We start from the raw sequence: 99,479 nt of genomic DNA, 5'->3' as shown, positions 1-99,479 counted from the left end.
CCCATGTGAGAGTAGGGAACTGCCAGGCATCAAATAAAGCAGAAAGCTCAGTCGAAAGACTGAGCTTTTTGTTTTTGCGTTTAAAAAGAACCCCGTCCCGAAAGGTGCGGGTTTTTTGCTGTGTGGTGTATGCTTCCCCCGGTGGCGCTGCGCTTACCGGGGCTACGGATCCGACATGGGGCTACGCCCCTGTGGCGCGGACAAGCTATGCAGCACTGACTCAGGGTGAAGTTCTGCTACTGCTTCGCTAACCAGCCGACAATAAATGTCGCAATCTGCGGAATATTATTTAAATCCAACAGCGGAAGTGAGGTCGCGATCGATACATCGCTGGCCACGGCGATGGTATGATCATCCATCGTTAACTCTTCCACACGATGGCCGCTGTTTTGCCGAAAAAGCAGGATCTTAGGCACTGCTTCATGCTTGAAACCCTCGACCAAAACAAGGTCCAGTCTGCTGGCATCCATTCGACTGACCAGCCATGTGAGATCTAATTCCGGCTTCTCGGGTGTTTCGGTCATCAGCGCCCACCGCTGTTCGCTGGCGACAATGGTTTGCGCAGCGCCCGCCTTGCGCAATTCATAGCTATCTTTGCCCGGCTTATCCACGTCCATATCATGATGGGTATGCTTGATCAGACCAGGGCGTAATCCTTGAGCGCACAGCTCAGGAATGAGACGCTTTAATAATGTCGTTTTCCCTGTACCGCTCCAGGCGGCAATCGCTAATAGCGGGATCATGATGGCTCCTGCATACGTTGCAAATCCTCGAGCGTATTCACATTCATAAAAGCCGATTTTACCTCGCTGAAGCTAACCGGATGGCCGCCCATCTGGCGCATGAACACCATTACCCGGCGTTCGCCGCTGGCAAGATAGGCCTCCAGATGCGGAATAATTTGACGATGCGCCAGCGCAACGGCGGGATGATCCCGTTCGCCGTCATGGGCCCAAACCACCGGCGCAGCGCTTTTTTGCTGGATAAAGCGCTCAACTAAAAATGACGGAATGAAGGGCGTGTCGCAGGGGCAAAAAACAAACCATGGACTCGCGACCTGCTGCATCACGGCAAGCATACCGGCTAAAGGACCCGGGTACCCCGCCTGCGTATCACGAAACACCGGATATCCACTGGCTTGCCACTGCGTAAGGTGACGGTTGGCGCTAATCACTAACTCATCTACCTGCGGAGCTAATGCCTCCGCGACGTGTCGCCAGAGAGGACGTCCATTGAGCAACTGTAATCCTTTATCAATGCCGCCCATTCGCGTGGCCCTGCCGCCCGCCAGCACGACGCCGGTTATCGCCTCGCTTTGCATATGAATATCGCCTCTTTCATTGTGGGATTGACCCTGTTAACTTGTCCCTATCAAGAGTAAGGAGCATGACCATGAAATGTAAACGTCTGAATGAAGTAATTGAACTCCTCCAGCCCGCCTGGCAGAAAGAGCCTGAACTATACCTGATGCAATTTTTGCAGAAGCTGGCGAAAGAGGCCGGCTATGATGGCGAACTGAGCGATCTTTCCGACGATATTCTGATCTATCACCTGAAGATGCGTGACTCTTCAAAAGATGCTGTCATCCCGGGTATTCAGAAGGATTATGAAGAGGACTTTAAAACCGCGCTGTTGCGCGCCCGCGGCGTAATAAAAGAGTAAAAGGTTGTAAGCGCTGCCGCGTAAAGCGCAATGAGATGATATCCTGAACTATTCGTACGATTATCGGATGTCAGGATGCACGATAAGGCTTTTACTTTTCAGACGCTTCGCCCGGATACCATTATCGATGGATTATTCGATCTGGGTATGCGGGTGGACTCCGGTCTTACCCCGCTGAACAGCTATGAGAACCGCGTTTATCAGTTCCAGGACGAAGAGCGTCATCGCTATGTGGTGAAGTTCTATCGTCCTGAGCGCTGGTCGGCAGCGCAGATCCTTGAAGAACACCAGTTTGCGCTTCAGCTTGTAGAAGATGAAGTGCCCGTTGCTGCGCCGCTGTTATTTAACGACAGTACGCTTCATCAGCATCAGGGATTTTATTTTGCCGTTTTCCCAAGCCTTGGCGGCCGACAGTTCGAGGCGGATAACCTTGATCAGATGGAGTGGGTTGGCCGTTATCTTGGGCGCCTGCACCAGACCGGGCGCAAACAGCGCTTTTCTGCGCGTCCGGAGATTGGCGTGCAGGAGTATCTGCTGGAACCGCGCCAGGTATTTGAACAGTCGACGCTTATCCCCTCAGGCCTGAAGGCCGATTTCCTGAAGGCGACCGATAAACTCATCGCTGCCGTCATGACCCAATGGCACGGCGGCGGGACTACTTTGCGCCTGCATGGCGACTGCCATGCAGGCAATATCCTCTGGCGCGATGGGCCGCTGTTTGTTGACTTAGACGATGCGCGAACCGGCCCGGCGATTCAGGATCTGTGGATGCTGCTCAACGGCGATCAGGCTGAACAGCGTATGCAGCTGGAGACCATCGTCGAGGCCTATGAGGAATTCAGCCCCTTTAACAGCGATGAAATCGCGCTTATTGAACCTTTACGCGCCATGCGACTGGTTTATTATCTGGCGTGGTTGCTCAGACGCTGGGACGATCCGGCTTTCCCGGTTAATTTCCCCTGGTTAACCGGGGAGGATTACTGGCGAGGGCAGACGTCTACTTTTCTTGAGCAGGTGAAGGTTCTACAGGAACCCCCGCTTCAGTTAACGCCAATGTATTAATGTGATATATCCAGGAGAGAGTAAATCATGAAAAAAGTTTGGCTGGCGCTGGCTGGTATGATTCTGGCTTTTAGTGCATCCGCTGCCCAGATCACCGACGGCAAGCAGTACATCACCCTTGATAAGCCGGTTGCTGGCGAGCCACAGGTGCTTGAGTTCTTTTCATTCTACTGCCCGCACTGCTATCAGTTTGAAGAAGTGCTGCATGTCTCTGACAGCGTGCGCCAGAAACTGCCAGAAGGCACCAAAATGACCAAATACCACGTCGAGTTCCTTGGGCCGCTGGGCAAGGAGCTGACGCAGGCATGGGCTGTTGCCATCGCGCTGGGCGTTGAAGATAAAATTACGGCGCCGATGTTCGAAGCGGTGCAGAAAAACCAGACCGTGCAGAGCCTGGCTGACATTCGTAAAGTGTTCGTCGACGCTGGCGTGAAAGGGGAAGACTACGATGCCGCATGGAACAGCTTCGTGGTGAAATCTCTGGTCGCTCAGCAGGAGAAAGCGGCAGCCGATCTGCAGCTGCAGGGGGTACCGGCTATGTACGTCAATGGTAAGTACCAGCTGAACCCGCAGGGGATGGACACCAGCAATATGGATGTCTTCGTCGCTCAGTATGCGGATACCGTGAAGCAGCTGGTTGAGAAGAAATAAAAAAAACGCCGGTCACTGACCGGCGTTACTCTATCTGCTTTACCGTGGCGTCCTTTCTTTGTCCCGCATGATGTCAGTTAACTGACGGTCTTTCTCTTCCCACAGCCCATTCAGCCAGCGCTGGAAGCCACGCTTAAAGTTCTTATCGTTGACGTAATCGCCGTGTAGCTCCTCGCCAATCGGTACCAGATTGATACGAACCACAATGCGCGTCAGTCGGCCGCTTAACATGTCGTAAAACGGCCTTGCATTATTTTCCGGGTAGCACAGCGTAACGTTCAGCAGTTTATCGAACTGCGAACCGAGAACATTGAGCGCCATGGCAATACCTGCCGCTTTCGGTGGTAAAAGATTGTGGTAAGGGGAGCGCGTCTCGCGCTTTTTTGCGTCGGTAAAACGCGAGCCTTCCACGAAATTGACGATAGTCGTCGGATGTGAGCGGAATTTCTCACATGAACGGCGGGTGGTTTCGACATCTTTACCACGGCGTTCCGGGTGACGAATAAGATAGCTACGCGAATAGCGGCGCATAAAAGGCATATCCAGTGCCCAGCAGGCGAGACCGATGAACGGTACCCACGCCAGCTGTTGTTTAAGAAAGTACTTATTCATCGGAATATGCTTGCGGAACAGTACGCACAGCACCACGATATCTGCCCAGCTGTGGTGGTTGCTGATCAGCAGATACCAGTTCTTTTTGTTCAGGCCTTCCAGACCCTGGACGTCCCATTTTAGCCAGGGATTGAGATGCAACAGCAGCGCCAGCCCTTCGCACCAGCAGTACATCATAAAATTGCAAAAAACGGATATAGAGCGCCATACCGCTGGAATGGGGACCAGCAGTTTAATCAGCCCGGCGACGATGATCGGTACAGAGCAGATAACGGTGACTAAGATGGTTAAGGCGATACTCAGCGGAAGTGTTATCGCAGCGAGTAATCTCGACATAGTTAGTTTATTCAGAAAGTTAGGCTGACAAAGAGCGCCTTTAAGCTGCGCAAGGGGCTGATTTTACCAGAAAACGCGGCAAATGACGGGTCTTACCAGAACAGAAAAAAACAAGGATCTTCTATCCACATGGAAGATTAGGTCATCAAATTAATGCCAGGATCGTTGATCTGTTTTTAAGTGATTGATAAATAGTGATTAATACTATTTATTCATTTATTTCCCGGGGCGGATAAGCTGACGTTGTAAAACTATGCACAAAGTTATCCACAAGCTAAGTTGTCGCGCGATCGCGACGATCGTTGAATCTTTTCCGCGAAATGCGGGAAAAATTCAGGATTTCATGCCCGTCTGTGGCATCCTTTATCCATAATCTGATAAACAGGCACGGAAATTATGGTTCAGATCCCAGAAAACCCTCTCATCCTCGTTGACGGCTCCTCCTATCTTTATCGGGCGTATCATGCGTTTCCGCCGCTGACTAACAGCGCAGGGGAGCCCACCGGGGCTATGTACGGCGTACTGAATATGCTGCGCAGTTTGATTCTGCAGTATCAACCGACTCATGCCGTCGTGGTCTTTGATGCGAAAGGGAAAACCTTCCGTGATGAATTGTTCGAACATTACAAATCTCATCGCCCGCCGATGCCGGACGATCTGCGCGCGCAGATTGAGCCGTTGCATAAGATGGTGAAAGCGATGGGGCTGCCGCTGATGGCGGTCCCGGGCGTCGAAGCTGACGATGTGATTGGCACCCTGGCGCGGGAAGCGGAAAGGGCCGGACGTCCGGTGCTGATCAGTACCGGCGATAAAGACATGGCCCAGCTGGTGACGCCGGGGATCACCCTGATCAATACCATGACCAACACTATCCTCGGGCCGGATGAGGTGGTTACCAAATACGGCGTCCCGCCGGAGCTGATTATTGATTTCCTGGCGCTGATGGGCGACTCCTCGGATAACATTCCTGGCGTGCCGGGCGTGGGCGAAAAGACCGCCCAGGCGCTGCTGCAAGGCCTTGGCGGCCTCGATACGCTGTATGCGGAACCGGAGAAAATCGCTGAACTGAGCTTCCGCGGCGCGAAAACGATGGCGGCGAAGCTGGAGCAGAACAAGGAGGTGGCTTATCTCTCTTATCAGCTGGCGACCATCAAAACCGACGTCGAGCTGGAGCTCACTTGTGAAGAGCTTGAGGTGCAGCCGCCGGCTGCAGACGATCTGCTGGCGCTGTTCAGACAGTATGAGTTTAAGCGCTGGAGCACCGACGTTGAAGCCGGGAAATGGCTGCAGGCGAAGGGGGGCAAACCGGCTGCGAAACCTGCAGTGCCTGCAGCAGCGGCAGAAGCCGAAGAAGAGGTTGAAGCCGCTACTGCACTTTCAGCAGAGCACTATGTCACTATCCTTGATGAGGCCACGCTGCTCACCTGGATCGATAAGCTGAAGCAGGCGCCGCTCTTTGCCTTTGATACGGAAACCGACAGCCTGGATAACATCTCCGCCAACATGGTCGGCCTTTCATTCGCTGTTGAGCCGGGCGTGGCCGCCTATGTCCCGGTAGCGCATGATTACCTTGATGCGCCGGACCAGATCCCGCGCGAGCGCGTGCTGGCGCTGCTTAAACCGCTGCTGGAGGATGAGAAGCTGCTCAAGGTTGGGCAAAATCTCAAATACGATCGCGGCATTTTGGCTAATTACGACATTGAGCTGCGCGGGATTGCGTTCGATACCATGCTGGAATCTTACATTCTCGACAGCGTGGCGGGCCGCCACGATATGGACAGTCTTTCCGACCGCTGGCTGAAGCATAAAACGATTACCTTCGAAGAGATCGCTGGCAAGGGTAAGAATCAGCTCACCTTTAACCAGATTGCGCTGGAAGAGGCTGGTCGCTACGCGGCGGAAGACGCCGATGTCACGCTTCAGTTGCATCTGAAAATGTGGCCGAAGCTGCAGCAGCATGAAGGTCCGCTGAATATCTTCCAACACATTGAAATGCCGCTGGTGCCGGTGCTGTCTCGCGTTGAGCGCAATGGCGTTAAAATCGACCCCGCCGTGCTGCATGCGCACTCGCAGGAAATTGCCCAGCGCCTGGTTGAGCTGGAGCAGCGGGCGCATGAGATCGCCGGGGAAGCGTTTAATCTCTCCTCCACCAAACAGCTGCAAACGATCCTGTTTGAAAAACAGGGTATCAAACCGCTGAAGAAGACGCCGGGCGGCGCGCCGTCAACCTCTGAAGAGGTACTGGAAGAGCTGGCGCTCGATTACCCGTTGCCGAAAGTGATTCTGGAGTACCGTGGGCTGGCGAAGCTGAAGTCGACCTATACCGATAAGCTGCCGCTGATGATTAACCCCAAAACGGGCCGCGTGCATACCTCCTATCATCAGGCGGTTACCGCCACTGGCCGTTTGTCGTCTACCGATCCAAACCTGCAAAACATTCCGGTGCGTAACGAAGAAGGGCGCCGTATTCGCCAGGCGTTTATCGCGCCGGAAGATTACGTCATTGTCTCGGCGGACTACTCGCAAATCGAGCTGCGCATTATGGCGCACCTGTCGCGGGATAAAGGCCTGCTGACCGCCTTCGCGGAAGGGAAGGATATTCACCGGGCGACGGCGGCTGAAGTGTTTGGCTTACCGCTGGACAGCGTCAGCAGCGAACAGCGGCGCAGTGCGAAAGCTATCAACTTCGGTCTGATCTATGGCATGAGCGCCTTTGGCCTGGCCCGCCAGCTGAACATCCCGCGTAAAGAAGCGCAGAAGTACATGGATCTTTATTTCGAGCGTTATCCGGGCGTGCTGGAGTATATGGAGCGCACCCGCGCACAGGCGAAGGAGCAAGGTTATGTTGAAACGCTGGATGGCCGTCGACTCTATTTGCCGGATATCAAGTCCAGCAATGGCGCTCGTCGCGCCGGTGCGGAACGTGCGGCGATTAACGCCCCGATGCAGGGGACGGCTGCGGATATCATCAAGCGGGCGATGATTGCCGTTGATGAATGGCTGCGCAGCGAGAAGCCTCGCGTGCGGATGATCATGCAGGTTCACGATGAACTGGTCTTTGAAGTGCATAAAGATGAGCTTGATGCCGTATCGAAAAAGATCCACGAACTGATGGAGAACAGCACTACGCTGGCGGTACCGTTGCTGGTGGAAGTGGGCAGCGGAGAAAACTGGGATCAAGCGCACTAAGTATACAAAGCGCAACGCGATTTTCTGTAAGTAAGCAACATAACTTATAGAGTTTTGTGAGGATCATTTGAATTTGCTATGTAAATAGTGAAAAAAAACTACAAAAAATGCTTTATCCGTGAGCGAAAGAAGAGTAGAGTTATTCGCGTAGGGTACAGAGGTAAGATGTTCTATCTTTCAGACCTTTTACTTCACGTAATCGGATTTGGCTGAATATTTTAGCCGCCCCGGTCATTTATGACCGGGGCGTTTTTTATTGCGCGAAAGAAAAGTGGCAAAGGGACAGGACACGCTTGTGCTTGATTCTGGAGAGGAACCCGGATAAGGCGCGGTACGCTCTTATCCGGCTGTTCGTGACGATTACTCGTCTGCGGCGCGCTCTTCTTCCTGCGGCGGGATTTCGTTAAACCAGCTATCCAGCTTCTGTCGCAGCTTATCCACGCCAGATTTTTTCAGCGAGGAGAAGGGTTCAACCTGGACATCGCCATTGAAGGCCAGTACCGCTTCACGCACCATATTCACTTGCGCTTTACGCGCGCCGCTGGCGAGCTTATCGGCTTTGGTCAGCAGCACCAGCACCTGAATATCGCTTTCTACCGCCCATTGGATCATCTGCTGATCGAGATCTTTAAGCGGGTGGCGAATGTCCATCAGAACCACCAGGCCCTTCAGGCACAGACGTTTTTCCAGATATTCTCCCAGCGCGCGCTGCCACTTGATCTTCATCTCTTCCGGGACTTGCGCATAACCATAGCCGGGCAGGTCGACCAGGCGTTTGCCTTCGGCAACTTCGAACAGGTTAATCAGCTGTGTACGTCCGGGCGTTTTGGAGGTCCGCGCCAGGCTTTTCTGGTTGGTCAGCGTATTCAGTGCGCTGGATTTTCCCGCATTGGAGCGGCCGGCGAATGCCACTTCAATACCAGTATCGGCAGGAAGATGGCGGATATCTGGCGCGCTGGTGACAAAGTGCGTCAGTTGATAATTCCAGTTGGTCAAGACGGTCGTCTCCGTTAAAACAGGCTATGGCAGGGATTATACCTGAACAGCAGAAAAAGGCTGTTTTTACCGCACGCCGGTTCTGTAAGTAAAAACCCTGCACTTTGTGAGACATTGGCTATTCTTCGTATAGGACATGCCTGAGAAAAATAAGGCCAATAAATCATAACCATATGAAACTAAATAAATTATAAAAATAGAGAAATCTGAAAGTAGATTTTTAACGGCCAGACTGGTTGTCGATTTTTGTCAACACGGTAAAGTAATACACAACGGCGAGGATGCTGAAAAGGATGAGGACTCAGGACGAGGGGTCAGGAAGCGCCAGGAGGCGAAGACCACAGGATTGTCAGGATGACACCCGTTTTGGAAACGTTTCAAAGGGAAAAGGAAGAAACAGGGACCGTTGGACGCTAAGGGAAAGACAGGGTAAGTCGTTAGCGAACAGGGAAAGAAGAGCCCGTTAAGGGTGGTCAGTGAGGAAAAAGGCGACAGAGTAATCTGTCGCCTTTTTTCTTTGCTTGCTTTCTGCTAGATTCCGCCTCAATTCTATACTGAATAATACTGTCTGAAGATTACACACCATGAAAAAACCGACATCCGCCACCCGTGGCAAATCCGGCCGCAAGTCGCGTGAAGAGTTAAATCAGGAAGCTCGCGATCGCAAACGGCAGAAGAAACATCGTGGCCACGCGGCAGGAAGTCGCGCGAACGGCGGCGATGCGGCTTCAGCGGGTAAAAAACAGCGCCAGGCGCAAGATCCGCGCGTGGGCAGCAAAAAACCAATCCCGCTGGGCGCGAGCGAAAGCAGCGCTCCAGCTCCCAAGCAGCATAAACCAAAGAGCGAGAAACCTATGCTTTCACCGCAGGCTGAGCTGGAGTTGCTGGAGAATGATGAGCGCCTGGACGCGCTGCTGGAACGTCTGGAAGAGGGCGGTACCCTGAATGCTGAAGAGCAGAGCTGGGTGGATGCCAAACTGGATCGTATTGATGAGCTGATGCAGCAGCTCGGCCTCTCTTACGATGACGAAGATGAAGAAGAGGAAGAGCGTCAGGAAGATATGATGCGTCTGCTGAAGGGTGGAAACTAACATTTGCATCCCATCGGATCCCCGGTACTGCTTATAACCCTTCTGGTTATATGTTATCTGCTGTGGTTATTCGTTAAACTACGACGGTTGTCGCGGCGTCAGAAATGGCTGCGCAACCGGCTCATGACCCGCGGTGCGGTGGGGCCGGGACGGCGTACCCGTCGGCGGCACCATCGGAAGGAGTGAGCATGTCTGAGCAGATAATCGACTGGGATCTGGCCCTGATCCAGAAATATAACTATTCCGGGCCGCGCTATACCTCGTATCCCACCGCGCTGGAGTTTTCACCACAATTCGGCGCGGCGGAATTCGATGCCGCTGTGGCCCGTTACCCACTGCGTCCCCTGTCGCTGTATGTGCATATCCCGTTTTGCCATAAGCTGTGTTATTTCTGCGGCTGCAATAAGATCGTCACCCGCCAGCAGCATAAGGCCGATCAGTATCTCGATCTCCTTGAACAGGAGATCATCCACCGCGCGCCGCTGTTTGCCAACCGTCAGGTTAAGCAACTGCACTGGGGAGGCGGCACGCCGACCTATCTCAATAAGGCGCAAATCAGTCGCCTGATGGATCTGTTGCGTACCCATTTTCATTTCAGCGCCGAAGCCGAGATCTCTATCGAGGTCGATCCGCGTGAAATCGAGCTGGATGTCCTCGATCATTTACGCGCTGAGGGTTTCAACCGCCTGAGTATGGGCGTGCAGGATTTCAATAAAGAGGTTCAGCGTCTGGTTAACCGCGAGCAGGACGAAGCGTTCATCTTTGACTTGCTTCGCCATGCGCGGGAGATTGGATTTACTTCGACCAATATCGACCTCATCTACGGCCTGCCGAAGCAAACGCCGGAGAGCTTTGCCTTCACCCTGCAAAAGGTCGCCGAGCTCAACCCTGACCGCCTGAGCGTGTTTAACTACGCGCATCTGCCCACGCTCTTTGCCGCACAGCGCAAAATTAAAGATGCCGATCTGCCCTCCGCTGAACAGAAGCTGGAGATCCTCCAGGAGACCATCGGCTCGCTGACGGCGGCGGGCTATCAGTTTATCGGCATGGACCACTTCGCGCGTCCTGATGATGAATTAGCGGTCGCGCAACGTCACGGCGTACTGCATCGCAATTTCCAGGGCTACACCACTCAGGGCGATACCGATTTGCTGGGGATGGGCGTGTCTGCGATCAGCATGATTGGCGACAGCTACGCTCAGAACCAAAAAGAGCTGAAGCAGTACTACCAGCAGGTGGCAGAGCAAGGGAACGCCCTGTGGCGCGGGATCGCGTTAACCCGTGACGACTGTTTGCGTCGCGACGTGATTAAGGCGTTGATCTGTAACTTCCGTCTGGATATTGATGCCGTCGAAGCGCAGTGGGCCGTGGATTTTCAGACTTATTTTGCCGAGGACCTGAAACTGCTGGCGCCGCTGGCGCATGACGGGCTGGTGGTGGTGGAGAGTAAGGCTATCCAGGTAACGGCGAAAGGCCGCCTGCTGATCCGCAACATCTGCATGTGCTTTGATGCCTATCTCCGGCAAAAGGCTCGGATGCAGCAGTTCTCACGGGTGATTTAATGTTTTCCCCCTCTCCCGCAGGAGAGGGGGAACAATTAGCTGAACAGCCCGACCAGCGCAGCGCACAGCACGGCAGCGACTGCCGTTTGCGGCGTGTGACTCGCAGCGGCGCCGCTCGATATCATACTCACCAGTGATTCAAACATGATGCTCTCCCCTAATGCCGGGCACGATCATACTCAACTCATCGGAACAGTAAAGTACAAAATAGCAGCACTTTGCGCTGATCGGCTATTTTTCATCACGCCGTTAAACCCTACTCCATACCCAACTCTTTTAGCTTACGCGTCAGGGTATTACGACCCCATCCCAGCAGGCGCGCAGCCTCCTGTTTATGTCCTTGAGTATGACGCAGGGCGGTTGTCAGCAGCGTGCGTTCCATTTCGGGTTGCGCTTCTGAGAGCAGGTTTTGATGACCGGAGCGCAGTGCCCGATCGGCCCACTGACCCAGCAGCGTCGCCCAGCTGTCTGGCTGCATCTGCGTCGGGCTATCAGGAATGGTGGTCTCAAACAGTTCGCTCGGCAGATCCTGCGTCAGCACCTCCTGGCCGGCGGCCATGACGGTGAGCCAGCGACAGGTGTTTTCCAGCTGGCGAACGTTGCCCGGCCACGCCAGGCGGGTCAGCGCTGTCTCCGTTTCCGGATGCAGCTGTTTGGCTTCAACACCTAGCTCGCGGGCGGCAATCTGCAGAAAATGGCGGGCCAGACGAGGAATATCTTCCCGACGCTCGCGCAGCGGCGGCAAATGCACCCGGATCACGTTCAGGCGGTGGAATAAATCTTCACGGAATTTCCCCTCCTGCACCCGCTGCTCCAGATTCTGGTGGGTGGCGGCGATGATCCGCACATCGACCTTCACCGGCGCGTAACCGCCCACGCGATAAAACTGGCCATCCGCCAGAACGCGCAGCAGGCGAGTCTGGACATCCAGCGGCATATCGCCAATTTCATCCAGGAACAGCGTACCGCCGTCAGCCTGTTCAAAGCGACCCTGACGGACGGTATTGGCGCCGGTAAAGGCCCCTTTTTCATGCCCAAACAGTTCCGATTCGATCAGGTCCTTGGGGATCGCCGCCATATTCAGCGCGATAAATGGCGCTTTTGAGCGCGGGCTATGACGATGCAGGGCATGAGCGACAAGCTCTTTACCGGTACCGGATTCGCCATTGATCAGCACGCTGATGGATGAGCGCGACAGACGGCCAATAATGCGAAAGACATCCTGCATGGCCGGCGCCTCGCCAATGATATCGGCGGTGGGGCTGCTTATCGGCGCATTTCGCGGCTGCTGCTGCTCCTGATAGTGGCTAATCGCCCGGTCGACGAGGGCGACGGCTTCATCGATATCAAAAGGTTTGGGCAGATAATCAAACGCGCCTTGTTGATAAGCGCTGACCGCGGCGTCCAGATCGGAATGCGCGGTCATTATGATGACCGGAAGCATTGGATGACGCTGCTTAATCTGTTTGAGCAGCGCCAGGCCATCCATTCCCGGCATACGGATATCTGACAGCAGTACATCCGGGGTTTTGGTGGTGAGGGCATCTAGCACCTCATTGCCGCTTTCGAACGTTGTGCAGCTCAAGCCGGCTCCGGTGAGCGCGCGTTCAAGCACCCAGCGGATGGAGCTATCGTCATCAACGATCCAGGCTATCCCTCGTTGCATAAACACCTCTACTTCCGAATAGGCAGGTATACCGAAAATTCGGTATGACCCGGCCAGCTGGTGAATTCAATTTTGCCGGAGTGCTGATCGATAAGGCTGCGGGCGATAGATAAGCCCAGGCCGGTACCGCCTTCGCGGCCGCTGACCATCGGATAAAACAACGTATCCTGGAGCTGGGGCGGAATACCCGGGCCATTATCTTCGACGTCAATACGGGCGGCGAGGCGATAACGCACCCCGTGCAGCGTCAGCTGGAAAGCGGTCCGGGTACGGAGAACAATTTCGCCCCCTTCCGGCCCCAGCGCCTGCAGCGCATTACGGACGATGTTCAGCAACACCTGTTCAATTTGATCCGGGTCGTGGGGGAGTTCCGGTAGGCTGGGGTCGTAATCACGGATCAACTTCACGTTGTCCGGCAACTCCATCGAGACCAGTTTCACTACCCGTTCGGCGACCTTGTGGATGCTTTCGGTAACGTGCATGCCCGGATGCTGTGGCCCAAGCAGACGATCGACCAGATTTCTCAGCCGGTCGGCCTGCTCGATGATCACTTTGGTATATTCCGTTAGCGCCGGGTCGGGCAGGGCTTTGCTGAGCAGCTGTGCCGCGCCGCGCAGGCCGCCTAACGGGTTTTTAATCTCGTGCGCCAGGCCGCGGACCAGATCTCGGGCGGCGACCTGCTGCGCGTGCTGCAGCTGCTCCTGGCTCAGGCGGCGCTGGTTATCCATCGGCGCCATTTCCAGCAGAATAAAGCCTTCCGGCAGCCGCTGGGCGGTCAGCGACAGGATATGCGAGCGGCCATCGATAACCAGCGTCACTTCGTTATCGGTAAAACCCTGGCCCGCCTGCAGACTCTCCTGCATCAGCCCGATATTCAATGAGAAATAGCTCAACAGCTCAGGTAACGGGGTGCCAAACAGTTTGCGCGAACTCTGCGCCAGCAGCTGCTGGGCCGCAGGATTGGCAAAGTGCACCGCCAGGTCGTCATCGACCAGTAAGATACTGTTGATAAGAGAGTTAAGGATCTGCCCAGCATCGGGCAGTGTGCCTGTTGCCATTCGACAGTCTCCTGAAAAAGAGTGCACCAATTTAGTGCAGTATAGCTTTTTATCGGTAAAAAGCTCGCGAGATCAGCGTGTTGGTGGAGAAAAAAGCCCATCCTGAGATGGGCTGAAAGTTTCCACGGCAACAAAATATCCCGGGCATCTCGCGCCACAACACGACATACCCTGGATTTACAGCAAAATTAGACGCTGTAGTACAGTTCGAACTCAACCGGATGCGGAGTCATGCGTACGCGGTCGTTCTCTTCCAGACGCAGGGCGATGTAAGCATCGATAGCGTCATTAGTGAATACGCCGCCAGCTGTCAGGAACTCGCGGTCAGCATCCAGGGCCTGCAGGGCTTCTTCCAGAGAACCGGCAACCTGCGGGATCTCTTTCGCTTCTTCCGGCGGCAGGTCGTACAGGTTTTTGTCCATTGCTTCGCCCGGATGGATTTTGTTCTTGATACCATCAAGGCCAGCCATCAGCAGCGCCGCAAAGCACAGGTACGGGTTGGCAGCCGGGTCCGGGAAGCGCACTTCGATACGACGCGCTTTCGGAGAGGTCACCACCGGAATACGGATGGAGGCAGAGCGGTTACGGGCAGAGTAAGCCAGCATAACCGGCGCTTCGTAACCCGGGACCAGACGCTTGTAGGAGTTGGTGGTCGGGTTCGCCAGGGCGTTGATGGCTTTAGCGTGTTTGATTACGCCGCCGATGTAGAACAGCGCCTGCTCAGACAGACCTGCGTATTTGTCGCCGGAGAACAGGTTGGTGCCGTTCTTCGCCAGAGACATATGGCAGTGCATACCGGAACCGTTGTCGCCGAACATCGGTTTCGGCATAAAGGTCGCGGTTTTACCGAAGCGGTGAGCGACGTTGTGAACAACGTATTTGTAAATCTGAATTTCGTCCGCTTTTTTGGTCATGGTGTTGAAGCGGGTTGCCACTTCGTTCTGACCTGCGGTAGCCACTTCGTGGTGGTGAGCTTCAACAACCAGGCCCATCTCTTCCATGATCATACACATGGTGGAACGGATATCCTGAGAAGAGTCTACTGGCGGAACCGGGAAGTAACCCCCTTTCACGCCCGGACGGTGACCTTTGTTACCGCCTTCGTATTTGGTGGAGGAGTTCCACGCACCTTCGATGTCATCGATCGCGACATGGGAGCCGGAGATAGAGGCGCCGAAACGGATGTCGTCGAACAGGAAGAATTCTGGTTCTGGCCCAAACAGGACGGTGTCAGCGATGCCGGTGGCGCGCAGGTACTCTTCAGCGCGTTTCGCGATGGAGCGCGGGTCACGGTCATAGCCCTGCAGGGTGCCTGGCTCGAGGATATCGCAGCGGATGATCAGGGTCGGTTCTTCGTAGAACGGGTCAATGACCGCGGTGGAAGCGTCCGGCATCAGGACCATGTCAGATTCGTTGATACCTTTCCAGCCACCAATCGAGGAGCCATCAAACATTTTGCCTTCTTCGAAGAATTCGGCATTTACCTGATGAGACGGAATCGTGACGTGCTGTTCTTTACCTTTGGTATCGGTGAAGCGCAGATCGACAAACTTCACTTCGTGCTCGTTCAGCATCGTCAAAACGTGTTCAGCGGACATACTTAAACTCTCCCGGATTGGTCATTGTCGTCGTGGTAACGAAAACTTCATACTGCTTAAAAGTGGCGTTGTTGCCTTAAAAAATATAAAGCGAAATCTGTGCCAACTTTTAAATGCCCTATAAAACGCTGTATCATGCGCACCATAGTGCAAAAGGACTGCACCATGATGGAGATAATGCACCAAAATAGTGCCTCAGTGTGAACATTGAGCACCATTTTGGTGCAATTTTTGTTACGGTGCCCTTTTATCGCTCCGTGAAAGCGGTCACAAAGAAACTCTGCAATACTTGTTTGCGGAGGATGTTTGTGATCCTGTTCAGTCCTTCGCTTAATACGTGTACAATAACGCGCTATTTCTAATGCCTGAGGCAAAGTTGTGATCGAAAATCTGCGTAATATCGCCATCATCGCGCACGTTGACCATGGTAAAACTACCCTGGTTGACAAGCTGCTACAGCAATCCGGTACGTTCGACGCACGTACTGAAGCACAAGAACGTGTGATGGACTCCAACGATTTGGAGAAAGAGCGTGGGATTACCATCCTCGCGAAAAACACCGCAATCAAATGGAATGATTACCGTATCAACATCGTTGATACCCCAGGGCACGCCGACTTCGGAGGTGAAGTTGAGCGTGTTATGTCCATGGTTGACTCTGTGCTGCTGGTGGTAGATGCCTTTGATGGCCCGATGCCGCAAACGCGCTTCGTGACCAAAAAAGCTTTTGCCCACGGTCTGAAGCCGATCGTGGTCATCAACAAAGTTGACCGCCCGGGCGCGCGTCCGGACTGGGTTGTCGATCAGGTGTTCGACCTGTTCGTTAACCTCGACGCGACCGACGAACAGCTGGACTTCCCGATCGTTTACGCGTCCGCGCTGAACGGTATCGCGGGTCTGGACCACGAAGACATGGCTGAAGACATGACCCCGCTGTACCAGGCGATTGTCGATCGCGTGCCGGCGCCGGACGTTGACCTTGACGGTCCGCTGCAGATGCAGATCTCCCAGCTGGACTACAACAACTACGTTGGCGTCATCGGCATCGGCCGCATCAAACGCGGTAAAGTGAAGCCGAACCAGCAGGTCACTATCATCGATAGCGAAGGCAAAACCCGTAACGGTAAAGTCGGTAAAGTACTGACCCACCTGGGTCTTGAGCGTATCGAGAGCGACGTAGCTGAAGCTGGCGACATCATCGCGATCACCGGTCTGGGCGAGCTGAACATCTCCGACACCATCTGCGACCCGCAGAATGTCGAAGCGCTGCCGGCTCTGTCCGTCGATGAACCGACCGTTTCCATGTTCTTCAACGTCAACACCTCTCCGTTCTGCGGTAAAGAAGGTAAGTTCGTTACCTCTCGCCAGATTCTGGACCGCCTGAACAAAGAGCTGGTACACAACGTGGCGCTGCGCGTTGAAGAAACCGAAGACGCTGATGCGTTCCGCGTTTCCGGCCGTGGTGAACTGCACCTGTCCGTTCTGATTGAAAACATGCGTCGTGAAGGTTTCGAGATGGCGGTTTCCCGTCCGAAAGTTATCTTCCGTGAAATCGACGGCCGTAAACAAGAGCCGTTCGAGAACGTGACGCTGGACGTCGAAGAGCAGCACCAGGGTTCTGTTATGCAGGCGCTGGGCGAGCGTAAAGGCGACCTGAAAAACATGAATCCGGACGGAAAAGGCCGCGTACGTCTCGACTACGTGATCCCAAGCCGCGGTCTGATCGGCTTCCGTTCAGAGTTCATGACCATGACCTCCGGTACCGGTCTGCTGTACTCCACCTTCAGCCACTACGACGACGTTCGTCCGGGCGAAGTGGGCCAGCGTAACAACGGCGTGCTGATCTCCAACGGTCAGGGTAAAGCGGTAGCGTTCGCCCTGTTCGGTCTGCAGGATCGCGGTAAGCTGTTCCTCGGTCACGGTGCGGAAGTTTACGAAGGCCAGATCATCGGTATTCACAGCCGTTCTAACGACCTGACGGTAAACTGCCTGACCGGTAAGAAACTGACCAACATGCGTGCGTCCGGTACTGACGAAGCCACGGTTCTGGTTCCGCCGGTTAAGATGACCCTGGAGCAGGCTCTGGAGTTCATCGATGACGACGAACTGGTAGAAGTCACTCCGACCTCTATCCGTATCCGTAAACGTCACCTGACCGAGAACGACCGTAAACGCGCGATGCGCGGTGCAAAAGAAGAGTAATTTATTCTTCTTGTTGTTCGTAAAACCCCGCCTCTCCGGCGGGGTTTCTTTTTTTGATTCCTGCATCACACGCCAATAGTCAAATCCTGCCTTTCCCGCTAAAGTTAATTTTCCACGGCGCGGAAGGAGACGAAAATGCTCTATATCTTTGATTTAGGTAATGTGATTGTCGACATTGACTTCAACCGGGTATTAGGGGCCTGGAGCGATTTAACCCGCATCCCGCTGGCGACGCTGAAGCAGCATTTCACCATGGGAGAGGCTTTCCATCAGCATGAGCGCGGCGAGCTCAGCGATGAAGATTTTGCCGCCGCCATGTGCCATGAAATGAATATGTCCCTCAGCTATGAGCAGTTTGCTCACGGCTGGCAGGCGGTGTTTGTCGCGCTGCGTCCGGAAGTGATTGCGATCATGCAAAAACTGCGTGCCCAGGGCCATCGCGTGGTGGTGCTCTCCAATACCAATCGTCTTCACACCACGTTCTGGCCGGATGAATACCCGGAAGTGCGCGCTGCCGCCGATCGCATCTATCTGTCTCAGGAGATGGGAATGCGTAAGCCTGAAGCGCAAATTTATCAGCGAGTACTGGAAGAAGAGGGTTTTTCCGCCGCAGATACGGTCTTTTTTGATGATAACGTCGATAATATAGCAGGGGCTAACCGGTTGGGGATCACCAGTATTCTGGTGACCGGGAAGAAGACCATCCCTGACTATTTCGCGAAACAGCTATGCTAAGAACCGTTCATCAAAAATTACTCCACCATACCCGGCCGCTGCTGGCGTGGCTTAAGCTGCTGTGGCGGCGTATTGATGAAGACCATATGACCACCCTGGCGGGGAACCTCGCCTATGTGTCATTACTGTCCCTGGTGCCGCTGATTGCCGTCGTGTTCGCGCTGTTTGCGGCCTTCCCCATGTTCTCCGAAGTCAGCGTGCAGATCCGCCATTTTATCTTCGCCAATTTTATTCCGGCGACCGGGGATGTGATCCAGGGATATATCGAGCAGTTCGTCGCCAATTCCAGCCGCATGACCGCCGTAGGCGCCTTTGGCCTGATCGTGACCTCGCTGCTGCTGATGTACTCGATCGACAGCGCGCTAAACACCATCTGGCGCAGCACGCGCAGCCGGCCCAAAGTTTACTCCTTTGCCGTCTACTGGATGATCCTGACCCTTGGTCCGCTGCTGGCGGGCGCCAGCCTGGCGATCAGTTCCTATCTGCTGTCGCTGCGCTGGGCAAGCGACCTGGACGGCGTAATTGATAATCTGCTCCGCCTTTTCCCGCTGATCCTCTCCTGGGCAGCATTCTGGCTGCTCTACAGTATTGTACCCACCACCCAGGTGCGGAACCGCGACGCGGTGATCGGGGCGCTGGTGGCGGCGCTGCTGTTCGAGGCAGGTAAAAAAGCGTTTGCCCTCTATATCACCACCTTTCCGTCCTATCAGCTCATTTATGGCGTGATTTCGGTGGTGCCGATTTTGTTCGTCTGGGTGTACTGGACCTGGTGTATCGTCTTGCTTGGCGCTGAAATTACTGTCACTCTCGGTGAATACCGCAAACTTAAAACAGAAGAAACAGAACAACCATGATTGCATTAATTCAACGCGTATCCCGTGCAAGCGTTACCGTGGCGGACGAAGTGACGGGCGAAATTGGCCCGGGGCTTCTGGTGCTGCTGGGGGTCGAAAAAGACGATGATGAACAAAAAGCGAATCGCCTCTGCGAGCGCGTGCTGGGCTACCGCATCTTCAGCGATGCGGAGGGGAAAATGAACCTGAATGTTCAGCAGGCGGGCGGCAGCGTGCTGGTGGTTTCGCAATTTACGCTGGCGGCCGATACCGAGCGGGGGATGCGGCCGAGCTTCTCGAAAGGTGCTGCTCCGGACCGCGCTGAGGCGCTGTATGAGTATTTTGTCGCCCGCTGTCGCCAGCAGGAAATGAACACCCAGACCGGAAGATTCGCTGCGGATATGCAGGTTTCTTTGGTCAATGATGGTCCCGTGACCTTTTGGTTGCAGGTATGACCCAGCTTCCGGGCAGGCTGCGGGTAACAAAAGAGAGTACGACTATGTATCACCTTCGTGTACCGCAAACAGCAGAAGAGTTAGAGAGCTACTATCAGTTCCGTTGGGAAATGCTGCGTAAGCCGCTGCATCAGCCTAAGGGTTCGGAACGTGACGCCTGGGATGCGATGGCGCATCATCAGATGGTGGTGGATGAAGAGGGCAACCTGGTGGCCGTCGGCCGGCTATATATCAATGCGGAGAATGAAGCTTCCATTCGCTTTATGGCCGTTCATCCCTCGGTGCAGGATAAAGGGCTGGGTACGCTGATGGCGATGACCCTCGAGTCCGTCGCGCGTCAGGAAGGGGTTAAGCGGGTCACCTGTAGCGCTCGCGAAGATGCGGTAGAGTTTTTCGCCAAGCTCGGCTTTGTCAATCAGGGGGAGATTACTACCCCGACCACCACGCCGATCCGTCATTTCCTGATGATTAAACCGGTCGCGTCGCTGGACGATATTCTCCACCGCGGCGACTGGTGCGCGCAGCTACAGCAGGCGTGGTATCAGCATATCCCGCTGAGTGAAAAGATGGGCGTGCGCATTCAGCAGTACACCGGGCAGAAATTTATTACTACCATGCCGGAAGCGGGGAATCAGAATCCGCACCACACGCTGTTTGCCGGCAGCTTGTTCTCTCTCGCCACCTTAACCGGATGGGGGCTTATCTGGCTGATGCTGCGCGAGCGGCACCTGGGGGGCACCATCATTCTGGCGGATGCGCACATCCGCTACAGTCAGCCCATTAGCGGCCGCCCCAGCGCCATTGCCGACCTCGGTTCGCTGAGCGGCGATCTTGACCGTCTGGCGCGTGGGCGTAAAGCCCGCGTGCAAATGCAGGTGGAGCTTTTTGGCGACGATAAACAGGGCGCCGTATTCGAGGGGATCTACATCGTGCTGCCGGCGAAGCCCTTTGGCTCTTACGAAGAGGGCGGCAACGAGGAAGAGTAGCCCCGGGCGGTTATCGTCCTGGCGATGCTACGCGCCAGGCGATATCCCGCATGGCCTCTCGCGCGGCGCGGCTGATCCCCCCCAGCTGAAAGAAGCCGTGGATCACCCCCAGATAGCGCTGACAGGAACTCTCCACCCCTTGCGCCATCAGCCTTCGATGCAGCGCTTCGCCCTCGTCGCGTAAAGGATCGAACTCCGCCGTCAGAATATGCACCGGCGGCAGACCGTGAAAATCGTCGCGCCAGAGCGGACTGGCATCCGGATGGTTCGCCGGCGTCGAGGCGAGGTACATTTCATAGCCGCTCAGCAGCGTGTCCCGGGTAATCACATAGTCAGCGCCGTTGCTGACGTAGCTCGCCATGCTGGCGGTGGGGTCAAGCATGGGATAAATCAGAATCAGTTGCGCGGGTTGCCACGCCGTATTCGCTTTCAGGCGCAGGGCCGTTACCAGAGCGAGGTGCCCGCCGGCGCTGTCGCCAGCCAGGGTGATGCGTGATGCGTCAACGCCAAGCTGCTCCGCGTGTCGGTGGATAATCATGACACCTTGTTCTGCGTCATCGTGCGCTGCCGGAAAGGTATGCTCCGGCGCCAGGCGGTACTGCACGGCGATCACCCGGCAGCCGCTGAACCAGGCTAGCTGACGGAGCTGATTGTCGTGGGTGGCAAAGCCGCCGCTGACAAAACAGCCGCCGTGGTAGTAGATAAGTGTCGGCAACAAGCCGCTGGCGGTGGGCGGTGAAACGATGCGGAAGTTCATCCCCTCCAGCGTGATATCCTCCACCCGCACTCTGGTTTCCATCTCCCCGGCGAGCACCGCGCTGGCGATATAGCCGGCTCTCCGATCATCAATATATTGATCGCGTGATGACGGACGCTCTGCCGCAATAAACGCCTCAACCAGCGAAGCAATCCCTTTTTCCAGCGCCATGTGAAGTTCCTTATACTGTTTTAATATCCAGTGTTATAGCCTGGATTATGGCGAAAAGACAGACTTGATGAGATCGCCTTTACGTTCTGGAAAGCGGCTCGCAAAAATGCGTGTACGCCGGCCGAGGTGCTGGATACTGCGGTTTGGCACTTGTAATGTGTGACTGGTAGCTGTACGAGCCTGATTCGATTACTGTAAGCCAATGGCGTAGCAAGATGAGCTTTATAGAAGCGCATTGAAAGACCGGGTCGCAAGTGCTTCCCGGTTTGATGAGAACTTACTCCCCTTCGCCGGGGAACATGAACGGGTTTATTGAGCTTCTGGCGAAGCCTTCCTGCTCCATGCGGGCGTCGAGCACCAGGGATGCCAAATCGTCGGCGACGGCTTCGACTTTCGGATCCTTCTCCTGATACATAATCTTCAGGTAGGTTCCGCAGTCGCCACAGCTTTCAGCTTTCACCGCAGCCTGCTCGTTGTCCAGTGACCAGTAGTGCAGATCGCGGCTCTGTTCGCAATTGCTACATTTGACGCGTACCACGTGCCACTCGGTTTCGCACAGATTGCAGTGCAGATAGCGCAGCCCCTGGGTGGTACCGATCTGCACGATGCTGGAGACCGGCATCGAGCCGCACACCGGGCAGAACTGGCGCTGTTCGCCGTATTCGGCGCGCGCTTTCCCTGGGATCAGACTGGCCATCTGCGCCCAGTAGAGCGACAGCGCGGCCCAGATGAACGGCGCTTTATCGCTGCTGACCGAGGCGAAGTCGGAAGCAAACAGCGCGCTGGCCATCTGCTCCAGCTCCTGCTCAGAGGCTTTTTCCAGATTCTCAATCACCGCCAGCGCCGGGCCGCTCATCTCCGGCTTCAGCTCGGCAATCAGCGAGTGCAGCAGCTTATGCCAGTGTTTGTCGCGCGGCAGGACGTGGATATCCAGCGGCGGCTTGCCCTGTTCGCTGGCCGCTTTAATGCGGGCGGTGAGATCCATCTGCAGCGGATGGTCGTACAGCACCACTTCCTGGGCATGGGCGATCAGCGCGGCAAAGCGCAGATAATCGCCCAGCGGGTTGTTGGCGGCCAGCTCGCGCAGGCGTTCAGCGCGGCGGTTATACAAATTTTTCAGTCTGGGGAACAGTAGCGGCGGAATGGCTTCCGCCGTGCGTTTCTCGCTCGAACCCAGCTCGTCTTGCGGGATTATGCGAATACTCATTCAGATGACTTTTCCTGTTTCTGGCGGACCTCTCGGTACCAGCGCGGGTGATGTTTCTTCGCCCACGTACTGGTGACCCAGCCTTCCACCATCGCGGTAATGGTGCCTTTCACCCAGAGGGCGGCGTAGATATGCACCATGATAACCACAATTAACGCCACTGCGGCAAATGAATGCAGCATCAGCGCAAATCGGATCACCGGGATTGAGAAAGCCGGCGCAAAATACGGACGCCAGATGATCACACCGCTCACCAGCAGCAGTACCAGGAAGATAATCGCCGCCCAGAATACGCATTTCTGGCCGAAGTTATAGCGCCCGGTATCGCCTACCTCCTCGTTGACGACGATCTTACGAATATTCTTCGCCCAAAAGATATCATCCCGATTGATTAGGTTGTGGTGCCAGTAACGGAAAAACATGATGATGAACGACGCGAACATCACCACCCCGACGAATGGGTGGAGAATTCGCGCCAGCTGCGGCGTGCCGAGGATATGCATCAGCCAGTTAAAGGACGGGAAGAAAAAGCCTAACCCGCTTACCGCCGCCAGGATGAAGCAGAAGGCGGTGACCCAGTGGTTGATGCGTTCCGGCGCCGTGTAGCGCACGATGGTGTCACGTCGTTTCATTTGCGCACCTCGTCTTTCTCTTCATGCAGGTTGTCCTCTTCCTCTTCCGCGCGGTTCGGACCGACGCCGACGTAGTGGAAGATACTGGCTGCGAAGGTCGCGGCGAAGCCGACGGCCGCCAGCGGTTTCCAGATGCCTTTCCAGAACTTGACGGTCTGGCTGATCTCCGGGTTTTCCGGCAGGCCGTGGTACAGATTCGGCTTGTCGGCATGGTGCAGCACGTACATGACGTGGGTGCCGCCGACGCCGGCCGGATCGTACAGGCCCGCATTGTCGTAACCGCGGGTTTTCAGCTCAGCCACGCGCTCGCCGGCCAGCGTTTTCATATCCTCTTTGGAGCCAAAGTGGATGGCGCCGGTTGGGCAGGTTTTCACGCAGGCCGGTTCCTGGCCGACGGTGACGCGGTCTACGCACAGGGTACATTTGTAGACGCGGTTGTCTTCCGGGTTCAGACGCGGCACATCGAAAGGACAGCCGGCGATACAGTAACCGCAGCCGATGCACTGCTCGGACTGGAAATCGACGATGCCGTTGGCGTACTGAATGATCGCGCCTTCTGACGGGCAGGCCTTCAGGCAGCCCGGATCGGCGCAGTGCATGCAGCCATCTTTGCGGATGAGCCATTCCAGCTTGTCGTTTTGCTCCACTTCCGAGAAGCGCATTACCGTCCATGACTTGGCGGTCAGGTCCGCCGGGTTGTCATACACCCCGACGTTGTGACCGACTTCATCACGAATATCGTTCCATTCGGAGCAGGCCACCTGACAGGCTTTGCAGCCGATACAGGTGGTGACGTCGATAAGCTTCGCCACCTCCTGCTGGTGGTCCCGCGCCTGAGGCGCGGGGGTGAAACCGTTAGTCGCGGAACGACGAATAATATCTTGCGATTGATAAGCCATAAGTCGTCTCCGTTACACCTTTTCCACGTTCACGAGGAAAGCTTTGAACTCCGGCGTCTGCGTGTTCGCATCACCGACGAACGGCGTCAGGGTATTGGCAATAAAGCCTTTTTTCGCCACGCCCTCATAGCCCCAGTGAATAGGAATGCCGATGGTATCGATATCCTTACCGTCTACTTTCAGCGTGCGAATACGTTTGGTCACCACCGCCTTGGCCTTGATGTAGCCGCGGTTGGAGGAGACCTTGACGGTATCGCCATGGCTGATACCAAGCTTATTCGCCAGTTTTTCACCGATCTCCACAAACTGCTCCGGCTGCGCGATGGCGTTAAGCAGCGCGTGCTTGGTCCAGTAGTGGAAGTGTTCGGTCAGGCGGTAAGTGGTGCCGACGTACGGGAATTTCTCCGCTTTGCCCATCTGCTCGAGATCGCCTTTGAAGACGCGAGCGGCCGGGTTAGAGACCACGTTCGGGTGCAGCGGGTTAGTCCCGAGCGGCGTTTCAAACGGCTCGTAGTGTTCCGGGAACGGTCCTTCCGCCATCTTATCGATAGCGAACAGACGGCCCATCCCTTCCGGCTGCATGATAAACGGACCGACGTCGCTGCCAGGCGCGGCGGCGCTGTAGTCCGGAATATCCACGCCGCCCCATTTCGCGCCGTCCCACTTCAGCAACTGACGTTTAGGATCCCACGGTTTACCCTGTGGGTCCGCGGAGGCGCGGTTATACAGGATGCGGCGGTTGAGCGGCCATGCCCAGGCCCAGCCCAGCGTATTGCCCAGACCGGACGGATCGGCGTTATCGCGGCGCGCCATCTGGTTGCCTTCCGGCGTCCAGCTTCCGGCGAAGATCCAGCAGCCGCTGGAGGTCGTGCCGTCGTCGCGTAGCTGTGCGAAGGAGCTCAGCTGCTGCCCTTTCTTGACGATCACCGCGCCGGTCGCCGGGTCGGTAATATCCGCCAGCGCTTTACCGTTGCTTTCCATCGCCACTTCTTCCGACGCCGGCTCATGCGGTGTGGAGTAATTCCACGTCATGTTGAGCACTGGCTCTGGCGCCGGGCCACCCTCTTCGGCATACATCTTACGCAGGCGAGTGAAGATACCGGCGAGGATTTCGCCATCGGTGACAGCGATCCCCGGGGCGTCCGCACCTTTCCAGTGCCACTGCAGCCAGCGGCCGGAGTTGACGATAGACCCGTTCTCTTCGGCGAAGCAGGTGGACGGCAGACGGAACACTTCGGTCTGGATTGTCGACGGGTCAACATCGTTCGACTCACCGTGGTTTTGCCAGAAGGTGGACGTTTCGGTATTGAGCGGGTCGATGGTCACGAGGAACTTCAGCTTCGACAGGGAAGCGACGACCTTGTTTTTGTTCGGGAACGAGGCGACCGGGTTAAAGCCCTGGCAAATATAGCCATTCACTTTGCCCTGATTCATCATCTCGAAGTACTGCAGAACGTCGTAGCTCTTATCCCATTTCGGCAGCCAGTCAAAGCCCCAGCTGTTTTCTGCTGTCGCTTTATCGCCGAAGAAGGCTTTCATCATGGAGACGAAGAACTTCGGATAGTTGCCCCAGTAGTTGACCTGGTCTTTCAGCAGCGGCTTCGGCGTGTTAGCCGTCAGGTAGGTCTGCAGGTCGGCCTGTTTTTCGTTAGGCAGCGACATGTAGCCCGGCAGGCTGGTAGAGAGCAGGCCGAGGTCGGTCAGACCCTGGATATTGGAGTGGCCGCGCAGGGCGTTGACGCCGCCGCCTGCCATCCCCATGTTGCCGAGCAGCAGCTGGATCATCGCCATGGTGCGGATGTTCTGCGCGCCGATGGAGTGCTGGGTCCAGCCGAGAGCGTACAGGAACGACGCGGTTTTATCCGGCGCGCTGGTTTCGGCAATGTATTCACAGACTTTGAGGAAGTCGGCCTTCGGCGTACCGCAGATGTTTTCGACCACATCCGGGGTATAACGGGAAACGTGCTGCTTCAGCAGGTTCCAGACGCAGCGCGGATGTTGCAGCGTGGTATCGCGTTTGGCGAAGCCGTTTTCGTCCAGCTCATAGTTCCAGCTGGTTTTGTCGTACTGGCGTTTTTCGGCGTTATAGCCGCTGAACAGCCCGTCGTCGAAGCTGTAGTCCTCACGCACGATCAGGCTGGCGTTGGTGTAGGCTTCGGTGTATTCGCGGTTGAATTTTTCGTTATTCAGCAGGTACAGGATCACGCCCGACAGGAAGGTAATGTCGGTACCGGAACGAATCGGGGTATAGAAATCAGCCACTGACGCTGTACGCGTGAAGCGCGGATCGATAACGATGAGTTTGGCACCGTTATGGATTTTGGCTTCCATCGCCCAGCGGAATCCCACCGGATGCGCTTCAGCGGCGTTACCGCCCATCACCACGATCAGGTTGGCGTTCTTAATATCCACCCAGTGGTTGGTCATCGCACCGCGACCAAATGTTGGAGCAAGACTTGCTACCGTTGGTCCGTGTCAGACACGCGCCTGGTTATCCACCGCCAGCATCCCGAGGGCGCGGGTAAATTTTTGCGTTAAATAGCCGGTTTCGTTACTGGAAGCGGAGGCGCACAGCATCCCGGTGGTCAACCAGCGGTTGACGGTGGTGCCGGCGTCGTTTTGCGCGATAAAGTTGGCGTCGCGGTCCTCTTTCATCAGCTTCGCGATGCGATCGAACGCTTCGTCCCAGCTGATTTGCTGCCATTTATCGGAGCCTGGCGCGCGATATTGCGGGAATTTCAGGCGGCTTTCAGAATGGATAAAGTCCACCAGACCGGCCCCTTTCGGACAGAGCGCACCACGGTTAACCGGATGATCCGGATCGCCTTCGATATGGAAAATGGATGCTTTGGCGTTTTTTGCGCCGTCGCCGAGGCTATACATCAACAGCCCACAGCCGACAGAACAGTATGTGCAGGTGTTACGGGTTTCGCGTGTGCGCAGCAATTTGTACTGCCGTGTCTCCGCGAGCGCAGTTGCCGGGGCAAAGCCCAGCGCTGCTGCCGTGGTTCCCGCCATACCGCCAGCGCAGATCTTAAAGAACTGCCTTCTGCTGACCTGCATGGTTCGCTCCTTGTTTCGACATTGTCACATGTAGTTATTTGCTTTGCGGTGAAGGCCGCAAAGGTTCAGAATTAGGGCATATTTCCCTCATTCCTGAAGGGATAAAAACAGAATACCACATTGTGTGTATGCCTGTTCCAATACGGTTAAAGCAAAGTGAACAAGAAGCCTCTCGAACAAATCGAAAATGTGACGAACATCACAGGATATCGCCGGGTCTCCCTCTGGAAGCGCGAGGATCTGCAACACCCTCAGCCAGATGAGTTAGCGGAAGAGGTCCCCGTCGCGCTGGTCTACAACGGTATCTCCCACGTAGTGATGATGGCCACGCCGAAAGACCTCGAGCAATTCGCCGTCGGCTTCTCCTTATCCGAAGGGATTATTGAGCATCGGCGGGAGATTTTCGGCATGGACGTGGTGTCGATGTGCAACGGCCTTGAGGTGCAGATTGAACTCTCCAGCCGGCGTTTTATGGGGCTCAAAGCCCGGCGACGCGCGCTGGCCGGGCGCACCGGCTGCGGGGTATGCGGCGTCGAGCAGCTCAATGATATTGGTAAGCCGGTCCAGCCGCTGCCGTTCACCCAGACGTTCGATCTCGCCAACCTCGACCAGGCTCTGGCGCATCTTAACGACTTTCAACCGATCGGCCGACTCACCGGCTGCACCCACGCGGCCGCCTGGGTCCGGTCGACGGGCGAACTGGCGGGCGGTTTTGAAGACGTCGGCCGGCATGTGGCGCTGGATAAACTGCTCGGCCGGCGGGCGGAAATCGGCGAGGGCTGGCTGCCTGGCGCCGCGCTGGTATCCAGCCGCGCCAGCTATGAAATGGTGCAGAAAGCCGCGATGTGCGGCGTCGAGATCCTGTTCGCGGTATCAGCAGCTACTACCTTAGCGGTGGAAGTCGCCGAGCGCTGCAACCTGACGCTGGTGGGCTTTTGCAAGCCGGGCAGGGCGACGATCTACACCCACCCGCAGCGTTTGAATGCGGGTTAAAAGTTGATCAGTAAATTTGAACAATGACAGCAAATCCTTCCGCTTTTTGTTTGGTGATGTGCGGGCTACTATTTAACACATCAAGGCACAACGCCTTATCTAAACAACTAAATGAAAGGGTTTATCTCATGAAAAGCATCAAAACTTTTGTCGCAGTAATCGCTATGGCCGCCTCTTTTGCTTCCTTCGCTGCTGAAACCGTCACCGCTACCGCGACAACGATGGACGGCGCGGAAGCGAAAATCGCCGCACAGGCCCAGGCAGCAGGCGCTTCGTCTTACAAAATTACCGAAGCGTTTACCGGCAACCGCGTGCATATGACTGCGGAACTGAACAAATAAGCGTAACGTTACTGTCGAAAGAGCGCCTCAGGGCGCTTTTTTTGTTTCCGCTTTGGCAAAAAACAGCCACTATTTCCCACCGCCGCGAAAAAAATGTGGCAGTACTCACGTTTCCGTTCTTTTCTTAAATCCCCATTATTACCGCAAATGAAACATCTTCAATGCTGAATATCTCGATGTTTTAACGCTATGAAATATAAAGATATTAAAACCAGAAAGCGATGAAGATCACTCTCTTTTAATGAGATGTTTATCACAAAAATAAGCGTGATATCACTCCTGTCAACTATTCACGGACCTAATTTAATACGCATTATGTGATCTCCATTGCAAATAGAAGTCTTGCAGTCAGGGAAAAATGTCGTCAGGCAAATGAGCGAGGAAGCGTCATGAAAATTGGCATCGTTATTAGCGGCGGGGATGTTTCGGGAATGAATAATTTTATATTCCAGATTGCCAGGCAGGCTGATGCCGAGATCACCCTGTTTAATGGCGGTATTCCTGGCCTGCTGGAGAAAAATCATCAGGATATCGCGTGGCGCGATCTGGTTGATTTCTCTATTACCGCTGTGCCGATCATTACCTCCGGACGCACCAGTCGCAAACTGCAGCGCAGCGAATATGAAATGATTGCTAAAAAACTTAAATCGTTGCGTATTGATGTGCTTATTATGGCCGGGGGGGATGGCAGCCTGCAGTTTCTCAATACCCTAAGTGAATTTGATATTAATTGCTTTGGCGTGGGAATGACTATCGATAATGATGTGTATGGCAGTGATTATACGATTGGTTTTTCCACGGCCTGCGAGCAGATTATTAAAGAAGTCTCCCGTTTAAGAAATACCGGAAGAGCGCTGCCGGGGCGGGTTTTTATGGTTGAGATATTAGGAGGTTATTGTGGAGAACTAACGTTACAGTCCGCCATTAAATGCAATGCGGATATTGCCCTGATCCCGGAGGCGCAGATGCCGCTGGCCATGCTTGCGGAACGGATTACCCGGAAGCTGAGCATGCAGAACAGCGTCGTTATCCTCTGCTCAGAAGGCTACACCAAAGAGTACTCTCCCGGCTTTCAGGGAGCGATTGATACCATGATCAAACAGCTGGAACCGCAAATTGGCGTCCGTATCCGTAAAACGATTGTCGGCTATGGCTTACGCAGCGGTGAACCGACCTGTGAAGAGATTTATCAGGGCACCATTATGGCCAGTGAGGTGGTTCGCTGTATTCAGTCAGGTATGAAAAATAAAGCCATAATAATTAATTCCAGTAATAAACCTATTCCGATTGATTTAGTCAGTATGAAAAAACGTCTGGTCGATACTGAAGGACATCATTATAAACTTGCCAAGCAACTCAATATTATTTGAGGAGACCCTCCATGCTGAAAATTTTATGCGTATGTGGCTGCGGCCTCGGTTCAAGCTTTGCCATTGAAATGACGGCGAAGGCAGTTTTAAAAAAGCTGGAAATTCCCGCTCATATTGAACACACCACCGTATCCGAAGCCGGAGCCTTTAAATCGGATATGATTTTGACGCAAAAAACCTTTGCCGACATCTTAACCGCCGATGCCACTGAAGAGGAAATTAAACGCGTCGTGGTGCTCAATAAACTTACGGATAAAGAGGAAATTGAAACCAAAATCGTCGCATTCTTAAAAGAACGTCATCTGAAGGTGGCTGATTATGAATAGCTTCGTTGCGTTTATCGTTAAGGATTTACTTGGTCAGGCATCTATTCTTATTGCTTTTATTGCCATGCTTGGCCTGATCCTGCAAAAGAAATCCCCGGGTAAAACCGCGGAAGGGACGTTTAAAACGCTGCTCGGCTTCTTAATTATGATGGCCGGGATCAACATCATTGTCGCCACGCTAACCTTCCTCAACGATATCTTCACCCAGGGGTTTGGCATGAAGGGCTACATTACCGATGTGGCCGCCATCGCCGGGTTAGCGAATCGGGAATTAGGTTCGGAAGTGGCGCTGACGCTGCTGGTGATCTTTGCCGTCAATATAATTATCGCCCGTCTGACGCCGCTAAAATATATTTTCCTGACCGGTCAGGCGCTGCTGTGGATGGCGACGATCGGCGCCGTGATTGGCTATAAATCCGGGCTCACCGGCGTACCGCTGATTTTAACCGGGGGCATCTTCGGCGGCGTGATGGCGGTGTTAATGCCGGCCCTGGCGCAGCCGGTGGTCAGGCGCATAACCGGGTCTGACGACGTAGCCCTGGGGCACTTCTGTACCATCGGTTATCTGGTGCAGGCCGCCGTCGCGAAGGTCGTCGGCAAAGGTTCCCGCTCCACGGAAGATCTCGAGCTGCCTGATAACTTTAAGTTTCTGCAGGATACCTATCTGGCCATGGCGGTGGTGATGGTGCCGATGTATCTCATCCCGGCTATCGCGGCGGGCCCGCAGTACATCGCGCAGTTCTCCGGCGGGATTAACTACCTGATGTATGCCTTTATGCAGTCCATTCAGTTTGTCGCCGGGGTTTTTGTCCTCTATAGCGGCGTGCGTTTATTGCTCAATGAGCTGGTGCCGGCCTTTCGCGGTATCGCGATGCGTATTGTTCCGGATGCGAAGCCGGCTCTCGATTGCCCGGTACTGTTTCCTTATGCGCCGAATGCGGTGATTGTCGGATTTCTGGCGACGACCGTCGGCTCGATTATCGGCATGCTGGTCTTCCCAATGTTCGGTCTGGCGATGATCCTCCCCGGGCTGTTAACCAACTTTTTCGCCGGCGGCACGGCAGGGGTATTTGGCAACGCGCTGGGCGGACGCCGCGGGGCGATGATCGGCGGGGTTATTCACGGTCTGTTTATCACGTTTCTGCCGGCCATTCTGGTGCCCATGCTGGAGAGTTACGGCTTTACGGGCGTCACCTTCAGCGACTCTGACGTCATCAGCTCGGGTCTGGTATTAGGCCACGCCTTCCAGAATAACTGGCTCTTTGTCGCCTTATTTATTGTGTTTGTCGCCGCACTGGCATGGTTTGTCAACGGGAAATCCGCTAAGCCGAAAGGGGAAAATGTTCATGAGTCTGTATAATTTCAATGAGATTTTAAAAATCGCCCAAGAGAGAAATTTTAAAGCGATTGGCTCGTTTAACTTGCACTGTATTGAGATGCTACCGGCATTTTTCAAAGCCGCGCAAAACAGCCACAGCCCGTTAATGATCCAAATTTCAACCGGGACCGCGGAGTACCTCGGCTATCGTTTGCTGGTCGACGCCGTGCGTTCATTAGCGGACAGTGAAAATATTCCAACCTGTCTGCATCTTGACCACTGCTCAGATATTAAGGCCATCGAGACGGCAATGAACGCGGGCTTTTCGTCGGTGATGTACGACGGCTCACATTTAAGCCTTGAGGAAAATATCGGTAATACGCGAATAGTGGTGGAAATGGCCCGCCCGCGCAATATTACGGTAGAAGGCGAACTGGGGGCGATCGGCGGGTCAGAGGATGGAAAAGCGGTGGCGGCGGAAGATATCTGTTTTACCACCGTCGAAGACGCAAAACGCTTTGTGGAGGAGACCCAGGTCGATATGCTGGCCGTCTCGGTGGGCACTGTGCATGGCCTCTACACCGGTAAAGCGCAGATACAGCACCAGCGGCTGAAACAGATTAGCGCGGCGACCGGCGTGCCGCTGGTGCTGCATGGCGGTACCGGCGTCAGCGACGAGGATATGCGGCTGGCCGTCACCGAAGGGATTAATAAAGTGAACGTCGGGACGGAAATGAACGTGCAGTGGGTTGACCGCTGTAAAACGACGTTTGAGAAAGGGAAAGTGAATGACAGCGTACGGAAATTCTTAATTCCCGCCAACCAGGCTGTCACTGATGTCTTAATGGAAAAAATGGCGTTATTTAAATAACGTTTTCTCCGTCACTCTCAATTTCGTTGCCCTGTCTTCCGCCAGGGAGGGAACTTGCTATGTTTGAATCATTGAAAACGTTGTGGAAAAAAGAGCAAACCCCGCTGCAGGATTATGATCAACAGTCCCGTCAGTTGGCGGAGGAGATTGTCAGGCTGGAAGGCGAACTACAGCGCCAGCCTGGCAATAGCGAGGTGCAAAAAACATTGATGCTGACTTACAACCGGGCGCTATCCATATATGCCAAAAGCACCACCCACCGGCAGGATATCGATACGCTGTTTCTGCAGATTGATAATTTACGCAATATTATTCGCCGCAATATTTAGGAATACAGAATGACCATAAAAGAACTGCTTATTGAGGCCGATGCCATTCAGGTTGGCGTTGTGGAGTCCGACTGGCAGCGGGTAATAAAGCTGGCTGCCCGCCCGCTGGAGGCAAAAGGCTTTATTTCGACCGAATATAGCCAAGCGGTGATCGACAATACCCTGAACCATGGCGCCTATTACGTTTTCGATGAAGGTATTGCTATCCCCCATGCCCGACCCGAGTGCGGCGTCAGACGCAACTGCTTTAGCCTGGTGCTGTTGGAAAAGCCGATTCCCTTTGCAGACAGTGAAAAGGCCGACATTGTCATTATGTTTGGCGCCCGGGATAGCAATGCGCATATCGAGGAGGGGATCCGCTCCATCGTCGCGCTGCTGGATAACAATGACACGATGGCCAAACTGCGGATGGCCCGCAGCCGGGAGGAGGTTGTCGCATTACTATGAACAGACATCTGACCCCAGTCTGCAAAACGGCTATTTTAATCAACGGCATTCCGGCTTCGGGGAAGAGTACCATCACCCGTTTGCTGGCGGAGACCTTCAGCCTGCCGGTATTGACGATCGACGGCATCAAAGAGCCGTTTATGGCGCGTCTGGCCCCGGTCGACCGGCCAATGAATCGCCAACTGGGCTGTGCGGCGTATGAGGTGATCTGGTCGATTGTCGGCGCATCGCCTGCCAGCATGGTCTGGTTGATCGACGCCTGGTTCGGCTTCCAGCCCCGGGAGACCTTGCAAAAATTGCTGCAGCAGGCGGGCGTGGAGCAGGTGATTGAGATCTGGAACCATATCACCCCCGAGCTGGCGGTCGCGCGCTATGCCTCGCGGCTGGCGACGCGGTCGCCGGGCCACCCCGGCGAAGAGTATCTGCCGGAGCTGGCCCAGCTGGCCGGGCGTGCGCAGCCCATGTCTTTAGGGCCCCTTCTGACGATAGACCAGCGGCGCCCGCTGGAGATAACGCCGGTTATTCACTGGCTTGAAGGCACAATTAGCGGACAACGCACCGGCCTGGCGAATTTCGCATACCCGTCCTAGGGCATACCCGCCAGCCGCAGCAGCGCCGTCACCACCGCCGCGGCGATAATTACGCCGATCAGCGGCACCTTGCGCCAGGCGAGGAACACCGCGATGGCAACGCCCAGAACGCGCGCCATGCCGGCGAAATGCGCGCCGTCATAGAAAGTGGTGGCCAGGGCGACGGAAAAAAGCAGCACCGTCGCCGCATCGGAAAGCAGCGCCTGCGAGCGCTCGGAAAAGGCCAGCCGATTACCAAGCTTCGCGCCGCCAAGACGCATCAGATAGGTTCCCAGCGACAGGATGGCGATACCGGCGATAAACAGCGTCATATTGCCCATTATTTTTTCCTCGACAGTAAACCAAACAGCGAGAGCAGCACCGGCAGCCCGGTAGGCGCAAACGGCACGGCGGCAAGCGCCAGCGCGGCGCCGCTGGCGGCGCGGATCAGCGTGGTACGGTTTTTAAAGGCCGGGATCACCAGCGCCAGCAGGATTGCCGGGAAGACCGCATCGAGCCCGATGGTCTCCGGCGCCGGCAGCAGTTTGCCGACGGCCGCGCCGGTGAGCGTACCCAAAGGCCAGATCAGCGCCACGCCGGCGCCGCACAGCCAGTAGGCCGCTTTGCGCTGCGCGGGGGTGGGCTGCGACAAGCCAAAGACCACGCTCTCGTCGTTCATAATGTGGCACCCGATAAAGCTTAAGGCGCGCTGACCCACCAGTTCGCGCACGGTCACCCCGAAAGGGATATGACGCGCGTTGACTAACAGGCCAGCGGCGGCGGCGGCCAGTGGGCTACCGCCGCTGGCGACAATGCCGATAAACATAAATTCAGAGGCGCCCGCCAGCACGGACACCGAAAGCACGAGCGGCACCCATAAGGGGAAGCCGTAAGCCACCGCCAGCGACCCATAGGACATGCCCACCACCCCGACGGCGAGGCAAACTAAAGCAATCGCTTTTATCGTGTCTCCGCTGAGACTGGAGAGAGTTTGTTTCATATCACTTAGCCATATCGAACGAATTTCCATTATAATGAACACATAATAATCGTTTTTCAAGGCGAACGAATCGTTCGATATAAAAAACAAAGGGGCGGGTATGACACAGCCAATCAGCGTTATCGCCAAAAGTCTGGTGCGGGAGCGGGCGCGGACCGGGCTTTCGCTGGCGGAAGTCGCGCGTCGGGCGGGTATCGCCAAATCCACGCTATCGCAACTGGAGTCCGGCAACGGTAATCCTAGTCTGGAAACGCTGTGGTCGCTCTGCGTGGCGCTGGATATTCCATTTGCCCGGCTGCTTGAGCCGCAGGTGAACAAAACGCAGGTGATCCGCCGCGGCGAGGGGACAAAAGTGGTGGCGGAGCAGGCGAACTATCAGGCTATTTTGCTGGCCGCCTGCCCGCCCGGCGCGCGTAGGGACATCTATTTGCTGCTCACCCAGCCCGGCGCCGACCGCATTTCGCATCCGCATCCGCCAGGGTCAGTGGAACATATTATCGTCACTCAGGGGCGGGCGCGGGTAGGATTGACGTCGGCGCCGGAAGAGCTCGGCGAGGGCGACTATATCTGCTACCCGGCGGATCAGGAGCATGTGTTTCAGGCCCTGGAGCCGGATACGCAGGCGCTGCTGATCGCTGAGCAAAACTGACATCGCACCGGCGGGCGTCGCGCTCTCGCTGGACGCCATAGCCGTATTGCGGGACACTAGCCGCATTCTTCCGCGAAGACAGGCATACCTATGTCGCTGAAAGCCATTGCTAAAGAACTTGGGATCTCGGTTACGACCGTCAGCCGCGCGTTAAACGGCTATGATGATGTGTCGCAGGAGACCCGTGCTCGCGTCGAGGCTGAAGCGCAGCGTCGCGGATATCGGCCAAACACGTTCGCGCGTCGCCTGAAAATGGGCAAAATCGACGCCGTTGGCCTCGTGTTCCCGGTACGTCCCGCGCCGCTGAATAACAACGTCTTTCTCGAAATGGTGGGAGAAATCAGCCACGAACTGGCGCGCTATGAGATTGATTTACTGCTGATCGCCGATGATGAACAGGCCGATAAGCACGGGTATATGCGCATGGTGCAGAGCCGTCGCGTCGATGCGCTGATCGTCGCGCATACCCTGGACGACGACCCGCGCCTGATTCAGCTGCTCTCTTCCGGCTTTCCTTTCCTCGCGCTGGGCCGTAGCCGCCTGCCGCAGCCCTACGCCTGGTTTGATTTCGATAACCAGGCGGGTACCTACCGCGCCACCCGCCATCTGATTAGCCAGGGGCATCGGCGCATCGCGCTGCTGAGTGAAAATAATAATCAGGCGTTTATTACCCAACGGCGCAACGGTTACCTGGAAGCCCTGCGCGAAGCGGGCCTGGCGGAAACCTGGCTGCGCAGCGTGCCGCCCACCCGCCGCGGCGGGTTTCAGGCAACGATGGAGCTGCTGCGCTTGCCTGAACCGCCAACGGCGATTGTCACCGACTGCAACACCCATGGCGACGGCGCGGCGATGGCCCTGGCTCAGCTCGGGCGTCTTACCGGCGCCGATCGCGTCTCACTGGTGGTCTACGACGGTTTGCCGCAGGACAGCATCATCGACACCCCGGTAGGCGCAGTGGTTCAGTCCACCCGACAGGGGGTGGGCCGCCAGATAGCCACGATGGTCCGCCGCTTAATCGCCGGCGAGGATCTGGCCTCGCTCCAGGTGCTCTGGCAGCCCGAATTCATCCCCGGCGAAACCGCCTGATACCGCTCTCCACAGATTAATTTCCTGAACTCGATCACGGATCCGAAACGTTTTGGTTGGTGTCCGAAACGTTTCGGATCAACAGTAAGGCATTCCTTGAAGTGGAGATGTCTAATGTCTGATTCGATTATACGCCTGCAAAGCGCAGCGGCTGACGTGGTGATCAAAACCCACCCTTTCGCCGAAATTATCTACTGGGGGCCGCATTTAAGCCACTTTTCGCCGCAGGATGCCGACAGCCTGACGCGGCCGGTCGCCAATGGCCGCCTCGACGTCGATTCCCCGGTCACCTTAATGGCGGAGCTGGGCCATGGTCTGTTTGGCGCTCCGGGCATTGAAGGCCATCGCCAGGGGCTGGATGCCTCGCCGATTTTCGCCACCAGCGAAGTGCGGCACGAGGGCCAGACGCTGACCCTGGTCAGCGAAGACCCGCAGGCCGGCCTGCGGTTGTGCAGTGAAATCCAGCTTGATAGCAGCGGCGTGCTGAGCGTGCGCCATGGCGTGACCAATCTGCGCGCCAGCCCATGGCAGGTGGAGCGCCTGGCGGTCACGCTGCCGATCGCCGAACGCGCTCGCGAGGTAATGGCTTTCCACGGCCGCTGGATCCGCGAGTTTCAGCCTCATCGCCTGACCCTGGAGCACGACAGCTTTGTGCTGGAGAACCGCCGCGGGCGTACCTCTCACGAACATTTCCCGGCCCTGATCACCGGCAGCCACGCCTTTAGCGAGATGCAGGGTGAAGTCTGGGGCGTGCATCTGGGCTGGAGCGGCAACCATCGCCTGCGGGCGGAGGTGAAAACCGATGGCCGCCGCTATCTGCAGGCCGAGGCGCTCTATCTGCCTGGCGAAATGGCGCTGGCGGAAGGGGAAACCTTATGGACGCCGTACCTGTATGCCAGCTACTCGGCGAACGGGCTGAACGGTATGAGCCAGCAGTTCCATCGTTATCTGCGCGAACGGATTATTCGCTTCCCGGGCAACAAGCCGCGCCCGGTGCATCTCAACACCTGGGAGGGGATCTATTTCGACCACGATCCGGACTACATCATGCGCATGGCGGATGAAGCAGCGGCGCTGGGCGTGGAGCGTTTTATCATTGACGACGGCTGGTTTAAAGGACGCAACGACGACTGGGCGGCGCTCGGCGACTGGTATCTCGATGAGGACAAATATCCCCACGGCCTGACGCCGGTTATCGACCACGTGAAGTCGCTGGGGATGGAGTTCGGCATCTGGGTGGAGCCTGAGATGATTAACCCGGATTCTGATCTGTTTCGGGCACACCCTGATTGGGTGCTGGCGCTGCCGGGCTATACGCCGCTTCCCGGGCGTCATCAGTTTGTCCTGAACCTGAATATTCCGGAAGCCTTTGATTATCTGCTGGAGCGGATGAGCTGGCTGCTGGGCGAGCACGCGGTGGACTACGTGAAGTGGGATATGAACCGCGAGCTGGTGCAGCCGGGGCATAACGGTAAAGCTGCCGCCGATGCGCAAACCCGCCAGTTCTATCGCCTGCTCGATACGCTGGTGGCCCGCTTCCCGCATATTGAATTTGAATCCTGCTCCTCCGGCGGCGGTCGTATCGATTATGAAGTCCTCAAGCGCAGCCATCGCTTCTGGGCTTCTGACAACAATGACGCCCTTGAACGCAATACCATCCAGCGCGGCATGAGCTACTTCTTCCCGCCGGAGGTGATGGGCGCGCACATCGGTAATCGCCACTGTCATGCCACCTTCCGCCAGCACAGTATCGCCTTCCGCGGCCTGACGGCGCTGTTCGGTCATATGGGGCTTGAGCTGGATCCGGTGAGCGCCGATGAAGAAGAACGCGCCGGGTACCGGAAATACGCAGCCCTGCATAAGCAGTGGCGCGACGTGATCCATCACGGCGTGCAGTGGCGGATGGATATGCCGGACGCCACCACCCTTGCCCATGGCGTCGTCAGCCCGGATAAAGCGCAGGCGATTTTCCTCGTCAGCCAGCTGGCGATGCCGGACTACACCCTGATGGCGCCGCTGCGCCTGGCGGGGCTGGAGGCGAGCGCCCGCTATCAGGTGACGCTCCTCGATCATCCGAACATACAGATCACCGGCGAGGGCGGCCACACCATGCGGAAGCTGCCGGCATGGATGACGACGCCGCAGACCGTAAGCGGTGAGTGGCTACAGCAGGCGGGGTTGGCGCTGCCCATCCTCGACCCGGAAAGCGCCATTCTGATTGGCCTGCAACGCGTGTGATGGTACCGGGCCGCGCCGCGGCCCTTCTTGAGGAAAATATAATGAACCCGACCGTCTGTACCCACAAAAACAACCCCAACTTCTGGATTTTCGGGCTGTTCTTCTTTCTCTACTTCTTCATCATGGCCACCTGCTTTCCGTTTCTGCCGATCTGGCTGTCGGACGTCATCGGCCTGAATAAAACCGAAACCGGCCTCGTTTTCTCCAGCCTGTCGCTGTTCGCCATCTGTTTCCAGCCGATCCTCGGGGTGATCTCTGACAAGCTGGGGCTGAAAAAACACCTGATGTGGATCGTGACCGTTCTGCTGGTGCTGATTGCTCCCTTCTTCCTCTATGTTTTCGCTCCGCTGCTGAAAACCAATATCTGGCTCGGGGCGCTGAGCGGCGGCGCTTACATTGGCTTTGTGTTCTCCGCCGGCGCCGGCGCGATGGAGGCCTATATCGAACGGGTAAGCCGCAACAGCGGGTTTGAATACGGCAAGGCGCGCACCTTTGGTTGCCTGGGCTGGGCGCTGTGCGCCACCACGGCGGGGATGCTGTTCAGCGTTAACCCAGAGTGGGTGTTCTGGATGGGCTCGGCCGCCGCGCTGCTGCTGGTGGTGCTGGTGGCTATCGCTAAACCGCAGGCCAGTCAGTCCGCGCAGGTAATGGACTCGCTCGGCGCCAATCGCCCGGCGATCGATTTAAAAACGGGGGTGCGCATGTTCCGCCAGCGGAAGATGTGGATGTTTATTCTGTACGTCATCGGCGTGGCCTGCGTGTATGACGTTTTCGATCAGCAGTTCGCCACCTTCTTCAAATCGTTCTTCGCGACCCCGGAAGCAGGCACCCGTGCCTTTGGTTTCGCCACCACCGCGGGAGAAATTTGTAACGCCATCATTATGTTCAGCTCGCCGTGGATTATTAACCGCATCGGGGCGAAGAATACCTTGCTGATTGCCGGGATGGTGATGGCGGCAAGAATGATTGGCTCTTCCTTCGCCACCACCGCCGCGGAAGTGGTGGCGCTGAAAATGCTCCATGCGCTGGAGGTGCCGTTCCTGCTGGTGGGCGCCTTTAAATATATTACCGGCGTGTTTGACGTCCGGCTGTCGGCGACCATTTACCTGGTGGGCTTCCAGTTCGCCAAGCAGGTGGCGGCGATCTTCCTCTCCGCCTTCGCCGGGAATATGTATGATCGGATTGGTTTCCAGGAGACCTATATGATCCTCGGCGGTATTGCCCTCACCGTCACTTTAATATCGGCGTTTACGTTAGCGGGTAAGACGAAAACTGAGCCGCTGCGCGATAATGCGATGACGGTTTAATCATTGGAAGGTAAGATCACATGGATGTGACTGAAAGATAAGAATATTTTTATGGTGAAAATGAAAGAGCGCATAAGCAGCGGTAGGCATTAAAATATAAGGAATGAACAATAACCGCCAGAATTGTACCCGGCTTTACCCTATATAAGGGCTATAACTTATTCTTCTTTTTGTAAAAAAGAGATAATCCTTTCGGTCAATAAAAGTTAACTCCCTCATACTCGTGATGAGCTGTAATGATATCATCACACCTCTGTATTTCCTGTCTGGAAAGCTTGATATCTTTTTATTATTTTATTTTTCTCAATTAACGTATCTTAATAAAGATGACCAGTAAAATAAAAATGCGAGGCCAGAGTATGGATCTATGTAACGCAGCAACATGTGAACTGGATTACATTCCTGGCAGAGTTCACAATTTATAGTGAACACCATTGTTAGAGGGTATGATCAATCACCATGGCATCGATTAAAGACGTAGCGAAAAGAGCTGGGGTCTCGACGGCGACCGTATCACGAGTCCTGAATAATCACCCCAGCGTAGTCGCGGAAACGCGTAAGGCGGTGCGGGAGGCGATGGATTATCTTTGCTATGTTCCCAGCAAAAGTTCGTTTCAGCTTAGCGGGAAATGTTCAGGGCTGATTGGTGTGGTTTTGCCTAATCTGGTGAATCCTCACTTCTGTGAACTGCTGGCGACGGTGGAAGAAGAGGCCCGGTATATCGGCAAATCGGTGATCGTTAAAACGCATCAGAATCAGCCGCAGCAGGATAAACATATTATTCAGACCTTAGTGGGGATGGGTATTGACAGTTTGCTATGGGTGCCGACAGAAGCAGAAGCCGAACTTTCAGAATGGTTAAGCATTACCCGGATCCCGGTCGCCGTCGTCACCCAGGTATCCCGGTTCTTTAATTCCGTATCGATTAATCAGGACCGGGGCGCAGAAAGTATTGCGGAACATTTTATTCATACAGGCCATCTTTCATTTGGCTTTGTGGCCCAGGAAGGGGTGGATAGCCGTAAGGTTTCGTCGTACAGCAAAAAAATAGCGAGTCACGGTTTAAAGCTTGCTAAAGATAATTCGTTCTGGATAGCCAAAGGCGAGGGTGAAAAGATATCAGGCCATATTAGTATTCTTGATGATGTTATCGAGAAACTCAGCGAGCCGACGCGAACCTGTACATGCCTCTTAGTGTATAATGATATTGCGGCAAACTATATTATCGATGGACTAAAAGAAAAAGGCATCTCCGCTCCTGAAGATATTGCGATTGCCAGCTTTGATAATACCCTATTGGCGCAAACAAAAAAAATCACCAGCGTTGCACAGCCGGTAAATGAAATTGCTCACCTCGCGTTTCAGATGGTGAAACATCAACAGCAGCCGGACAGTATTGAAATGCACGAAATTGTCACTCGGTTAATTATTCGTGAGAGCAGCGTAAAAATTAATATTACTTCCCTGTAAGGGATTTATGTTTAGAAATGGCGCGAAATTTGGCGCCATGGGCTCCTTTTAACAAAAAAATAGGTGTATTTATGTCTGCTACCGCAATGGAAAAGCCAAGCGCTTATGAAAAGCTGGGGCTGAGGGAGAAGATCGGCTACGGCATGGGTGACGCCGGTTCAGGAATGATATGGAGCGTACTGGCGCTCTATCTGACGTGGTTCTATACCGATGTCTATGGCCTCAATGCCGGAGTGGTGGGCACATTATTCCTGGTGATTCGCATCTTCGACGCGTTTAGCGATCCGCTGATGGGGGCAATCTGCGACCGCACCGTGTCGCGCTGGGGAAAATTCCGTCCATGGCTATTATGGATGGCATTTCCGTTTGGTCTGGGGGCGGTACTGATGTTCACGACCCCAGAGCTCAGCATGAACGGCAAGATTATTTATGCCTGGGTTACCTATCTGGTTATGTCGCTGATTTATACCGCGATTAATATTCCCTATTGCTCGGTCGGCGGCGTCATTACCCTCAATCAGAAAGAGCGTATGGGCTGTTTGTCATGGCGCTTTTTCCTGAATGGCCTGGCAACATTAATTATCTCCTCCTCTATTCTGCCGTTAACGGACTGGCTGGGTAATGGCGACCGCGCCTCCGGTTTCCAGCTGACCATGGTCATTATGGGTGGTGCGGCAACGCTGATGTTCCTGTTCTGCTTTTCCAGCATTAAAGAGCGGGTGGTATCGGTTAAGCAAAACGAGTCGTTGAAAAAAGACCTGCGGGACATTATCAAAAACGATCAGTGGCTCTTAATGATCTCTATTACTTTCCTGAACGTTTTTCCGGCATTTATCCGCGGTGGCGTCACTATTTATTATGCGACTTATGTCATGAAGGCGTCTGTCGGATTTATTACCTTCTTTATGGCGCTGGGCGTGGCCTGTAATATGCTGGGCAGCGTGCTTGCCAAACCGCTTACCGATCGCTTTGATAAGCTGGCGCTATTCCGCATTATTAACATTATTCTCGGTATTCTGTCATTTGCGCTGTGGTTTATCGATCCGCAATCGCTGACCCCGCTGATGGCGCTATTTATCGTCATTAACATTCTGCATTTAATTCAGTCTGGCCCCATCCTGTGGGCGATGATGTCCGACGTCGATGACTACGGTGACTGGAAATTTGGTAAACGCCTGACCGGCATCTCCTTTGCGGGAAACCTGTTTATGCTCAAAATGGGGCTGGCGGTCGCTGGCGCAATCGTCGCCTGGATTCTGGCGTTTACCGGCTATGTCGCGAATGAGCCGCAGCAGAATTCTCAGACTATTCAAGGGATTATTATGATGTTCTCACTGTTGCCGATGGTGAGTTATTTCATCAGCGCGTATCTGGTGCGCTACTTCAAGCTGAATAACGCGTTCCTTGAGAAAATCAAAACGGATCTTGCTAAACGTGAGCTGGAAAAAGGTCGCGATTAATCGCCAGCGGGTCAGGCTATCCGTACTATTTATCATTAAATATCAGTATTAATCAAATCAGAATTTTTTTAATTGATTTTCTGTTCATAGCAGAGGAGGTTCTTCATGACGCATGATAATTATTATGACGTGACGCAGTGGCATATTGGTAATCCTAACAAGGATATCGGCGAAGTTATCAACAGTATTATCCTCGATATTAAAAAACGGCAAACTGCAACCGATATTAATAATGGCGGAAAACCCGGTGCCATCATCTATATCCCACCAGGCGACTATCATCTGAAGACGCAGGTTTTGATCGATATCAGTTATTTAAAAATAATGGGTGCCGGACACGGTTTTGTCTCCTCAAGTATTCGCTTCAATACGCCAGCTGATGACTGGGCGAATTTGCATGATATTTGGCCGGGTGGCAGCCGTATTCTGGTCGATATTTGTGCGCACCCCCGTGATGAAGAACACGCTGGTGCTGCATTTTACGTGAAACGCAGCGGAGCGCCGCGAATTAGTTCTGTAGCGTTTGAAAACTTCTGTATTGATGGCCTGCACTTTATTGATGATGGGCTGGGAAAAAACGATCCGGAAAATAGCTATACAAACGGCAAAACTGGGATTTATATCGCCAGCGCTCAGGATGCTTTTCGGATTACAGGCATGGGATTTATCTACCTTGAGCATGGTCTCACGACATATAATAGTGATGCTATGGCGATCCATAATAACTTTATCGCCGAATGCGGTAACTGCATCGAGCTTCGTGGCGCCGGCCAGGCTTCTAAAATAACCGATAACCTGATTGGCGCAGGCTATAAAGGCTATTCGATTTATGCCCAAAACTTCGGTGGGTTATTAATTTCCGGCAACAATATCTTTCCGCGTGGCGCCAGCAGCGTTCATTTATCTGGCGTTGTTCGTTCCACTGTGACCGGTAATCGGTTGCACTCATTTTATCCAGGAATGTTGGTTCTGGAGAATAACTGTGCGGAGAATCTCATCGCGGCAAATCATTTTTTCCGCGATCGCGAACCCTGGCCGCCGATGCAGGCCTATGACAATGGCCTGGATGATGCCTATGGTCTGCTGCATATCAATGGTAGTCATAATTCGGTGATTGCCAATCATATTTCCGAAACGATTGATATCCAGTACCTTCGGCCGCAGGGAACAAAGCCGGTCATCATCCGACTGGTTTCCGGTAAAGGGAACTACCTTGCGAATAATCATATTGTTGCGACCACGGAAGCGTCAGCACAGCAGGCGCAATCCTCTGAAGAGGACGCTTGCTTTGCGGCTCAGGTCAGCGCTTTGCTGATGACGGATAGATTAAAAGCCCTTGATGCGGTCGCGGTGCTGGTAGAAAAAGCGTCGTCTCTAAACACGATACTTGATTGCGGCAATAGTCAACAGGTGATGATGGACAGAGCGACGAATGCCTTCAGGGCTACGCCAGCTCCCGGCAATATAGAGATGGAATAAACCGGCAGGAGACGCGACAGCGCACGGTTAGTCGTCCTTCCCTGCGTCGCAAACAGTTGCCCCGCTCAGCACAGCGGGGCAACCGTGGTTTCACGCCAGATAAAACACTTCTTTGAGCTCCGCGCTCAGCGGGCTGTTGTCCGGGTTGCTGGGCATCACCTCGCGCATGTATTTCCACCAGCGCTGGCACACTTCCGTGCTGGCGACCGCTTCCCAGCGGGCTTCCGACTCAATCTCCACCGTGGCGAACAGCAGGTGGCGTTCTTTATCGAGATAGATGGCGTAGTGGTGCGCGCCGTGGGCTTTCAGCGTAGCCTCCAGCTCCGGCCAGATGGGGTTATGACGGCGCTGGTACTCCTCGTGCGCGTCGGGGTTCACCTGCATGACAAAGGCTTTACGGATCATAATGCCTCCAGATAGAGCTCGCGGACCTCATCGCGGCTGGCGGGGCGCGGGTTACATGGCGCGCACGGGTCGGCCAGCGCTTTGTCCAGCCAGCCTTCGATATCGGCTTTGCTGACGCCAAGCTGGCTGAAGCCCTGGGGGATCCCCACGCGTTTGCTCAGCGCGCGAATGGCGTTGATGGCCTCCATGCTGGCGGCTTCATCGCTCATGCCGCGGGTATCGACACCCATCGCCTGCGCCACGCGGGCGAAGCGCGCCACGGCGTTCGGGCGGTTAAAGTTTTCGATGATCGGCAGCAGGATGGCGTTGCACACCCCGTGCGGCAGGTTGTGGGTGGCGCCAGGCTGATGGGCCAGGGCGTGTACCAGCCCGAGGCCGGCGCTGTTGAACGCCATGCCCGCCAGATACTGGCCAAACGCCATCTGCTCGCGGGCCTGCAGATCGTGTCCATCGTCTACCGCTTTCGGCAGCCACAGGTTGATCAGGCGGATGGCCTCGAGGGCGTTGGCGTCGGTCAGGGGATGGGCGCCAACGGAGACAAAGGCCTCAATGGCGTGGGTCAGGGCGTCCATGCCGGTGGCGGCGGTAACGGCTGGCGGGATGTCGAGCATCACGCTGGCGTCGTCGACGGCGATATCCGGGATCAGGTTCGGGTCGATAATCACCTCTTTTACCTGACGCTCGCTATCGATAATCACTGCGTTGCTGGTCATCTCCGCCGCCGTGCCGGCAGTGGTGTTGATGGCCACCAGCGGCACGCCAGCGTTTTTCACTTTGCCGACGCCGGAATAGGCTATGGAGGGGCCAGGGTTGGCGGTGAGGATTTTTATCGCCTTGGCGGTATCAATTGGGCTGCCGCCGCCGAAGGCGATCAGGTAATCGCAGCGGGCCGCCTGGTACGCCGCATAGCCTTGCTGCACCAGCGCTTCGGTAGGGTTGGGGAACACGTCGTCAAACAGCTGATATGCCATCTGCTGTTCATCCAGCGCGGAAAACAGACTGTCCAGCAGGCCCAGCTTCACCAGCTGCCCGTCGGTGACGATCAGCGCCTTGCCCCACTGTTTGCCCGCTACCAGCTTGACCATATCGCCGATAGCGCTTGCGCCGTGGAGGCTGATTTTAGGTAGTGCCAACATAAAACTCATGATAATTCTCCTTAATGTTGATTTGGGTAATCCGTTTCCCTTCACCCACTCCCGGGTCGCGGCTGGCGCCTTACCCGGGCTACAGGTTCACTGGCGTCTGCAGGCCGCCAGGACAGGTGCGTAGCACCGCCTCCGGGATTTAGGGCGAGGGGGGAAATTAACATCGTCTTCGCTGCAGCATCCGCCGGGTCATAATCGGCAGGGAGATAACCACGATCAGCATCGCGCCGATAATCACCGACATCACGATGCCGGGGACGTTGAGCAGGCTCAGGCCGAAGGTCACCAGCCCCATCAGAAAGGCGGCGATGATCACCCCGGGCATGCTGCCGGAGCCGCCGAGAATATTGACGCCGCCGAGCACCGCCATGGTGACAACCGCCAGCTCCCAGCCCATCGCCAGGGTAGGGCGGGTACTGCCGAGCCGTGAGGTCAGCAGGACCGCCGCCAGTCCGGCCATCAGCCCGACCAGCGCGAACAGCGCCAGGTTATGGCGCTTCACGTTTATCCCGGAGTACCAGGCGCCGGTCGGATTATTGCCGATGGCGTAGGTCCGGCGACCAAAGTTGGTTTTATGCAGCAGGAAGGTGAAGGCGGCCGCGAGGAGGATAAACAGCGCAAACTCAAAAGAGAGCGCGCCCCACACGTACCCCTGGCCGAACCAGGCAAAGCTCTCCGGGTAGTGGTTGAGCGCCTGATCGCCCAGCAGGATATAGGTGATGCCGCGATACAGGCTCATGGTGCCGATGGTGATCACGATCGACGACAGGTTAAAACGCGTCACCAGGATACCGTTGAACAGGCCGCACAGCAGACCCACGCCCAACCCGACCAATACCAGCAGCGGCGTATCCATCCCCACCGCCGCGCAGAAGCCCATCACCGTTGAGCTGAGCGCCATCGTCGAGGCTACCGAAAGATCGATTTCCCGGGCGATAATCAGCATCGCCATCGGCAGGACGACGATCGCCTTCTCGGTAAAGGTGAAGGTGGCGTCCGACAGGTTCCAGATATTAAGGAAATAAGGGGAAGCCAGGGCGTTGCCGATAAATACCGCCAGGGTGACCGCCAGTAAAAACCCTTCCCAGCACAGCAGGCGGCGCAGCGGCGACGGCGCGGCCGGGGCGTTTTTCATCTCTTCAGATACCATCATCTTGCTCATGATTTCACCCCCTGTTTCTGCCGGGCTAGCGCCGCGTTACGCAGGATTAACCGCCCGTGACCGCGATTGCCGCGCTCGTTAAGCAGCACCGCCATGACGATCACCGCCCCGGAAATCGCCATTTGCCAGAACGGCGAGATGCCGATCACCGGCAGGGCATTATTGATGACGCCGAGGAACAGCGCGCCGCACAGGCAGCCCAGCACCCGTCCGCTTCCGCCCATGGTGCTGATACCGCCGATCACGCAGGCGGCGACCACCTGCAGTTCAAAGCCGTTCGCTACGTCGACATAGGCGACGGCGAAGCGCGAGATCCACAGATAGCCGCAGAAGCCGGCCAGCGCGCCGGAGAGACAGAAGCTGACGAACTGCATTTTCCCGGCGTTAATACCGGTGTAGTACGCCGCCGTCGCGTTGCCGCCTGCGGTGTATAAGGCCCGGCCGGTGCGGCTGTAGCGCAGGAAATAACCCACCAGCAGCAGCGCGGCGATGGCGCACCAGCTCAGCAGCGGCAATCCCAGGAGGGCGCTGCGCGGCAGACTGAGGAAATCAGCGCTCATCTGATGTGAGTTAACCCAGCCGCCGTCGGTCAGCAGAAAGATAATGCCGCGATAAATGCTCATGGTGCCCAGGGTCACCACGATGGCGGGAATGCCGAGGCGCCAGACCAGCAGGCCGTTAATCACCCCCATCAGCAGGCCCAGCAGGGTTGCCAGCGCCAGCAGCGCCACCACCGGAATACCCGGATAGTGGGCGTTAAGCAGGGCGACGATCATCCCGGTCAGCGCCAGGTTGGCGGCCATCGACAGATCGATGCCTTTGGTGAGCAGCACCATCATCTGCCCGAGGGCGAGGATGATAAGGATGGCGGTATCGTTAAACATCTCCACCAGATTGCCCGGTGAAACAAACGATGGCGCCCGGCTGCCAATGGCGCCGATCATCAAAATGATGACCACCGCCAGCAGCGCTTCGCGATGCTTCAGCCATGCGTGTCCCATCATGCTGCCTCCTGGCCAATGCCGCTGGCGGCGCTAACGATGGTTTCCGCCGTCGCTTCCCCGGCCCGGTACTCGGCGACCATCAGCCCTTCGTGCATCACGATAATCCGGTCGGCCATGCCCATCACTTCCGGCAACTCTGACGAGACCATAATCACCGCCAGCCCCTGGCTGACCAGCTCGGACATAAACTGATGCACGGCGGCTTTAGAGCCGATATCGATGCCTTTGGTCGGCTCGTCGAGGATAATCACCTCGGGATGGGTCGCCAGCCATTTGCCGATCACCACTTTCTGCTGGTTGCCGCCGGAGAGGGTCTCCACCGGCTGCCCCCAGCTGAAGGCTTTAACCTGCAGGCGCGAGGCGTACTCGTCCGCCAACCGCCATTCCCGGGCGTCGTTCAGGACGCCGTTAGGGTTGAGCTTACTGAGCTGCGGCAGACTGATGTTTTGGGCGATGGGCAGGGCGATGATCGCCCCCTGTTTCTGCCGCTCTTCCGGTACGCAGACGATGCCCGCGCGGATGGCGTCGGCGGGCTGGCGAAAGCGCATGGGGCTGCCGTTCAGCCGGATCTCGCCGGAGGAGGGATGCGTTACGCCGGAGAGCGCCTGCATCAGCTCGGTGCGTCCGGCGCCCACCAGGCCGTAAAAGCCGAGAATTTCTCCCTTGCGCAGGCTGAAGCTGATGTGGGCAAACTCGGTAGGATGACAAAGATCGTTTACCTCCAGCACAGTTTCTCCGGGCGAGCAGTCGACTTTCGGGTAGGTTTGGTCGATCGCCCGGCCCACCATCATCGACACCATCCGCTCTTCGGTGATATCGCTCATCGCCCCGGAGCTCACGTACCCGCCATCGCGCAGGATAGTGTAATAGTCGGCCAGCTCGAAAATTTCATCGAACTTATGCGAGATAAACAGGATCGCTTTGCCGTCCTGCTTCAGACGCTCAACGATCTGATAAAACTCCAGAATTTCATGTTGCGAGAGCGCGGCGGTCGGCTCATCCAGGATCACCACCTGGGCGTCGAAAGCCAGCGCCCGGGCAATCGCCACCATGTGCCGTTGGGCGATGCTGAGCGTTTTTAGCGTGGCGCGCGGGTCGATCAGAACTTCAAGCCGGGCGAGGATCTCGCCAGCCCGGCGATGCATCGCGGGCCAGTCGAGCGTTTTGAACAGCCCCTTATACAGATACTGACCGACGAAAATGTTTTCGCTGACCGAGAGTTCGTCAAACAGCACGGTTTCCTGGTGAATGGCGGTGATCCCCACCTTGTGCGCCGATTCCGGCGTCGGCAGATGAATGGGGATCGCTTTATAGAGGATCTCCCCCTCTTCGGGCTGATAAATACCGGTCATCACTTTGACCAGCGTGGATTTCCCCGCGCCGTTTTCGCCGATGAGGGCGGTCACTTTGCCGGGCCAGAGATCAAGCTGTACGTTCTCAAGGGCACGCACACCGGGAAAAATCTTGGTGATCCCCTTCAGCGACAGCAGTGGCGTTGATGCTGACATGATAGTTCTCCGTAAAATCGCCCCTCACCCTAACTCTCTCCCCAAAAGGGAGAGGGAACGGTCCGGCGCCCGCTGGCCGCATCGCGCAGAGGGCCGGGGTGAGGGAACAAGGGTTAGAAAATCTTCGAGAACTTATCGATGTTGCTCGCATCGTAGACAAACGGCTCGGCCATCGCGCCGTTCCCCTCGGCATCCAGCTTCACTTTGCCCAGCTTGCCCATACTGGCTTCGGTTTTGGTCGCGGTGCCTTTGACTAAATCGTCGGCCAGATAGGTGGCGGCGTAGCCCAGGTCAATCGGGTTCCAGATGGCGAAACTTTTGCTGGCGCCAGACTTGATCGCGCCGGCCATTTCCGACGGCAGCCCCAGCCCGGTGACATACACTTTGCCGATTTCGCCCTGGTCCTTCACCGCCTGCGCGGCGGCAACGATCCCCACCGACGAAGGCGAAACAATGACTTTCAGGTCCGGATATGATTTCAGCAGGCCCACCGCTTCGCGGTAGCTTTTATCCGACAGATCGTCACCGTAGGCGACCGTGACAAGGTGTACGGACGGATACTGCGGCAGCACCTTTTTCATCTCCTCAATCCAGATATTCTGGTTAGTGGAGGTCGGAGTGGCGCTTAACACTGCCACATCCCCCTTCTCCACGTTCAGCGCCTTCAGCGCATCGGCGGCGAGCTTGACGTTGGTCTCGCCAATTAAGGCGTTATTGGAGGGATTAAGATGGATTTGGCGGCCTGCCGGCGCCACGCCGGAGTCCCACGAGACCACCTTGATGCCGCGCTGCATCGCTTTTTTCAGCACCGGCACCACCGCGTCCGGATCGTTAGCGGAAATGGCGATCGCATCCACCCCCTGGGCGATCAACCCGTTCAGCACGTCGATCTGCGCTTCGGCGGTAGTGGTGGTCGGGCCGGTGTAGATCACTTTGACATCACCTAACTCTTTGGCTGCCTGTTGGGCGCCAACGTTGGCGGCTTCGAAGAAGCCATTTCCCAGCGATTTCGCCACGAGGGCGATTTTGACTTCTGCTAAGGCGGAACCGGACAACGCCAGGGCGGCAACGGTGAGGATCAAGCTTGTCTTTGTTTTCATTGCTTTTACTCCACATGAGTCAGTTTTGTAGGGTTTGCAGGTGAGGCTTCGCCCCGTCTCGGTGAGCGGGGCGCGATGTTGTTATGGATAAAGATCTAACGCGGACTGCAGCGGCTGCACGTTGAAGCGTTTGCCAAGGGCGATAAGCTCTTCGCGAGTGATGGTCTGCTTCATACCGCCCATGGACAAGACTTTCACCAGCACTTCGGCGGACTTCTCGGCGGTGTCGATCAGGCCGAAGGTCTCATCCAGGGTTGGGCCGCTGCCGAAGACGCCGTGGAACGGCCACAGCACCAGCGAGTGTTTTTGCATGGTTTCCGCAGTGGCCTGGCCGATTTCATCGGTGCCTGGCACCATCCATGGCAGAATGCCGACGCCGTCCGGGAAGACCACCAGACATTCGGTGCTGCCTTCCCACAGCTTGCGGGTGAACAGATCGCTGTGGTTCTCCAGGACGTAGGTCAGGGCGATCAGGTTGGTGGCATGACAGTGCATGATCACCCGGTCCTTGCCGTCGGTCAGTTTGATGCGCTCGCTGTGCGACAGGAAGTGTGCCGGCAGCTCGGAGGTCGGCACCGCATCCTCCGTCAGGCCCCACAGGATATGGTATCCCGCGCCGTCGCTGTCGACTTTCACCACGCCAAGGTTAGCGGCCGGGTCGAGCTGGACATTACGGAAGAATTTGCCGGAGCCGGTGACGATAAACGGCTGGTTAGCCAGGGTTGGCATCGGCTGGCTGAGGGCGATATAGCGCGGTTTAGCGTGGAAATCCGCCACGTAAGGTTCGATATCCGCCTCATCCAGACGCAGCGTCAGGTTGCCGCCGTTGCGCTCGTCCCAGCCCTTCAGCCAGGCGTCGGAGGTGGCTTTGATCATGCCCTGGACGAACCAGGCGTCGATAATGTTCTGCATAGTCTTGTCTTTCCTGTTGATTCGGTGAGGGGTTGACCCCCTCACCCTAAATATGTGCGTGCCCCCGGATTGCGCCGTAAACGGCTTATCCGGGCTACCGGTTCGTAGCCCGGGTAAGGCGTCAGCCGCGACCCGGGGAAGCCCGTGCATTACCCGCGCTGGCTCAGAACCGCATTCTCATAAGCCCGCACGTTGTCCAGCCACTGGCTGCCCGCCGGCGTGTCGTGACGCTGGCAGTACATCTCCCAGATGGCCTGCCACGGCAGGGATTTTTGCTCTTCGAGCAGCGCCAGGCGGGCGGTGTAATCGCCGTCGTTCTCCAGCTGGCGCAGCTGATCGGTCGGTTCCAGCAGGGCGCGCAGCAGCGCTTTTTTCATATTGCGGGTACCAATCACCCAGGCCGCGATGCGGTTGATGGAGGCATCGAAGAAGTCGAGGCCGATGTGCACGCGGTCAAACAGGTTATGGCGAATGATTTCGCTGGCGATGGCCTGGGTCTCATCATCCAGCAGCACCACGTGGTCGCTGTCCCAGCGCACCGGGCGGCTGACGTGCAGTAGCAGACGCGGGATGTAGAGCATGGCGGCGGAGATCTTGTCGGAGATGACCTCCGTCGGGTGGAAGTGGCCGGCATCCAGGCACAGCGCCGTCTGGCGGCTGGTGGCGTAGCCCATATAGAACTCGTTGGAGCCGACGGTGTAGCTTTCGGCGCCGATACCGAACAGCTTGCTCTCCACAGCGTCAATGTGATGCGCCGGGTCGAATTTTTCGCTGATGACTTCATCCAGCGCGTTCAGCAGCCGCTGGCGCGGCGCGAAGCGGTCAACGGTAATATCCTTCATGCCGTCCGGCACCCAGATATTCATCACCGACGGGGTGCCCAGCTGTTCGCCAAAATAAGCGGATACGCGGCGGCTGGCTTTGCAATGGTCGATCCAGAACTGGCGGATCTCATCGTTGGCATGCGACAGGGTAAAGCCGTCGGCGCTCAGCGGATGCGAGAAGCAGGAGGGGTTGAAATCCAGCCCCAGTTTGTTGGCTTTCGCCCACTCAACCCAGTTTTTAAAGTGCTCCGGCTTAATCTCATTGCGCGCCACCGGCGCGTCGGATTCCAGATAAATAGCGTGCAGGTTGAGACGCTTTGGCCCCGGGATCAGGCTCAGCGCCTGCTCAAGGTCGGCGCGTAGCTCCTGAGCATTGCGCGCTTTGCCCGGGTAGTTGCCGGTGGCCTGGATGCCGCCGGTCAGGCTTCCCGCCGGATTTTCGAACCCGGCGACGTCGTCACCCTGCCAGCAGTGCATGGATACGGGCAGACGGTCCAGCTGGCGCAGGGCCTCCTCGACATCCACGCCGACGGCGGCGTAGCGCTGCTTAGCAATTTCCCAGGCTTGTTCAAGTTGAGTGGTCATGCGCAAAGCTCCTTGGTCTGTTGTGGCTGAAACTGCGCCACGAAACGGGCAATTTCACTATCAGGATTGGGGGTAAAGGTGGTGAGGGACGCGTTGCCGCGCACCACCTGACGAAACTCATCGACGCTGGCCAGCTCGTCGAGGGTCATTAGCTGGATGCCGATATTGCCGAGGGTGGAGGCCTCTGTCGGGCCGGCCACGACGACGATCCCGCAGGCGTCGGCGCATAGCTGGTTAAGCAGTTCGTTCTGGCAGCCGCCGCCGACGATATGCAGCTGGCTGAAGGGCTGGCGGCGCAGCGCCGCCAGCTCGTTAAGCACCCGGGCGTAGAGCAGCGCCAGGCTGTCGAAAATGCAGCGCGCCAGTTCGGCGTCGCTGTCAGGCACCGGCTGACCGGATCCGCGGCAGGCGGCCTGGATCTCGGCGCTCATACTGGCCGGGTTGATAAAGCGGTCGTCATTGCAGTCAATGATGAAGCGGCATGCCGGCAGCGCGGCGGTGCGGGCGATTAGCCCCTGCAGGTCGCTGACGTTTTGCTCTTTTAGCACCCGCTGCAGCAGCCACAGCCCCATAATATTTTTCAGCACCCGATAGCGGCCTTCGGCCCCGCCTTCGTTGGTGATATTGGCCTGCAGCGCCGCGTCGCAGGTGTACGGGGTCAGGCTTTCAAACCCCATCAGCGACCAGGTCCCGGAGGAGAGATAGGCGGCGTGGCGGTCGGCCAGCGGGGAGGCGATCACCGCGCTGGCGGTGTCGTGGCTGGCGACGGCGACCACCGGGATGTTATTACCCTGCGGACAAATCCAGTGGCCGATAACGTTGCCGGGATGCGTCGGCGCACCGAACCATTCGCGCGGCGCGCCGGTCCAGTTCAGCAGCGTCTCATCCCAGCTATCGCTGTGGATGTTGACCAGCTGGGTGGTGGTGGCGTTGGTATATTCCCAGTTCAGATTGCCGGTCAGGCGGAAGCTGAAATAGTCGGGGATCAGCACGGCATGGGCGGCCTGACTGACCAGCTCCGGCTGCTGCTCCACCAGGGCGCGCAGCTGATAAAGGGTGTTAAACGGCAGAAACTGAATGCCGCTGCGGCGATAGATCTCCGCCCGGCCCAGCTGTTCTTCAGCGTGACGTAGCAGGCCCTGGGTGCGATCGTCACGATAGGAGACCGGCAGCCCGACGCGCTGACCTTGCTTATCCAGCAGGACATAATCCACGCCCCAGGTATCGATGCCGATGCTGTCGATCAGGATGCCCTGCTCACACACTTTCTCCAGCCCGCGGCGGATCTCGCCTTCGAGGCTATCGAGATCCCAGCAGTCGAAGCCATCCACCTTCTGCAGGCTGTTGGTGAAGCGATGAATTTCACGCAGCGTCAGGGCGCGCGGCCCGGACTGATAGCTGGCGAGCATGACCCGCCCGCTGGAGGCGCCTAAATCGACGGCGACACAATGACGAATACTCATGGAACGACCCTTCTTAAAATCATTGTCCGCAGTCTAAAAAAGGGCGCTGACTAACACCTTCTCGCTACGGACAGCCGAAACTGGCCGCTGGCAAGAAAGCAAAGGTGACCGTGAGGAAAATCACAAATTGCGGTTTTGGGCGATGGTGAGGAGGATGTGATGGGGTCCGCAGTTCCGCATCTTTCCGGCTGATTCTTGAAAAAGCGGCAGGATTTACGAATTTCGCGGTCAAAAATTGAAGGCCGGATAGCCAACCCTTCATTACTATCAGCCGGTGACTGATAATTTTTCTCATTACGAGGGTGGCATCATGACCATATTGCACAGTACGGATTTCTTTAAGGCCGGGATCTCGACGGTGGCTATTGAACCCCGCCTCCCTCAGTCGGCCTTTCCGGAGCATCACCATGATTTCCATGAAATTGTCATCGTGGAGCAGGGCACGGGCATTCACGTCTTCAATGGCCAGCCCTATACCATCGGTGGCGGCTCGGTCTGCTTTATCCGCGATCACGACCGGCATCTTTACGAGCACACGGACAATCTGTGTCTGACCAACGTGCTCTATCGCGCGCCGGATGCGTTTCGTTTTCTCGCCGGGGTCAGCCAGCTGCTGCCCCAGGAGCAGGAGGGCAACTACCCATCGCACTGGCGGGTGAACCAGACGGTCCTGCAGCAGGTGCGGCATATCGTGGCGCAGATGGAGGCCATGGGGAGCGAAACGGATACCCATGCCGTCGCCAGCCGTGAGATCCTGTTTATGCAGCTGCTGGTGCTGCTGCGGAAAAGCAGCCTTGCGGAAGAGGCCACCAACAACGATGCGCGGCTGAATCAGCTGCTGGCCTGGCTGGAAGACCATTTTGCGAAGGAGATCTGCTGGGAGGAGGTGGCGGCGCAGTTTTCGCTGTCGCTGCGTACTCTACACCGCCAGCTGAAGCAGCAGACCGGCCTGACGCCGCAGCGCTATCTCAATCGGGTGCGCCTGATGAAAGCCCGCCACCTGCTGCGCCACAGCGATGAAAGCGTGACTGATATCGCCTATCGCTGCGGATTCGGCGACAGTAACCACTTTTCGACGCTTTTTCGCCGCGAGTTTTCCTGGTCGCCGCGCGATATCCGCCAGGGGCGCGACGCTATTCTTCAGTAACGCGAGAGGAGTCAACGTATTGCGGACCAAAAACGCGAATAATGCGCCGTTATCCGCGTTGGGAGTGTGAGCCGTGGCCGGTCTGATTCTACGTAAAGAGGAGTTTTTCCCTTCCGCCACGCAGGCGGTGGCGGTGGCCGACCGCTACCCGCAAAACGTCTTCGCTGAACACACCCATGAGTTCTGCGAGCTGGTGCTGGTGTGGCGGGGCAACGGGCTGCACGTTCTCAACGACCGTCCCTGGCGCATTACCCGCGGCGATCTGTTCTATATTCGCGCCGAAGATAAACACTCCTATGCTTCCGTTAACGATCTGGTTCTGCAGAACATCATCTATTGCCCGGAGCGGCTGCAGCTCAATTTCGACTGGGCGGGGGCGATCCCTGGCCTCTTCGGCACGCCGTGGAAGCCCCACTGGCGCATGGGCAGCACCGGTATGGCGCAGGCGCGCCAGGTAATTAGCCAGCTTGAGCACGAGTGTTCCCGGCACGATGCGCAGGGGAATGCGATGGCCGAGCTGCTGTTTGCTCAGCTGGCGCTGACCCTCCAGCGCCATCGCTACGCAACGGATAATCTGGCGGCAACGCAGCGCGAAGCGCTGTTGGACAAACTGCTGGCCGCGCTGGCGGCCAGCCTGAGCCGACCCTTTGTCCTGGAGCGTTTCTGCGAGCAGGAGGGCGGCAGCGAGCGGGCGCTACGGCAGCAATTTCGCCAGCAAACCGGCATGACCATCAATCACTATTTACGTCAGCTACGGATCTGCCATGCGCAGTATCTGTTGCAGCATACCGAGCGCTTAATCGGCGATATCGCCATGCAGTGCGGCTTTGAGGACAGTAACTACTTTTCGGTGGTGTTCAGCCGGGAAATCGGCATGTCGCCGGGGCAGTGGCGGCAGCGCAGTCGCGCCGCCGCCTGAAGAGCGTCTTTGTCAGGCAGATGATCCGGTGCTTAACTGGCCATTCCCAGACCGACGATGTTGGCGGCGATGATGATCACCACGCAGCCGAGGCTCAGGACGCTCACCGGACGACGACCGGCGTTGTTCCACTCTTTCAGCACCAGACCCACCAGACCGCCGCACAGTACGTAGAAACTCATGTGCAGCATCCAGCTCATATAGTCATACTGCGCCGGAATGCTGGCGTGGCCCCAGGCATAGAAGAAGAACTGGAGATACCACATCAGGCCGCCGAGGGCGGAAAGCAGTAGGTTGCTGATGATGAGCGGTTTGGCCAGTGAGAAATCGGCTTTGACTGACAGAGTCTTCACTTTCGCCAGACGAATAAAGCAGAAGCCAAGGTTGACCAGCGCCCCGCCGCCCATAATCACCACGTAGCTTGGCAGCGCCGCATATAACGGGTCGACGCCGAGCGCCGCGGCGGCATCATGCATCGGTTTGGCGGCGTTCATCGCGAACGACATCCCTGCCGAGAAGATACCGCACATCACCGCCAGCAGAAGCCCTTTCTTCAGATTGAACTCTTCGGCTTTGATGCCCATTTTGCGCTCTTTCAGCTGGCCCGCGCGGGTGACGATGCCAACGCCAACCACCGCCACCAGCACGCCGAGCAGCGTCATTTGACCGCCCTGGGTGTGCATCAGCACCGAAAACTGACCGTTAATAATCGGCGTCATCAGCGTACCGACAATCAGCGTGATGCCAATGGCGATGCCAATCCCCATCGACATGCCGAGATAGCGCATGGTCAGGCCATAGTTGATATTACCGATGCCCCACATGGCGCCGAACAGAAAGACCGGCAGCAGCGTGGAGGCGTTAAAGGAGCGGTAGTAGGCCCAGAAATCGGGTAACAGGGTGGCGCTGATGGCCCAGGGCAGGATCAGCCAGGAGACGATCCCCCCGACCGACCACATGGTTTCCCACGACCAGTGTTTTACTTTCTTGAACGGGGCATAGAAACAGGCGGCACTGGCGGCCCCTATCAAATGCCAAAAAATACCCATCGTAATCGCGTGGTTCATTGATTTTATCCTCATCTTTTTTTATCGGAGACGGCGGCTTCCGATGCGATGAGTGTAAAAATTAGCCGCTTTGGCCGCCTTCAGGACGTTGCCACAGGATGGCGAACTCTGGCAACCATGGGCTTAATTAGTTGTTCTACATCACAAAACGACGGGTATTTCTTCTGGTTATATCCATATGAAAAATACGGCATTGATAAGCATTTTCAATACCATTTAATTAACTATAATGGACAAACTGCTTACGCGGCGTTAACACTTGAGCCGCTCGACAATAATGGAGATGATTATGAGCTATACCCTGCCATCCCTGCCGTACGCTTACGATGCTCTGGAACCGCACTTCGACAAGCAGACGATGGAGATCCATCACACCAAACACCACCAGACCTACGTGAACAATGCCAACGCCGCGCTGGAAAGCCTGCCGGAGTTCGCTAACTTGTCCGCTGAAGAGCTGATCACCAAGCTGGATCAGCTGCCGGCTGACAAAAAAACCGTACTGCGTAACAACGCCGGCGGCCACGCGAACCACAGCCTGTTCTGGAAAGGCCTGAAAACCGGTACCACCCTGCAGGGCGACCTGAAAGCGGCTATCGAGCGCGATTTCGGCTCTGTGGACAACTTCAAAGCGGAATTCGAAAAAGCCGCTGCGACCCGTTTCGGTTCCGGCTGGGCGTGGCTGGTCCTGAAAGGTGACAAACTGGCCGTTGTCTCCACCGCAAACCAGGATTCCCCGCTGATGGGCGAAGCCATTTCCGGCGCTTCCGGCTTCCCAATCCTGGGTCTGGACGTGTGGGAACACGCTTACTACCTGAAATTCCAGAACCGTCGCCCGGACTACATCAAAGCCTTCTGGGATGTGGTGAACTGGGACGAAGCTGCAGCGCGTTTTGCCGCCAAAAAATAAGGTTGCAATGTGCTAAGAGAGAAGCGAGTCTGATGGCTCGCTTTTTTTATATCGGTAGCAAGGAGAGCAGACATGCATTATCCGGTGAATGTCTTTGTCGGCAAAATCAGGGACTACACGGGCAGTCGTCCCAGCGCGATCGGCAAAATCCAGGTTGACGGCGAGTTGCAGCTCGGCGATCTCGGTCTCGAAGGGGATGAGCAGGCGGAGAAGAAAATACACGGCGGGCCGGACCGCGCGCTGTGTCACTATCCGCGCGAACACTATGCCGACTGGATCCGTGAATTCCCCCAGCAGGCCGATCGGTTCTGCGCCCCGGCGTTCGGCGAAAACCTCTCCAGCACCGGCCTCACCGAACAAAACGTCTACATTGGCGACATCTTTCGCTGGGGCGAGGCGCTGATCCAGGTCACCCAGCCGCGCTCTCCGTGCTTCAAGCTCAACTTTCATTTTGCGATCGGTGATATGGCGCAGCTGATGCAAAACAGCGGGAAGACCGGCTGGTTGTACCGGGTGATCGCCGGGGGGAAAGTCTCCAGCGATGCGCCGCTCGAACTGGTCTCTCGCCTGAGCGATGTCAGCGTCCATGAGGCCGGGGCGATTGCCTGGCAGATGCCGTTTGATGACGATCAGTACCACCGCTTATTGTCGGCCGCGGGCCTGTCGGTAAGCTGGAGTCGAACCATGCAGAAGCGCCGTTTAAGCGGCAAGATCGAGGATAATTCACGGCGATTGTGGGGGAAATAATTCCCCCATATTGGCGCTTTCCGCAGCGTCTCCCGGGTAGCGGCGCAAGCGCCTTACCCGGGCGACCTGACCGTTCCTGGCGGTAACCCGGCGCAGCGCAGGCCGGGTCAGCGTCAGGTCCGCTTATACAGCGGCAGCCAGAGGGTTAAGCGCAGACCGCCCAGCGGGCTGTCGTCGGCCTTCACCCAGCCACGGTGCTGCTGAATAGCGGTTTCGACAATCGCCAGCCCCAGGCCGGTGCCGCCGGACTCGCGGTCGCGCGCCTCGTCGGTCCGGTAGAATGGCCGGAAAATCTGCTCGCGATCCTCCGGGCTGACTCCCGGGCCGTCGTCATCGACGTTAACCGTAATCCCGTCTTTATCCACTGAGAAGCTGACGGAAATCTTGGTGTGCGAGTAGCGCAGGGCGTTGCGGACGATATTCTCCAGCGCGCTTTCCAGCGCATTGGGGTTACCGTACAGCGGCCACGGACCCGGCGGATACTCAACGGTGAACGATTTACCCATCTGCTCGGCTTCAAACGCCGCGTTGTCCAGCACTTCGCCCCACAGCTGATTGGCTTTGACCGTCTCGCTCACCAGGGCGTTTTTCGCCTGATTGCGCGACATCACCAGCAGGTCGTTGATCATGCTGTCCAGTCGGTGCGCTTCAGTTTCGATACGCTCCAGCTCTTTGCTCTCACCGCTGCGGCGGCGCAGCAGGGCGGTGCCCAGCTGCAGGCGCGTGAGCGGCGTGCGCAGCTCGTGCGAGATATCGGACAGCAGCCGTTGCTGGCTGGTCATCATCCGCTCCAGGGCCGTCACCATCTGGTTAAAGCTGGCGCCGGCGGCTAAAAACTCCTGCGGTCCGGCTTCCAGCTCCGGATGCTGCCGCAGGTTGCCCTGGGCGACCTCGTCAGCGGCATTTTTCAGCTTACGCGCCGGTTTCGCCAGGCTCCACGCCAGCCACAGCAGCAGCGGGGCGCTAACCAGCATTGTGACGATCAGCAGCAGCAGCGGCCGGTCAAACAGCAGGTTGATAAAGTCGGATTGTGAGGTGCTGGCGGGACGGATCAGATACAGCTGATAGTTATCCTCCCCATCCCTGACGGAGAACGGGCCCACCATTTCCAGGCGGCCATAGCGTTTTTTCTGCGGATGATCGGCGTTATCGGCCTGGCCGATAAAGTTGCGAATGATCTGCATCTCGTTGCGTTCTGCGCCGATCACGCGGCCTTCGCTGGTCACCAGCAGCAGGCGCTGACCCGGAGGCGCCCATTTATCGATGGCGCGAAACAGACGACGCCACCACATCAGGTCGTTTGGCGGATCGTTGGCCAGCTCGGCCTCGACGTGCTGCTCGATCATGATGCCTTGACGCTGCTCGCTTTCCAGCAGCTCGGTCATCTGCCGGGAGTCCAGTTTGGGCAGCATCAGCACCAGCATCAACACCAGCGCCAGCGTGAGCCAGAAGATGGCGAAGATGCGTGCAGTCAAACTTCCAATCATGAAGCGGAAACCATCAGATACCCGCGGCCACGCAGCGTTTTAAACCACGGATGGCCATCTTTGCGCTCCGGCAGCTTACGCCGCAGGTTGGAAATATGCATATCGATGGCGCGGTCGAACGGCGTCAGGCGCTTGCCTAACACTTCCTGGCTTAAATGTTCGCGTGACACCACCTGGCCGAGATGCTGCGCTAACAGATAGAGCAGGGTGAACTCGGTGCCGGTGAGCTCCAGCGTCTGGCCATCGAAATTGGCTTCCTGACGGCCTGGATTGAGGCTTAAGGCATCCACTTCCAGGGTCGGCGAGCCGGCTTCGGTCGTCTGCTGCTGTTCGCTCCAGTGGGAACGGCGCAGAATCGCGCGTATACGCGCCACCAGTTCGCGATCGTTGAACGGCTTAGGCAAATAGTCATCTGCGCCCAGCTCGAGGCCGAGAACGCGATCCAGCTCGCTCCCGCGCGCTGTTAGCATGATAACCGGAGTCTGGTGTGTCTGACGCAGCTCTTTAAGCGTATCGATACCGTTTTTCTTCGGCATCATTACGTCGAGCAGCAATAAATCAATGCTGTCGTCCAGAAGGGCCAGCGCCTGTTCCCCATCATGGGCCACCAGCACGTTAAAACCTTCCATATCGAGCAGCTCTTTTAACAGGGAGGTGAGCTCCCGGTCATCATCAACTAACAGGATTTTATTCATTGTTTAAATACCTCCGAGGCAGAAATTACGTCATCAAGGCCCGCTAATCCATGACTTTACGTTGTTTTACACCCCCTGACGCATGTTTGCAGCCTGAATCGTAGACTGTCTCTCGTTGAATCGCGACACAAACGTTTTGGGAGTATGTGATGCGCAATGTTATCGCTGCCGTCATGGCCTCAACGCTGGCGCTAAGTGCATATAGCCAGGCCGCTGAAGTCGTTACCAGCGTTAACTGGCTCCCCGGAGACGAAGGGGGACAGCGCGGTAGCCAGAGCCATATGTTTGACGGCATAAGTTTAACCGAGCAGCAACGTCAGCAGTTACGGGATCTTATGCAACGGGCACGCCACGACAGGCTCCCCGTTAATGTTAGCGAAATGGAGACAATGCATCGCCTTGTCACCGCAGAAAATTTTGATGAAAACGCTGTGCGCGCTCAGGCAGAAAAGATGGCGCAGGAACAGGTTGCTCGCCAGGTCGAGATGGCTAAGGTCCGCAACCAGATGTTCCACCTGCTTACGCCAGAGCAGCAAGCGGTTTTAAATGCTAAGCACCAGCAACGTATGGATCAGTTGCGTGAGGTTGCAAGGACGCAGAAAGGCTCAGCGATGATGCTTTCGAGTAGTAGCAACACCCTGCAACCCCAGTAACAAACCCTGTTTTCCTTGCCATAGACACCATCCCTGTCTTCCCCCACATGATGTGGGGGTTTTTTTTGCCCTTTTTTCGGCAAATCAACTTCTTCGCCTGTCCCTTGAGCGTCACCAGTTCAGGTTATACTAAGCGCAGTGCAGGAGAAGGAGCCTATATGAATCAATCTTATGGCCGGTTGGTCAGCCGCGCCGCTATCGCTGCGACGGCGATGGCCTCCGCGTTACTTTTGATCAAAATTTTTGCGTGGTGGTATACCGGTTCAGTCAGTATTCTGGCCGCGCTGGTGGATTCGCTGGTGGATATTGCCGCCTCGCTGACCAACCTGCTGGTGGTGCGCTATTCGCTGCAGCCTGCTGATGAAGAACATACCTTTGGCCACGGCAAAGCAGAGTCGCTGGCGGCGCTGGCGCAAAGCATGTTTATCTCCGGCTCGGCGCTGTTTCTGTTTCTAACCGGTATTCAGCACCTGGTGCGTCCGGAGCCGCTACAGGCCGCCGGCGTCGGGGTTGTCGTCACGTTGATTGCCCTGTTCAGCACGCTGGCGCTGGTGACCTTCCAGCGCTGGGTGGTGCGAAAAACCCAAAGCCAGGCGGTGCGGGCGGATATGCTTCATTATCAGTCTGATGTTATGATGAACGGCGCCATTCTGGTGGCGCTGGGCCTCTCCTGGTACGGCTGGCATCGCGCCGATGCGTTGTTTGCCTTAGGAATTGGCATCTATATTTTATATAGCGCGCTGCGGATGGGCTATGAGGCGGTTCAGTCGTTACTCGACCGCGCTTTGCCTGACGAGGAGCGTCAGGACATTATCACCATCGTGACCGCATGGCCCGGCATCCGCGGGGCGCACGATCTACGAACGCGGCAGTCAGGGCCGACCCGCTTTATTCAGATTCATTTGGAAATGGAAGATAACCTCCCGCTGGTGCAAGCCCACGTGATTGCAGACCAGGTGGAGCAGGCGATTCTGCGCCGTTTCCCGGGTTCCGATGTCATTATCCATCAGGATCCCAGTTCTGTGGTGCCGGCGGCGCAGCAGGGCTTTTTTGAGCGTTAGGTTATAGTCTGTAAACTCGATGTAAAAATGTGGGTCAGCTCGGCATTTTTTGTATAAATTACCGCCGTTTGGTCTGACCTGAATCAATTCAGCTTGAGGCGTTTGATATACTATTGTCATTAGCGTCGTGCACTCCTGGTGAGGGAGCGCTTCAGGCAACAGAATTATTTTTTGCTTCCTAAGTTCAGAGGTAGTCATGATTAAGAAAATCGGTGTGTTGACAAGTGGCGGTGATGCGCCGGGCATGAACGCAGCAATTCGTGGCGTTGTGCGCGCGGCATTAACGGAAGGTCTGGAAGTTTTTGGAATCTATGACGGTTACCTCGGCTTGTACGAAGACCGTATGGTTCAGCTCGACCGTTACAGCGTTTCCGACATGATCAACCGCGGCGGCACCTTCCTGGGCTCCGCTCGCTTCCCGGAATTCCGCGAAGAACACATCCGCGCAGTGGCTATCGAAAACATGAAGAAGCGTGGCCTGGACGCGCTGGTGGTTATCGGTGGTGACGGGTCCTATATGGGGGCGATGCGCCTGACCGAGATGGGCTTCCCGTGCATCGGCCTGCCGGGCACTATCGACAACGATATCAAAGGCACTGACTACACCATCGGCTTCTTCACCGCTCTGAGCACCGTGGTGGAAGCGATTGACCGTCTGCGCGACACCTCCTCTTCGCACCAGCGTATCTCCGTGGTGGAAGTGATGGGCCGTTACTGTGGCGACCTGACTCTGGCGGCGGCGATTGCCGGCGGCTGTGAGTTCATCATGGTGCCGGAAGTGGAATATACCCGTGACGATCTGGTAGCGGAAATCAAAGCCGGCATCGCGAAAGGGAAGAAACACGCTATCGTGGCGATCACCGAGCACATGTGCGACGTTGACGAGCTGGCAAGCTACATCGAGAAAGAGACCGGCCGTGAAACCCGCGCTACCGTCCTCGGCCACATTCAGCGCGGCGGTTCCCCGGTTCCTTACGACCGTATCCTGGCTTCCCGCATGGGCGCCTATGCGATTGAGCTGCTGCTGCAGGGCCATGGCGGCCGTTGCGTCGGCATCCAGAACGAGAAGCTGGTGCACCACGACATCATCGATGCCATCGAGAACATGAAGCGTCCGTTCAAGAACGACTGGCTGGATTGCGCGAAGAAACTGTACTAAGTTACGCGCCGGATAAACAAAAGGCCTTCTCATGGAGAAGGCCTTTTTTATGGCGCAAGATTTATTCGATATCCAGCGGGTCTTCCGACAGAATCATCCCGGTGTTATCGGCATACAGATGGTCGCCGCTGAAGAAGGTTACGCCGCCGAAATTGACGCGCACGTCGCTTTCGCCGATGCCTTCGCCAGCCGCGCCGACCGGAATGGCCGCCAGCGCCTGGATGCCGATATCCAGTTCCTCAAGGTCGTCAACCTGGCGCACCGCGCCATAGACCACCAACCCTTCCCATTCATTCTGTACGGCCAGACGCGCCAGGTCAGCGTCAATTAACGCGCGTCGTACTGAGCCGCCGCCGTCGATCAGGAGAATATGACCACGGCCATTCTGCTCGAGCAGATCGTAGAGCAACCCGTTATCCTCGAAACATTTTACCGTAATGATCTGTCCACCAAACGACGACCGTCCTCCAAAGTTAGAGAACAGCGGTTCCACGACGTTGACATCTTCCTGGTAGATGTCACAAAGCTCGGAAGTATCGTATTTCATAGGCTTAACGTTCAGTTGCTGCGAGAGTTTTTAGTATATCCCGCGAATCGCATTGTTGGCAAAATCATCAATTGTTAATTGATATTTGTCAGTTAAGCCGCCAGCTTACTGGCAATAATCCCGATAACAAACAGCAGGTTGGTCAGTAAAGCCCCTTTGACCGTCTTTTCGAGCATCGGCCGCATCGCCAGCGGATCGGATTCGCGCAGGACGTAACGCGCCTGTTTGACCAGCAGCGGCGTGGCGAGAATAAACAGCCAGCCCCACGCAGAATGCAGCGCCAGCAGGTTAAACAGCGCCAGACACAGCAGGGCGCCGAGCAGCAGGCAGGCATGATAGCGGCGGGCATTGACCGGCCCCAGGCGCACGGCGAGGGTGTTCTTCCCGTTCTGCCGGTCGCTGTCGATATCACGCAGGTTATTGATGTTCAGTACGGCGGTCGCCAGCAGACCGCAGGCCGTTGCCGGCAGAAAAATGGCCGCTTCCACATTGTGGGCTTGCAGATACCAGCTGCCGAGGACGCTCAGCCAGCCGAAGAAAACGAGTACCGAAATATCACCGAGGCCAATATAACCATACGGGCGGGTGCCCACTGTGTAGGTGATGGCGGCCACAATCGACAGGCCACCCAGCGCGAGGAAACCGATGAAATCGCCGACGCTCTGCCAGGCGACGCACAGTAGCGCCAGACCAAACAGACAGATCAGCGCGACGGTGACAATCAAGGCGCGCTTCATCTGCTGGGGGGTAATCACCCCTTTCTGCATCCCGCGCAGCGGCCCGATGCGGTCCGGTTTATCGCTCCCCTTGACCGCGTCGCCGTAGTCATTGGCGAGGTTGGAAAGAATTTGCAGCAAGCCGGCGGTGATCAGCGCCAGCAGGGCGACCCAGGGATCAAAATGCCCCTGCTCCCAAGCAAGGACGGTGCCAACAATAATCGCGGCAAACGCCAGCGGTAACGTTTTAGGACGCAGGCTTTCCAGCCACGCCTGAGAACGGCTGATATCAGTCATAGTTATTTTAGCCAATAAAAATGGGGGCGATAGCCCCCATCAACAGTGATGAAAATGCATTGCACCGGATTATAGGATAAAACGGCTCAGATCTTCATCTGCCACCAGAACATCAAGGTGCTTACTCACATATTCGGCATCGATAGTGACGGTCTGGCCGTTCATCTCGCTGGCATCATAGGAGATATCTTCCACCAGGCGCTCCAGCACGGTGTGCAGACGGCGCGCGCCGATGTTCTCGGTGGTTTCGTTTACCTGCCATGCGGCCTGAGCGATACGCTTGATACCGTCTTCGGTGAATTCGATATTCACCCCTTCGGTCGCCATCAGCGCCTTGTACTGCACGGTGATGGAGGCGTTCGGTTCGGTCAGGATGCGCTCGAAGTCATGGGTGGTCAGCGCCTTCAGCTCAACGCGGATCGGCAGACGCCCCTGCAGTTCCGGGATCAGATCGGACGGGCTGGCCACCTGGAACGCGCCGGAGGCGATAAACAGGATGTGGTCGGTCTTGACCATCCCGTGCTTGGTGGAGACGGTGCAGCCTTCCACCAGCGGCAGCAGGTCGCGCTGTACGCCTTCACGGGAGACGTCCGGGCCGGAGGTGTTGCCGCCGCGCTTACAGATTTTGTCGATTTCGTCGATAAAGACGATACCGTGCTGCTCAACAGCGTCGATGGCTTCCTGCTTCAGCTCTTCCGGATTGACCAGTTTGGCCGCTTCTTCTTCAATCAGCAGCTTCATCGCGTCTTTGATTTTCAGCTTACGCGGTTTCTGCTTCTGGCCGCCGAGGTTCTGGAACATGGACTGCAGCTGGCTGGTCATCTCTTCCATGCCCGGAGGGGACATGATTTCAACGCCCATCGGCGCCGCAGCGAGATCGATTTCAATCTCTTTATCGTCCAGCTGGCCTTCACGCAGTTTCTTACGGAACGCCTGGCGCGCCGCAGACGGTTCCTGCGACGGCTCAGTCTGGCCCCAGTTGTTCTTCGCCGGTGGGATCAGCACGTCAAGCACGCGCTCTTCCGCCAGCTCTTCCGCGCGGTAACGGTTCTTATCGATGGACTGCATACGAACCATTTTGATCGCCGCATCGGTCAGATCGCGGATGATAGAGTCCACTTCTTTACCGACATAGCCCACTTCGGTGAACTTCGTCGCTTCAACTTTAATAAACGGCGCGTTGGCCAGTTTCGCCAGACGACGAGCGATTTCGGTTTTACCGACGCCGGTTGGGCCGATCATCAGAATGTTTTTCGGCGTGACTTCATGACGCAGCTCTTCGTTAAGCTGCATCCGGCGCCAGCGGTTACGCAGGGCGATAGCAACAGAACGCTTGGCGGCGTCCTGGCCGATAATGTGTTTGTCCAGTTCGCTGACAATTTCGCGTGGGGTCATTTCAGACATGGGAGATCCTTACGCTTTAGAAGGTAATTCTTCGATGGTGTGGAAATGGTTGGTATAGATGCAGATATCACCTGCAATATCCAACGCTTTCTCGGCGATATCGCGCGCGCCCATATCGGTGTTTTCCAGCAGCGCGCGGGCCGCGGCCTGGGCGTAAGGACCGCCGGAGCCGATAGCAATCAAATCGTTTTCCGGCTGTACCACGTCACCGTTACCGGTGATGATAAGCGACGCGTTTTCGTCCGCGACGGCCAGCAGCGCTTCCAGCTTGCGCAACATCCGATCGGTTCGCCAGTCTTTAGCCAGCTCAACGGCGGCCTTCACCAGATGGCCCTGGTGCATTTCCAGTTTGCGTTCAAACAGTTCGAACAGCGTGAAGGCATCGGCGGTGCCGCCAGCGAAACCGGCAATCACTTTGTCGTTGTACAGACGACGCACTTTTTTCACGTTGCCCTTCATTACGGTGTTGCCCAGCGTGGCCTGGCCATCACCGGCAATAACAACATGGCCGTTACGGCGAACACTTACAATTGTAGTCACGAGCAGACCCCTTGGTTGCAAAAGCGGAACAGGGGCCCCGCGCTGTCCGCGGGGCCGAATGCAATTATAGATGGGGGGGATTTTGAGGGTTTCAACCCCTGGCGGCGAGACGAATGCAGTTCGCGTGTCCAGCCATCTTCAGGCGGGTGATCATCTCGTTGGCGCTTTCTTTGCCTTTCAGCGGGCCAATGACCACGCGGTTCCAGCCGTTGTTGGTGGTGATGTGCGAAGCAAACCCTTCGAAAGCCAGCTGAGCGCGGACGGTTTCGGCCTGCTCGGCGCCTTTAAAGGAGCCGCATTGGATCATCCAGCTACGATCGTCTTTTTTCTCGGCGGTCGTTTTCGGCGCTTCCTCCACTCGAGTCACCGGCGCGGCGGCCTGCGCGCGCGGCTGCGTAGTCGTAGTGTGCGCCGGCGTCTGCAGCAGATCCTGGTACGGCTGCTGGTTTGACGCGGTCTGCTTCGGCTGTTGCTGCTGGACCGGCTTCGGCTGCTGAACGCGCGGCGGCTGCTGCACGGTCTGCTGCTGAGTTTGCGCCCACTGTTGCTGTTGCGCCTGCTGCTGTTGCTGCGCTAAACGCTGACGCTGCAGCGTCTGCTGGCGCTGGGCCGGCGTTTGTTCGTTCCACGGCACTTCGGTCAGCTGAGTCGGCTGTTGACGCATATCGGCCTGCATCTGGGCCAGCAGCTGACGCTGTTCGTCGGTCAGTTGCTCCGGTTTCATCACTTCGCCGCCGGCGGTCGGTTCGGTCGGCGCGCGAACGCCCGGCTGGCGGCTTTCCAGCTCTTTAATATAGCGCCAGCGCTCTTCCGGTTTTGGCGGCAAGCCGTTGCCGGCGGCCTGGCGATTTTGCATCGCTTCCGCTTCTTCTTTCTTATGGTGCGTAATGAAATAGAGTCCACCGATAAAGGCCACCAGCACAGCCGCCGCGATCGCCACCATAGCCGGTGAAATTGCCGGGAGGCTGCTTTGCTTATTCCTTGAGCTTCGGGTAGTGCTCTTTTTGCGCCGCGAAGAAGCCGGTTGGCTGCGGCGTACATAATCTCGTTGTGCCACTATCGTTTCGCTGTCTTATATTCGTTCGTCAGCCCGCCATGTTACTTAAGCGGCGGGCCTTTGACCAGAAGAGCAGGCCCGAAAGCCTGATGGTTATCGTCTGATTTTTTGCGTACTGCCGCGAACAATCAGTTCGCAATCGAGCAGGCGAGAGCCGCTGTTCACGTTATGACCCTGCATTTGCTCAAGTAATAGCAGCATTCCTTCACGGCCGATATCAAAACGCGGCTGTGACACGGTGGTCAATGGCGGATCGCAAAATTCAGACAACGCGATGTTATCGAAGCCGACAATCGACAGGTCGTCCGGCACTTTCAGACCGCGGCGTTTCGCCAGCGATAAGGCGCCCAGCGCCATCACATCGCTATGGCAAAAGACCGCGGTGGGCGGTACCGGCTGCGACAGCAGCTGCTCCAGCGCATTGGCGCCAGCTTCGAAGGTAAAGTTGCCGCGAGCGATATAGTGCGGGTCAACGGTGATACCGCTGCGGCGCAGCGCCTGCACGTAACCCTGCAGGCGATAATGGCACAGCGGCATATCTTCCGGGCCGGCGATGCAGCCGATACGCTGGTGTCCCAGCTCGTGAAGATAGTTTACCGCGTTAAAAGCCGCCGTCAGGTTATCGATGTGGACGGTGGGCAGCTCCAGCTCCGGCGCGAACTCGTTCGACATGACCATCGGCGGCAAATTGCGCTGCTCTTCCACGCTGGCGTCAAACGGCAGGCGCGAGCTGAGCAGCACCATGCCGTCAATCTGCTTGGTGATGATAAGGTCGATAAAGGTTTTTTCTTTCTGATTCTGGTGGGCGCAATCGCCGATTAACACCAGATATCCGTGCTCGGCGGCAGTGACTTCAATACCGCGGATCACTTCGCTAAAAAAGGGATCGCAGATATCCGGGACGATCACGAGGATCGTCCGCGATTCGTTGCGCTTCATATTGCGTCCGAGCGACTGCGGTAAATAGCCGACTTCCAGCGCCGCCTGCTCGACCCGGTTACGGGTGGCTTGCGACACCTTATCAGGGTTCATCAACGCTCGGGACACGGTTGCCGTGGAAACGTTTGCCTTTAAGGCGACGTCTTTCATGGTGGCGGCAACCACTTGTTTTTTGGGCTTCACCTGGTTTCTCCTCGCTGAATGGCGCTGGCATTTCCCTTGCGCGCTAACTGCTGCATCATTTTTATCAGATAGTCGCGGCAGTGAGTTACAGAATTTTCATGAAAAACGTGATGCTTGTTAAATTTTTCGATCCGGCTCGCAAGAGAAGGCTTACCCTTCAATAGGATCGACATCCAGCACCCACTTCACTTTTTTCGCCTCCGGCAGCGTATTGATCAGCGCCAGCGTACCGCTGACGATATGCTGCAGGCGTACCCGCGAAGGATGCTGCAGCAATATCTGCCACCGCCAGCGGCCGCCGCGCTTCGGCGCCAGCGCCGGAACCGGACCGAGCACCCATAGCTTGTCGTCGGCCAGCGGACTGGCCTGCAGCAGATTGCGCAGCTGTTGTAAAAACAGCGGCGCCTGCTGGTTGTTATGGTCTTCCGCACGAATCAGCACATGGCTGGTCCACGGCGGTAGCTGCATTGTCTGCCGCTCTGCCAGCGCCTGTTCGGCGAAGGCGTCGTAGCCTTTATACAGCAGGGTCTGCAGCAGAGGGTGTTCAGGATGGTGGGTTTGCAGGATCACTTCGCCCTGTTTTCCTGCCCGTCCCGCTCGCCCGGAGACCTGGGTATAGAGCTGAGCGAAACGCTCGGCGGAGCGGAAATCCGCGGAAAACAGCGCCCCGTCGACGTCCAGCAGGGAGACGAGGGTGACGTCCGGGAAGTGGTGGCCTTTGGCCAGCATCTGGGTGCCAATTAAAATACGCGCCCCGCCGCGATGGACGGCGGCGAGATGCTCCTCCAGCGCCCCTTTGCGGCTGGTGGTATCGCGGTCGATACGCGAGATAGGCACGTCAGGGAACAGCGGCGCCAGGGCCTGCTCCAGCTGTTCGGTGCCGATACCCACCGGCACCAGGTGCGTGGAGCCGCAGGAGGGACATTGGCGCGGGATAGGGCGCTGACTGTCGCAATGGTGGCAGCGCAGATGGTGCTGCGCCTGGTGCAACGTGTAGTAGCTGTCGCAGCGCGGACATTCCGCTATCCAACCGCAGTCGTGGCACAGCAGCGCTGGCGCAAAGCCGCGGCGGTTAAGAAACAGGATCACCTGGTTATCCGCCTGCAGATGCTGGCGCATACGGTTAATCAGCGCGGGAGACAGACCCGCCTGCAGCGGTTGCCCTTTGAGATCGAGCACGTGCTGCTGGGCAGGGCGCGCATTGCCCGCGCGTTTGCTTAAGGTTAACTGGCGGTATTTGCCCTGGCGGACGTTATGCAGGGTCTCCAGCGCCGGCGTCGCCGAGCCGAGAATAATCGGGATCTGTTCGCTGTGGGCGCGCCATACCGCCAGGTCGCGGGCATGGTAGCGCCAGCCCTCCTGCTGCTTGTAGGAGCTGTCATGCTCTTCGTCGATAACGATGACGCCGAGGTCTTTAAACGGGGTAAACAGCGAGGAGCGGGTGCCGATCACAATGGCCGCTTCGCCGTTTTTCGCCTTCAGCCAGGCCGAAAGACGTTCGCTGTCATTGAGTCCGGAGTGCAGCACTTCCACCGGCGCGTTAAAGCGCTGGCGGAAACGGGCGATGGTCTGCGGCGTCAGACCGATCTCCGGCACCATCACCAGCGCCTGGCGCCCCTGCGCCAGCACATTCTCCAGCACGCTCAAATAGACTTCCGTTTTCCCTGAGCCGGTAATACCCGCCAGCAGCCAGGCGGAGAAGCGATCGGCGGCGCTGTGGATCGCCCCGACGGCGGTGGCTTGCTCGGTATTAAGACGCAGGCGTTCGCCGGCAACCGAATACGCGCTGCGCCAGTCGGTGAGGGCGGGCGCTTCGCAGGCCAGCTCCGCCAGCCCTTTGCCGCGCAGCGCCTGCAGCGCCGCTTCATTAAATTCCAGTTCGCCAACCTGATGACGCCAGATTTTTCCCTGGCGCAGCGCCGCCAGCGCCTGCTGCTGCTTCGGCGAGCGTTTCAGACCGTTAAGGTCGACGGCCTGCCCCTGCTCGGTGGCGAACCAGTACCACAGCGGCGTCGCGCTGGCGGGTTTGCCCTGGCGCAGCAGAATGGGCAGCGCATGGAACAGCACATCGCCAATCGGATGATGGTAATACTCAGCCGCCCACATCAGCAGCCGCCAGATGGTACCGGAGAAGACCGGTTCGTCGTCCAGCGCTTCCGCGACCGGTTTTAGCTCGTCCAGCTGCAGCTCGCTGCGTTCGCTGACCGCCGCGACAATACCGATCCGCTCCTGTTTGCCGAACGGCACCCGCACCCGACAGCCCGCTTTGACCGCCATGCCTTCAGGCAGCAGATAGTCAAAAGTGCGCGGTAGCGGAACGGGTAGGGCAACGTGGGCGACGGGCATGTCATCTTCCTGACTTGAAATCTGGCGGGATAGTATACACATTACGATAAGGCGGCGCGGATCAGTTTGCATATGCTGGTCAAATTCTGTATGATTCGCCGCCTTTGATGCGCTTTATATCGCATTGAAGATTGACCATTACCGCGTGCTTCACGCTGTCAACAGCGTAGAGGGCGACGGGAAATTACTAATATCGCGTGGTGTCTGGCGTTAGGGCTGGAAGAGCGACGCGGCCTTAACTGAGGTTCTCCCATGAAAAAAGGTATTCACCCAAATTACGACGAAATTACTGCTACCTGTTCTTGCGGTAATGTCATGAAAATCCGCTCCACCGTAGGTCACGACCTGAACCTCGACGTGTGCGGCAAATGCCACCCGTTCTTCACCGGCAAACAGCGTGATGTTGCTACCGGTGGCCGTGTTGACCGCTTCAACAAGCGCTTCAGCATCCCGGGCAGCAAGTAAGTTGCCAGAAGAAGCCGCCTCAGGGCGGCTTTTTTGTGTCTCTCGCCTGCCTGGGCGGGAAAGAAAAAGGGCGGAAGCGTGCTTCCGCCCTTTTTATCGTCTCAGTATTCCCACGTATCCGGGTCGATACCCAGTTCACGCATAATCGCTTTCGCCGCTTCCGGGATCTCATCGCTGCGCTCTTTACGCAGGTCTTCATCGTTAGGCAACGGTTGTCCGGTAAAGGCATGCAGGAACGCTTCGCACAGCAGTTCGCTGTTGGTCGCGTGACGCAGGTTATTCACCTGACGACGCGTGCGTTCATCGGTGAGGATTTTTAACACCTTCAGAGGAATGGAAACCGTAATTTTCTTTACTTGCTCACTCTTCTTACCGTGCTCAGCGTATGGGCTGATATATTCGCCGCTCCATTCAGCCATGAGATACCTTAATCCTCTGTTTATTAGTGAAGGGCCAGAATATTCCGCCCGGGCTATAATCGCGCGTAGTTTACCGTATGCGCGGGCTTTCTGACATGAGATAAGCCGCCGCCGACGTGCGCTAATGCATATAATTTTAACGGCTATTTGCACTTTGCTCAATCTATACGCAAAGAAGTTTAGATGTCCAGATGTATTGACGTCTATTGTGACAATGTTTACTCTGGAGCCTGACTTTTCACCGATTCAGCCCAGGAACTTCCCAACATGACGCGTAAACAGGCCACCATCGCAGTGCGTAGCGGTTTAAATGACGACGAGCAGTACGGTTGCGTTGTCCCGCCGATCCACCTCTCCAGTACCTATAACTTCACCGACTTTAATGAACCTCGCGCTCACGACTATTCCCGCCGCGGCAACCCGACGCGTGATGTGGTGCAGCGCGCTTTAGCGGAGCTGGAGGGCGGCGCTGGCGCGGTGCTGACCAATACCGGTATGTCGGCGATCCTGCTGGTGACGACGGTGTTCCTTAAGCCTGGCGATCTGCTGGTGGCGCCGCACGACTGCTACGGCGGCAGCTACCGTCTGTTCGATAGCCTGGCGAAGCGCGGCTGCTATCGCGTTCAGTTCGTCGATCAAAACGATGAGCAGGCGCTGCGGGCGGCGCTGGCGGAAAAACCGAAGCTGGTGCTGGTCGAAAGCCCAAGTAATCCATTGCTGCGGGTGGTGGATATTGCGAAAATCTGTGGTCTGGCGCGCGAAGCCGGGGCGATCAGCGTGGTCGATAACACCTTCCTGAGTCCGGCGCTGCAAAACCCGCTGGCGCTGGGCGCCGATCTGGTGTTGCACTCCTGTACTAAATACCTTAATGGCCACTCTGATGTGGTGGCCGGGGTGGTGATTGCCAACGATCCGGCGACTGTCACCGAACTGGCATGGTGGGCGAATAACATTGGCGTCACCGGCAGCGCCTTCGACAGCTATCTGCTGTTGCGCGGGCTGCGGACGCTTTCTCCACGCATGGAAGTGGCGCAACGTAATGCCCTGGCGATCGTCGAGTATCTGAAAACCCAGCCGCTGGTGAAAAAGCTGTATCATCCGTCGCTGCCGGAAAACCAGGGGCATGAAATTGCGGCGCGTCAGCAAAAAGGTTTTGGCGCAATGTTAAGCTTCGAGCTGGACGGTGACGAGCAGACGCTGCGCCGCTTCCTGAGCGGGCTGTCGCTGTTTACACTGGCGGAATCGCTGGGGGGCGTTGAAAGCCTGATTTCCCATGCGGCAACGATGACGCATGCCGGCATGGCGCCTGAAGCGCGTGCCGCCGCCGGAATTTCAGAAACGCTCCTGCGTATTTCGACCGGTATCGAAGATGGTGAAGATTTAATTGCCGACCTGGAAAATGGCTTCCGGGCAGCAAACGAGGAATAAAGATGAGTGTGATTGCGCAGGCAGGGGCGAAGGGTCGTCAGCTGCACAAATTTGGTGGGAGTAGTTTAGCGGATGCGAAATGTTACCTGCGCGTCGCGGGGATCATGAAGGAGTATTCGCAGGCGGGGGACATGATGGTCGTCTCCGCCGCTGGCAGCACCACCAACCAGCTGATCAGCTGGCTTAAGCTTAGCCAGAGCGATCGCCTTGCTGCGCATCAGGTTCAGCAGTCGCTTCGCCGCTATCACACCGAGCTGATTAGCGGTCTGGTGGAGCCTGCGGCGGCGGATACGTTGATCGCCGCCTTTATCCACGACCTTGAGCGTCTGGCTGGTCTGCTGGACGGCGGGGTTTCCGAAGCGGTCTATGCGGAAGTGGTCGGCCATGGGGAAGTGTGGTCCGCGCGCCTGATGGCGGCGGTTCTCAACCAGCTGGGAATGGAAGCCGCCTGGCTGGACGCGCGCGCGTTCCTGCGCGCGGAACGCGCCGCGCAGCCGCAGGTGGATGAAGGATTATCCTATCCACTGCTGCAGCAGCTGATGGCGCAGCATCCTAACAAGCGTCTGGTGGTGACCGGCTTTATCTCCCGCAACCAGGCCGGTGAAACCGTCCTGCTGGGCCGTAACGGGTCTGACTACTCTGCCACCCAGATCGGCGCGCTGGCGGGCGCTTCCCGCGTCACTATCTGGAGCGACGTCGCCGGGGTGTACAGCGCGGATCCGCGCAAGGTGAAAGACGCCTGTCTGCTGCCGCTGCTGCGTCTGGACGAAGCCAGCGAGCTGGCGCGTCTGGCCGCGCCGGTGCTCCATGCCCGCACGCTACAGCCGGTTTCCGCCAGCGATATCGATCTGCAGTTACGCTGCAGCTATACGCCGGAACAGGGTTCCACGCGCATTGAGCGCGTGCTGGCCTCCGGTACTGGCGCCCGGATTGTCACCAGCCATGACGATGTCTGCCTGGTGGAGTTCCAGGTGCCGGCCGGTCACGATTTCAAACTGGCGCATAAAGAGCTGGACGCCCTGCTCAAACGCGCCCAGCTGCGCCCGTTAGCCGTTGGCGTCCATGCCGACCGCAAACTGCTGCAGTTCTGCTATACCTCCGAGGTGGCCGACAGCGCGCTGAAGCTGCTCGATGAGGCAGGTCTGCCGGGCGAGCTGCGTCTGCGTCAGAAGCTGGCGCTGGTGGCGATGGTGGGCGCGGGCGTCACCCGCAACCCACTGCACTGCCACCGTTTCTGGCAGCAGCTGAAAGGGCAGCCGGTAGAGTTCACCTGGCAGTCGGAAGAGGGGATCAGCCTGGTGGCCGTCCTGCGCGCCGGGCCGACGGAAAGCCTGATCCAGGGGCTGCACCAGTCCTTGTTTCGTGCCGAAAAGCGTATCGGCCTGATGCTGTTCGGCAAAGGGAACATCGGTTCCCGCTGGCTGGAGCTGTTCGCCCGTGAACAAACCACGCTCTCGGCGCGCACCGGCTTTGAGTTTGTTCTCGCCGGCGTGGTCGACAGTAAACGCAGTCTGCTGAACTACGACGGGCTGGACGCCAGCCGGGCGCTGGCTTTCTTCAACGATGAAGCGGTGGAGCAGGACGAAGAGTCGCTGTTCCTGTGGATGCGCGCGCACCCGTATGATGATTTAGTGGTGCTGGACGTCACCGCCAGCGAGCAGCTGGCAGACCAGTATCTTGATTTCGCCAGCCATGGCTTCCACGTGATCAGCGCCAACAAGCTGGCGGGGGCCAGCAGCAGCGATAAGTATCGCCAGATCCACGACGCGTTTGAGAAGACAGGGCGCCACTGGCTGTATAACGCCACCGTGGGCGCCGGCTTGCCGGTGAACCATACGGTGCGCGACCTGATCGACAGCGGCGATACCATCCTCGGCCTGAGCGGTATCTTCTCGGGAACGCTCTCCTGGCTGTTCCTGCAGTTTGATGGCACCGTGCCGTTCACCGACCTGGTGGATCAGGCGTGGCAGCAGGGTCTGACCGAGCCGGATCCGCGCGTCGATCTGTCCGGTAAAGATGTGATGCGCAAGCTGGTGATCCTCGCGCGGGAAGCGGGTTACGACATCGAGCCGGATCAGGTGCGCGTGGAATCACTGGTCCCGGCGCACTGTGAAGAGGGTTCGGTCGATCACTTCTTTGAGAATGGCGAAGAGCTGAACGAGCAGATGCTGCAGCGCCTGGAGGCGGCCCGCGAGATGGGGCTGGTGCTCCGCTACGTGGCGCGTTTTGATGCCAACGGCAAAGCACGCGTCGGCGTGGAGGCGGTACGCGAAGAGCACCCGCTGGCGGCGCTGCTGCCGTGCGATAACGTGTTCGCTATCGAAAGCCGCTGGTATCGCGATAATCCGCTGGTGATCCGCGGGCCCGGCGCCGGGCGCGATGTGACCGCCGGGGCGATCCAGTCGGATATTAACCGTCTGGCGCAGCTGCTGTAGTCCCGGGAAAAAGACCAGGCGCGGCCTGGTCTTTTTTGTTAGTGCGCCGCAAAAACTGCTTTAGCGGCAAACAGGCCGTTTAGCGCCGCCGGGAATCCGGCGTAGACCGCCATCTGCATGATCACTTCCGTAATTTCCTCTTGCGTCAGACCGACATTTAATCCCGCGGCAATATGCACTTTCAGCTGCGGCTCGGCGTTACCCAGCGCGGTGAGCGCGGCGATGGTGGCGATTTCCCGGCTACGCAAATCAAGCCCTGGCCGGGCGTAAATATCGCCGAAGGGGAACTCAATCAGATAGCGGGCGAAGTCGGGGGCGATATCCCGCAGGCTGTTGACGACGGCCTCCCCGCCGCTACCGTCCACGCGCTGAAGCATTTCCTGACCGGTGGTATAACGTTCGCTGGACATCGTTTTTTCCTCTCTGTGATGATGCGTTGAGAGGAAGGGTAGGGAAGTTTACCGGACTTGAGTAATACCCTTTTCGTGATACCTTTTCAGTATGACAACTTCGCGATTACATTCTCTCGATATCCGCCTGCTGCGTGCCTTTGCCGTGGTAGCTGAGGAAAATAACATCAGCCGGGCGGCGCAGCGGTTATTTATCTCGCAGCCGCCGCTGAGTCGCCATATGCGCTATCTGGAAGCGCAGCTGGGGGTGACGCTGTTTCAGCGCCATAGCAAAGGCCTGATCCTTACCGACGCGGGCAGAGAGGTGCTGGCGATCATTCGGCCCATGCTGGCGCTCCAGGAACGCACGCTGGCGGCATTGAGTGAGCTCTCCGTTCACTCGCCGCCGTCTCTGCGTCTGGGCGTAACCACCGCCTTCGAACAAGGCATTTTCGCTGCTGTTGAATCTGCGCTGAGCGAACATACCCGCGGGTTGCATATCACCCGCCACGCCTCACCGGCGCTGGCGCAGCAGGTGCGCAAAGGCAAACTCGATGCGGCGCTGGTCGCGCTGCCGCTCAATACTGAAGGGCTGCACCTGCATCCATTGCCGTATCAGGAGCCGCTCATCGCGGCAGTGCCAGCCTCCTGGCCGGAAGCCGTCATACCAGCGTTAACGCTAAGCGCGCTCAATCATCGGCCGCTGTTCTGGTTTAAACGCGAGCGTAACCCCGATTTCTTTGACTACACGCGGCGCATTTTCGACCGGGCTGGCTATACCCCCGCTTATGTGGAAGAGCCTGCCGAACATGATGTGCTGCTGGCGCGAATCGCGCGTGGGGAAGGCATGATCCTCCTGCCGGCGTCCTTTTCCGCGATCCAGCGTCAGGGGGTAGTGTTCTGTCCTGTCGCTGAAGGCGACAGCATGCCGTTAAGCCTTGGGGTGATCTATGCGCCTCACCAGGCAGGAGCCGTGCAGCAATGGCTCTCACTGCTGGATGATCACCTGACGACTTGCTCGTCCCATGCTGAATATCGTTCTACCCCATGTTGACCGCAGAGCGGGCTCTTTCGGCTGGCAAAGCGCCGGTAGATGAAGTTTTTTCATGTTGGCAGCCTTTTCCTCACTCTTTACGCAGATTTTTCTATTGACGCCCGGGCGCTTTTCCGTCATTTTTACATCTGGACGTCTAAACGTATAGAAGTTCGCAACACAACAGCCATTACATGCGATTGATGAGGTAAGGTATGAGCTTTTTTCACGCCAATCAGCGGGAAGCCCTGAATCAGAGCCTGGCGGAAGTCCAGGGCCAGATTAATGTGTCCTTTGAATTCTTTCCGCCGCGCACCAGTGAAATGGAGCAAACCCTGTGGAAATCCATCGATCGCCTGAGCAGTCTGAAACCGAAGTTTGTCTCGGTGACCTATGGCGCGAACTCCGGCGAGCGCGATCGCACCCACAGCATCATCAAAGGTATTAAAGAGCGAACCGGTCTGGAAGCGGCGCCGCACCTGACCTGTATCGATGCTACTCGCGATGAGCTGCGCACTATCGCCCAGGATTACTGGAACAACGGCATCCGCCATATCGTCGCTCTGCGCGGCGACCTGCCGCCGGGCAGCGGTAAACCGGAGATGTACGCCGCCGATCTGGTCACTCTGCTGAAAGAGGTGGGAGATTTTGATATCTCCGTCGCCGCGTATCCGGAAGTGCATCCGGAAGCGAAAAGCGCGCAGGCGGATTTGCTCAACCTGAAACGCAAAGTCGAGGCAGGCGCCAACCGCGCGATCACCCAGTTCTTCTTCGATGTGGAAAGCTACCTGCGTTTTCGCGATCGCTGCGTCTCGGCGGGCATCGACGTGGAAATTATTCCGGGTATCCTGCCGGTTTCCAACTTTAAACAGGCGAAAAAGTTTGCGGATATGACCAACGTTCGTATCCCGGTGTGGATGTCGAAAATGTTCGAAGGGCTGGATAATGACGCCGAAACCCGTCAGCTGGTGGGGGCGAATATCGCCATGGACATGGTGAAGATCTTAAGTCGGGAAGGGGTAAAAGATTTCCACTTCTACACCCTTAACCGCGCCGAAATGAGCTACGCCATCTGTCATACGCTGGGCGTGCGTCCGGCCTGAGTGTTTGCCGTTTCCGCCGTCAGTGGGCGACGCGTCCGGCTGATAAACATAAAAAAACACCCGGCTGACGCCGGGTGTTTTGTTTTGCTCTGGATTATTCCCATTCCTGCAGGAAGCGCTGGCCATATTGGTCGGCGACCAGCAGCGCGGCGTAGACCTGGTCGGCGTCGACGCCGCCCGGCATATTGTGGATGGTTTCTCCTTCAGCGCAGGCGGCTTCCGCCACCAGGCGCATTTTGGTCGGGATGTCGCCTTTGATATCCAACTGCGCCAGCGTGATCGGCAGCCCAACGCTGTGACACAGCGCGGCGACAGTCTCGATCTCTTCCACCGGCGCGTTTTCCAGCACCAACTGCGTCAGGGTGCCGAACGCCACTTTTTCACCGTGATAATAGTGGTGAGCGTCAGGGATGGCCGTCATGCCGTTATGAATCGCGTGGGCTGCCGCCAGGCCACCGCTTTCAAAACCGACGCCGCTCAGATAGGTGTTGGCTTCCACCACCCGCTCCAGCGCCGGAGTGACCACGTGCTGTTCGGCGGCCAGCATCGCTTTTTCACCCTCTTCGAGTAAGGTGTTGTAGCACAGCTCGGCCAGCGCCAGCGCCGCCTGGGTGCATTTTCCGCCCGCCATGGTGGTGGCGCCGCTGCGTGAGCAGGCGCGGGCTTCGAACCAGGTGGCCAGCGCATCGCCAATCCCGGCGGCCAGCAGGCGAGCCGGCGCGCCAGCAACGATCTGCGTATCGACAATGACCATGTTAGGGTTGTGCGGCAGCATCAGATAGCTGTCGAACTCGCCTTCGTCGGTGTAAATCACCGACAGTGCGCTGCACGGCGCATCGGTGGAGGCGATGGTGGGGGCGATCGCCACCGGCACCTTCATAAAATGGGCCAGCGCTTTCGCGGTATCCAGGGTTTTACCACCGCCGATCCCCAGCACGGCGGTGCATTTCGCACTGCCGGCGATATCGCGCAGGCGATTGATTTCATTATGCGAACATTCACCGCCAAACGGCGCGATTTCCGCCGCCAGGCCGGCGTCAGCCAGGCTTTTGCGTAGCATCTCTTCCGCGAATCCCAGCACGAATTTATCGCCAACGACCAGCCAGCGTTCGGCCAGCGGTTTCAGGTAGTCGCCAAGGCGCTTGATGGCGCCTGCGCCCTGGATGTATTTGCCTGGTGATTGAATAATGCGATCCATTTCGATTCCTCCTCGATGACCGTGATGCCGCCCGCAGGCGGCGCGCGGGTCCGGTTACAGGTTCAGCGTGCCAAAGGCGTTATTCCAGTCCTGTTCAAACTTCTCTATGGCTGACTCTACCGCAGGGGTGCCGAGCATTTGTTGCGCTACATCTAGTGGAAGGGTGATTGCTTCGCAGCCAGCCAGCAGGCAATCCAGTGCCTGACGGGGCGTTTTGAAGCTTGCCGCCAGCACTTTGCTTTCGGGCGCATGCATTTCCAGCAGGGATTGCAGTTCCTGCACCATGCGGATGCCGTCTCCGCCCTGAGCGTCGACGCGGTTAACGTAAGGCGCGACGTACTTTGCGCCGGCCAGTGCGGCCAGCAGACCCTGTGAAGCGCTGTAGACGGCGGTGCCAAGGGTCGGGATGCCTTCTTTCTTCAGCATCTTGATAGCGGCGAGGCCTTCGGCGGTGACCGGGATTTTGACCACGATGCCCGGCACGGCGTTGCTCAGGCGTTTGGCTTCTGCCACCATGCCCTGCGCATCGCGGCTCATGGTCTGCGCGAACAGAATCCCTTCCGGGCCAACGGCTTTTTGCAGGCGCGGCAGTACATCCCACACCGGGGTTTTACCGGCGGCGATAATGCTCGGGTTGGTGGTCACCCCGGCCAGCGGGTAGATGCGGGCCAGGCGTTCCACTTCGGCGACGTTGGCGGTATCCAGATAGAGTTCCATAGCGTTTTCCTCAATGCTTAATTCGGTGCTGTCGTTGAGGTAAGCATACGGCTTTCGTTCGAAGGATCGCCAGATGACAAATTTGCCAAAAACTGGATAAATGTACGCATCGTGATTAAGGATGATTTAGATCACATTTATCGATGCTGGCTGGGATGGCAGGAAACTATAGCGCGCACAAAAGTCAGGTTTAACACACAAAAATCTAGTTCTTTGCCGCCGACGATTTTTCCGTCAGCTGGCTATGGTACTGGCGGCGGTATTCAGACGGCGAGCGTTCCGTGGTTTTGCGGAACAGGCGGCAGAAGTAGTTGCTGTCGGCGAAGCCGCAGGCGTGGGCGATGTCTTTCACTTTCATATCGTGGCCCTTCAGCAGCATACGGGCCTGTTCGAGACGAATGTGGTTTAGATATTCATTGAAGCCCATTGGCCCACATTTCTGGAACAGATGGGAAAGATAGTTGGGAGAGAGATAGAACGCCTGGGCGACCGATTCCCGGCTCAGCGACTCCGCGTAATGGACCTCGATGTACTGACGGATTGCCTCGAACAACGCCTGGCTGCGCGAGGAGGTTTGCGCCTGGCTGCCGAGAAGATCATGGCAGTGGCTGAGCAGGCTGATGACGATGCTGCGGGCGGTTTGCTGCTCCTGCGGCTGCATCCGGATCTCGTTGAGGGCCTGCAGCAGGAAGGAACCGACGCGCGGCCCGCGACGCAGCGCCTGTAGCTTTTCAACAACGGCGATCGTCTTGCCATTCCAACGCTGCAGCGAGCACTCCAGCTGCTGCTTAGCGAACAGGATGCTTAACAGCAGGCAGGGCGCCTGCCACTGTGGGCAGTTCCAGCTATCGCCAGGAATATAGAGCACGTCATGGGCCTCCAGGAGCGGGGCGTTATCGCCGAGCGCCTGGTCGCGCAGCTGCCCATCGAGGAGGATATTCAGACGGGGAAAATCAACCTGCACCACCGGTTCAGCAGGCGAGCGCGTCTCGCCGGCGAAATAAACCCGTCCGAGGCTGGTCTGCTTTTTTAGCAATGCATCAATAAGTTGATTGATATCGTTGTCCATCATTGTTCCGCCCCGCGCATCACCCTTTTCATCATACCGGACATTATTCCAGCGGTAAAAGCGCCAGCCTGTCGCTATTGCTTCTCAGTTACGATATGTTATATCGTAACAATTTGTCACCATTGATAACAAACTCAGGAGAGAGTAATGACCAGAAAGATCCCCCTGCTGGCCTTGGTACTCGGCATGGCGCTAGCCAGCGCCCAGGCGTTCGCCCACGGCAACCATAGCCATGGGCCGGCGCTAACCGAAGTGGAGCGTCAGGCCAGCGAAGGCATTTTTGCGGATAAAGATGTGCAGGACCGCGCGCTGAGCGACTGGGAGGGCGTCTGGCAGTCAGTGAACCCGTATCTGCTCAACGGCGATCTCGATCCGGTGCTGGAGCAGAAGGCGAAAAAGCCCGGCGGCAAGAGCGTGGAGGAGTATCGCGCCTATTATAAGAAGGGCTACGCCACCGATGTGGAACAGATTGGCATTGAAGATGACGTGATTGAGTTCCACATTGGCGAGACCGTCAACAGCTGCAAATACCGCTATTCTGGCTACAAAATCCTGCATTACGCCTCCGGTAAGAAGGGCGTACGTTATCTGTTCGAGTGCCAGCAGGGCGATGCCAGCGCGCCAAAATATGTCCAGTTCAGCGACCACATCATTGGCCCGCGTAAATCGCAGCATTTCCATATTTTCATGGGCAATGAATCACAGGAAGCGTTGCTGAAAGAGATGGATAACTGGCCGACCTATTATCCGTATGCGCTGCATAAAGAGCAGATCGTTGATGAGATGCTGCACCACTAGAACGGGTGAAAAATCCCCCGGCCGGGCGGCCGGGGGAAAGACAGCGATTAGCCGGTGTTACGCATACCGGCGGCGACGCCGGCGATGGTGACCATCAGCGCTTGTTCAACGCGCGGATCCGGGTCTTTGCCCTCTTCTTCAGCCTGGCGCGAACGGTGCAGCAGTTCCGCCTGCAGGACGTTCAGCGGGTCGGTATAGATATTACGCAGCTGGATAGACTCGGCGATCCACGGCAGGTCAGCCATCAGATGAGAGTCGTTGGCGATGGCCAGCACGACGTTGATATCGGCAGCCAGCAGCTTGCGCAGCTCGGTACCCAACGCCCACAGCTCTGGTTTCACCAGGCGCTGATCGTAGTACTCCGCCAGCCACAGGTCGGCCTTCGAGTAAACCATCTCCAGCATGCCGAGACGGGTGGAGAAGAACGGCCAGTCGCGACACATCGCTTCCAGTTCACTCTGTTTTCCGCCTTCAACCACTTTCTGCAGCGCAGCGCCAGCGCCCAGCCAGGCTGGAAGCATCAGGCGGTTCTGGGTCCAGGCGAAGATCCACGGAATGGCGCGTAGCGACTCGACGCCGCCGGTCGGACGACGTTTTGCCGGACGCGAACCCAGCGGCAGTTTGCCCAGCTCCTGCTCCGGAGTGGCGGAGCGGAAATAAGGCACGAAATCTTTGTTTTCACGCACGTAGCCGCGATACATCTTGCACGACACGTCGGACAGCTCGGCCATGATGTCGCGCCACTGCGGTTTTGGTTCCGGCGGCGGCAGCAGGTTGGCTTCGAGGATCGCGCTGGTATAGAGCGACAGGCTGCTGATGGTGACTTCCGGCAGGCCGTACTTAAAGCGGATCATCTCACCCTGCTCGGTAACGCGCAGGCCGCCCTTCAGGCTTCCCGGCGGCTGTGAGAGGAGCGCGGCGTGGGCCGGCGCGCCGCCGCGGCCAATGGAGCCGCCGCGACCGTGGAACAGCGTCAGTTCGATCCCGGCTTTCTCACAGGTTTTGATCAACGCGTCCTGCGCCTGGTACTGCGCCCAGGAGGCGGCCATCACGCCTGCGTCTTTCGCGGAATCAGAGTAGCCGATCATGACCATCTGTTTGCCCTGGATAAAGCCGCGGTACCAGTCGATATTCAGCAGCTGGGTCATGACGTCGTTGGCGTTGTTCAGGTCATCCAGCGTTTCGAACAGCGGGGCCACCGGCAGGGCAAAGCCAATCCCGGCCTCCTTCAGCAGCAGATGAACCGCCAGCACGTCGGACGGCGTTTTGGCCATCGAGATCACGTAGGCGGCGATCGATCCGCGCGGCGCCTCGGCGATCACTCTACAGGTGTCGAGAACTTCGCGGGTCTCTTCGCTTGGCTCCCACTGGCGCGGCAGCAGCGGACGTTTGGAATTCAGTTCGCGGATCAGGAAAGCCTGTTTGTCGGCTTCTGACCAGCTTTCGTAATCGCCGATCCCGAGGTAACGGGTCATTTCGCCCAGCGCTTCGGTGTGGCGGGTGCTTTCCTGACGGATATCAATACGCACCAGCGGTACGCCGAAAGACTTCACGCGGCGCAGGGTGTCGAGCAGCTCGCCGTTGGCGATAATGCCCATGCCGCAGGCCTGCAGCGATTTATAACAGGCGTATAGCGGCTCCCACAGCTGCTCGTTCTGAGTGATCAGTCCCGCCGGTTTCGGCAGCTTCTGACCTTTCAGACGCGCTTCCAGCCAGGCCTGGGTTTCCATCAGCTGAGTACGCAGTTTTTTCATCAGGTAACGGTACGGTTCCTGAGCGCCCTCGGCGCCGGCCAGGGCGCGCAATTCGTCAGTACACTCCACCATCGACAGCTCGGAGATCAGCACCTGCACATCTTTGAGGAACAGATCGGTCGCTTTCCAGCGGCTGAGCAGCAGCACGTGGCGGGTGATATCGGCAGTCACGTTCGGGTTGCCGTCGCGGTCGCCGCCCATCCACGAAGTGAAACGCACCGGGACAAAGTCCACCGGCAGCTGATAGCCGAGGTTGGCTTCCAGCTGTTCGTTCAGCTCGCGCAGGTAGTTAGGCACCCCTTCCCACAGGCTGTTTTCCACCACCGCGAAGCCCCATTTGGCTTCATCGACCGGGGAAGGGCGGTGCTTACGAATTTCATCGGTATGCCAGGACTGGGCGATCAGCTGGCGCAGGCGGCGCATCAGCTGGTGGTGCTCGTAGTCCGCGATATCTTTGTTATCCAGCTGCTTGAGGCAGTTGTTCACTTCCACCATTTTATGGATCAGCGTCCGGCGGGTGATCTCGGTCGGGTGGGCGGTTAACACCAGCTCCAGGGACAGAGATTCCACCGCTTTTTTGATGGTGTCTTCGTTGAGATTGGGTTGGTCTTTGAGCTTTCTCAGGGTGCGCGCAATGACTTCCGGATTGCTGGCCGCTTCGCCATTCGGCGAAATGCTGTGGTACTGCTCAGCGGTGTTGGCCAGATTCAGGAACTGGCTGAAGGCACGGGCCACCGGCAGCAGTTCGTCGTTAGACAAATTCTGCAGCGTGGTCAGCAGCTCCTGGCGGTTAGCTTCGTTGCCGGCGCGTGAAGATTTGGACAACTTACGGATAGTTTCGACACGATCAAGAATATTTTCTCCCAATGCATCCTTGATGGTATCGCCCAGCACCTTGCCGAGCATACTGACATTACTACGCAATGCGGAATATTGTTCGTTCATGTTACCCCAGACACCCCATCTCATTTTATTTTGTTATATCCGCTGCGCTGGAACGTGAGCAACGGATAAGCAACCCGTCTTTTATAAAGCCACGTAAATACCCCCACGTCAATTACTGCGAAATCGCTTCAGCAAACGAGTAAATACCCGTAATTTGCGAAATTTAACTCAGGGGGCGCTGGATAAGCATCGCTTATGGAAATGTGACGATCGTCACCGTTCCGCCCCGGGAGAGCGGGGCGGAAAAAGAGGGCGATTTTAGTGCCAGCAGAAGTGGTGAACCACCTGGCTAATCAGCTCCCGCGTCGGCTTGATAAAGCGCGTCTCCAGAAACTCGTCAGGCTGATGGGCCTGATTGATCGAGCCCGGGCCGAGAACCAGCGTTGGGCACAGCGTCTGGATAAACGGCGCTTCGGTACAGTAGTTCACCACGTCGGTCTGGGCGCCAAGCAGTTTCTCAACCACCTGCACCAGCTTATGGTCCGGCGGGCACTCGTAGCCGGGGATCGGCGGATGCAGCTCCGAGACCGTCAGGCGGCCCGGCCAGCGTTCGCTGACCGGGGCCAGCGCCTCGTCCAGCAGACCATTGAGGTCGTTGAGGGTCATCCCCGGCAACGGGCGGATGTCCATATGCAGTTCACAGCAGGCGCAGATACGGTTTGAGGCATCGCCGCCATGGATGGCGCCGAGGTTGAGGGTCGGGTAAGGGACCGTGAACGCCTCGAAGTGGTAGCGCTCTTTTAGCAAATCGCGCAGCTGCATAATCCGACCGATGGCGTCGTGCATCAGCTCGATCGCGTTGACCCCGCGCGCCGGATCGCTGGAGTGGCCGGACTGGCCCTGAATACGGATCGCGTTGGACATATGTCCTTTATGGGCGCGGATCGGCTGCAGGGAGGTGGGCTCGCCGATGATGGCGCAGTCGGGGCGCAGCCGGGTGGTTTCGGCAAAATAGCGCGCGCCGGCCATGCTGGTCTCTTCGTCGGCGGTGGCCAGAATATACAGCGGTTTTTTCAGCGTGGTGACGTCGACATCGCGCAGGGCGTCGAGAATAAAGGCGAAGAAGCCTTTCATATCGGCCGTGCCGAGGCCGTAGAGCTTGTTATCGTGTTCGGTAAGGGTGAACGGATCGCGCGTCCAGCGGCCGTCATCGAACGGCACGGTATCGGTATGCCCGGCGAGAAGCAGGCCGCCGGCGCCGTGTCCGGTGCTGGCCAGCAGGTTGAATTTATGGCGCGTATCCGGCACCGGCTGTACCTCGACATTAAAGCCGAGATCGCGGAACCAGCCGGCCAGCAAATTGATTAAAGACTCATTGCTCTGATCGAGAGCCTCTTCGGTCGCGCTGATGGACGGTGTGGCGATCAACGCGCGGTAAATCTCGATAAAGGGCGGTAAATTGTTTTTCATTGTTGACACACCTTGGGTCGTGATAGTATCAATATTCATGCATTTATTGTGAATAAAAATACAATATCGTTGAGCGTAAGAAAACCCATCGAATGTAAGGAGATGCGCTTCCAATGTTAAATACGCTGATTGTGGGTGCCAGTGGTTATGCCGGCGCAGAGCTGGTGACCTATATCAATCGTCATCCGCATATGAACATAACCGCTTTGACGGTCTCCGCGCAAAGCAATGATGCGGGAAAATTAATTTCCGACCTGCATCCGCAGCTCAAAGGCATTGTCGATATGCCGCTGCAGCCGATGTCCGATATCAGCGAATTCAGCGCTGGCGTGGACGTGGTGTTTCTCGCCACCGCGCACGAAGTGAGTCACGATCTGGCGCCGCAGTTCCTTGCCGCCGGCTGCGTGGTGTTCGATCTCTCCGGTGCCTTCCGCGTTAACGATGGGGCGTTCTACGAAAAATATTATGGTTTCACTCATCAGCATCCCGACCTGCTCAAACAGGCGGTGTATGGGCTGGCGGAGTGGAGCGCGGATGCGCTTAAAGAAGCGCAGTTAATCGCGGTGCCTGGCTGCTACCCGACGGCGGCGCAGCTGTCGCTGAAGCCGCTGATTGATGCCAGTCTGCTGGATCTCAACCAGTGGCCAGTGATCAACGCCACCAGCGGGGTGAGCGGCGCGGGACGCAAAGCCGCGATCGGCAACAGCTTCTGTGAAGTCAGCCTGCAGCCATACGGCATCTTTAACCATCGTCATCAGCCGGAGATTGCCAGCCACCTCGGAGCGAAGGTGATTTTTACCCCGCATCTGGGTAATTTTAAGCGCGGCATTCTGGAAACCATTACCTGCCGCCTGAAGCCGGGCGTTGGCCATGCGCAGATCGCGGCGGTTTACCAGCAGGCTTACGCCGATAAACCGCTGGTACGTTTATATGATAAAGGCGTGCCCGCATTGAAAAGCGTCGAAGGTCTGCCATTCTGTGATATCGGTTTTGCCGTGCAGGACGACCATCTCATCGTCGTCGCGGCAGAAGATAACCTGCTGAAAGGCGCCGCAGCGCAGGCGGTGCAGTGCGCGAATATTCGTTTCGGCTTCGCTGAGACGCAGTCTCTTATTTAAGGTGTGATGATGAACCCATTAATTATCAAACTCGGCGGCGTATTACTCGATAGCGAAGAAGCGCTGGAGCGTCTGTTTACCGCGCTGGTCAATTACCGTGAAGCGCACCAGCGTCCGCTGATTATCGTCCATGGCGGCGGCTGCGTGGTGGATGAGCTGATGAAGCAGCTCAACCTGCCGGTGCAGAAGAAAAATGGTCTGCGGGTGACGCCGGCTGAGCAAATCGACATCATCACCGGCGCGCTGGCGGGAACCGCCAACAAGACGCTGCTGGCGTGGGCGAAAAAGCACGGTCTGGCCTCTGTCGGCCTGTTCCTCGGCGATGGCGATAGCGTGAAGGTGACACAGCTGGATGCTGAGCTGGGCCATGTCGGGCTGGCGCAGCCGGGCTCTCCGACGCTGATCAACACCCTGCTGGCGGGCGGTTACCTGCCGGTGGTGAGCTCTATCGGCGTGACCGACGAGGGCCAGCTGATGAACGTCAATGCTGACCAGGCGGCGACGGCGCTGGCGGCTACCTTGGGGGCGGATCTGATCCTGCTGTCTGACGTCAGCGGTATCCTCGACGGTAAAGGGCAGCGTATTGCCGAGATGACCGCCGAGAAAGCGGAGCAGCTGATCGAGCAGGGGATTATCACTGACGGCATGATTGTCAAAGTGAATGCGGCCCTCGACGCGGCGCGTGCTCTGGGCCGTCCGGTGGATATCGCCTCCTGGCGTCACGCCGAGCAGCTGCCGGCGTTGTTTAACGGCACGCCTATCGGCACACGTATTCTGGCTTAAGATTTCATGCCCGGCGGCGCGTTGTCTGCCGGGCTTACAAGACCGTAGGCCGGGGAGGCACAACGCCACCGGCGGAACTAACGAATAAAGGAAGCATGTTATGGCACTTTGGGGCGGGCGTTTTACACAGGCAGCAGATCAACGGTTCAAACAGTTCAACGACTCGTTGCGCTTCGACTATCGTCTGGCGGAGCAGGATATCGTTGGCTCTGTCGCCTGGTCGAAAGCGCTGGTAACGGTCGGCGTACTGAGTGCCGATGAACAACAGCAGCTGGAAGAAGCGCTGAACGTGCTACTGGAAGAAGTGCGCGCCAATCCGCAGCAAATCCTCGCCAGCGATGCTGAAGATATTCACAGCTGGGTGGAAGGCAAACTGATCGACAAAGTGGGTCAGTTGGGCAAGAAACTGCATACCGGCCGCAGCCGTAACGACCAGGTCGCTACCGATCTTAAACTGTGGTGCAAAGATACCGTTGTCGAACTGCTGTCGGCGAACCGCCAGCTGCAGAGCGCGCTGGTGGAGACGGCCCAGCAGAACCAGGACGCGGTGATGCCGGGGTACACCCACCTGCAGCGCGCCCAACCGGTGACGTTCGCGCACTGGTGTCTGGCCTATGTCGAAATGCTGGCGCGCGATGAAAGCCGCCTGCAGGACGCGCTGAAGCGCCTCGACGTTAGCCCGCTGGGCTGCGGCGCGCTGGCGGGGACGGCGTATGAAATCGACCGCGAGCAGCTGGCCGGCTGGCTGGGCTTTGCCTCCGCCACCCGCAACAGCCTCGACAGCGTGTCCGACCGCGACCATGTTCTGGAGCTGCTTTCCGATGCCTCTATCGGCATGGTCCATCTGTCGCGCTTTGCGGAAGATCTGATTTTCTTTAACTCCGGCGAAGCGAATTTCGTCGAGCTTTCCGACCGCGTAACCTCAGGCTCCTCGCTGATGCCGCAGAAGAAAAACCCGGACGCCCTGGAGCTTATCCGTGGCAAATGCGGCCGCGTGCAGGGCGCGCTGACCGGCATGATGATGACCCTGAAAGGGCTGCCGCTGGCCTACAACAAAGATATGCAGGAAGATAAAGAGGGACTTTTCGACGCTCTGGATACCTGGCTCGACTGCCTGCATATGGCGACCCTGGTGCTGGATGGCATCCAGGTGAAACGTCCGCGCTGTGCGGAAGCGGCGCAGCAGGGCTATGCCAACGCCACTGAGCTGGCGGATTATCTGGTGGCGAAAGGCGTACCGTTCCGCGAGGCGCACCATATTGTCGGTGAAGCGGTGGTGGAAGCCATTGCGCAAGGGAAACCGCTGGAAGCGCTGGCCCTGGCCGACCTGCAGAAATTCAGCCCGGTGATTGCGGACGATGTTTATCCGATCCTGTCGCTGCAGTCCTGCCTTGATAAACGCGCGGCAAAAGGCGGCGTCTCGCCGCAGCAGGTGGCGCAGGCTATCGACGAGGCGAAGGCCCGTCTGAGTTAATCCACAGATATCTGTCTTCCCTGACCCGGCCGAGCCCAGCGACGCCGGGTTTTTTATGCAAAAAAAAAGCGGACGCAAGGTCCGCAAAAGTTCACGTTGGCTTTAGTTGTTCGGGTAGAGAAACAGTGTGACGGGTCAGTGGTTTTCACAGGTTCACCGTCTTTATGGGCGTATTATTGAACAGAAAACTTGATAGGGATAATCGTTCGTTGCTATGCTATCTATCGCCATGGACTATCGTGGCGATGGAGGATGAATAATGAATATTCGCGATCTTGAATACCTGGTAGCGCTCGCCGAACACCGCCACTTCCGGCGGGCGGCTGACTCATGCCATGTGAGCCAACCGACGCTCAGCGGACAGATCCGCAAGCTGGAGGATGAGCTTGGCGTCATGCTGCTGGAGCGCACCAGCCGTAAGGTTCTGTTTACCCAGGCGGGGCTGTTGCTGGTGGATCAGGCGCGTACCGTGTTACGCGAAGTAAAAGTGCTCAAGGAGATGGCAAGCCAACAAGGGGAAACCATGTCCGGGCCGCTGCATATCGGCTTGATCCCGACAATTGGCCCGTACCTGCTACCGCACATCATTCCGATGCTGCATCAGACCTTCCCGAAGCTGGAAATGTATCTGCACGAAGCGCAGACCCATCAGCTGCTGGCTCAGCTCGACAGCGGTAAGCTCGACTGCGCCATCCTGGCGCTGGTCAAAGAGAGCGAGGCCTTTATCGAGGTGCCGCTGTTCGATGAGCCGATGATGCTGGCTATCTATGAAGATCATCCGTGGGCAAACCGCGACCGGGTGCCGATGTCGGATCTGGCCGGTGAAAAGCTGCTGATGCTGGAGGATGGCCACTGCCTGCGCGATCAGGCGATGGGCTTCTGCTTTGAAGCGGGGGCGGATGAGGATACCCACTTCCGCGCGACCAGCCTGGAAACGCTGCGCAATATGGTGGCGGCAGGCAGCGGTATTACCCTGCTGCCTGCGCTGGCAGTGCCGCAGGAAAGAAAACGCGATGGCGTGGTCTACCTGCCGTGCATTAAGCCAGAGCCAAGACGCACCATCGGTCTGGTTTACCGTCCGGGCTCACCGCTGCGCAGCCGCTATGAACATCTGGCTGAGGCCATCCGCGGCACGATGGATGGCCATTTCGACAAGGCGTTAAAACAGGCGGTTTAAGCCGTTCAGCGCGGCAACCCGGTACGCTTCTGCCATGGTCGGGTAGTTAAAGGTGGTGTTGACGAAGTATTCAATGGTGTTACCACCACCTTTCTGCTCCATGATCGCCTGGCCGATGTGAATGATTTCGGCTGCGCGTTCGCCAAAGCAGTGAATGCCGAGGATCTCCTTGGTTTCCCGGTGGAACAGGATCTTCAGGGTTCCCACGCTCATGCCAACGATTTGCGCCCGCGCCAGGTGTTTAAACTGAGCGCGACCCACCTCATACGGCACTTTCATCGCCGTCAGCTGCTGCTCGGTTTTCCCGACGGAGCTGATTTCCGGAATGGTGTAGATCCCGGTCGGGATATCTTCAATCAGATGCGCTGAGGCTTCGCCTTTCACCAGCGCCTGGGCGGCAATGCGTCCTTGATCGTACGCCGCGGAGGCGAGGCTCGGATAGCCGATGACATCCCCAACCGCATAGATGTGCGGAAGGGCGGTCTGGTACATGCTGTTGACCTTCAGCTGGCCGCGACTGTCGGTCTGCAGACCGATGTTTTCCAGCGCCAGAGTGTCGGTATTGCCGGTGCGGCCGTTGGCGTAGAGCAGGCAGTCCGCTTTGAGCTTTTTCCCGGATTTCAGATGCATGATGACGCCGTCATCAACGCCTTCAATCTTTTCGTACTCCTCGTTGTGGCGAATGACCACGCCGCTGTTCCAGAAGTGATAGGAGAGCGAATCTGACATCTCCTGATCGAGGAAGGCCAGCAGACGATCGCGGGTGTTGATCAGATCGACCTTCACCTCCATGCCGCGGAAGATCGACGCATATTCACAACCGATTACCCCGGCGCCGTAAATGATCACATGGCGCGGCTCATGCTGCAGGCTGAGAATCGAATCGCTGTCATAGATGCGCGGGTGGTGGAAATCGACATCCGCCGGATGATAGGGGCGAGATCCGCAGGCGATAACGAATTTCTCCGCGGTCACCGTCTCGACCGTGCCATCATGGCACTCCAGCGCCAGAGTATGCTCATCAACGAAGTGGGCATTGCCCTGCAGAATTTCACAGTGGTTGCGCTCATAGAATCCCTGGCGCATATGAGTCTGCTGGTTGATGACGCTGTCGGCATGGTTAAGGATGTCGGCGAAAGAAGAGCGAAGAAGGCGGGAGTGGTCGCTGTAGAGGGGGTTTTGGTTAAACTCGATAATACGGCTGACGGCATGGCGGAGGGCTTTCGACGGGATGGTGCCCCAGTGGGTGCAACCGCCGCCGACATTATGGTAGCGCTCGATGACGGCAACGCGTGCTCCCTGTTTCACCAGTCCCATGGCGGCGCCTTCGCCGCCAGGACCGGAACCAATCACTATTGCATCATAATCCCAAGAGTGTGACATGGCATTACTCACCTGTTTTATACATAAAATAAACACGATGATAACATTCGCTGCGCTTTAACCCAATTATCGTTGTGCTTTTTTGCGGCATAAAAGCAGAAACGGCTCGTAAACAATCATTCACAATCCAGGGCAAACCGATTAGTTTTAATCTCTGGTATAGTGCCAGCAGGGCTATTGGAAGGATTCATACATCGTGATGGGCGTAAGAGCACAACAAAAAGAAAAAACCCGCCGTTCGCTGGTGGAAGCGGCATTCAGCCAACTTAGCGCTGAGCGGAGTTTCGCCAGCCTGAGCTTGCGTGAAGTGGCGCGGGAAGCAGGGATCGCGCCGACGTCCTTTTATCGTCATTTTCGCGATGTCGATGAGTTAGGCCTGACGATGGTCGATGAGAGCGGACTGATGCTGCGCCAGCTGATGCGCCAGGCGCGCCAGCGGATTGCCAAAGGCGGCAGCGTGATCCGCACCTCGGTCTCGACCTTTATGGAGTTTATCGGTAATAACCCGAACGCTTTCCGCCTGCTGCTGCGCGAACGCTCGGGAACGTCTGCGGCGTTTCGCGCCGCCGTCGCACGCGAAATCCAGCATTTTATTGCGGAACTCGCCGACTATTTAGAACTCGAAAACCATATGCCGCGCGCCTTTACCGAAGCGCAGGCTGAAGCTATGGTCACCATCGTTTTTAGCGCTGGCGCGGAAGCGCTGGATGTCGGCCCTGAACAGCGCCGACAGCTGGAAGAACGGTTGGTACTGCAGCTCAGAATGATCTCTAAAGGCGCGTATTACTGGTATCGCCGTGAACAAGAAAAAATGTCACATCATTCCGAATAACGTGAAGGACGAGCAATGAAACACTCAGTTCAAGATAAAGGTACGCTGCTGCTGGCGCTGATTGCCGGGTTATCTATTAATGGCGCCTTTGCGGCGCTGTTCAGTTCGATAGTTCCGTTTTCCGTCTTCCCCATCTTATCCCTGCTGCTGACGGTCTACTGTCTGCATCAGCGCTATCAGAATCGCAGTATGCCCGTCGGGCTACCGGGCCTGGCCGCCGCCTTTTTTATTTTTATTCTCGGGGTGCTGTTGTACAGCACCGTCGTGCGTGCGGAGTACCCGGATATCGGCTCTAACTTCTTCCCGGCCGTTCTGTCCGTCGCGATGGTCTTCTGGATCGGCTACAAGATGCGTAACCGCAAAAATACCGCCGCCGAATAATCCGCCAGTGATAAAAAACCGGCAATATGACGTTGCCGGTTTTTTTTGGCCTATTTCCGGGTCAGCAGAACGCCGCACTCCATGTGATGGGTATACGGGAACTGGTCGAACAGCGCCAGCCGGGTAACGTTGTGCGTCTGGCTTAGCGTTTCCAGATTACGACACAGCGTTTCCGGGTTGCACGAAATGTACAGTATGCGCGGATAGGCCTGCACCATTTTCTCCGTTTCACTGTCCAGCCCGCTACGCGGCGGATCGACGAAAATAGTCTCGCACTGATAGCTTTGCAGATCGATACCCTGCAGCCGGTTGAACTCACGCACGCCGTTCATCGCCTGAGTAAACTCTTCAGCCGCCATGCGGATAATCTGCACGTTGTCGATATGGTTGGCGGCGATGTTGTACTGCGCCGCCGCCACCGACGGTTTGGCGATTTCGGTGGCCAGTACGCGATCGAAATTACGCGCCAGCGCCAGCGAGAAGTTACCGTTGCCGCAGTACAATTCCAGCAGGTCGCCGGTCGCCCCTTTGGTGACATCCAGCGCCCACTCCAGCATCTGAATGTTCATGGCCGCGTTCGGTTGGGTAAAGCTGTTTTCCACCTGACGGTAGATCATCTCCCGACCGCCAACCGGCAGGCGTTCATCTATATAATCCTGATCGAGCTCGATTTTAGTTTTGGTCGCCCGACCAATCAGATGCACATTGAGTCCCTGGGCTCGCAGGGCATCACGCAGCGCCTCCGCTTGCTCACGCCAGGCATCATCGAGCTTTTTATGATACAGCAGCGAGACGACCGCCTGGTTGCTGAGGGTGGTCAGATAGTCAATCTGAAACAGCTTATGGCGCAGCACGGGATTGTTGCGCACGCCCTCCAGCATGGCGGTCATCAGCTGATTGATGAGCGCGCTGGCGGCCGGGAAGCTGTCAACGCGAATCCGCGACCGGGTCTGCTGATCGAAAATAATATGGTACAGGTCGTCGCCATCGTGCCACAGACGGAACTCGGCGCGCATACGGTAGTGGCTGACCGGCGAACGAAACACTTCCGGAACCGGCGCGGCAAAAGGCGCCATCATGGTTTGCAAACGGACGACTTTTTCTGCCAGCTGCGCTTCGTATTGTTCGGTAGGAAGGTGTTCGGGGGTCATGATGTATCCTGAATAAAATAAGTACGCGGGGATTGTAGGGAAAGCGCCGGGGATGTCCAGCCTCGAATGCCGCGGGAAATATAATTAGCAGTCTGGACATCTATATGTTTCTGATTGTAGCATTCGCCTACCGGTCCTGTGAGTTAAAAGGGAACCCAGTGGAAATCTGGGGCTGACGCGCAGCGGTAAGGAAGGTGAGAAATGAGCGCACTCGGTGCAGACACTGCGGTTAGCCGTGGGAAGTCATTATTTCTTGAAACAACCTCCAAGCCCGAAGACCTGCCGGAATACGTCGCACTGGGTTTTATCGTCGCGAGCAACTGATAAAACCTGCGGCATCCTTTTTCTGTTTCGGATGCTTTTACAATGATTAAAAAAGCTTCGCTGATGACGGCCTTATCCGTCACGGCATTTTCCGGCTGGGCGCAGGACAGCAATTCAGACACGTTGGTGGTGACAGCAAACCGTTTTCAACAGCCGGTCAATACCGTGCTGGCGCCGACCGATATAGTGACGCGCGATGACATCGACCGCTGGCAGTCCAAAGATTTAAACGATGTCATGCGTCGTCTTCCCGGGGTCGATATTGCCCGCAACGGCGGCATGGGGCAGAGCGCTTCGCTGTATGTTCGGGGAACGGAGGCTCGCCACGTGCTGGTGCTGATCGACGGTGTGCCGATGGCGCGTCCGGGGATCTCCAATGGCGTGGATATCAGTCAGATCCCTATCTCTCTTGTACAGCGGGTGGAATACATCCGCGGCCCGCGCTCCGCGGTGTACGGCTCCGGGGCGATCGGCGGGGTGGTGAACATCATCACCATGACCGATGCTGAGCGTTCGCAGATCAACGCCGGCGCGGGAACGAATGGCTATCAGTCCTACGATGGCGCCTTTAACAAGCGGTTTGGCGATACGCTGGTTACCGCTGCCGGCGCCTATCAGACCACCAAAGGGTTTAACGTCCAGCCGAACTCCTCTTATAGCGGCGACAGCGATCGCGACGGCTACCGCAATAAAATGCTATGGGGCGGGGTACAGCATCAGTTCGATGACAACTTCTCGGGGTTCTTCCGCGGCTATGGTTATTCCGCCAATGCTGACTATGACCAGGGTAACTGGGGCTACGCAGGTGGAAACGATGAAGATCAGTCCTATACCCAATCCTGGGACACCGGTCTGCACTACCATTCCGGAATTTACTCCTCCCAGCTGATTGCGAACTATCAGCGTATTAAAGATTACAACTACAGCAGCGACGCTGGCCGCTATGCCGCGGGCACCACCCTGGATGATATGGAACAACGCTATATCCAATGGGGAAATAATGTTGTGGTGGGCCATGGCGCAGTGAGCGGTGGCGTAGACTGGAAACAGGAGAAGCTGAAATCCAGCGGAACGACCAGTACCGACGTGTATAAGCGCGATACCACCGGTCTTTATCTGACGGGCCAGCAGCAGATTGACAGCGTGACGCTGGAAGCTTCCGGCCGTGAGGATCATGACGAGCAGTTTGGCTGGCACGGTACCTGGCAGACGGCGGCAGGCTGGGAATTTATCGAGGGTTATCGGACAACGCTCTCGTACGGTACAGGATTCCTCGCCCCCTCCCTCGGACAGCAGTACGGCGCAGAACGTTTTGGCATCGCCTCTAACCCGAACCTGAAGCCAGAGGAGTCGAAGCAGTGGGAAGCGGGCCTCGAAGGATTGACGGGGCCGGTCGACTGGCGTCTCTCCGCGTATCGCTATGAGATTCAAAACCTCATCGATTACGACAACAACGCCTATTACAACGTCAAGTCTGCGACAATCAAGGGGCTGGAGTGGACGGGGAATGTCACCACAGGGCCGGTGGAGCACCATCTGACGCTGCAGTATGTTGACCCTCGCGATGATGAAACTAACAAGATCCTCTATCGCCGGGCGAAGCAGCAGGTGAAATACGAGCTGAACGGCCAGGTCTACGATCTGGGGTGGGATGTGACGTATCACTACATCGGCAAGCGCTACGATTATGATTACGACAACTCGCGTACCGTCAATATGGGTGGGTTGAGCCTCTGGGATGTCGGTTTATCGTATCCCGTCACCTCACACCTGACAGTTCGTGGTAAAATAGCCAACCTGTTCGATAAAGATTACGAGACAGTTTATGGCTACCAATCTGCAGGACGGGAATACACCTTGTCTGGCAGCTACACCTTCTGATCCACGTCCCACCGTGCTGGTGTTTGATTCCGGCGTCGGTGGGTTGTCGGTTTATAATGAGATTCGGCAGCTGCTGCCGAATCTGCATTACATCTATGCTTTCGATAACGTTGCCTTCCCCTATGGCGAGAAGAGCGAGGCGTTTATCGTTGAGCGCGTTGTGGAAATCGTCACCGCTGTCCAGCAGCGTTATCCCCTGGCGCTGGCGGTGATCGCCTGCAATACCGCCAGTACCGTCTCCCTGCCTGCTCTGCGTGAAAAGTTCGCCTTCCCCGTTGTCGGCGTGGTGCCGGCGATCAAGCCCGCCGCCCGCTTAACAGCGAACGGCATTGTCGGCCTGCTGGCGACGCGCGGCACCGTAAAGCGTCCTTATACCCGTGAGCTGATAGACCGCTTTGCCAATGAATGTCGGATTGAAATGCTGGGGTCGGCGGAGCTGGTGGAGCTGGCGGAAGCGAAGCTGCACGGCGAGCCTGTGCCGTTAGAAGAACTGCGCCGTATCCTGCGCCCGTGGCTGCGGATGCAGGAGCCGCCGGATACGGTGGTGCTGGGCTGCACCCACTTTCCTCTTTTACAGGAGGAGCTGCAGCGCGTTCTGCCCGAGGGCACGCGGCTGATCGATTCCGGCGCGGCGATTGCCCGTCGCACCGCCTGGCTGTTAGAGCATGAAGCGCCGGATGCGAAGTCCAGCGACGAGAATAAAGCATTCTGCATGGCGTTGACGGCAGAAACGGAACAACTTTTACCCGTTTTGCATCGCTATGGCTTCTCGACGCTGGAAAAATTACCGCTTTAACGGCGTTTTGCACAAAAAAGAGACGGTTGAATAATTTTTTGAAAACAGGGCTTGTCAACGTCTCAGAACTCCCTATAATGCGCCTCCACTGACACGGAACAATGGCAAGCAAGCCGCCGGGTCAGCAGGGTTTCGGCGATGAAGTTCAGCGCTGAAAACCGACAGAGAAAAGCAAAATAAGGGCTTGACTCTGAATGAGGAAAACGTATTATACGGGACCTCGCAACGGTGAGCTGAAAGCCGCGTTGCAACTGCTCTTTAACAATTTATCAGACAATCTGTGTGGGCACTCAAAGTGACATGGATTCTTAACGTCCTCGGACGAAAAATGAATACCAAGTCTCAAGAGTGAACACGT

General features: G+C 56.9%; 92 protein-coding genes and 1 riboswitch. Of the genes, 49 read left to right on the top strand and 43 right to left on the bottom strand.

The features are described 5' to 3' along the window. Positions 1 to 236: 236 nt before the first annotated feature. Together mobB and mobA are read right to left on the bottom strand one after the other, a co-directional pair. The gene (gene mobB, locus AC6CWS_RS20850; RefSeq protein ID WP_023291488.1) at positions 237 to 743 is read right to left on the bottom strand and encodes a molybdopterin-guanine dinucleotide biosynthesis protein MobB; all 507 of its coding nucleotides are present in this window, start codon (positions 741 to 743) and stop codon (positions 237 to 239) included. Beyond that, positions 740 to 1,321: a molybdenum cofactor guanylyltransferase MobA gene (gene mobA, locus AC6CWS_RS20845; protein WP_023291489.1), complete on the bottom strand. Its 582-nt coding sequence runs from the start codon at positions 1,319 to 1,321 to the stop codon at positions 740 to 742. Before mobA ends, mobB begins: the two co-directional genes overlap by 4 nt. A gap of 71 nt (positions 1,322 to 1,392) precedes the next feature. Here mobA and AC6CWS_RS20840 point away from each other — a divergent pair, with 71 nt between their 5' ends. The 3 genes from AC6CWS_RS20840 to dsbA all read left to right on the top strand — a co-directional run bounded on the left by AC6CWS_RS20840 (position 1,393) and on the right by dsbA (position 3,375). Further along, complete coding sequence (locus AC6CWS_RS20840) at positions 1,393 to 1,662, top strand: YihD family protein (protein ID WP_065883495.1); 270 nt, start codon at positions 1,393 to 1,395, stop codon at positions 1,660 to 1,662. A 75-nt stretch (positions 1,663 to 1,737) separates the two neighbouring features. Continuing rightward, the gene (locus AC6CWS_RS20835) at positions 1,738 to 2,724 is read left to right on the top strand and encodes a serine/threonine protein kinase (RefSeq protein ID WP_065883493.1); all 987 of its coding nucleotides are present in this window, start codon (positions 1,738 to 1,740) and stop codon (positions 2,722 to 2,724) included. A 27-nt stretch (positions 2,725 to 2,751) separates the two neighbouring features. Further along, entirely contained in the window at positions 2,752 to 3,375 is a 624-nt protein-coding gene (gene dsbA, locus AC6CWS_RS20830) for a thiol:disulfide interchange protein DsbA (RefSeq protein ID WP_004203613.1), read from the top strand. Between the two features lie 39 nt (positions 3,376 to 3,414). Here the strand turns inward: dsbA and yihG are convergent, their stop codons facing one another. After that, positions 3,415 to 4,323 (bottom strand): 1-acylglycerol-3-phosphate O-acyltransferase, YihG family, encoded by a 909-nt coding sequence (gene yihG, locus AC6CWS_RS20825; protein ID WP_023291491.1) that lies wholly within the window; start codon positions 4,321 to 4,323, stop codon positions 3,415 to 3,417. Between the two features lie 396 nt (positions 4,324 to 4,719). On the opposite strand from yihG, the gene polA reads away from it, so the two are divergent. Together polA and spfP are read left to right on the top strand one after the other, a co-directional pair. Then, positions 4,720 to 7,512 carry a DNA polymerase I gene (gene polA / locus AC6CWS_RS20820; protein ID WP_065883491.1) on the top strand — a complete coding sequence of 931 codons (2,793 nt, stop codon included), beginning with the start codon at positions 4,720 to 4,722 and terminating at the stop codon, positions 7,510 to 7,512. Between the two features lie 165 nt (positions 7,513 to 7,677). After that, positions 7,678 to 7,725, top strand: a complete 48-nt coding sequence (spfP, locus tag AC6CWS_RS20815) for a small protein SpfP (RefSeq protein ID WP_071892919.1) — start codon at positions 7,678 to 7,680, stop codon at positions 7,723 to 7,725. A 147-nt stretch (positions 7,726 to 7,872) separates the two neighbouring features. Here the strand turns inward: spfP and yihA are convergent, their stop codons facing one another. Then, on the bottom strand, positions 7,873 to 8,508 hold the full coding sequence (yihA, locus tag AC6CWS_RS20810) for a ribosome biogenesis GTP-binding protein YihA/YsxC (protein ID WP_023291493.1): 636 nt from the start codon (positions 8,506 to 8,508) through the stop codon (positions 7,873 to 7,875). A 584-nt stretch (positions 8,509 to 9,092) separates the two neighbouring features. Between yihA and yihI the strand changes: the two genes are divergently transcribed. Beyond that, positions 9,093 to 9,599 carry a Der GTPase-activating protein YihI gene (yihI, locus tag AC6CWS_RS20805; protein ID WP_048296382.1) on the top strand — a complete coding sequence of 169 codons (507 nt, stop codon included), beginning with the start codon at positions 9,093 to 9,095 and terminating at the stop codon, positions 9,597 to 9,599. A gap of 188 nt (positions 9,600 to 9,787) precedes the next feature. Beyond that, positions 9,788 to 11,161 carry an oxygen-independent coproporphyrinogen III oxidase gene (hemN, locus tag AC6CWS_RS20800; RefSeq protein WP_065883489.1) on the top strand — a complete coding sequence of 458 codons (1,374 nt, stop codon included), beginning with the start codon at positions 9,788 to 9,790 and terminating at the stop codon, positions 11,159 to 11,161. A gap of 35 nt (positions 11,162 to 11,196) precedes the next feature. Here the strand turns inward: hemN and AC6CWS_RS20795 are convergent, their stop codons facing one another. The 4 genes from AC6CWS_RS20795 to glnA form a co-directional block, all read right to left on the bottom strand. Next, positions 11,197 to 11,307, bottom strand: a complete 111-nt coding sequence (locus AC6CWS_RS20795; protein WP_004152951.1) for a YshB family small membrane protein — start codon at positions 11,305 to 11,307, stop codon at positions 11,197 to 11,199. A gap of 110 nt (positions 11,308 to 11,417) precedes the next feature. Next, positions 11,418 to 12,827, bottom strand: a complete 1,410-nt coding sequence (glnG, locus tag AC6CWS_RS20790; RefSeq protein WP_002882749.1) for a nitrogen regulation protein NR(I) — start codon at positions 12,825 to 12,827, stop codon at positions 11,418 to 11,420. 8 nt (positions 12,828 to 12,835) lie between these two features. Continuing rightward, entirely contained in the window at positions 12,836 to 13,885 is a 1,050-nt protein-coding gene (gene glnL, locus AC6CWS_RS20785; RefSeq protein WP_004203621.1) for a nitrogen regulation protein NR(II), read from the bottom strand. Positions 13,886 to 14,073: 188 nt separating this feature from the next. After that, positions 14,074 to 15,483 (bottom strand): glutamate--ammonia ligase, encoded by a 1,410-nt coding sequence (glnA, locus tag AC6CWS_RS20780; RefSeq protein WP_004203622.1) that lies wholly within the window; start codon positions 15,481 to 15,483, stop codon positions 14,074 to 14,076. A 378-nt stretch (positions 15,484 to 15,861) separates the two neighbouring features. Between glnA and typA the strand changes: the two genes are divergently transcribed. The 5 genes from typA to fabY all read left to right on the top strand — a co-directional run bounded on the left by typA (position 15,862) and on the right by fabY (position 20,694). Continuing rightward, the gene (gene typA / locus AC6CWS_RS20775; protein WP_023291496.1) at positions 15,862 to 17,685 is read left to right on the top strand and encodes a ribosome-dependent GTPase TypA; all 1,824 of its coding nucleotides are present in this window, start codon (positions 15,862 to 15,864) and stop codon (positions 17,683 to 17,685) included. Positions 17,686 to 17,820: 135 nt separating this feature from the next. After that, positions 17,821 to 18,420, top strand: a complete 600-nt coding sequence (yihX, locus tag AC6CWS_RS20770; RefSeq protein ID WP_017899838.1) for a glucose-1-phosphatase — start codon at positions 17,821 to 17,823, stop codon at positions 18,418 to 18,420. Further along, complete coding sequence (locus tag AC6CWS_RS20765; protein WP_004203625.1) at positions 18,414 to 19,274, top strand: virulence factor BrkB family protein; 861 nt, start codon at positions 18,414 to 18,416, stop codon at positions 19,272 to 19,274. The genes yihX and AC6CWS_RS20765 overlap by 7 nt, the downstream gene beginning before the upstream one ends. Further along, positions 19,271 to 19,708, top strand: a complete 438-nt coding sequence (dtd, locus tag AC6CWS_RS20760; protein WP_004203627.1) for a D-aminoacyl-tRNA deacylase — start codon at positions 19,271 to 19,273, stop codon at positions 19,706 to 19,708. Before AC6CWS_RS20765 ends, dtd begins: the two co-directional genes overlap by 4 nt. Positions 19,709 to 19,752: 44 nt before the next feature. Continuing rightward, a complete protein-coding gene (fabY, locus tag AC6CWS_RS20755; RefSeq protein WP_004178031.1) occupies positions 19,753 to 20,694 on the top strand; it encodes a fatty acid biosynthesis protein FabY in 942 nt (313 codons plus the stop codon). Positions 20,695 to 20,704: 10 nt separating this feature from the next. On the opposite strand, the gene AC6CWS_RS20750 is transcribed toward fabY, so the two are convergent. The 5 genes from AC6CWS_RS20750 to fdnG form a co-directional block, all read right to left on the bottom strand. Then, positions 20,705 to 21,622: an alpha/beta hydrolase gene (locus AC6CWS_RS20750; RefSeq protein ID WP_065883488.1), complete on the bottom strand. Its 918-nt coding sequence runs from the start codon at positions 21,620 to 21,622 to the stop codon at positions 20,705 to 20,707. 277 nt (positions 21,623 to 21,899) lie between these two features. Further along, positions 21,900 to 22,829, bottom strand: coding sequence for a formate dehydrogenase accessory protein FdhE (gene fdhE, locus AC6CWS_RS20745; RefSeq protein ID WP_004203631.1), 930 nt, complete (start codon positions 22,827 to 22,829; stop codon positions 21,900 to 21,902). After that, positions 22,826 to 23,461, bottom strand: coding sequence for a formate dehydrogenase cytochrome b556 subunit (gene fdoI, locus AC6CWS_RS20740; protein WP_004203632.1), 636 nt, complete (start codon positions 23,459 to 23,461; stop codon positions 22,826 to 22,828). The genes fdhE and fdoI overlap by 4 nt, the downstream gene beginning before the upstream one ends. Then, entirely contained in the window at positions 23,458 to 24,360 is a 903-nt protein-coding gene (gene fdxH / locus AC6CWS_RS20735) for a formate dehydrogenase subunit beta (protein WP_002882822.1), read from the bottom strand. The genes fdoI and fdxH overlap by 4 nt, the downstream gene beginning before the upstream one ends. Before the next feature lie 12 nt (positions 24,361 to 24,372). Beyond that, a complete protein-coding gene (gene fdnG / locus AC6CWS_RS20730; protein ID WP_131123467.1) occupies positions 24,373 to 27,423 on the bottom strand; it encodes a formate dehydrogenase-N subunit alpha in 3,051 nt (1,016 codons plus the stop codon). A gap of 156 nt (positions 27,424 to 27,579) precedes the next feature. Here fdnG and fdhD point away from each other — a divergent pair, with 156 nt between their 5' ends. The 9 genes from fdhD to AC6CWS_RS20685 all read left to right on the top strand — a co-directional run bounded on the left by fdhD (position 27,580) and on the right by AC6CWS_RS20685 (position 34,008). Next, the gene (gene fdhD / locus AC6CWS_RS20725; protein ID WP_065813264.1) at positions 27,580 to 28,416 is read left to right on the top strand and encodes a formate dehydrogenase accessory sulfurtransferase FdhD; all 837 of its coding nucleotides are present in this window, start codon (positions 27,580 to 27,582) and stop codon (positions 28,414 to 28,416) included. A 128-nt stretch (positions 28,417 to 28,544) separates the two neighbouring features. Beyond that, the gene (locus tag AC6CWS_RS20720) at positions 28,545 to 28,757 is read left to right on the top strand and encodes a YdgH/BhsA/McbA-like domain containing protein (RefSeq protein ID WP_023291501.1); all 213 of its coding nucleotides are present in this window, start codon (positions 28,545 to 28,547) and stop codon (positions 28,755 to 28,757) included. 389 nt (positions 28,758 to 29,146) lie between these two features. Beyond that, complete coding sequence (locus AC6CWS_RS20715; protein ID WP_032454459.1) at positions 29,147 to 30,127, top strand: 6-phosphofructokinase; 981 nt, start codon at positions 29,147 to 29,149, stop codon at positions 30,125 to 30,127. Between the two features lie 11 nt (positions 30,128 to 30,138). Next, positions 30,139 to 30,453, top strand: coding sequence for a PTS sugar transporter subunit IIB (locus tag AC6CWS_RS20710; RefSeq protein WP_004203640.1), 315 nt, complete (start codon positions 30,139 to 30,141; stop codon positions 30,451 to 30,453). Then, positions 30,446 to 31,813, top strand: a complete 1,368-nt coding sequence (locus tag AC6CWS_RS20705) for a PTS sugar transporter subunit IIC (protein ID WP_004203642.1) — start codon at positions 30,446 to 30,448, stop codon at positions 31,811 to 31,813. The genes AC6CWS_RS20710 and AC6CWS_RS20705 overlap by 8 nt, the downstream gene beginning before the upstream one ends. Then, positions 31,800 to 32,642 (top strand): class II fructose-bisphosphate aldolase, encoded by an 843-nt coding sequence (locus tag AC6CWS_RS20700; protein ID WP_032429032.1) that lies wholly within the window; start codon positions 31,800 to 31,802, stop codon positions 32,640 to 32,642. Before AC6CWS_RS20705 ends, AC6CWS_RS20700 begins: the two co-directional genes overlap by 14 nt. Before the next feature lie 59 nt (positions 32,643 to 32,701). After that, positions 32,702 to 32,971: a hypothetical protein gene (locus tag AC6CWS_RS20695; RefSeq protein WP_065883481.1), complete on the top strand. Its 270-nt coding sequence runs from the start codon at positions 32,702 to 32,704 to the stop codon at positions 32,969 to 32,971. Between the two features lie 9 nt (positions 32,972 to 32,980). Further along, positions 32,981 to 33,418, top strand: a complete 438-nt coding sequence (locus AC6CWS_RS20690; RefSeq protein ID WP_004203645.1) for a PTS sugar transporter subunit IIA — start codon at positions 32,981 to 32,983, stop codon at positions 33,416 to 33,418. Then, positions 33,415 to 34,008 carry a P-loop nucleotide/nucleoside kinase family protein gene (locus AC6CWS_RS20685; RefSeq protein ID WP_065883480.1) on the top strand — a complete coding sequence of 198 codons (594 nt, stop codon included), beginning with the start codon at positions 33,415 to 33,417 and terminating at the stop codon, positions 34,006 to 34,008. The genes AC6CWS_RS20690 and AC6CWS_RS20685 overlap by 4 nt, the downstream gene beginning before the upstream one ends. Here AC6CWS_RS20685 and AC6CWS_RS20680 read toward each other — a convergent pair. Continuing rightward, positions 34,005 to 34,328: an AzlD domain-containing protein gene (locus tag AC6CWS_RS20680; RefSeq protein ID WP_065883479.1), complete on the bottom strand. Its 324-nt coding sequence runs from the start codon at positions 34,326 to 34,328 to the stop codon at positions 34,005 to 34,007. The two genes, AC6CWS_RS20685 and AC6CWS_RS20680, sit on opposite strands and share 4 nt — an antisense overlap. Next, a complete protein-coding gene (locus AC6CWS_RS20675; RefSeq protein ID WP_044520898.1) occupies positions 34,328 to 34,987 on the bottom strand; it encodes an AzlC family ABC transporter permease in 660 nt (219 codons plus the stop codon). Before AC6CWS_RS20675 ends, AC6CWS_RS20680 begins: the two co-directional genes overlap by 1 nt. A gap of 100 nt (positions 34,988 to 35,087) precedes the next feature. On the opposite strand from AC6CWS_RS20675, the gene AC6CWS_RS20670 reads away from it, so the two are divergent. The 7 genes from AC6CWS_RS20670 to AC6CWS_RS20640 all read left to right on the top strand — a co-directional run bounded on the left by AC6CWS_RS20670 (position 35,088) and on the right by AC6CWS_RS20640 (position 44,676). Next, the gene (locus AC6CWS_RS20670; RefSeq protein WP_002882865.1) at positions 35,088 to 35,636 is read left to right on the top strand and encodes a helix-turn-helix domain-containing protein; all 549 of its coding nucleotides are present in this window, start codon (positions 35,088 to 35,090) and stop codon (positions 35,634 to 35,636) included. 90 nt (positions 35,637 to 35,726) lie between these two features. Beyond that, positions 35,727 to 36,722, top strand: a complete 996-nt coding sequence (locus AC6CWS_RS20665; protein ID WP_032454463.1) for a substrate-binding domain-containing protein — start codon at positions 35,727 to 35,729, stop codon at positions 36,720 to 36,722. Between the two features lie 114 nt (positions 36,723 to 36,836). Further along, positions 36,837 to 38,960, top strand: a complete 2,124-nt coding sequence (locus AC6CWS_RS20660) for an alpha-galactosidase (RefSeq protein ID WP_065883478.1) — start codon at positions 36,837 to 36,839, stop codon at positions 38,958 to 38,960. 41 nt (positions 38,961 to 39,001) lie between these two features. Beyond that, complete coding sequence (locus AC6CWS_RS20655; RefSeq protein WP_065883497.1) at positions 39,002 to 40,267, top strand: MFS transporter; 1,266 nt, start codon at positions 39,002 to 39,004, stop codon at positions 40,265 to 40,267. Positions 40,268 to 40,726: 459 nt separating this feature from the next. Continuing rightward, positions 40,727 to 41,737, top strand: coding sequence for a LacI family DNA-binding transcriptional regulator (locus AC6CWS_RS20650; protein WP_065883476.1), 1,011 nt, complete (start codon positions 40,727 to 40,729; stop codon positions 41,735 to 41,737). Between the two features lie 71 nt (positions 41,738 to 41,808). Next, positions 41,809 to 43,197: a glycoside-pentoside-hexuronide (GPH):cation symporter gene (locus AC6CWS_RS20645; protein ID WP_050442669.1), complete on the top strand. Its 1,389-nt coding sequence runs from the start codon at positions 41,809 to 41,811 to the stop codon at positions 43,195 to 43,197. A 105-nt stretch (positions 43,198 to 43,302) separates the two neighbouring features. Continuing rightward, positions 43,303 to 44,676: a NosD domain-containing protein gene (locus tag AC6CWS_RS20640; protein ID WP_065883474.1), complete on the top strand. Its 1,374-nt coding sequence runs from the start codon at positions 43,303 to 43,305 to the stop codon at positions 44,674 to 44,676. Between the two features lie 90 nt (positions 44,677 to 44,766). On the opposite strand, the gene rhaM is transcribed toward AC6CWS_RS20640, so the two are convergent. From rhaM to rhaB, 9 genes are all read right to left on the bottom strand, one after another. After that, complete coding sequence (gene rhaM / locus AC6CWS_RS20635; protein WP_025710935.1) at positions 44,767 to 45,081, bottom strand: L-rhamnose mutarotase; 315 nt, start codon at positions 45,079 to 45,081, stop codon at positions 44,767 to 44,769. Then, the gene (gene fucO, locus AC6CWS_RS20630) at positions 45,078 to 46,226 is read right to left on the bottom strand and encodes a lactaldehyde reductase (RefSeq protein ID WP_065883472.1); all 1,149 of its coding nucleotides are present in this window, start codon (positions 46,224 to 46,226) and stop codon (positions 45,078 to 45,080) included. The genes rhaM and fucO overlap by 4 nt, the downstream gene beginning before the upstream one ends. Before the next feature lie 157 nt (positions 46,227 to 46,383). Continuing rightward, positions 46,384 to 47,388: an ABC transporter permease gene (locus tag AC6CWS_RS20625; protein ID WP_065883469.1), complete on the bottom strand. Its 1,005-nt coding sequence runs from the start codon at positions 47,386 to 47,388 to the stop codon at positions 46,384 to 46,386. Then, entirely contained in the window at positions 47,385 to 48,392 is a 1,008-nt protein-coding gene (locus AC6CWS_RS20620; protein WP_072096694.1) for an ABC transporter permease, read from the bottom strand. Before AC6CWS_RS20620 ends, AC6CWS_RS20625 begins: the two co-directional genes overlap by 4 nt. Continuing rightward, entirely contained in the window at positions 48,389 to 49,900 is a 1,512-nt protein-coding gene (locus tag AC6CWS_RS20615; RefSeq protein WP_065883468.1) for a sugar ABC transporter ATP-binding protein, read from the bottom strand. Before AC6CWS_RS20615 ends, AC6CWS_RS20620 begins: the two co-directional genes overlap by 4 nt. A 113-nt stretch (positions 49,901 to 50,013) precedes the next feature. After that, a complete protein-coding gene (gene rhaS, locus AC6CWS_RS20610) occupies positions 50,014 to 51,000 on the bottom strand; it encodes a rhamnose ABC transporter substrate-binding protein (RefSeq protein WP_065883467.1) in 987 nt (328 codons plus the stop codon). 81 nt (positions 51,001 to 51,081) lie between these two features. Further along, entirely contained in the window at positions 51,082 to 51,912 is an 831-nt protein-coding gene (gene rhaD / locus AC6CWS_RS20605; protein WP_023291521.1) for a rhamnulose-1-phosphate aldolase, read from the bottom strand. Positions 51,913 to 52,061: 149 nt separating this feature from the next. Beyond that, complete coding sequence (locus AC6CWS_RS20600; protein ID WP_032454470.1) at positions 52,062 to 53,321, bottom strand: L-rhamnose isomerase; 1,260 nt, start codon at positions 53,319 to 53,321, stop codon at positions 52,062 to 52,064. Then, complete coding sequence (gene rhaB / locus AC6CWS_RS20595; protein ID WP_065883465.1) at positions 53,318 to 54,784, bottom strand: rhamnulokinase; 1,467 nt, start codon at positions 54,782 to 54,784, stop codon at positions 53,318 to 53,320. The genes AC6CWS_RS20600 and rhaB overlap by 4 nt, the downstream gene beginning before the upstream one ends. Before the next feature lie 310 nt (positions 54,785 to 55,094). Here rhaB and rhaS (AC6CWS_RS20590) point away from each other — a divergent pair, with 310 nt between their 5' ends. Together rhaS (AC6CWS_RS20590) and rhaR are read left to right on the top strand one after the other, a co-directional pair. Further along, the gene (gene rhaS / locus AC6CWS_RS20590) at positions 55,095 to 55,931 is read left to right on the top strand and encodes an HTH-type transcriptional activator RhaS (RefSeq protein WP_065883463.1); all 837 of its coding nucleotides are present in this window, start codon (positions 55,095 to 55,097) and stop codon (positions 55,929 to 55,931) included. 73 nt (positions 55,932 to 56,004) lie between these two features. Then, positions 56,005 to 56,850, top strand: a complete 846-nt coding sequence (rhaR, locus tag AC6CWS_RS20585; protein ID WP_004203666.1) for an HTH-type transcriptional activator RhaR — start codon at positions 56,005 to 56,007, stop codon at positions 56,848 to 56,850. A gap of 32 nt (positions 56,851 to 56,882) precedes the next feature. Here the strand turns inward: rhaR and rhaT are convergent, their stop codons facing one another. Continuing rightward, positions 56,883 to 57,917: an L-rhamnose/proton symporter RhaT gene (gene rhaT / locus AC6CWS_RS20580; RefSeq protein ID WP_023291524.1), complete on the bottom strand. Its 1,035-nt coding sequence runs from the start codon at positions 57,915 to 57,917 to the stop codon at positions 56,883 to 56,885. A 289-nt stretch (positions 57,918 to 58,206) separates the two neighbouring features. Between rhaT and sodA the strand changes: the two genes are divergently transcribed. Continuing rightward, positions 58,207 to 58,827 (top strand): superoxide dismutase [Mn], encoded by a 621-nt coding sequence (gene sodA / locus AC6CWS_RS20575; protein WP_004203668.1) that lies wholly within the window; start codon positions 58,207 to 58,209, stop codon positions 58,825 to 58,827. Between the two features lie 72 nt (positions 58,828 to 58,899). Then, positions 58,900 to 59,574: a 6-hydroxyaminopurine reductase gene (gene yiiM / locus AC6CWS_RS20570; RefSeq protein WP_065883461.1), complete on the top strand. Its 675-nt coding sequence runs from the start codon at positions 58,900 to 58,902 to the stop codon at positions 59,572 to 59,574. A 113-nt stretch (positions 59,575 to 59,687) separates the two neighbouring features. Here yiiM and cpxA read toward each other — a convergent pair whose 3' ends face one another. After that, positions 59,688 to 61,061 carry an envelope stress sensor histidine kinase CpxA gene (gene cpxA, locus AC6CWS_RS20565; protein WP_008807874.1) on the bottom strand — a complete coding sequence of 458 codons (1,374 nt, stop codon included), beginning with the start codon at positions 61,059 to 61,061 and terminating at the stop codon, positions 59,688 to 59,690. Beyond that, positions 61,058 to 61,756, bottom strand: a complete 699-nt coding sequence (gene cpxR / locus AC6CWS_RS20560; RefSeq protein WP_004203671.1) for an envelope stress response regulator transcription factor CpxR — start codon at positions 61,754 to 61,756, stop codon at positions 61,058 to 61,060. The genes cpxA and cpxR overlap by 4 nt, the downstream gene beginning before the upstream one ends. Positions 61,757 to 61,905: 149 nt before the next feature. Here cpxR and cpxP point away from each other — a divergent pair, with 149 nt between their 5' ends. The 3 genes from cpxP to pfkA all read left to right on the top strand — a co-directional run bounded on the left by cpxP (position 61,906) and on the right by pfkA (position 64,629). Then, positions 61,906 to 62,409 carry a cell-envelope stress modulator CpxP gene (cpxP, locus tag AC6CWS_RS20555; protein WP_049013705.1) on the top strand — a complete coding sequence of 168 codons (504 nt, stop codon included), beginning with the start codon at positions 61,906 to 61,908 and terminating at the stop codon, positions 62,407 to 62,409. Between the two features lie 158 nt (positions 62,410 to 62,567). Further along, positions 62,568 to 63,470 (top strand): CDF family cation-efflux transporter FieF, encoded by a 903-nt coding sequence (gene fieF / locus AC6CWS_RS20550; protein ID WP_008807873.1) that lies wholly within the window; start codon positions 62,568 to 62,570, stop codon positions 63,468 to 63,470. Positions 63,471 to 63,666: 196 nt separating this feature from the next. Beyond that, positions 63,667 to 64,629, top strand: coding sequence for a 6-phosphofructokinase (pfkA, locus tag AC6CWS_RS20545; protein ID WP_002882911.1), 963 nt, complete (start codon positions 63,667 to 63,669; stop codon positions 64,627 to 64,629). Positions 64,630 to 64,690: 61 nt separating this feature from the next. On the opposite strand, the gene rraA is transcribed toward pfkA, so the two are convergent. The 7 genes from rraA to priA all read right to left on the bottom strand — a co-directional run bounded on the left by rraA (position 64,691) and on the right by priA (position 72,658). Then, positions 64,691 to 65,176, bottom strand: coding sequence for a ribonuclease E activity regulator RraA (gene rraA / locus AC6CWS_RS20540; protein ID WP_002882913.1), 486 nt, complete (start codon positions 65,174 to 65,176; stop codon positions 64,691 to 64,693). A gap of 92 nt (positions 65,177 to 65,268) precedes the next feature. Continuing rightward, positions 65,269 to 66,189: a 1,4-dihydroxy-2-naphthoate polyprenyltransferase gene (gene menA / locus AC6CWS_RS20535; RefSeq protein ID WP_004203673.1), complete on the bottom strand. Its 921-nt coding sequence runs from the start codon at positions 66,187 to 66,189 to the stop codon at positions 65,269 to 65,271. A gap of 69 nt (positions 66,190 to 66,258) precedes the next feature. Then, entirely contained in the window at positions 66,259 to 67,593 is a 1,335-nt protein-coding gene (gene hslU, locus AC6CWS_RS20530) for an ATP-dependent protease ATPase subunit HslU (RefSeq protein WP_002882917.1), read from the bottom strand. Between the two features lie 9 nt (positions 67,594 to 67,602). Further along, the gene (gene hslV, locus AC6CWS_RS20525) at positions 67,603 to 68,133 is read right to left on the bottom strand and encodes an ATP-dependent protease subunit HslV (protein ID WP_002882918.1); all 531 of its coding nucleotides are present in this window, start codon (positions 68,131 to 68,133) and stop codon (positions 67,603 to 67,605) included. A 91-nt stretch (positions 68,134 to 68,224) separates the two neighbouring features. Then, positions 68,225 to 69,190, bottom strand: a complete 966-nt coding sequence (ftsN, locus tag AC6CWS_RS20520; protein WP_071997579.1) for a cell division protein FtsN — start codon at positions 69,188 to 69,190, stop codon at positions 68,225 to 68,227. A gap of 93 nt (positions 69,191 to 69,283) precedes the next feature. Then, positions 69,284 to 70,312 carry a DNA-binding transcriptional regulator CytR gene (cytR, locus tag AC6CWS_RS20515; RefSeq protein WP_004203676.1) on the bottom strand — a complete coding sequence of 343 codons (1,029 nt, stop codon included), beginning with the start codon at positions 70,310 to 70,312 and terminating at the stop codon, positions 69,284 to 69,286. Positions 70,313 to 70,462: 150 nt separating this feature from the next. Further along, positions 70,463 to 72,658, bottom strand: a complete 2,196-nt coding sequence (gene priA, locus AC6CWS_RS20510; protein WP_065883459.1) for a primosomal protein N' — start codon at positions 72,656 to 72,658, stop codon at positions 70,463 to 70,465. Between the two features lie 252 nt (positions 72,659 to 72,910). On the opposite strand from priA, the gene rpmE reads away from it, so the two are divergent. Beyond that, entirely contained in the window at positions 72,911 to 73,123 is a 213-nt protein-coding gene (gene rpmE, locus AC6CWS_RS20505; RefSeq protein ID WP_002882922.1) for a 50S ribosomal protein L31, read from the top strand. A gap of 101 nt (positions 73,124 to 73,224) precedes the next feature. Here rpmE and metJ read toward each other — a convergent pair whose 3' ends face one another. Then, positions 73,225 to 73,542 carry a met regulon transcriptional regulator MetJ gene (metJ, locus tag AC6CWS_RS20500; RefSeq protein ID WP_002882924.1) on the bottom strand — a complete coding sequence of 106 codons (318 nt, stop codon included), beginning with the start codon at positions 73,540 to 73,542 and terminating at the stop codon, positions 73,225 to 73,227. 267 nt (positions 73,543 to 73,809) lie between these two features. Here metJ and metB point away from each other — a divergent pair, with 267 nt between their 5' ends. After that, on the top strand, positions 73,810 to 74,970 hold the full coding sequence (gene metB, locus AC6CWS_RS20495; RefSeq protein ID WP_004203678.1) for a cystathionine gamma-synthase: 1,161 nt from the start codon (positions 73,810 to 73,812) through the stop codon (positions 74,968 to 74,970). A gap of 2 nt (positions 74,971 to 74,972) precedes the next feature. Continuing rightward, positions 74,973 to 77,405 (top strand): bifunctional aspartate kinase/homoserine dehydrogenase II, encoded by a 2,433-nt coding sequence (locus tag AC6CWS_RS20490; protein ID WP_065883455.1) that lies wholly within the window; start codon positions 74,973 to 74,975, stop codon positions 77,403 to 77,405. Positions 77,406 to 77,443: 38 nt separating this feature from the next. On the opposite strand, the gene AC6CWS_RS20485 is transcribed toward AC6CWS_RS20490, so the two are convergent. After that, positions 77,444 to 77,815 (bottom strand): carboxymuconolactone decarboxylase family protein, encoded by a 372-nt coding sequence (locus AC6CWS_RS20485; RefSeq protein WP_023291530.1) that lies wholly within the window; start codon positions 77,813 to 77,815, stop codon positions 77,444 to 77,446. Positions 77,816 to 77,906: 91 nt separating this feature from the next. Between AC6CWS_RS20485 and AC6CWS_RS20480 the strand changes: the two genes are divergently transcribed. Both AC6CWS_RS20480 and metF read left to right on the top strand, forming a co-directional pair. Next, positions 77,907 to 78,848, top strand: a complete 942-nt coding sequence (locus AC6CWS_RS20480) for a LysR family transcriptional regulator (protein ID WP_065883454.1) — start codon at positions 77,907 to 77,909, stop codon at positions 78,846 to 78,848. A 194-nt stretch (positions 78,849 to 79,042) separates the two neighbouring features. Then, positions 79,043 to 79,930: a methylenetetrahydrofolate reductase gene (gene metF / locus AC6CWS_RS20475; RefSeq protein WP_023291532.1), complete on the top strand. Its 888-nt coding sequence runs from the start codon at positions 79,043 to 79,045 to the stop codon at positions 79,928 to 79,930. A gap of 94 nt (positions 79,931 to 80,024) precedes the next feature. Here the strand turns inward: metF and gldA are convergent, their stop codons facing one another. The 3 genes from gldA to AC6CWS_RS20460 all read right to left on the bottom strand — a co-directional run bounded on the left by gldA (position 80,025) and on the right by AC6CWS_RS20460 (position 82,992). Continuing rightward, a complete protein-coding gene (gene gldA, locus AC6CWS_RS20470; RefSeq protein WP_032454483.1) occupies positions 80,025 to 81,128 on the bottom strand; it encodes a bifunctional L-1,2-propanediol dehydrogenase/glycerol dehydrogenase in 1,104 nt (367 codons plus the stop codon). 54 nt (positions 81,129 to 81,182) lie between these two features. Beyond that, complete coding sequence (fsa, locus tag AC6CWS_RS20465; RefSeq protein WP_044520931.1) at positions 81,183 to 81,845, bottom strand: fructose-6-phosphate aldolase; 663 nt, start codon at positions 81,843 to 81,845, stop codon at positions 81,183 to 81,185. Between the two features lie 205 nt (positions 81,846 to 82,050). Then, positions 82,051 to 82,992: an AraC family transcriptional regulator gene (locus AC6CWS_RS20460; RefSeq protein ID WP_223822593.1), complete on the bottom strand. Its 942-nt coding sequence runs from the start codon at positions 82,990 to 82,992 to the stop codon at positions 82,051 to 82,053. A gap of 69 nt (positions 82,993 to 83,061) precedes the next feature. Between AC6CWS_RS20460 and zinT the strand changes: the two genes are divergently transcribed. Beyond that, positions 83,062 to 83,712, top strand: coding sequence for a metal-binding protein ZinT (gene zinT / locus AC6CWS_RS20455; protein ID WP_065883449.1), 651 nt, complete (start codon positions 83,062 to 83,064; stop codon positions 83,710 to 83,712). 47 nt (positions 83,713 to 83,759) lie between these two features. Here the strand turns inward: zinT and ppc are convergent, their stop codons facing one another. Together ppc and argE are read right to left on the bottom strand one after the other, a co-directional pair. Beyond that, entirely contained in the window at positions 83,760 to 86,411 is a 2,652-nt protein-coding gene (gene ppc, locus AC6CWS_RS20450) for a phosphoenolpyruvate carboxylase (protein WP_023291536.1), read from the bottom strand. Between the two features lie 258 nt (positions 86,412 to 86,669). Continuing rightward, on the bottom strand, positions 86,670 to 87,821 hold the full coding sequence (gene argE, locus AC6CWS_RS20445; RefSeq protein WP_023291537.1) for an acetylornithine deacetylase: 1,152 nt from the start codon (positions 87,819 to 87,821) through the stop codon (positions 86,670 to 86,672). A 113-nt stretch (positions 87,822 to 87,934) separates the two neighbouring features. Here argE and argC point away from each other — a divergent pair, with 113 nt between their 5' ends. The 4 genes from argC to oxyR all read left to right on the top strand — a co-directional run bounded on the left by argC (position 87,935) and on the right by oxyR (position 92,373). Further along, positions 87,935 to 88,939: an N-acetyl-gamma-glutamyl-phosphate reductase gene (argC, locus tag AC6CWS_RS20440; protein ID WP_025710967.1), complete on the top strand. Its 1,005-nt coding sequence runs from the start codon at positions 87,935 to 87,937 to the stop codon at positions 88,937 to 88,939. 6 nt (positions 88,940 to 88,945) lie between these two features. Then, positions 88,946 to 89,722, top strand: coding sequence for an acetylglutamate kinase (gene argB / locus AC6CWS_RS20435; protein ID WP_085955164.1), 777 nt, complete (start codon positions 88,946 to 88,948; stop codon positions 89,720 to 89,722). Between the two features lie 100 nt (positions 89,723 to 89,822). After that, positions 89,823 to 91,196: an argininosuccinate lyase gene (gene argH, locus AC6CWS_RS20430; RefSeq protein ID WP_044520936.1), complete on the top strand. Its 1,374-nt coding sequence runs from the start codon at positions 89,823 to 89,825 to the stop codon at positions 91,194 to 91,196. A 259-nt stretch (positions 91,197 to 91,455) separates the two neighbouring features. Then, positions 91,456 to 92,373, top strand: coding sequence for a DNA-binding transcriptional regulator OxyR (gene oxyR, locus AC6CWS_RS20425; protein ID WP_002883015.1), 918 nt, complete (start codon positions 91,456 to 91,458; stop codon positions 92,371 to 92,373). Here the strand turns inward: oxyR and sthA are convergent. Further along, positions 92,356 to 93,756 carry a Si-specific NAD(P)(+) transhydrogenase gene (sthA, locus tag AC6CWS_RS20420; protein ID WP_002883016.1) on the bottom strand — a complete coding sequence of 467 codons (1,401 nt, stop codon included), beginning with the start codon at positions 93,754 to 93,756 and terminating at the stop codon, positions 92,356 to 92,358. The genes oxyR and sthA overlap by 18 nt on opposite strands. 196 nt (positions 93,757 to 93,952) lie before the next feature. Between sthA and fabR the strand changes: the two genes are divergently transcribed. Continuing rightward, on the top strand, positions 93,953 to 94,588 hold the full coding sequence (gene fabR, locus AC6CWS_RS20415) for an HTH-type transcriptional repressor FabR (RefSeq protein WP_004151856.1): 636 nt from the start codon (positions 93,953 to 93,955) through the stop codon (positions 94,586 to 94,588). 15 nt (positions 94,589 to 94,603) lie between these two features. After that, the gene (locus tag AC6CWS_RS20410) at positions 94,604 to 94,969 is read left to right on the top strand and encodes a YijD family membrane protein (RefSeq protein ID WP_498256435.1); all 366 of its coding nucleotides are present in this window, start codon (positions 94,604 to 94,606) and stop codon (positions 94,967 to 94,969) included. Positions 94,970 to 95,019: 50 nt separating this feature from the next. Here the strand turns inward: AC6CWS_RS20410 and trmA are convergent, their stop codons facing one another. Then, positions 95,020 to 96,120 (bottom strand): tRNA (uridine(54)-C5)-methyltransferase TrmA, encoded by a 1,101-nt coding sequence (gene trmA / locus AC6CWS_RS20405; RefSeq protein ID WP_004203692.1) that lies wholly within the window; start codon positions 96,118 to 96,120, stop codon positions 95,020 to 95,022. Positions 96,121 to 96,234: 114 nt separating this feature from the next. Next, positions 96,235 to 96,421: riboswitch (cobalamin riboswitch) on the top strand. A gap of 65 nt (positions 96,422 to 96,486) precedes the next feature. On the opposite strand from trmA, the gene btuB reads away from it, so the two are divergent. Then, complete coding sequence (btuB, locus tag AC6CWS_RS20400; protein ID WP_032454489.1) at positions 96,487 to 98,325, top strand: TonB-dependent vitamin B12 receptor BtuB; 1,839 nt, start codon at positions 96,487 to 96,489, stop codon at positions 98,323 to 98,325. Further along, on the top strand, positions 98,270 to 99,121 hold the full coding sequence (murI, locus tag AC6CWS_RS20395; protein WP_044520945.1) for a glutamate racemase: 852 nt from the start codon (positions 98,270 to 98,272) through the stop codon (positions 99,119 to 99,121). Before btuB ends, murI begins: the two co-directional genes overlap by 56 nt. The last annotated feature ends 358 nt before the right edge of the window (positions 99,122 to 99,479 follow it).

The sequence above is a fragment of the Klebsiella sp. M041 genome (assembly GCF_059759695.1).
This window is presented reverse-complemented; position numbering and strand designations above follow the sequence as displayed.

What these genes read in the sequence shown, in the direction of transcription:
- mobB (WP_023291488.1), bottom strand. Translation starts at nt 743, where the DNA reads ATGATCCCGCTATTAGCGATTGCCGCCTGGAGCGGTACAGGGAAAACG.
- mobA (WP_023291489.1), bottom strand. Translation starts at nt 1,321, where the DNA reads ATGCAAAGCGAGGCGATAACCGGCGTCGTGCTGGCGGGCGGCAGGGCC.
- AC6CWS_RS20840 (WP_065883495.1), top strand. Translation starts at nt 1,393, where the DNA reads ATGAAATGTAAACGTCTGAATGAAGTAATTGAACTCCTCCAGCCCGCC.
- AC6CWS_RS20835 (WP_065883493.1), top strand. Translation starts at nt 1,738, where the DNA reads ATGCACGATAAGGCTTTTACTTTTCAGACGCTTCGCCCGGATACCATT.
- dsbA (WP_004203613.1), top strand. Translation starts at nt 2,752, where the DNA reads ATGAAAAAAGTTTGGCTGGCGCTGGCTGGTATGATTCTGGCTTTTAGT.
- yihG (WP_023291491.1), bottom strand. Translation starts at nt 4,323, where the DNA reads ATGTCGAGATTACTCGCTGCGATAACACTTCCGCTGAGTATCGCCTTA.
- polA (WP_065883491.1), top strand. Translation starts at nt 4,720, where the DNA reads ATGGTTCAGATCCCAGAAAACCCTCTCATCCTCGTTGACGGCTCCTCC.
- yihI (WP_048296382.1), top strand. Translation starts at nt 9,093, where the DNA reads ATGAAAAAACCGACATCCGCCACCCGTGGCAAATCCGGCCGCAAGTCG.
- hemN (WP_065883489.1), top strand. Translation starts at nt 9,788, where the DNA reads ATGTCTGAGCAGATAATCGACTGGGATCTGGCCCTGATCCAGAAATAT.
- AC6CWS_RS20795 (WP_004152951.1), bottom strand. Translation starts at nt 11,307, where the DNA reads ATGTTTGAATCACTGGTGAGTATGATATCGAGCGGCGCCGCTGCGAGT.
- glnG (WP_002882749.1), bottom strand. Translation starts at nt 12,827, where the DNA reads ATGCAACGAGGGATAGCCTGGATCGTTGATGACGATAGCTCCATCCGC.
- glnL (WP_004203621.1), bottom strand. Translation starts at nt 13,885, where the DNA reads ATGGCAACAGGCACACTGCCCGATGCTGGGCAGATCCTTAACTCTCTT.
- glnA (WP_004203622.1), bottom strand. Translation starts at nt 15,483, where the DNA reads ATGTCCGCTGAACACGTTTTGACGATGCTGAACGAGCACGAAGTGAAG.
- yihX (WP_017899838.1), top strand. Translation starts at nt 17,821, where the DNA reads ATGCTCTATATCTTTGATTTAGGTAATGTGATTGTCGACATTGACTTC.
- AC6CWS_RS20765 (WP_004203625.1), top strand. Translation starts at nt 18,414, where the DNA reads ATGCTAAGAACCGTTCATCAAAAATTACTCCACCATACCCGGCCGCTG.
- dtd (WP_004203627.1), top strand. Translation starts at nt 19,271, where the DNA reads ATGATTGCATTAATTCAACGCGTATCCCGTGCAAGCGTTACCGTGGCG.
- fabY (WP_004178031.1), top strand. Translation starts at nt 19,753, where the DNA reads ATGTATCACCTTCGTGTACCGCAAACAGCAGAAGAGTTAGAGAGCTAC.
- AC6CWS_RS20750 (WP_065883488.1), bottom strand. Translation starts at nt 21,622, where the DNA reads ATGGCGCTGGAAAAAGGGATTGCTTCGCTGGTTGAGGCGTTTATTGCG.
- fdhE (WP_004203631.1), bottom strand. Translation starts at nt 22,829, where the DNA reads ATGAGTATTCGCATAATCCCGCAAGACGAGCTGGGTTCGAGCGAGAAA.
- fdoI (WP_004203632.1), bottom strand. Translation starts at nt 23,461, where the DNA reads ATGAAACGACGTGACACCATCGTGCGCTACACGGCGCCGGAACGCATC.
- fdxH (WP_002882822.1), bottom strand. Translation starts at nt 24,360, where the DNA reads ATGGCTTATCAATCGCAAGATATTATTCGTCGTTCCGCGACTAACGGT.
- AC6CWS_RS20720 (WP_023291501.1), top strand. Translation starts at nt 28,545, where the DNA reads ATGAAAAGCATCAAAACTTTTGTCGCAGTAATCGCTATGGCCGCCTCT.
- AC6CWS_RS20715 (WP_032454459.1), top strand. Translation starts at nt 29,147, where the DNA reads ATGAAAATTGGCATCGTTATTAGCGGCGGGGATGTTTCGGGAATGAAT.
- AC6CWS_RS20710 (WP_004203640.1), top strand. Translation starts at nt 30,139, where the DNA reads ATGCTGAAAATTTTATGCGTATGTGGCTGCGGCCTCGGTTCAAGCTTT.
- AC6CWS_RS20705 (WP_004203642.1), top strand. Translation starts at nt 30,446, where the DNA reads ATGAATAGCTTCGTTGCGTTTATCGTTAAGGATTTACTTGGTCAGGCA.
- AC6CWS_RS20700 (WP_032429032.1), top strand. Translation starts at nt 31,800, where the DNA reads ATGAGTCTGTATAATTTCAATGAGATTTTAAAAATCGCCCAAGAGAGA.
- AC6CWS_RS20695 (WP_065883481.1), top strand. Translation starts at nt 32,702, where the DNA reads ATGTTTGAATCATTGAAAACGTTGTGGAAAAAAGAGCAAACCCCGCTG.
- AC6CWS_RS20690 (WP_004203645.1), top strand. Translation starts at nt 32,981, where the DNA reads ATGACCATAAAAGAACTGCTTATTGAGGCCGATGCCATTCAGGTTGGC.
- AC6CWS_RS20685 (WP_065883480.1), top strand. Translation starts at nt 33,415, where the DNA reads ATGAACAGACATCTGACCCCAGTCTGCAAAACGGCTATTTTAATCAAC.
- AC6CWS_RS20680 (WP_065883479.1), bottom strand. Translation starts at nt 34,328, where the DNA reads ATGGGCAATATGACGCTGTTTATCGCCGGTATCGCCATCCTGTCGCTG.
- AC6CWS_RS20675 (WP_044520898.1), bottom strand. Translation starts at nt 34,987, where the DNA reads ATGAAACAAACTCTCTCCAGTCTCAGCGGAGACACGATAAAAGCGATT.
- AC6CWS_RS20670 (WP_002882865.1), top strand. Translation starts at nt 35,088, where the DNA reads ATGACACAGCCAATCAGCGTTATCGCCAAAAGTCTGGTGCGGGAGCGG.
- AC6CWS_RS20665 (WP_032454463.1), top strand. Translation starts at nt 35,727, where the DNA reads ATGTCGCTGAAAGCCATTGCTAAAGAACTTGGGATCTCGGTTACGACC.
- AC6CWS_RS20660 (WP_065883478.1), top strand. Translation starts at nt 36,837, where the DNA reads ATGTCTGATTCGATTATACGCCTGCAAAGCGCAGCGGCTGACGTGGTG.
- AC6CWS_RS20655 (WP_065883497.1), top strand. Translation starts at nt 39,002, where the DNA reads ATGAACCCGACCGTCTGTACCCACAAAAACAACCCCAACTTCTGGATT.
- AC6CWS_RS20650 (WP_065883476.1), top strand. Translation starts at nt 40,727, where the DNA reads ATGGCATCGATTAAAGACGTAGCGAAAAGAGCTGGGGTCTCGACGGCG.
- AC6CWS_RS20645 (WP_050442669.1), top strand. Translation starts at nt 41,809, where the DNA reads ATGTCTGCTACCGCAATGGAAAAGCCAAGCGCTTATGAAAAGCTGGGG.
- AC6CWS_RS20640 (WP_065883474.1), top strand. Translation starts at nt 43,303, where the DNA reads ATGACGCATGATAATTATTATGACGTGACGCAGTGGCATATTGGTAAT.
- rhaM (WP_025710935.1), bottom strand. Translation starts at nt 45,081, where the DNA reads ATGATCCGTAAAGCCTTTGTCATGCAGGTGAACCCCGACGCGCACGAG.
- fucO (WP_065883472.1), bottom strand. Translation starts at nt 46,226, where the DNA reads ATGAGTTTTATGTTGGCACTACCTAAAATCAGCCTCCACGGCGCAAGC.
- AC6CWS_RS20625 (WP_065883469.1), bottom strand. Translation starts at nt 47,388, where the DNA reads ATGAGCAAGATGATGGTATCTGAAGAGATGAAAAACGCCCCGGCCGCG.
- AC6CWS_RS20620 (WP_072096694.1), bottom strand. Translation starts at nt 48,392, where the DNA reads ATGATGGGACACGCATGGCTGAAGCATCGCGAAGCGCTGCTGGCGGTG.
- AC6CWS_RS20615 (WP_065883468.1), bottom strand. Translation starts at nt 49,900, where the DNA reads ATGTCAGCATCAACGCCACTGCTGTCGCTGAAGGGGATCACCAAGATT.
- rhaS (WP_065883467.1), bottom strand. Translation starts at nt 51,000, where the DNA reads ATGAAAACAAAGACAAGCTTGATCCTCACCGTTGCCGCCCTGGCGTTG.
- rhaD (WP_023291521.1), bottom strand. Translation starts at nt 51,912, where the DNA reads ATGCAGAACATTATCGACGCCTGGTTCGTCCAGGGCATGATCAAAGCC.
- AC6CWS_RS20600 (WP_032454470.1), bottom strand. Translation starts at nt 53,321, where the DNA reads ATGACCACTCAACTTGAACAAGCCTGGGAAATTGCTAAGCAGCGCTAC.
- rhaB (WP_065883465.1), bottom strand. Translation starts at nt 54,784, where the DNA reads ATGAGTATTCGTCATTGTGTCGCCGTCGATTTAGGCGCCTCCAGCGGG.
- rhaS (WP_065883463.1), top strand. Translation starts at nt 55,095, where the DNA reads ATGACCATATTGCACAGTACGGATTTCTTTAAGGCCGGGATCTCGACG.
- rhaT (WP_023291524.1), bottom strand. Translation starts at nt 57,917, where the DNA reads ATGAACCACGCGATTACGATGGGTATTTTTTGGCATTTGATAGGGGCC.
- sodA (WP_004203668.1), top strand. Translation starts at nt 58,207, where the DNA reads ATGAGCTATACCCTGCCATCCCTGCCGTACGCTTACGATGCTCTGGAA.
- yiiM (WP_065883461.1), top strand. Translation starts at nt 58,900, where the DNA reads ATGCATTATCCGGTGAATGTCTTTGTCGGCAAAATCAGGGACTACACG.
- cpxA (WP_008807874.1), bottom strand. Translation starts at nt 61,061, where the DNA reads ATGATTGGAAGTTTGACTGCACGCATCTTCGCCATCTTCTGGCTCACG.
- cpxR (WP_004203671.1), bottom strand. Translation starts at nt 61,756, where the DNA reads ATGAATAAAATCCTGTTAGTTGATGATGACCGGGAGCTCACCTCCCTG.
- cpxP (WP_049013705.1), top strand. Translation starts at nt 61,906, where the DNA reads ATGCGCAATGTTATCGCTGCCGTCATGGCCTCAACGCTGGCGCTAAGT.
- fieF (WP_008807873.1), top strand. Translation starts at nt 62,568, where the DNA reads ATGAATCAATCTTATGGCCGGTTGGTCAGCCGCGCCGCTATCGCTGCG.
- pfkA (WP_002882911.1), top strand. Translation starts at nt 63,667, where the DNA reads ATGATTAAGAAAATCGGTGTGTTGACAAGTGGCGGTGATGCGCCGGGC.
- rraA (WP_002882913.1), bottom strand. Translation starts at nt 65,176, where the DNA reads ATGAAATACGATACTTCCGAGCTTTGTGACATCTACCAGGAAGATGTC.
- menA (WP_004203673.1), bottom strand. Translation starts at nt 66,189, where the DNA reads ATGACTGATATCAGCCGTTCTCAGGCGTGGCTGGAAAGCCTGCGTCCT.
- hslU (WP_002882917.1), bottom strand. Translation starts at nt 67,593, where the DNA reads ATGTCTGAAATGACCCCACGCGAAATTGTCAGCGAACTGGACAAACAC.
- priA (WP_065883459.1), bottom strand. Translation starts at nt 72,658, where the DNA reads ATGCCCGTCGCCCACGTTGCCCTACCCGTTCCGCTACCGCGCACTTTT.
- rpmE (WP_002882922.1), top strand. Translation starts at nt 72,911, where the DNA reads ATGAAAAAAGGTATTCACCCAAATTACGACGAAATTACTGCTACCTGT.
- metJ (WP_002882924.1), bottom strand. Translation starts at nt 73,542, where the DNA reads ATGGCTGAATGGAGCGGCGAATATATCAGCCCATACGCTGAGCACGGT.
- metB (WP_004203678.1), top strand. Translation starts at nt 73,810, where the DNA reads ATGACGCGTAAACAGGCCACCATCGCAGTGCGTAGCGGTTTAAATGAC.
- AC6CWS_RS20490 (WP_065883455.1), top strand. Translation starts at nt 74,973, where the DNA reads ATGAGTGTGATTGCGCAGGCAGGGGCGAAGGGTCGTCAGCTGCACAAA.
- AC6CWS_RS20485 (WP_023291530.1), bottom strand. Translation starts at nt 77,815, where the DNA reads ATGTCCAGCGAACGTTATACCACCGGTCAGGAAATGCTTCAGCGCGTG.
- AC6CWS_RS20480 (WP_065883454.1), top strand. Translation starts at nt 77,907, where the DNA reads ATGACAACTTCGCGATTACATTCTCTCGATATCCGCCTGCTGCGTGCC.
- metF (WP_023291532.1), top strand. Translation starts at nt 79,043, where the DNA reads ATGAGCTTTTTTCACGCCAATCAGCGGGAAGCCCTGAATCAGAGCCTG.
- gldA (WP_032454483.1), bottom strand. Translation starts at nt 81,128, where the DNA reads ATGGATCGCATTATTCAATCACCAGGCAAATACATCCAGGGCGCAGGC.
- fsa (WP_044520931.1), bottom strand. Translation starts at nt 81,845, where the DNA reads ATGGAACTCTATCTGGATACCGCCAACGTCGCCGAAGTGGAACGCCTG.
- zinT (WP_065883449.1), top strand. Translation starts at nt 83,062, where the DNA reads ATGACCAGAAAGATCCCCCTGCTGGCCTTGGTACTCGGCATGGCGCTA.
- ppc (WP_023291536.1), bottom strand. Translation starts at nt 86,411, where the DNA reads ATGAACGAACAATATTCCGCATTGCGTAGTAATGTCAGTATGCTCGGC.
- argE (WP_023291537.1), bottom strand. Translation starts at nt 87,821, where the DNA reads ATGAAAAACAATTTACCGCCCTTTATCGAGATTTACCGCGCGTTGATC.
- argC (WP_025710967.1), top strand. Translation starts at nt 87,935, where the DNA reads ATGTTAAATACGCTGATTGTGGGTGCCAGTGGTTATGCCGGCGCAGAG.
- argB (WP_085955164.1), top strand. Translation starts at nt 88,946, where the DNA reads ATGATGAACCCATTAATTATCAAACTCGGCGGCGTATTACTCGATAGC.
- argH (WP_044520936.1), top strand. Translation starts at nt 89,823, where the DNA reads ATGGCACTTTGGGGCGGGCGTTTTACACAGGCAGCAGATCAACGGTTC.
- oxyR (WP_002883015.1), top strand. Translation starts at nt 91,456, where the DNA reads ATGAATATTCGCGATCTTGAATACCTGGTAGCGCTCGCCGAACACCGC.
- sthA (WP_002883016.1), bottom strand. Translation starts at nt 93,756, where the DNA reads ATGTCACACTCTTGGGATTATGATGCAATAGTGATTGGTTCCGGTCCT.
- AC6CWS_RS20410 (WP_498256435.1), top strand. Translation starts at nt 94,604, where the DNA reads ATGAAACACTCAGTTCAAGATAAAGGTACGCTGCTGCTGGCGCTGATT.
- trmA (WP_004203692.1), bottom strand. Translation starts at nt 96,120, where the DNA reads ATGACCCCCGAACACCTTCCTACCGAACAATACGAAGCGCAGCTGGCA.
- btuB (WP_032454489.1), top strand. Translation starts at nt 96,487, where the DNA reads ATGATTAAAAAAGCTTCGCTGATGACGGCCTTATCCGTCACGGCATTT.
- murI (WP_044520945.1), top strand. Translation starts at nt 98,270, where the DNA reads ATGGCTACCAATCTGCAGGACGGGAATACACCTTGTCTGGCAGCTACA.